Origin of the sequence: uncultured Shewanella sp. (assembly GCF_947497935.1) — a bacterium.
Classification (GTDB): Bacteria; Pseudomonadota; Gammaproteobacteria; order Enterobacterales; family Shewanellaceae; genus Shewanella.
The window spans coordinates 115,343-206,947 of the sequence record NZ_CANMIO010000008.1; the positions used below are offsets into that span (position 1 = coordinate 115,343).

Sequence of the window (91,605 nt, forward strand, 5' to 3'; positions counted from 1 at the left end):
GTATCATCAAAACGTAAGTTACATTGACCTTTGTAGTCCTGTGCAATGCCAAAGTTTAGGCAGATAGACTTAGCGTGGCCGATATGAAGAAAGCCGTTTGGTTCTGGCGGAAAACGAGTTTGTACACTCGAGTGCTTACCCGTGGCAAGATCTTCATCTATGATATTACGTATGAAGTTACTAGGACGTACTTCAGTGTCCACATGACTCATGGAAATCCTCTTTGCGAACGATGATTAAAGACTAAAAACGCATAATCCTACAGTTTCTGTAATGGATCAACGACTGAGGCTTAAAAACCTACTTTACTGGCTATAGCATAAGCATATATAGCGCAAAAAGCAGCGAAGTATCGCTGCTTTTTATTACTTGATAACAGTATACGCTATTCGCGTTATTCCGTAATCACTTTAATGCCTGGAATAATCGTCTGGGTTTTCTTACCCTTTCTCTTAAGCCAAACATAAAATATCACCAGCGCCACAGTAAAGAAACCAATCCAAAGGCTTGATTGCAGTGGATGCTGTGCAAACGTTGCCGCTTGATAGAACACTGTCGCCACGCCGTATGCCAAGCCAAATGTCCATAGGCCTGCAAATGCAGCCCAGCGTCCACCAAACTCATTAACTAATGCCCCCATTGCCGCCACACATGGTGTGTACAATAGAACAAATAAGAGGTAAGCAAATGCGGCTGTTACTCCAGCGAAACCAGCTTGCAATGCACCAAATGTTGAAGTATCAACTTCTAGCTCTTCAGATGCTGTTTCTAACGATGACACATCACCTACAGAGATTGATAGCGGATCTTCCGGTGCTATACCAAATAGGTTTTCAGGGATAGTACCTAGCGCCTCGGTTAGCGTTTCGCTAAATGGTGCGAGTTCTTCATCACCTGCGCCGCCATCTGAATATAGACTGTTCAAAGTACCGACAACCGCTTCTTTCGCAAAAATACCGGTAATAATACCCACAGTTGCAGGCCAGTTATCTTGCTCAACACCCATTGGCGAGAATAGTGGTGTCACTTTTTGGCTTGCAACACTGAGGATCGATTCAGAGCTATCTTCATGGCCAAACGTACCGTCAACGCCAATCGCGTTAACAAAGTTAAGTAAGGTCACAACAATAACAATCGTCTTACCTGCGCCCATGATAAAGCTCTTAGTACGCTTACCTGTACGTGCCATTACCGTTTTGAACTTTGGCTTTTCATAACTTGGTAACTCCATAACCACTGCGCTACTTGAGCCTGGTAATAATGTGTTACGTAGCAATAAACCTGTACCAATCGCGGCAAAGATACCGATGATGTAAAGCAAGAATACTAGATTTTGCCCCGACTCAGGGAAGAAAGCTGCTGCAAATAATGCATATACAGGCAGGCGTGCACCACAAGACATAAACGGTGCCATCATACCGGTCACAATGCGCTCACGCTCACTGCCCAAAGTACGAGTTGCCATAATAGCAGGTACTGAACAACCAAAGCCCACAATCATAGGTACAAAAGCACGGCCAGGAAGGCCAATGCGGCGCATTAAGCCATCAACGACAAACGCTGCCCGCGCCATGTAGCCTGAGCCTTCTAATACCGATAACGCTAAAAATAACGCAGCAATAACCGGAATAAAAGTGGCGACCGTTTGAATACCTTGACCAACACCACCAGCAATAATAGTGACTAACCATGTTGGCGAACCAAGGCTGGTCATAAATGCGCCTAAGTGATCAACAAATAATGCGCCTGCGGTAATATCGAAGAAATCAATAAATGAACTGCCCACGTTAATACTGAACATGAACATTAAATACATAACAAATAAGAAAACCGGAATGCCTGCAACCGGATGAAGCACGATTTTATCGAGCTTATCGGTAAAGGTTTCGCGATTATCGCTATCTACTGAACCAGTAAATACGCGTTCAACAAAGTCAAAACGTGTAGTCGCAACCATAATCTCAATATCTTTGCCTTGGCTAGATAACGCTTGAGAGTATTGCTCTACTTCACTTGCCATTTGGCTATTCTTACACTTACCACAGCCTAAACCATTAGCAAGCATAGCGAGTGCACGGCCACGGCTTAATGAGTCATCTTTAGCTAATAAGCTAGTAACACCTGATTCGATTTCAGTGTCGTACTCTAAAACCAATGGTGCTTCTGAAACCTTACCGTCAAGTAACGCGACAAATTGCTCTTTAACCTTTTCAATATCTTTTTCTTCACGTGAACAGACTGCTATCACAGGACAGCCTAGTTCTTCGCTCATCTTGTTAACGTCAATTTTAATGCCACGCTCAAGCGCTGCATCAATCTTGTTAAGTACTACGACTAACGGAATACCCAACTCGCGTAACTGAATCGTTAGATACAAATGACGCTCGATATTGGTCGCATCAACTAAGTTAATGATGCCATCGATAGGTTGATCTGCTAGGTACTGCTGGGCAATTTGCTCGTCTAAAGAGCAATCACAACTATTGCCCGCAGGCAGAAGATCATAAATACCTGGAAGGTCAGTTAAGAAAACATCTGTGCCCTGTAGGGCAAATTGTCCTGTTTTTTTCTCAACGGTTACACCTGACCAGTTACCTACTTGCTGGTTAGAACCGGTAAGTGCATTAAATAGAGTAGATTTTCCCGCGTTTGGGTTACCTACAGTGACACAGTTAAATTGTTTAGCCATTCGCTTTTTCAACCTCAATAATATCTGCTAAATCGCGACGCATACATAATTTACTGCCACGGATATCCAGTTCAACGCCTGAGCCCATCGGCGCTCTGCGGATCAATGAGAATCGAGTATTAGGGGTGATCCCCATCGAAAGGAGCTTGCGTTTAACTACAGCTGGTAAGTCTATTTGACCTACTTGAGAAATTCTGGCGATATCGCCCGGATTCAATTCACTTAACTTCATTGTGCATTCCACCTATTTACAGGCCCCGACTCTCTTTGAAATTAATGCTGATTTTAAAGGAGGAAAAAAAGTAATAACTTTACCTAGATCAACATTTAGGACTGTAAACGATAATAATTTTCAATTGTGTTCGCTATTATGTGACAAAACTCTCAACTAATAAACGCCTTAATTAAGAATGGTTATTATTTACTAAGGTGAACGATTCTTCTTCATTACCAACAAAATGTGACACTGATCACATAAAGGCTGTAAATCCTTTAGCAATCAGTCTACTCATCAAATAAACCCTCAAAAATGTTATGGAATTGTCACAGACCTGTTCTATTATTCGATGTTAGTAATTTACTAAATTACTAATATACAGTTTAGCGGTTATACATAATTAAAATATCGTTTCTAAAGGCGAGTGGAGTAAATGATGAGCGAGAACATGGGATGGTTCGCGGGCAAGTTTGTGCAACTGATATTGCTTACCTTAATCAGCTGCAGCTTCAATGCTATAGCGGCTCCTTGGGATAATCAGGATCCTACAGAGGTAGAAGCGATATTAGATAAGAAGTTCGCAGAAGGACAATACTCTTCTAAGGGGGCTGACTCCTGTTTAATGTGCCACCGAAAGAGCCCTAAAGTGATGGAACTTTTTGACGGTGTGCATGGTAGTGATGTGCAAGGCTCACCGATGGCCGATCTTCAATGTGAAGCTTGTCATGGCCCTCAAGGAAAACATAACCGCGGTGGTAAAGAACCTATGATCACATTCGGTTCTGACTCTCCCGTCCCCGCAGAAAAACAAAACAGTGTTTGTATGAGCTGCCATAACGATGACAAGCGCATGGCTTGGGAAGGCAATCATCATGACAATGCCGATGTGAGCTGCGCTGACTGTCACCAAGTCCATACGGGTCATGATCCTATCTCGGACAAGAGTACTGAGGTAGAGGTCTGTACTAGCTGCCATACACAGCAAAAAGCCGATATCAATAAACGTTCTTCTCATCCCTTAAAATGGCAACAAATGGTATGTAGTGATTGCCATAATGCCCACGGCAGCTTGGCTGATGCCAACCTAAAACAGATGAGCGTTAACGAGAACTGTTATTCATGCCATGCAGAAAAACGCGGTCCAAAGCTTTGGGAGCATGCCCCCGTCACAGAGAACTGCGCAACTTGCCACAACCCCCATGGTAGCGTAAATGAGGCGATGTTAAACAATAAGCCCCCCATGCTCTGTCAGCAATGTCACTCATCGGTCGGTCACACCTCAAATGCGATATTTGGTGGTAAGCCTAACGCTTTTAATGCCGGACAGAGTTGCATGAACTGTCATTCGCAAGTCCATGGTTCTAATCATCCATCTGGCAAGCTACTACAGCGCTAACAAGGAGTGGCCGTTATGTTTGGAATAAACAAAAATATCAACACAGGTCAGCAACTATCTATACTCGCGCTTGCGATTAGTGCCAGCATCTCGCCTGCTTTTGCCGATGGCTATGGTTTGCAAAGTGCCAACCGAGAAAAAGCGGACACTAGCAAATGGGAGTGTAAACGCTGCACGATTGAATCTGGTTTGAAAGGCAGTATTGGCATAGGTGCAGCCTATAATGAAGCAACAGATATAAACTTCGGTAATGTCACAGGAATAGATACGGATGGTGCAGTTGGACATTTTGAAGCAGATCTCGTCAACAAATCAGAATCTGGCTATCAAACCAGTTTTACGGCGGACAAGCTAGGTTATGATACTGGTAGCGCCAGAGTCGAAACAGGCCGCCCTGGGCAATATCAGATTGCGCTGGGGTATAGAGGATTAGCTAGCTTCGATAGTAACTCCGCACTCACGCCTTATATCAATAGCGGTGACAATCTACAGCTTCCTGCAAACTGGCAGACTGGCACTGTAACATCGCAGATGCCGACGTTACTCGATGATATAAAAGATATTGAACTAAAGACCCAAAGAGATCGCTTCTTAGTCGATGCTGTATATAAAGGTGACTTTTACCAAGCCGATATCAACTTCCAGCACGAAGAGAGAGAAGGCAAGCGCGCATTTTCTGGAAACTTCCTCACCAACAGTGCCATGCTAGCCCAACCCATAGATGACAGCACTGACGAGCTAGGGGCCAAAATTTACTTCAACGGTAAAGGTTGGCTCGTTGGCATAGACTCAAGCTTCAGCCAGTATCAAAACGATCATGATTCAATAGCTTGGCAAAACGCGTTTAGCCCTACATTTGGCGCAGCCTATACGGGGCAAAGCGCTGTATCACCTGACAATAAGGCTTACCGTATCGGCGCTAATGCACAGCTCAGTGGCAATGGTCATCAAGTGCTGATGTATTTAGGTGTCGCGAGCTTCACTCAAGATGATGCCTTCTTACCTGCCACTATCAACGGTCCTAGCCCCGCTCTGCCAGCGACAAACCTTGATGGCAAGGTCGATACCACTGATATGAAGCTCAAATACTCGAGCCGCCTAGCCAAAGGTCTGAGTATTAGAGCCAGTTATGATTATTCTGATAGAGACAACAAAACAACTCAGCAATCCTACCCTCAAGTAATAACTGATAGCTATTTCTCAGGAACAGCGATTAACCCTGAGTATGACAGAACCAAGCAGCTAGCCAAGCTTGCTGCGAAGTATCGCTTCAACCGCGACATCTATCTTGATGCGGGCTATCAATATGATCACAACGACTTTAGCGATTTAGACCGTGACTCCCTAAAGCAGAACGGGCTCTTCGCCAAGTTGAATTATATCATCTCTCCTTCTTGGTCCGCCTGGTTTAAGGCCGACTATAAAGATAGAACCGGCAGTGAATATAAAGCCGTCAGTTCGACATCTAGTCTAAGTAATCCTTATTTAAGAAAGTCGTACCTTGCAGACAGAGAACGCCAAGAGTATCGCCTCAGCGTTAACTACAACCCGGCATCGGCGTTGTCGGCCAGTGCCAATGTTCATGTCAGTAGTGACGACTATGACGATACTTTGGTCGGCCTCACCAAAGTCGATACTCAGGGATACGACATTTCGGCTAACTACCTTTTCAGTGATGATTTCAGTGTCAATGCTTACCTCAATCAAGATTGGCGTGACAGTGAACAGGCTGGTAGCAACAATTTTAGTCTACCAAATTGGTATGCCAATACCGATGAAACCTCAACCTTAGTCGGCATCGGTTTTGATTACTTACAGCTTTTAGATAAGAAGCTGGATCTGGGATTGGATTACAGCTACTCCGATGGCCAGAGCGATACCGAGATCATCCAAGGGTTAACTTCTCCCTATGGCGACTACTTTGCCGAAAAACACAACATCAATGCTTTCGCCAAGTATCAGCTTGGTGAAAAAATGGCATTACGTTTTGATTGGATATTTGAAAACTATAAAGATTCTGATTGGCTAAACCAAGGATTAACGGTCGACTCAATCCCTAACGTCTTAACGTTTGGCGATCTTAGCCACAATTATAGTGCTCATTATGTTGGCCTAACATTTAGCTACGAACTATAGCCCTGAGCTAGCAATGCTAGCCATAAGCAACTAGCAATATAGCCTTGAGCTAGCTACGAGCAAGAGCCAAGTCAATAAAAAGGAATTCAAGGACATCAATATGAAACGAGTCACTCAATCACTAGCAGCAAAAACGATTCCACTTGCGTTAATAGCTATGTTGGCAGGCTGTGGCGGAGACGATGGTCAAGCAGGTAATCCTGGCGAGCCAGGCGGTCCACCAGCAAGTGACATAAACAGTCTTAACATTGCGATAAATGAAGTGTTATTTGAATCAGGTGTTGCAACGGTGAATTACCGTATTACCAATGAAAGCGACGAACCCGTTGTCGGTATTCCATCAGCCACCTTTATTGCGGCGCAGCTTCTCCCACAAGGCTATACCAATGCCGGCAATGCGAGCCAGTGGCAATACTTTACCTCTGAGTCCTGCTCAAGTAGCTGTGATGGCGAGTTTATCGACCATAAAAATGGTAAGTACAGCTACACATTTAGCGGTGCTTTCGATGGTATGAATGACATTAGCTATATGCAAGGAGCCACTCAGCGTGTGGTGATAAAAGTTGGCGGAGATAGTTTAGCCGACGGCACAGCTCTACCTGTCACTAATCAACACTTTGATTGGCAGGATAAAGGCAGTGAGCCAACCTACACTCGCAATCTCATCGAAATGAGCACCTGTAACACCTGTCATAATGACCTTGCTTTTCACGGCAGTAAGTACAATGAAGTCGAAACCTGTGTCACTTGTCACAATGAAGATAAAGTCAGTAACCCCGGCAACGTGTTTGCCCCTATGGTTCACACCAAACACCTAACAGGATTTCCGGTATCACTTGCCGATTGCCAAACTTGTCACGTTGCCGATGAGGCTCTCACTGAAAATATGAACTGGGCCCGAGTCCCCACAATGGAAGCCTGTGGCAGCTGCCATACAAATATCGACTTCCCTGCGGGTCAAGGTCATCCAGCTCAAGTTGACAACAGTAACTGCGTTGCTTGTCATAACCCAGATTGGACCATGAGCGCTCACAGCCAAGTAGACACTGATGCAGTACTTGGCCAGTTTAACGCAGAAGTTGTCAGTGCCGAGCTTAACGGCGATACGGTTAATTTCGCGGTAAGACTGTCAAACCCAACAACTAACGAAGTTTATAGTGACAGTGCCGACAAGCTTAATTTTGTCAACGACCTTCGCGTATACGCCAACTTTGGCATTAGTGTGGATTACACCACCCGAAGCGCCAAATCGATAAAACTGCAGGATACAACGCCAATATCAGGCAGTAATGGAGTCTATCATTATCAAATTGCAGGACTCACCTTAAGTGCAGATCCGGCAAGCGATAAAGGCACTCTCGCCCTCCAAGGTAAGCTTTGCAGCACCGAATCAATGTTAGCCGACTGCGCTGATACGGATTCCACAACCACGATAAAGTCTAGCCATCAATTCTTTAGCGCCACGACTATAACTGAGCTTGGTCGTAGAGTTGTCGTCACCAACGAGACCTGTGGCAGTTGTCATGGCGATCAACAGCTAAATTATCATGGTTCACGTAACGATCTTGAAGGTCAATGCCAGGTTTGTCACAACCGCAATATGGTCGCGGATGCGACCGCTGAAAACCCTGCAGCTTCGACAGCCGACTATAAGCATCTAGCACACACACTACATGCAGGCTCGAGAGAGAGTTATCCCGATATCAATTACCCCGGCAATATAGGGAACTGTGCGCAGTGCCATACGAGTGATGAGGCCGGGATATTAACTGCAGCGCTCCCTCTTAACAGTGCCGTGCAGCCTCTTGCCTTTAATGATGGCAGCTTCACCAGTGCCACTTCCGCTATCTGTAGTGCATGTCATCTAGGAGACTCGGCGATTGCCCATATGACCCAGCAAGGTGGGGTATTTAAAGGCACTGAAGCCGATGCCACAGCAGGAACAGAAAGCTGCGCAACCTGTCATGGACAAGGCGCAGCGGTCGATGTGTTAAAGGTTCACCCAATAAAATAAAAAGTTGTAGGCCTAAAAGTTAAATTTTAGGCCTATACATTTTGTGATGAGAGACGATTTGTGACGCAAATAATTAGTGACAAAGCTAATTACAAAACTATGGAACGCAAAATTATGGATAGAAAAATTAAACACTTAAAAATGAGTTTAATGGCTCTCACCGCCTCGGCCCTACTATTTGGTTGTAGCGATGGTAACGACGGCGCCGACGGAGCTGACGGTGTAGTTGGAGTCGGTATCGATTCAGCCACTAGCGTCCAGGCGCAATTCACAGAAGCGACAGTTACTGATGGAACTGTTACCGTAAACTTCAATCTAGAAAATGCAAATGGCGTTGCTGTATTAGGCCTAGATAAAGACTATGACTTGCGCTTTGGTATCGCCCAACTCGCTAAAGTCAGCGAAACTATCGAGGATGTCGAATACGATAGAGGTTATCAATGGCAAGCCTATATCAACGTACTTAAAGAACCGGGTAGCCTGCCGGACGATCCAAGTGGACTTGACCCATCGCCGCAATATCAAGCTAATGTTGAAGCTGCAAGTGCTTGCGAAGACTGTCTAGTGGATAATGGTGACGGTAGCTATTCTTATACTTTCCAGCAGAACATCGCTAATGTCACTGAGCCGCTGACTATCGTCTATGGTGAAGAGAACACCCATAGAGCAACAATGGAATTAAAACTGCCACAAGCCACTGCAAACGCCTACCATGACTGGCAGCCCTCTACAGGTGCAACAACCGATATTCAAACCCGTAACGTAGTAACCATAGAGACCTGTTATACCTGCCACCAACCAGAAAGCCTTGAGCTTCACGGCGGTCGACGTATCGCGCTTGAAAACTGTGCAAGCTGCCATACCTCAACCTCTGGCGATCCAGAAAGTGGCAACAGTGTCGATTTTACCTATATGATCCACGCGATCCATAAAGGTCAAGATAGAGAAACCAGTACACCGGATGGTATGGTGCCAGCACCATACAAAATTGTAGGTTACGGTGGTAGCTTACATGATTACGGTAAGGTGATGTTCCCGCAAAAGCCTGCTGCTAATTGTGCCTCTTGTCATGTCGAAGGTGAAGGTGCTCCTGCGAATGCAGACCTGTTCAAAGCTGAGCTAAGTAACACAGCTTGTGTTGCTTGCCACACTAATAAACCATCACAAAACCATAGCAGCACAAACTGTATGGCATGCCATAACTCAACCGATACTTACCCTGGAACTGGTAGTGCAGAAAAGCGTCACGGTGATGTGTTAAAGGCATATGTTGACGCAGAAGCCATGGGAGTTATGTTCAGCAATGTCGCACTAGATGCTAATGGCAAGTTGATGTTTGACGTACAAATCCAAGATAGTAGCGGCGATGCAATCGGCTCTGAGTTTATCGAAACGGGAACCCGTGTTGTCGTGGCTTGGGATACCAATAAGGACTTCCCTGCATATAGTGACGCTTCATACAGCCAACGCCGATTTAAGTTATCAGATGGCAGCTATGATGCAGCTAGCAAAACGTTCACCATAACAGGTACTACCTTCGACATGCCTGCTGACGCGACGGGCAAGACCTTCGAATTATGGTCTGCAGTTGAAGTTTGCTTTAATAACGGCGGATACGCGGTATCAGAGATCAAGATGACAGAGTGCTCTGATAGAACACGCTCAGTAGCCGTCAAAGAAGCGCCTTACCAATTTGTTTGGTCAGGCACTGGTGTCGATGACACAATGCAGGCTGCGATGCGTCGCTCTATTATCGACGCCGCTAAGTGCCAAAGTTGTCACAATCAGGAAAACTACCATTACAATAATGGGTATAACTGCCAAACCTGTCATACATCAGATAAGCCAACTAAAGAATCCGTTAGAGGATCTGGTGAATATGATAAGGCAACAAGCTACGCATACAAAGCACACGAAGCTGAAGGACATTACCTCAAGTATGCTGGTGTTCAGTCAGGAACAGTACTAAAAACTGACTGCACCACATGCCATACAGAGGATGGTATTCAGCTTGGTCGCGCAACAGATAGAGTATGGAACTATCCAAACCTTGAAACCAAGGAACAAGCGGGTCTTTGGGTATCTTCTGATGCGGGAGCTTGCCTAAGTTGTCACCAGAAGTACTTAAGCGACTCGGGAGCCAACCATATCGTTGCTAACGGCGGGATCCTTGATGGTATGGATGCTGATGATGTGAGAACTCGAGCAGCAGAAGCCTGCTCAACCTGTCATAACCCAGCGCAGTTAATGGAGATCCACGGCAACTAATTATCCCGTTGCCAGACGATGAATAAAAGGAGGCTAAAGCCTCCTTTTTTATTGTGCCAATTTCAATCAAATCACTGTTAATAGATTTATTTAACATTACAGACAACCTTTACCAACACGTTACAAACACTGCGCAAGAAGCGGGCAACATCTCTCGGCCTCATATGTAACACTAAGGTTAATTACGGCGGCCAAAACCAACCGTTATTTTTGATGCAAATCAAATTAGCATCCAAAACTCGCACGAATTTTAAGCTTACATTAAGTTTAAGCGGCTCAAAATTAATACAAACTTAAACCCTACAATAGATTCGACTTAACTCACTGTTTTTAAGGTGGTTTAACATTCATCAACAATCAAAGCCTCTACTGAGGATTCAGCTCACATTTAACCTTTTCACCTAAAAGATGACTACCTCTTTTGGGTAAGATCGTGTTGAGGCCCCCCTCATGCTTAAAGAGGTAAAAACCTCACAGCAAATAAAAACTATGCAGGGAATAAAATGATGAATCGAATTAAACTAGCAACAGCTGTAAAGTCAGCAATCGGTATCGGTGCTCTCTCGTTCGCCCTTGTTGGTTGTGGCAGCGACGGCAAAGATGGCGAAGACGGTAAACCAGGTGAAATTGCAGTACATATTGATAGTGTCACCGCAGTCAAAACTGAAGTTGATCTCGCAAGTTATGACAATGCAAACGGTACTCTTACCGTTGAATTTAACCTCACTAACCTCAACGGAGTCGCTGTTACCGGCTTAGAGGAACTAACAGACCCACTACGCCTTAGTTTTGGCCGTATGGGTACGCGCGCTGAAGCATTCCAACCCTATGATATTGTCGACTCAGACGGTAATACTGTCACAGTAGACTCTCGTGGAGATGGAGAGCGTGATATTTGGTTATCTTACCGTAATAAATCAAAAGATGAGTTAATCACTGGTACTGACAACTGGCGTCCAAACCGTAACTGTCCAGAAGACGAGCAGTGCCTAGAATACCTTGGCGCTGGTAAATATCGAATTACCGCGTCTGAAGTCATTAATACACAAGGTTTAGATTACGGCTATGACGCCACACAAGTCCAAGGCATCTACTTGATGACTTATGGCGCTGGCGCTAACAAAGTTAAAAATGTTGAAGCTTATTACTGGGAGCCAGCTACTGAGCGTGCAGTTAGCTCGCCAAAGTCGGTGTTAGAAAACCAAACTTGTACAAGCTGTCACGTTGGTCAAGAGCATATCCGCCATGGTAACTACGGCAATACTGCAGACGGCTGTCTTTTCTGTCATACCGACTATACACAGTACGCTGGTGTTGGTACTGATGACGAAGGTAATGAGATCAACTTTACTATTGATGGTTCCATTAAAGGTTTAGCTCACGCAATCCATACAGGCGCTACGGAAACTGACCGCCGCGACATGGCCAAATTTGGCACCGTTATCGGAAATGCCGCAAAGAACCCTGTTTTTGGTTACAAATATGACCGAGCAGCACAAGTTGATGAAGATGGTAATCCTTTAAAACCTCTTAACTACCCTGCTGTTACTGCAAGCTGTGAAAGCTGTCACGTACCATACACTGAAACAGAAGAAACACTGCCTGAAGGTGTCACAGTACATGCACTAGACTGGTTTGCAGATATGGATGCAGATAGCTGCCAATCTTGTCACGGTGATTATCACTACGGTGGACGTACAACAACGGACGAGACGGGAGTTTCATACGTGGGTTGTATCGATTGCCATACCTCAAACGATGGCAACACTCGCGGCGGAGCCTTCCGTCACTTTGCAGGTCATGATAAAGATAGTCGTGAATCTGCGATTGAAGCAGGTAAACTCATTGAAACTCAATACAGCAACATAGTCTGGAATACAGATACGTCAGAACTTAGCTTCACTGTAAACCTAATGATGGGCGAGCAAGCAGTTACAAGTGTTCATACACCAAGAGTTTCTGTATATGCTAACGCTGTAGATGCAGCGCAGCCAGATGCTTTCCTTGCATCGCGTCCTAGTGCAACAGTGACCCCAAATGCAGATGGAAGCTTTAGTGTCATCATCAATGCAACAGGCACAAGCTATACACTAGCAGCCCTAGCAGATGCCATAAATAACGGGGCAGATCTTGCCTTATCAGCAAGCTTCAGTGCATGTTTCAAGAATAAAGAATCTACTTTGGTTGAGCTAGATTCAGAAGGAAACTGCTCTGGTATTTTAAGTGCTAACGCTGCAAAAACTGAGTTTTTAAAGCTTGATGGTTCGCAAGGCGCAGAACGCTCAAGTGCTGTAAGTTACGATAACTGCACAAGCTGTCATAACAACGACATGGTTGTACGTCGCGGCGCACCGCACTATCGTAATGCAGACCTTCATACCTGTGCCCAGTGTCATGAAGCGGGCGATTACAACAGTATGATAGTCCGTGTGCATGGTACTTTTGGTAAAGCCCATGGCCGTGAAGATGTACAATCTCTCGTTGATACTAAGAACTGTAGCGCCTGTCACGATGACAACAACTACAGCTTAGACAATGCTCGCTCAACGCCAATGCGTTGGAACCGAAAAGATGAAACTTTCTCTAGCCCTCAAGCCGGTGCATGTGCGTCATGCCATGTGTCAGAAAGCTATATGAGTAGTGAGCAAAGCAGCTCAGCAAAATCTCATATAGAAAATATGGGCGGTGTCGTAGCCGATACATATGAAAATGCACAACTGGCTAATGAAAGCTGTATCACCTGCCATAGCGCAGAAAATATAGCAGATGGTCATATGCTCAACTAATCTAGCCAAAATGGGTAGAAAACCGCCATAGCTAGTGGCGGGTAATACAAGCAGAACAAAAGACGAAGAATTACATTCCTCGTCTTTTTTTATGCACAAGAAAAGCCAACTAAATTGTCAACAAATCTCCGCCGACTTCGCTGCATACACCTTTTTTCACAATCACTTAAATAAAAACAGCTCCGCACACTCAGAGGTAACATTTAACCAACAAGTAGTTATTTATATGAGAGCGATTCTTAATCGATAATTAAAATAGCCCTAAAAAGCCCCTTTTCTAACTACCCCTAAAGAAATAGTCTGACCTTAATCACATAAAGGGGCTAAAACACCTGCTAAATATCCTTGTCTTAGTTAGCCTTAGTGTTGGAAATAAAATTCCACACACTAATTGCAGCTAGGTGAGAATAATTCTCATAAAAGACCTGCAGTTAGTGATGATTAAAAACTATTGCAGGGACATAAAATGATGAACAAATTTAATCTAAGCGCTGCTTCAAAAGCATTGCTTACAGCCGGATTGCTATCACTAGCAATGACTGGTTGTAGCGGTGATGATGGCAAAAATGGTGAAGATGGTAAGCCAGGTCCAGTTGGCAAGGCTATCGGTCAAGTATCGCAAGTAAAAGCTGACATCACTTCAGCAAGTGTAAGTGAAGATGGCTTTCTAACGGTAAACTTCAATCTAGCTGACGCTAACGGCGCTGCAGTCTTTGGTTTACAAAACAAAGATATTGGAGCGGTTTCTTTCGGCCGTATGGGCAACGAAGACGAAGTCGGCACTACTGATATTGAAGGCTCACCACGCGAAATCTGGTTGAGCTACTTCAACAAAGATAAAGGTGAAGGCCACTACACAGGCTCATCATACTTCCAAGGTAAAAACTGCGAAGACTGCTTGACTGATAATGGTGACGGTACCTACACACTAGTACTAAACAAAGCTGTTGATACCCTTGAAAAATATGCCTTTGACGCAGAAGCGACTAACGGCCTTTATTTAGGCGTTAAGTCTGCAAACGATGCAGGTTCTACACTAGTTGATAATAGTTTCTTCTACTGGCAGCCAAGTTCTGATACAGCTCAAGAACAACCAAAAGCTGTAATCGCCAATGAAACATGTCAATCTTGTCACCGTCTAGGTCAAGATGGTGCACTATCGATGCACGGTGGCAAACACGTTACTCTTGAATCTTGTACTTTCTGTCATGCTGACTACAACACTTACATGAAGCAAGACAAAGATGAAGACGGTAACGCTGTTGGCGAACCATACCAGTTCGATGGTTCAATCAAGGGTATGGCTCACGATATTCACAGCCACTCTTACTATAACGGTATCTACCCACAATCGGCTTCAAACTGCTTAACTTGTCACCAACCTGACGAAAACCTAGCCATGGCAGATGCTTGGAAAGGCGATATCGACACTGCGACTTGTATGAACTGTCACAACAGCCCATACGCAGTACCAAGCTGGCACTGGGACAGCGAAAATAACCAGATTCAAGACAGCAAAAAGAACTGTGTAAGCTGCCACAACGATCCTGACGGTTACCGTGGTGCAGAGCGTGGTCACTATGCTGAAAACGACAATGCACAAGCAGCTGTAACTAAAGTTACCTTTAACAGCATGAGCTATGATGCAGCGTCTAAGACAGTTGTTGCTAACATGACTGTTACTAACGGTGACACCACGGTTACGCTTGCACAAATTGATCCAACTCCATACAAGTATGGCGGATACACCAGCGCAATCGTATTCAACGGTGTTGTCGATGATGACTTCGTTGTTAACTACCAGAAAGTAGGTTACGACAAGTTTGCAGCCGGCGCTGAAGGCTCTATCGATGTGACCTTTACTGACGCAAACTATAAAGTTGCAGAAGTGATGGAAACTGAAGGTGTTAAAGCCGCACTAAGCAGCCAACTACACGTTTGTTTTGACGGTAAAGGCGCTGTTGCAGACTGTACTGTAACTGAAGTTGATGACCAAGGTAATCCTATCGCAGTCTCTAACTCTGGCCCATATGCCGTATCTGATACGTTCTACTTTGCAGTAGATGGCGCTAAAGTTGAAGAGTCACCACGTGTACAGCACGCTGCTATGACAGATTGTCAGCAATGTCACACTACCGACATCAAGCACCGCTTCAGCAACGATATGGATGGCTGTGCATCTTGTCATAACGGGACTCGCGACAAGAAAGGTACTGGCTCATCTAACCTAGCTTATATCGTTCATAGCAAGCACTACTTGTATGACAGCGGCGGAGACATGTTCTTCAAGAAAGCTGAGTGTCAGGCGTGTCACGGTGAAGATGGTTTCTCTCTAAGCCACATTAATGGCGACGCAGCTCCTGTTGCATTTGGTAAAGAGAACCTAGGTACAGACGCTGAAGGCAAGACTATTTGGGGTGAGCAACTTGTTGTTTCTCCACAAACTGCCGCTTGTGTAAGCTGTCACCAAGCGCCATATGCGCTAGATAGCTCTGCAGCTTCACACATTCAGTCAATGGGCGGTATCCTAGTTCAAGAAGGTGCATCTCTATCAACACTAGGCATCCCAGCCTCTGAGTACGAAGCATTAGATGTACAAGAGACTTGTGCGACTTGCCATAAAGATGCAGCAATACTAGACGCTCACTCAAACTGGGGCAGCAGCCACTAAGCTGTTACTCCTTTAGTTAGATTCTAGTACCCAAATGGGAGGCTTAGCCTCCCTTTTTAATAGAAAGAATTCACAACCAGCTCTGAAAACTTTTATTACACTTATCACGCATATAAGTTCAAAATTTTCAACTTTTAGCCAGTTCCCCCGCCCCCCTTCATACCTCTTTAGAAATAGGCAGATCTAGGTCACATCTTAGCACCTGTTATGCAGATTTTAGCCCTACATTACGTTAGCCTTTCATTGGGGAATCTTATTTCCAGCATTGACTTAAGCGGCAATTAAAAAATTACAGTCGGTATCGCTAAATCGAACCACACGTTTAAGACAGTGCCAAACCTATGCAGGGAAAAAATGATGAATACTAACAAATCTAAAATTGCGCTGCTTCTAGCAGCAGGTGCTGTCTCTATGGCCCTTACAGGCTGTGGTGGCGACGATGGTAACGACGGTAATCCTGGCAACCCAGGTGGTCCAGCTGCCGATTACATCAACACGCTTAATCTAAAAGTGACCGACGTCACTTACGCCGATGGCGTTCCGACAATCAATGTATTTGCGACAAACGAAGAAGACCTACCTGTTGTAGGTTTAACTGCGCTTGAAGTGAAGAAAGTTGTGCAACTTATCCCACAAGGCGCTACGGGTGCGGGTAACAGTGCAGAATGGCAGTACATTGGCTCACAAAAAGAATTTGTTGACCAAAAGAATGGTAACTATAGCTTTACCATTCCAGTAGAAGGTTACAACTCTGAGCTAACTCAACGTTATAACGTCATTGCGAGTGCTTCAACACTAGCCGATGGCGAAACAACTGTACCTCGTACTGAGCTGTCACAAGACTTCTCAGGGGAAGGCTACGAAGCGACATACACTAAAGATGTCGTAGCAACTGCAAGCTGTAACTCATGCCATGCTGAAGGTAAGAAAATTTACCACGGCTATACCACTTCAGAAACATGTGCTGCTTGTCATACACAAGAGATGGCCGATGAAAAAGGCAAACCACAAGTTGCGTATAACCACTTAATCCATAACGTACATAACGATGCCAAGATGTACGGTAGAAACATGGACAAGAGTGCTGAAACAGCAAACGGTATAGTTCAAGACAATTGTACAACCTGTCACGTAGCACCAACTGAAGGCAGCGATGAGCTAACTGAATGGGGCAACTGGTCAAGCGTTCCAACCATGGAAACCTGTACTAGCTGTCACACCAATATCGACTTCCAAGCTGGCCAAGGCCACTCTCAGCAAGCAGATAACTCTAACTGTATCGCATGTCATAACGCGAGCTGGACTGAAGAGATCCACACTGAAGGCTTTACACAAACTAAAGCACTTATTGACACTTACGGCATGAACACTGCTTTAGTTGTAAATCAAGATAAGACAGCAACAGTAACAGTTTCACTAATCGACGCTAATGGCGAAGCGGTTAATGCAACCACTCTACTGCCTATGCTACAACGTGTTGAAGCGACAACTAACGTCGGTCCAAATAACGTTAAACTTGGTTACTACGGTAAAGATAGCCTTAACCTAGTACTTAACGGCAAGCTTGACGCTGCTGCAACAATTGATGCAGAAGGCAACATTGTATACACCACTAAAGCATTAACATTTGGCGCGGACGATGCAGACACTGCATTCACATTCTCTGGCCTATCTATGTGTTCTGAAAATGGTGAGTTCGTTGATTGTGACAAAGTGGCTGTTGAAGGCAACTTAGATGAAGATGGTTACCTACTAGACGCATACTACACAGGCATGAAAGCTGATCTTGCTTTCGCAACATTCTCTGGCGAAGCGCCGAGCATGCGCCATGTTGACTCTGTGAACTTTGACACGTGTGTTAGCTGTCACGGTGATACTTTTGAAATCCACAAAGGCACTCACCACCCAGGCTTTGTAATGAGCGAGCAATTAGCTCAAATCGTTGACGGTAAGACAGTTGTTGGAGTTGATGGCTGTGTGGCTTGTCATACTCCAGACGGCACTTACGCCGGCGGCGCAAACATGGGTGCTCTTGAACTGAAGCTTCATAAAGTTCATAGCGCTGGTGATCACGCAGTTATCACAGGCATGACTTGTGACCAGTGTCATAACGACCTAAACCTTGATGCATTCAAGCAAAAAGGTGCTCTAGCTACAGCTGGCGGTGCTTACACAACACCTATCGCAGCAACCTGTATGTCATGTCACGTATATAGCCCTGAGTCAGAAGCTAAATTTGCGGCTCACGTCGAAGGCCAAGGCGCTATTGTTAACGACTTTGACAAGCAAGCAGTAAGCGATGCAGCGCAGCTAGAAACGTGTTTCTACTGCCACAAGCCAACTGCAGACGATCACACTTCTGTGAAGATGTAATTTGCGCAACTCTTATCTAACTCAAGTTATAACAGCTTGAGTTAAAGAGTGTTGAAATAGGGGGGAGGCCTCTCCCCCACTTTCTCTTCAAAAATGTGCAAGTTTAGGAAGCTATTATGAAGATCACAAAAAAATTAAAAACTTTACTACCAGCCTTAATGGCGTCGGCGGTACTGTCTCTTGGTTTTGCCCAAACAGCTACGGCTTCTAAGTGGGACGCTAAGATGACGCCTGATGAAGTCGAAGCCACGCTAGATCAGAAGTTTGCTGAAGGTAAGTACTCACCAAAAGGTGCTGACTCTTGCCTTATGTGTCACCGCAAGTCTGAAAAAGTGATGGACCTATTCAAAGGCGTTCACGGTTCAGTTGACTCAAGCAAGAGCCCAATGGCTGGCCTTCAATGTGAAGCGTGTCACGGCCCTATGGGTAAACATAACCGCGGCGGTAACGAGCCGATGATCGCTTTTGGTCCAGAGTCAACGCTGTCGCCAGAGCTACAAAACAGTGTTTGTATGAGCTGTCATAAAGATGACCAGCGTATGGATTGGAATGGTGGTCACCATGACAATGCAGATGTAGCTTGTGCTTCTTGTCACTCAGTGCATACAGCTAAAGATCCAGTGCTTTCAAAGAACACTGAAATGGAAGTGTGTACTAGCTGTCATACTCAGCAAAAAGCTGATATGAACAAGCGTTCTAGCCACCCAATGAAGTGGGCGCAAATGGTGTGTAGTGATTGTCATAATCCACACGGCACAATGAGCGAAGCCGACTTGGTTAAGCCTAGCGTTAACGAAACTTGCTACTCATGCCATGCGGAGAAGCGCGGCCCAAAACTGTGGGAGCATGCACCCGTTACTGAAGACTGTGTGACATGCCACAACCCACACGGCAGCGTAAATGAAGGCATGCTTAAGACTCGTGCTCCTCAGCTTTGTCAGCAATGTCACTCTTCTGCGCATAGCGGTCAGGCACTGTTTGGCAACACAGAGCAAGGTTCTACAGTTGGCGGTAACGCCATGACTGGTGGCCGTAGCTGTCTGAACTGTCATAACCAGATCCATGGTTCAAACCATCCATCTGGCAAGCTACTGCAGCGCTAAGGGAGACGAGAAGATGAAATTCAAATTAAATTTAGTCACGCTCGCTTTGCTAACTAATGCCGGAATGATGTCTGGCGCAGCTATCGCTGCTGATGGTTATGGCATTCAAAATGCGAACACTGAAAAAGTAAAATTCGACAAGTGGGTTTGTAAAAACTGTAAAGTCGAAAAAGGTGTATCGGGTACTGTCGGTATTGGTGCAGGTTATAGCGACAGCGATGATATTCGTTCAGCAAATGCCTTCGCTACCGAAGATGGCTTTGCCGGTAAAGTTGACGCCGATGTGAAATACACTGGCGAGCATGGCTACCAAGCGACTATCGAAGCTGACAATCTAGGCATGGAAAACAGCCGCGCCGAGATCAATGCAGGTAAAGCGGGTCAATACAACTTGAACCTAAACTACCGTCAAATTGCTACCTACAAAACCGATAAGGCAATGAGCCCTTACCAAGGTATTGGTGGCGATGACCTTACCCTACCGGGTGATTGGGTTCATGGCGGCAGCACACAAGACATGACCAACTTGTATTCAAGCCTTAATCCACTTGAGCTTTCGCTTAAGCGTAAACGTGCAGGCTTAGGTTTTGAGTACCAGGCAGAGACACTGTGGAGCACTTACGTTAATTATCAACGTGAAGATAAAACAGGTCTTAAACAAGCGTCAGGTAGTTTCTACAACCAATCAATGATGCTTGCTGAGCCAGTTGATTACACTACTGACACCGTTGAGGCAGGCGTTCGTTTTGCTGGTGATAATTGGTACACAGCAGTTAACTATAACGGCTCTATCTTTAAGAATGAGTACAGCGAACTGTCTTATGACAATGCGTTCAGCCCAACCTTTGGTGCACAAACCACTGGTTATATGTCACTAGACCCTGATAACGAAGCGCATACCGTTTCTGTTCTAGGTCAGTATGTGGCAGGCCGCACTATCATGAATGGTCGAGTCTATTTCGGCCAGATGACCCAAGATCAAGACTTCAGCACATCAGGTTATGGCTATCAAATGCCAACTGAATCATTAGATGGCCGAGTCGATACTCAAGGCGCTACCTTTAAGATTGTGTCTCGCATTAACCGTCAACTACGTTTAAACGCAAGCTATGACTATAGCGACCGTGATAACAAGACCAATGTTGAAGAGTGGACACAAATTTCAATCGACTCAACAACGGGTCAAGCGGCTTACAACACGCCATACGACATTACCACTCACAAGGCTAAGCTAGGTGCTGACTATCGTCTAGCTCGCGGCCATAAGCTTGAAGGTGGCTATGATTACCGTAAGGATGAGCGTAGCTATTCAGACCGTGAAACCACTGACGAAAGTACCTTATGGGCTAAGTATCAGTTAAGCGCTTTTGCTAACTGGAACATGTGGATCAAGGGTAGCTACGGCCAACGTGATGGCTCTACTTACCAGGCGTCTGAGTGGACATCGAGTGAGCAAAACGATCTGCTACGCAAGTACAACCTTGCCGATAGAAACCGTACCCAAATTGAAGCTCGTGTAACTCACAGCCCAATAGATAGCTTAACGCTAGATTTTGGCGCTCGTTATGCACTTGATGATTATAACGAAACACAAATCGGCCTAACTGAATCGAAAGATATGAGTTATGACGCGAGTGTGAGTTACCTCATCACTGATGACATGACTGTGACAGCTTTCTACAACCGTCAAAACATCGATTCAGAGCAAGCGGGTAGCACAAACCTAGGTGCTCCAAATTGGTACGGTACAGTTGAAGATCAAGTCGACGTACTAGGCGCTGGCTTTAGCTACAACAACCTAATGGAGCAAAAGCTTCGTCTAGGTGTTGATTACACTTACTCAGACTCAAACAGTAATACCCAGGTAACTCAGGGCATTACTGGCGACTACGGTGATTACTACGCTAAAGTGCATAACGTCAATGTTTACGCCTTATACAAAGCCACAGAGAAGATGGATCTGCGCTTAGACTATAAGATGGAAAACTATAAAGACAATGATGCAGCTAATGATATTGCCCCAGATGGTATTTGGAATGTATTAAGTTTTGGCAACAACAGCCACGACTATAATGCACATCTAATCATGCTAAGCATGAGCTACCGTCTATAGTAATGCCAAGTTGACTAGATTATAGGGCAGCAACAGCCAACCCTATGATCTAGCAATGCACATTTGATTATGCTTAGCGTGAGCTACCGTTTGTAGTAAATAGTTTTAGTTAACGCAAAAAAAACCCGCTAAATGCGGGTTTTTTATTGCCTATAATCGCCGTGGTGCATCGTTTTGGCTTTTATTTAAGGGCTTATCGACCACGAAGCGCTACGCTTTCACAAAGAACACGAAGGTAAAGCTTAAAGCCTGAACTGTTACCTTTCTTCGTGTCCTTTGTGGTGAGCCGCTTTTTCTTCATGCTTGACGTTTCTGCCTTTCATAGATAGCCGCTTTTGCCCTGCTACTGCTTAGCTATTGCAGAAACTATAGAGTTACGACTCGACCTAAACATCCCAAGCAATTAAGTGAGCTTGATCACCGCAGAGATAAAAACTCGGATTAAAAACGGACTTAACCTGCATTTATGTTGAACTTATGCCTGCTTTAGGAGATCTTAATATCAATCATCTTCATCTAAAGTACTTACATGACTCGTTCAACTACTGCTTATAAAGCGCTATTAATGTCAGCCTTTGTTGTCCCTTTACCTGCCCTTGCCATGGCATCTGACACCACCAATGTTTTATTGCTCGCCATCATGCTAGGTGGTTTTAGCTTATTCAACTTGCTGCTTAATGGACTGTTTTTCTTCACGGGTAAATACCATAGCCGCAACTTTGCCAAGATGCACTCTCTCATTGCTGTCATTCCGGCCATTATAGCGCTGTTTATTGCATTGATTTACTTCGATACTGCGGGTGCTATTTCGATGAATATCGGTGTTATCATTGTCAGCATTGGCCTGAGTTTACTGCCGCTTCAACTCAATCTATCTGCCACAAAAGCCCCGGGGAAACACACTGCACTGATTATCGCGCTAGCCGCTATTGCGCTATTAATCGCAGCCTATTACATCGCGCCTCTAGCCATATTCGCCATTGCCTGCGCTCATGTTGCGCTAATCAGCCAGGCCGATATCAAAGTGAAATTCCTAAGTATTGCGACCCTTGTAACGGCTTATGGCTATTTAGGCTATTGGGCTTACCAAATCCTACAATACAGCTAACGCCCTGCAGAAATAGCTAACCCGTAGCCCTATGCCTAATGAACATCAGTTAATTCAACTCCAAGCAGAGATTGCTCAATGCCAAATCTGCTCCGAGTATCTACCTCTTGGGGCTAAACCCATTGTTCAGCTTGGGATTGGGGCTAAGATCTTAATTGCTGGCCAAGCGCCTGGAAAAAAAACACATCACAAGGGGCGCCCCTTCGATGACGCAAGCGGTGAAAGGCTGCGCACTTGGCTTGGGGTCACTCGTGAACAGTTCTATAATCCACAGCTATTCGCCATCGTCCCTATGGGATTTTGTTACCCCGGTAGTTATAGCGCTACCGATAAACACAGCGGTGATAAACAAAGCGGCGATAAACCGCCCCGCCCTGAATGTGCAAAAAAATGGCGCCAGCAAGTACTTAACCAATTGCCCAATATCGAACTCATATTGTTAGTCGGTAAATACGCTATTGAGTGGCACTTGAATCAAAAAGTCAGCGTCACTGATTCTGTCGCTAACTGGCAGTCACTGTGGCCAAACACCTTAGTCATGCCCCATCCAAGCCCGAGAAATAATATTTGGCTTAAGCGAAACCCTGAGTTTGAAAATGAGATCATTCCCCTGCTGCAATTACGCGTTGCAAGGCTAATAAAGCAGGAGCAAGGATAAGCACTCATTACGCATCGAGCTCACAATTAGCCAATAAAGTCATGACAGATGTCAGAACTTTGCGGCACTGTATCGTCACTCTAAGTAAAATAACCGAATTTAAACACTGAATTACAGCTCTTAAATACAGCTCTTAATTACAATTATCTATTCATCAGGTTTAATCGTTAGTGAGGCTCAACGTGTACTTTCTAGATGGCTCTTTAGCACGGCAAATTGTCAATCGCACCATGAAAATCATCGGTCATAACATCAATGTGATGAATAATCATGGGGTAATTTTGGGCTCAGGAGAGTCTCACCGCATTGGCGCCATACACGAAGGTGCACTGCTTGCGATCAGTCAAAAGCGTACCGTTGAAATAAGCTCTCACAGCACAGGTACGCTGCAAGGTGTTAAACCGGGTATCAATCTGCCTTTACATTATAAAGGCAAGGTCATCGGCGTTATCGGCATCACAGGAGAACCTGAAAAGCTTCGCAGTTATGGTGAATTACTTAAGATGACCGCCGAAATTATCGTTGAGCAGGCCAATACCCTAGAGCAAGCCCAATGGCAGTATCGCCAAAAAGAAGAATTGATTATCGAGTTAATTAAATCTGAGGGTTCCTTTACTTCCCACCAGCGTAACTGGGCTTCTCAGCTTAATATTGATCTCGACGCGCCGCGTGTTGTTGCCGTTATTCAGGTTCAAGCCGACGAGGAAGAAACCACGGCTAACTCGATGTTGAAGCAAGTTATGCACCTGCTCGAAAATCCCTCGCGAGGCAACTTAGTCGCCATGGCGTCAATGACGCAATTGGTCATCCTAAAACCAGCCTTTCTCGATGGGAAGTCCTGGGATCCTAATCTTGAGAGTGAACGTATCGATCAGCTACTCATACGGCTTCCCAAAGAGCTTAATAGCCGTTTAAAAATCTCATTAGGCCACTTTTTCTCAGATCCACAAGAGATTAACCGTTCCTACCAAACCGCACTAGAAACCTTAGCTATCGGCCAACAGCTCCATCCCCAGCAGAGTAAATACCTATACGAGGACTACTCACTGCTGGTATTGCTGTCGGCGTTAAAAGATAGCTGGCGAGGCAAGGAGTTATTGTGTCCCTATCAAGCTCTTCTTAGTGCCGATAAAAATGGTCAGTTAGTAAAAACACTGACCGCTTATCTGCAACATTTTGGCGATCTACAGCAATGTGCTAATGTGCTCTTTATTCACCGAAATACGCTACGCTATCGACTCGATAGGATCCAACAGATCACCGGCGCGAATATCAATCAACTCGACGGATTATTGCAGCTGTATATCGGTCAACTCATGTTAGACAAGGCTGATATCAGATAACGTCCGCTCAAAGGGAACATTATGACCGCAATCTCCGCCCCTAAACGTGGCTTTACCCTCATTGAGATGGTGGTCGTAATTATTGTGCTTGGGATCCTCGCCGTTATCGCCTTGCCTAAGTTTGTTAATTTTCACGCCGACAGTAAAGTCGCAGTGCTGGACGGCATCGCTGCTGCCATGAAAGGTGGTTTGGACCTAGTCCACAGCAAAGCGGTTATAGAAGGGGAAAATGTCGATTTTGGTAGCATTGAATATGCTGGTGTATCAATCCCCCTTTATAATGGTTATCCCGCTGTTGATGGCAACGACAGCTTCGACGAGCTTAATCGTCAGGTTCGTACCTGGCTCGATATTGACTCTGTGTCACTGACCGCTATCAAGCTTGATAACGATGCGGCGCCTTTCTTTATCGACAAGTCCACGGCTAACAACCATATTTACATCTTTTTCTCAGAAGATCTTAATGATAAAAGCGTCAGTTTTAACTGCCATATTCGTTACGAAAATGCCATTAACGCCACTGAACCTGTCATTACCGTCAAACACAGTGACTGCTAACAATTGAGTGCCGATTTGCGGCGCTTATCTCTTAATTAAGCTCCCGAGCGATCCACTGTGCAAATGCACAATAAAACTTTTCAGCCTTGGTCAAAATTGGTGAATTTCACCAAAGAATTATACCAATGAGCACCGCATAATATTTCGGCCTGAAATACCTTGGTGCGCTGTCAGTCTCAGTGCTCCCTACTCGGCATAAATAAAACAAACCTTACATATAAAAATACCCAAATAGGGATCCCTATGAGCCTAGTACTGATCTTATTGGCCGTGATTGCGTTTATCGTCATCGCCACCGCTAAATTTAAGCTTCATCCGTTTTTAACCCTTATTCTGGCATCGTTTCTTGCCGCCTTTGCCTACGGCCTACCGAGCGCCGATATCGCTAAGACCATCACCTCTGGTTTTGGCGGGATCTTGGGCTACATCGGTCTGGTCATCGTATTAGGTACCATCATAGGTACTATTTTAGAAAAAAGCGGGGCGGCAATTACCATGGCAGATGTGGTGATTAAAGTCTTGGGCAAGCGCTTCCCTACACTAACCATGTCGATTATCGGTTATATCGTATCTATCCCGGTATTTTGTGACTCTGGCTTTGTGATCTTAAACTCGCTCAAGCAGTCGATGGCTAACCGCATGAAGGTCTCTAGCGTGTCTATGAGCGTCGCACTCGCAACGGGTCTGTATGCCACGCATACCTTTGTGCCGCCAACACCGGGCCCAATTGCAGCTGCGGGTAACCTTGGCCTTGAATCAAACTTAGGCCTAGTGATTTTTGTGGGTATCTTCGTTGCCGCCGTTGCCGCATTAGCAGGTACCCTGTGGGCAAACCGTTTTGCCAATACCCAACCTGACGGTGAAGGCGCTGAAGAGCTGCTAACGCACAAAGAGGATTTCGACAAGCTTAAGCAAGCCTATGGTGAGCTTCCTAGCCCTACTCGTGCGTTTGCACCAATTTTTGTGCCGATTTTAATGATCTGTCTAGGCTCAGTTGCTAACTTCCCATCTGCGCCACTTGGCGATGGCGTGCTATTCGATATTTTGGCTTTCTTAGGTCAACCCGTTAATGCATTAATGATCGGTCTATTCTTATCATTATCACTGTTAAAAGGTAGCGATAAGGTCAAGGAGTTTAGCGAGCGTATTAGCCAAGGCTTAGTGGTTGCTGCACCAATTTTACTTATCACAGGTGCGGGCGGTGCATTTGGTGCCGTACTAAAAGCAACCGATATTGGTACTTTCTTGGGTGAGTCACTTTCAGCACTGGGTATTGGCATCTTTATGCCATTCGTGGTTGCTGCCGCGCTTAAGTCGGCGCAAGGCTCTTCAACTGTCGCGTTAGTGGCAACTTCAGCGCTTGTTGCCCCTATGCTTGGTGATATCGGTCTTGCCAGTGATATGGGCCGCGTACTGACGGTTATGGCCATTGGTGCAGGTGCGATGACAGTATCTCATGCAAACGACAGCTTCTTCTGGGTCGTGACTCAGTTTAGCCGTATGAGTGTTAAGCAAGCTTACAAAGCCCAAACCATGGCAACACTAATTCAAGGCGTGACCGCTATGGCTTTAGTGTATCTACTCAGCTTAGTGTTGCTATAAACACTCACTGTTTTGAAGTAGGCGAGCATTAAGATGCTCGCCTATCCTTAACCTCACGAATGATGTTAACAGCCACTTTAGGTTGCTGGCTTAAGTCCCCCCCATACATATCAAGATTTATCTGATTTAATTGATTAGATTGAGTCTTATAGGAAAACTGCATGAAAATTGTGATAGCCCCCGACTCTTTCAAAGAAAGCCTAAGCGCAATGGAAGTGGCTAATGAGATTGAACGTGGATTTCGCACCGTACTGCCCACTGCTGAATATATCAAAGTCCCTGTTGCCGATGGTGGCGAAGGCACAGTGCAGTCAATGGTTGATGCTACAGACGGCAAGATTATCACCCTCGATGTCACGGGCCCATTAGGCGACAAGGTTAGTGCCTTTTATGGCATTTTAGGCGCGGGTTATCAGGGTAATAAAAAAACAGCCGTTATTGAAATGGCTGCGGCATCGGGACTGCACTTAGTTGCCGAGGACAAACGTAACCCGCTCATCACGACCAGCTATGGCACAGGTGAACTCATTGTCGATGCCCTCAATCGCGGCATTAAACATATCATCATAGGCCTTGGTGGCAGCGCGACCAATGATGGCGGCGCTGGTATGGCTCAGGCCATAGGTGCACATTTACTCGATAGCGACAACAGAGCCATTACTGTTGGCGGCGCAGCCTTGTTGCAATTAGCTAAGCTCGACTTGAGCGACTTACATCCATTAATCAAAGAGTGCAGCTTTGAGGTCGCCTGTGATGTGAATAACCCGCTATGTGGAGCTAAAGGTGCATCGGCTATTTTTGGTCCGCAAAAAGGCGCAACGAGTACCATGGTAGCGCAGCTCGATATAGCACTTGGTCATTACGCCGATATCATCGCAAGTGCTGGCATGGTGGATAATAGAGATATCCCCGGTGCAGGAGCCGCTGGCGGCATGGGACTAGGTGTGATGAGCTTTTTAAATGCCGAGCTAAAACCTGGCGTGGATATCGTGATGCAAACGGTTAATTTGGCAGGTTTGAGCAAAGGGGCAGATCTCGTGATCACAGGTGAAGGTCGCCTCGATAGCCAAACCCTACACGGAAAAACGCCAATGGGCGTTGCCGGAGTTGCTAAGGCGCAGGGGATAAAGGTTATTGCCATCGCAGGCTGCGTAAGTGACGATGCCAACATACTACTTGAACATGGTATTGACGCGCTGTTCTCCATTACTCCAAGAGCCCTACCACTAGCAGAGGTGCTTAGCAGCGCCAAACATAACCTTTACAGCACAGCTAAAAATATCGCCGCGCTATACGCGCTATCAGCAGTGAAATAACCTGCCAAAAACCACAAACAAAAGGCGCCTAACTGCGCCTTTTGTTTTTTGTGACGTGATAAATAATCTTTTCTCACAGTAAAGACCTCTATTCTGATCCTGCAGTTTTACAGCAATCAAACCTCGCAAGTTATTTTTCTACTTGATGCGCTATAAAGCATAAAGTAAAGTGACCGTCCGTTTTGAGCGCCTGTTTTGACCTTCTGCTTCTATCGGCAGTTTAGTGTAGAAAGCAGCGTGATTAGTAGAGAAAGTTAGCCCCATGACAGCAAGAAAAGCCACCGCATCAGAAGAGGCGTTACTGCGAATTTTCACGGTTCCAGAAGCCCCAGACTCTACCCTTAGTGTAATTGAGCAAAATATCTCGCAAAACCTAATGGGTTTCTTACAAGAAAGCGTCGTGGCAGTTGAGAAACCGCTTTCTGAAGTTGAATTGGACTTTCAGCAATATCATATACCTGCTGCGCCGCAATTTGTCTCCGATTATGCCGACAACATGATGCAGACCTTGGTGGCACACTCTGTACACACCTCAGCGCCTAGTTTTATCGGTCACATGACCTCTGCCCTGCCTTACTTCGTTTTACCTCTGTCTAAGATGATGGTCGGGCTTAATCAAAACTTGGTAAAAATAGAGACATCTAAGGCCTTTACGCCACTAGAACGCCAAGTACTTGGCATGATGCATCATCTTATTTATGACCAAGATGAGGCCTTCTATCAAAGCTGGATGCACAGTGCCAATGTCTCTTTAGGTGCATTTTGCTCTGGCGGCACAGTGGCTAACATCACAGCTTTATGGACGGCGCGTAATCAACTTCTCAAGGCTGACGGTGACTTTAAAGGGATCGCCAAGCAAGGCCTAGTCAAAGGCCTGCGTCATTACGGTTATGATGACTTAGCTATCTTGGTCTCTGAGCGCGGTCACTATTCACTTGCTAAAACTGCAGACTTACTCGGTATTGGCCGAGAAAACATCATTCAAGTCCCCACATCGGACGATAACAAGGTCGATGTGGTTAAGATGCATGAAATCGCAGCGCAACTTGACCAAGATAACGTTAAGGTGATGGCGATTGTCGGCGTTGCCGGGACTACAGAAACTGGCAATATTGATCCGCTAAATGCGCTTGCCGATCTAGCCGCTGAGCTAAACTGTCACTTCCATGTCGACGCTGCATGGGGCGGCGCCAGTCTATTATCGAATAAATACCGTCACCTGTTAGCCGGGATTGAGCGCGCCGATTCGGTCACCATAGATGCCCATAAGCAGATGTATGTCCCCATGGGCGCAGGTATGGTGATCTTTAAAGACCCAACCTTTGCTAACGCCATTAAACATCATGCCGAGTATATCCTACGTCAAGGCTCGAAAGACTTAGGCAGTCAGACCTTAGAGGGCTCTCGCCCAGGTATGGCAATGCTAGTACATGCTTGCCTTAAGGTGATAGGCCGCGAAGGTTATGAAATTTTGATTAATAACAGCCTAGAGAAGGCGCGTTATTTTGCAGACTTGATCACCGCTGAAGCCGACTTTGAGTTGGTGTCTAAACCTGAGCTTTGTCTGCTCACCTACCGCTATGTGCCACAATCGGTACAAAACGCGATGGCCAAAGCTCGTGAAATAGGTGATACAGCAACGCTCGCACAGTTCAATGGTTTGCTCGATGGTCTAACTAAGTTTGTACAAAAAACTCAGCGCGAGCAAGGCACCTCGTTTGTATCACGAACCCGAATTAATCCTGAAAGCCACCAGCTCATGGATCTTAAAGCCGTGGTATTTAGGGTGGTATTAGCCAACCCACTCACTAGCCATGACATTTTACAGCAAGTGTTAGCCGAACAAGCGCAGATTGCCAAGAGTGAAACCAAGTACTTGCCACAGCTCCTCTCACTAGCGCAAAGCTAATTCAACCATTGTGTTGCAAGGCTCGATTGGCGTTATGCTTTAATCGAGTCTTGCTGTAATAAACAGATCCGTTACCTCACCTATCGAGCTAGCTTGCTGCTTACGTTTAAGATCAATGACGCTAAATCCAGCCGCTTCAAGCGCGCTACGTAAAACCTTCCCTTGATGAAAATAGGTAAACATCTGGTCGCCATCACTGGATATGTCTTTACGGGGCTCGCGCTCAATTCCCTCCATAACGCTTAAATAAATCACACCATTAGCTGTCAGTCTCTTTGCTGCATTTTTAATTAAGCTTAGTGCTTCCTGTTGATTTAAATAGGGTAAACAAAAGCCACACATAATCGCGTCAAAGCATCCGTCTAGCGAATTAAGCTCGCGACTATCAAGTTGCATAACTGCTACTTGTGGATTGTTTTGCTTGGCGACTCTCACCATGTTGGGTGCAAGGTCTGTTGCGAGAATAGAGAGCTGAGGCCTTAGTGATAGCAGATAGCGGGTGATATTTCCCGGGCCACAGGCAAGCTCAAGTACAGTGCTATTTTGCTTAGGCAGCGCATTTATGAAAGGCTCAAACGTATCAATGTACATAGCCAAATCCATATACTTATCTTGATATCGCTGCGCCAGCTTATTAAAGGTATTTACTGAAATCTGGTTTCTATCTAGTTGAATTGTCATGACACTTTCTATTTATAGTGTGAATAATTCAATCCTACCGAGTGATGTTAAATATTCAAGCCTTTACAAAGGTATGTTATAGCATGCAAGTGAAGGCAGCTTCTGAATAGCTAATAAAAAGGGCCGACACTTGGTCAGCCCTTCAAAGCAATTTCTTTAATCTATTTATTTAAGCAAATTATCTAAGCGAGCGAGTCTATTACTCATATTCAGACGAGTATGTCTCTTCATAAGTGTGCGAGTAAAGCTCAAATAGATTGCCAAATGGATCTTCTAGATACACCATCTTAGCTTGCTTACTATCATCTTCTGGGTGATAACGCATAATATCCATACGAACCTTGCCACCAAACTTTTCGGTACGCTCAATCACACCGTGAAAGTCATCGGTTTGAAGGCAAAAGTGGAAAATTCCTATTCGAGAAAAGTCTACTTGATGACGCTCTTGACGCTGTTTCATTTCAAACAGTTCAACACCGATCCCATCAGTCGTAACTAAGTGTGCAATGTTAAACCCTTTAAAACCTTCACCAAAAACGGCGACACACATTCTACCGATTGCAGTTTCACGCTCTTCTTCAACCTGAGTGTTACCCATAACGACTTTAAGACCAAGAGCATTAGTATAAAACTCAACAGCCTTGTCCATATCGCCTACCATGATCCCCACATGATTCATTTTCATAATTAACTCCAGATACTGATGATTAATACACAGCTTGAATAAACAGCTTGTTTCGATGAAATGAGTATATGCGGCAGCAGTAATAATTAGAAATTATCACTTTTTATTAAAATGATAGCTTTAATTTATAAGAGGTTTTCAAGGATATTTTACTCTTGCTTTCCATCGCAGTTATTTCACTGAAAAACCAGAGATACCTCATCGTTAAGGGAACGGCAAATGAAGAGGAATGCTTGAATTGCAATTAGCATGAACTCGAGATAATGACTATCTTGAGAGTCCTAATATATAGGCTATGTATTAATTAAGAGACTAGCCGTTTATTTTGGCCGTAGCGTATGTTCAGCCTCAGTAAAGCGCTCCATGTCGGGCACAAGAATCGATAGTTCAGGCCTTTGGGAAAGTAAATAACATGTGATATTGCCCAGATCGTAAGTAAGCTCTAGCACTTCAACACTTATCCTTGCCAGCGCCTTATCGAAGGATCAACGATATCAATATCCATGACTCAATCCACATACTTATCTTGATGCCACCTATTACTTAGTCACCCTCATACAAAGTGTCAACTTATCTCAAGACAGGACACACCTTAAAACAGAAAAAGCCCCAACGAATGGGGCTTTAAATTCAAGGATCTGTTTTACTGATGCATCTTCTTAATTAAAGCGGCACGTTCGTCATAATCTACTTTATGACAGGCTGAACAGCTATCTTTCGAAGTATTCCATGGCTGAACATACTTGCCATCTTTAGAGAAGTTCTCAGGGCTAGAAGCAGGGTGCTCCAAATTAATCCTAAAGAAGTGTTTGTTGTTAGGCATATGGCAACTTTCACACTTAGCCACAAAGCTATGAACCTCAAGCTCAGGTGTAAACGGTTTATCATAGTGGCAATCAACACACTGCTTCACCATCGCATTTTCATGGCCAGGTTGGTCATCATTGATCTTAGACTGGTGCGGGTTATGACAAGTATGACATGCCATATCATGTTTCTTACCTGTCACGACACCCGTATCGGCATCCATACCCAGTAGTGCATCACCAGCCACTCGACCACCAAGATCATAAGGTATGGTTCGACCGCCTATGCTGTCGCCACCAAAGTCTTGGTTGTGCTCACTGATAAAGGTTGGGAACTTACGATTGGTCTTTTTACTGTGGCACTCAGCACAAGTAATGGCCTTACCAAATGCCATATCTGCTTGCTGTAAATCTGACGTGTAACGGCCCTGAGCAATACGGTCAATGTCATCCGCTGACTGAGACTTAATATGCTTTCCACCCGCACCATGACACGCTTCACACTGAATACCTGTATATTCAAACGTACCATCGATACCGACTAAACCGTCTTGATGGTTAGGGTTTAGAGGTGAATTTGGCGTGTGATCTTTCCAGCCCGTTGTATGGCAATGACCACAGTCGAAAGGATGGGCATCAGGCTCATCACCTGGTGCGTAGGCAGCAATATGATCGATACTAAAATCTTCACCGTTTTGTGGTAATGCTGCACGCACCCCGGTACCCGACAAAATATAACCGTTACTGTCAAGGTACATGGCGGTGCGGTAGTAACCACCGATAACATAACTCACTTCATCCCAACTGTTTGGGGTGCCAGCACTATTATCAGCACCATGAAGTAACTCTACAGAACCTTCTAATGAGGTAAATGGGAACTGTGGCGCCTCGCCGTTCTCAATCTTACTCAGCTTAAAGTTATGCCCAGTTTCTAAGAAGGTTGCTTTATCAGTGTGACAGGTTAAACAGGTTTGCGTTCCCACGAAACTGCCGGTCTCAGTAACTTCAGACACCTTGATTGTCACGGTCGAATTATCGGTCGCCCCTTCTGGGTCGGCAACGGTATAGCTAAACACTACTGTGCCAGGTTGTTCAGGAGTGAACAGTAACTGATTGTCTTTAATTACTCCTTTACCTGTGCCTTCGGTTAACTCCACTACTGTTAGCGTTAGCGCATCGCCATCAGGATCCGTATCGTTGGCAATCGCATCAACCATTACTGGTGTGCCCACAATAGCCGTAGCTGTTGTTGGCTGAGCAATCGGCGGGTTATTGTCACTTGGCGGTGGCATTACGACATCATTATTGTCAGAGCCACAGGCAACCAATACGCTTGCCATACTTGCGAGTAACACTTTTTTATATAAAGCGTTTAAGTTGTTCATCATGATATTCCCAGCAAAACTATCATTGCACTTATATTTAAATTTTTATGTTTTTACTGCTAAAAATTAACCACCCATTCCCGAAAGTAGAAATAGCGATTAAATAAAATTGAGATGAAAAAATCCCTCTACGACTCGGCACATCTGCCTGTAAACTTTTAAATAAATAATAATTATCAACCCTTTACATATTTATCAGGCCGCATAAAACTTCTCCCCCGACTAAAGGGGAAAAGTTTTATGAAAGAGAGAGGGATTCGTTTATCTCTAATTTACAAGGTTGAAAATAGCCAATTAACGACAGGGTCGTAATGGACTTTTTATCCCAAAAATGGTGTTTTTCGTACCTAGCGGCAACAATGTGAGCTTGATGACTTAATTATCAGTCTCACTGTGTGCTCAAATGGTTTAAAAATATGGGTTAAGAGGGGGATGTAGCCGCACTATCTTTGAATTGAGATGGCGTCAAATGAGTATGACGTTTAAAGAACTTCACAAAGTAGGTCACGTCATCGAAACCCAGCTCGTAAGCAATCTCTTGAATTTTAGCGCTACCGATAATTAATCTACGCTTGATCTCGAGAATGGCATGAGCATCAATCAATTGCTTGACTGTTTGTCCGCTAGCTTGCTTGCAAAGTTGGTTAAGCGATTTATATGAAATATGTAGCATTTCAGCATAGTCCGATGCGTCTCGGGTGTGAGCGGCTTTACTCTCGATAAGTAATAAGAACTGCTGAAAACGAAGCGCCTGAACTTCGCTTAAATGCTGCGCATCAGTTTTTCTCTCTGCCGCCAACGCAACCAGTAATGCCGAAAACAACAATTGCACCAGAAACGGCGCTTCTGTCTCGCACTCCTGCGCCTTATTGATTTCAAACAGTAAGTTGTCGCAGGTATCGACCAACGACGTGCTCAGAGTTAAAAGTGGCTGCTGAGTACTCACTAGATGGGTCGGTGTGAAAAAAGGAATGCGGATATTGGTTAAAATACTATTTAAGAACTCTTCGGTAATATTGATCATTTTACCTTTCGGGCGACTCTTCAAGTCAAAAGCGTGCACTTGATGTTTATTAACAAAAATAAAGCTCCCCTTTTTAAAAGGGTGATATTTAAAGTCAACAAAATGTCCCCCTTCACCCTCGACTATATAGATAAAGCAAAAGTAATTAATTCTATGGGGCTGCGATGGACAAAAATCACACTTAGACAACTTAGTATAAAAAGTCTCCAAATCTAATATTTCGACACCCGCTTTTTTAATACTAGGGGCTCTAAATTCGACATTAGGAACACTCTTCATCCACTTATACCTACCGCTCAAAACACACAACAGACACGTTCTGTGCTTGAAATAAAACATCAACAACTACTTTAGCGAACTATCCAATAACGAAACCGAAGAAGCAATAAACATGAGAACAAATCAATACCCAGCTCTCAATATTAAGTATAACCTCGATATTTTAAGGCCTAAATTTCAGGTTCGAGATTAACTAAGCCACTACACTATGCGCTTCGTGAAGCTTGCCCTAGTTGAAAGACTACATAGCTAAAAACGATACAATGGAGAAAGAAGCAAGGATGAAGCTAAATAATGGACTAAATAATAAGCTAAAGGCTGAGCTAGTTGCTCTTGGCTACCAAGTAGAAGAACGAGGCAATAAACTTAAAGTGAAGCTTGGAGGATTAGCCAACCCCATCTACATTGAACACGACATCTGTAGAAATCGATTCATCGTAAACACTCGCGAGATCATAAATGCAGTATTTTTAAGTGCGTTTTTGTTTTTTGCTCTCACCAATGACGCAGGCTGGAAACAAGCGCTATTATTATGCATGGCGGTTTTTTATCTTTTAAGTCTAGTATTTACTGAGCTCAAGTCGCAGCCATTAAAGCAACGAGTCAGCCTATTTAATAGAGACTCCTGCGCACAAAACAAACGCCAATAAGTCTTATTAAAAAATAAACCCTTATCTCCCTCTCCTTTTCCCTTAGAAAAACACGTAGATTTAAATTTAGAGATTTCAGTTTAGGGGTACGATAAGAGAGGGGATATCAGTGCTTAACCTAAGCCTATTTCATCTGAAAAAACTGGGTGGAGCTGGTTAACTTTAGCATGATACATGGCCATATCAGCTTCATTCAATATTTCTCCAACTGATACCGTATCGCTTGCATCATAACGGCTAATACCAATACTCGAAGAGATATAGAATGTCTCCTCCTCATAATGAATAGGGTTCTCTATTAACTGCATAATAGAGTGAGCAATCTTTTGTAGTTTATCTCGGCTGTAATCACCTGTAAGGCTAACAATAAACTCATCGCCGCCTAATCGATACACATGTCCAAATGGATGAATACAACTGGCAATACGTTGCGCGATTGTTTGTAGTACTTCATCACCCGCTAAATGACCATGATTGTCATTGATGGCTTTAAAGCCATTAAGATCTAGCATCATAAAGGCAAACTTGTCATGTTTCTTATTCTCAACTTGCTGAACAAATTGATTAAATTTCACCCGATTTGGGATCCCTGTTAATGCATCTGTGCGCAACTGTAGTTCAACAGACTCCCTTGCAGCAATTAGCTCACTGATATCTAATGCCGAGCATTCGATTTCATTTTGTATTCGCTCTGAATGATTAATTTGGAAATGCTTTACCGAGCCTTTAACACTTATGGTGTATTCAAAGCTATGGCCCTCGTTGCTCAGCAAAAGCTGAGAAACAAAACGCTTTAACCTTGCGGCATGCGCACAATTAATGACTTCGACATCAGTGATGAGTTGAGTAAACGTTTGGTTAGCCCTAATTATTTTGCAGGTTTTGACATCAACAACAAATAAGCAGACCTGAGTCAAATTATAAGTTCGCGAGTAACGCTCTTCACTCTGCTTCAATTGATTTCTAGAATTAAATAAACGCACTCTCATCATCTCTAAGGAAGAGAAGATCGCATCTATTTCGATAAACTTATTATGTGTGGGAGGTGGAGTTTCAAACTCTCCACTTGCCACTAATCGAGTGAACTGGTGAACATCTTTAAACGGCTTCTTAAAAATTGAGAGTATTTTATGGCTAAAAAGAAGCGAGATAAAACTCACCAATATCACAAAAAATAGTGTCTTGGGTAGAACAGCGGAATAAACGTGAGAGCTTAGCGCATCATTGTCTTTATAGATCACTAACTGACCTAGCCGGCCACCTGTCGAGTCAGTAATTGGGTAACTCAGTAATGTCAGTTTCTCCGACTTGGTACTCGAGTTAACCACTTCAGCAAAGGTCATGGCATAAAGCTCAGACTCCAACTTTACGGCTCGAATATAATCTAAGCGCGAAAAATCATTAACAACTAACTCCGCTAAAGGAAGGTCAAATTCAACCAGTGACTTTTCGGCATTGATTAACTGTTGTAATAAGACCTTATCATACAAACTAAGCCATTCATTCTGTTCAGCAAGCAAGCTCTTTGTAACGATAAAACCGCCAATGACCAGCATTGGAACCAGAGTTATCACTATGTATAGCATAATGAGATGAGTAGAAAGCCTTTTCATCTTCCAATCTCACATTGAGTCGATATTTGACGGGAAATAGCGTTATTTTTTCCCTTTAGCTGAATGATAAGCTCGCTAATTTGTTGCTTATCATTGCTGGATAAACTCGCGTTGTCAGGGTTCACTGTGATTTCGATAATGCCTTGCTTAATGCCAAAATGCTTTTCGTTGCTATTCCAGATCCCATTTTTCAATAACATCAACGCGGCAAAAATGGCTTTATCAGAACGTTTTTCAAATGAAGCTAGCAAGGTGTCTGGATATAGATGGTTACTATTAAAGTCTATTCCAAAACTATAGTGCCCAGGACCAGACTCCTTCATGGTGTCCATAACCCCCTTACTCGCATTACCAGCGACAGGGAAAACAATATCTACCTGACGGTTCACCATCTCTTCGGTTAACTTTCTAGCCGACTCGAAGTCATCCCAAGACAATTCCCCCTTATTAATATAACGAGTCGATAAATTTGCCTTTGCATTGGTCTTTTTTAAACCAAGTTCATATCCACAACGAAAAGTTTCTATAACCGGAATGTCTATGGCACCGATGAAACCAACATGATTGGTTTTCGTTTTCAATCCCGCAATAAAGCCAATGACATAAGCCCCTTCTGCATGGTTAAAGGTGAGGCCTAAAATATTGGGAATATCATAAGCCACATCTAACGAGATGAATTTAGTGGCGGGATTCGCTTTGGCGATATTGCCAAAAGTCTCTATTGAATTGGAGTCTTGCACTACGATTGGACTAAAGCCTGCGAGAGCACTTTTTTCGAGCTCTTCAAGATAATGACCGTTATCTCTTCTCAATCGCACTTGTTCCACAGGTATTGATGACACATTTTCAAAGTCTATGATCCCTTGCTCAATTAAATGTAGAAATGATCCCTCTGCTACCTCTCCTTGAAATAGTACTAAAGGTTTTATCTCTTCTTGTGTAGCCATGACATGGGAGGAAAACATTGCGATTAACAGCAAGAACCAGATTTTTATCATCAATAGTGTCAACTCTTCTATTGGCCTTAATCCGAGGCCAATAAACTCAATACTTAATATATGGGGTAATGTTGTTGATTATAAGGATAAAAGAGGATTTGAAGAATGCTTACTGATAGTAATTTGTGAGCTCAAACTAGAAATAGATCACCGCTCAATAAAAACGTGATCTATTTCTGTGAAATTGGACATATTGCAGCAATCTAATGTGGCAACGCCGCCTGGTGCGCTTCGATAAAGCGACCCATTTCAATCTGAGCTCTTTGCTGTGCGCTTTCTAAGCTGTCATCGGCGCTCATAGACTCTACCACTTCGTAGTAACACTTAATCTTAGGCTCTGTTCCCGATGGTCTTACGATAACTCGAGCACCATTTTCAAGACGATAGATCAAAACATCGCTGGCGGGTAGTGCAACCTCTTCTACAGTGCCATCAGAAAAGAAGCGTTTAGCTAGGCTGATATCATCGACCGATACCACGTTATGCCCTGCGATTTCCGTTGGCGGATTCTCACGCAAATAAGCACCAATATTCGGTGTAGTCGGTTTTAGTGCGATACTCACCTGAGCATTGAGATGGAAGCCTTGCTCACGGTAAATGCTCTCAAGCCTGTCCCAAATCGTTTGCCCTTGGCTAGCGAGCTCTGCTGTTAGCTGAGCAAATGCCACTAGCGCTGATAAACCGTCTTTATCCCATACCATAGAGCCTACTGTGTAACCCAGCGCCTCTTCGTAGGCGAACAGAAAGCGATTGTCATCGGTCTCTTCACTCATCCCCACGTTTGTTAACCACTTAAAGCCTGTCAGCGTGGTTCTACATGTCGCCTTTAGACTCTGGGCAACCTTTGACAATAAGCTCGACGACACAATCGTGGTGCAGGTTAACCGCTCATTTTCACTGGCATGAGTCAGCAGGTAATGGCCAAATAACACGCCAACCTGATCGCCTGTCAGCATTTGGTATTCGCCATCATCTTTACGCACCGCAACCGCAAAACGGTCTGCATCTGGATCATTTGCGCAGGCAAGCATAGCATTGTGTTTTTTCGCCTCAGCAATGACCATATCCATCGCCCCCTTCTCTTCAGGGTTAGGGAAATTGACCGTTGGAAAATCACCATCGGGCTCAGCTTGCTCTGCAACACTATAAACTTTTGTAAAACCAGCATCTTTGAGCACATTAAGTGCCATTTCATTACCTACACCGTGCATTGCCGTGTAGGCTAAGCTGACCGAGTTAGGTTGAGTGTGGTTTTGTAATACACCAGCTTGATTGACACCTTGACGATATGTGTCATAAAAATCATCTTCCAGCATCACTAACAAGCCTGTCGCCTTGGCTTTATCCGCATCAAGCAAGGCTACTTTAGCGGTCGAGGCGCTATCGATACGGGCTGCGATACCTGAATCGTGAGGCGGGATAATCTGCGCGCCATTGCCCCAATAGACTTTATAACCGTTATATTGCGGTGGGTTGTGGCTGGCTGTAACCACTATGCCAGCGGCGGTGCCAAGATGTAATACGCCAAAGGCCACCAGCGGCGTTGCTGCGACATTAGCCGTTAGGTAAACCTTTATTCCCATTGCGGTTAAGACACTCGCGGCGTCATGGGCAAACTGCTTCGAGTCATGGCGACCATCGTAGCCAATAATCACCCCTCGAGTGGCCACATCACTAATTTGCGCCTTTAAATACGCGCCAAGGCCAGCAGAGGTTTGCTGGACGACTAAGCGGTTCATACGAGTGGGACCGGCGCCGACTATCCCCCGCAGCCCAGCGGTACCAAATGCTAATCTGCCAGCAAAACGCGCCTCAAGTTCATTGGTATTACCCGAGTCGACTAACTGCTGCAACTCTTGTTGCATACGCGGATCGGGGTCGCTTTCAATCCAATGCTTCACTCTCAATGCCAACTGCGTGTCCATAACTCACTCCATTTGTTATTTACTCGGTAACGCTATAGCCATCAATATTGAGCGGCTGAAACCACAAACTCAACTAACTGCATTACCGCAATCTTAATTAACTAAACACTAAGCCTAGCAGTTAGCAAGAACAAGACAATTTGCATTAAATTTTCATCACACTAAAGCTGCACATTCACAGCAAACAGGTGTTGTAGCGACTAGACGCTTTACCCATTCTTCCAGCATTTAATAGAAAACAGTGAACCATGAGCCAAACGTTCGCTAATAGTGTAAAATTACTGGCTTGCTCAATAACTCCTTGCTGTGAAAAATTTAATCATGATCCCGTTAAAAATAGAAACTCATATCAAAGTGCCATCTAGCGATGTTGATGCGGTGAGCTTGCTCGCACAAGCAACGGGCTTATCCAAGCAAGTGATTAAGCAAGCTATGCAAAAAGGGGCCGTTTGGCATGGTCATGGAAAACAAACCAATCGATTACGCCGTGCTAAAAAAGCCTTAAAAGTCGGGGATGAACTGCACCTTTATTACAATCAAGCCGTCTTAGATGAAACGGTTGCCGATGCAGAGCTGTTGTTTGATCAAGAGCAGTATAGTATCTGGTACAAACCTTTTGGTATGCGTTGCCAAGGGTCGAAATGGAGCGATCACACCACAATCAATCGCTTTATAGAAACTCACTTAAATCCTGCTCGCAACGCTTATATTATTCATCGACTCGACTTGGCGGCGACTGGCCTAATTGTATTGGGACATAATAAAAAAGTGACCGCCGCTATCGCTAAACTGTTTGAGACTCGTGCATTAGATAAATTTTATCAGGTAATAGTGGAAGGTAGGTTTCCCGATGGCCAGATCACTATCGATACCGATGTCGATAATAAAAAAGCCTTATCCCACGCCCATATTCTGGAGTACAACAGCGAGCTTAACCAGTCGAAAGTACAAGTGAAAATTGAGTCTGGTCGTAAGCATCAAATTCGTATTCATATGGCAAGTCTTGGTCATCCAGTGGTCGGTGATCGGCAGCATGGCAATGGCAGTGATCTCACGCCGAACCTGCAGCTCACCTCCTGCCATTTAAGCTTTGTCTGCCCCGTTACAGGTGAAGAAAAGGTCTTTGAATTGCCCCAAACCTATCGCCCAGAGTTTCAATCGCAATAATTATCCTTTAGTGCGACAAGCAAATAGTGCGACAAACAAAAAAGCCCACTTTTACAGTGGGCTTTTGCTATTCATGACTATCGGTTTTATTCGTCTACAGGCTTATCTCTAAGACGTTTCTTGCCTGAAAACATAGCAGAAACAATACCAGGCTGGTGCTTAAGCTCTGCAATAACCACACCAAGAATATGGATAAAAACCAGTAGCATTAACAGATAAGAACTATATAAGTGTACCTTTCCCGCTAGACTCTTATACGGCTTCATCTGGGCAACTTTATCAGGGTTAACCCCAGTATCATCATAGGGTTTTAGCGTGACAGGTTCTACGCCATCGGCAGCAATATAGCTAGTGATTGTCGAGCCAAACGGCGGATAAAAGACATCGGTTCCTGCTCTGAATAATCCCGTTGCAGCTAACACAATTAGCAGCACAAATATCACGCTAACAGCAAGCTTACCAAGCGGGTTGTGGCCTAAATACTGTGGATTCTTGCCCGCCATTAATGCTTTTCGATAATCACTTGCAGCCTTAAAGCTAGGCCAGATATGCGAAAGCTTGGCATAACCATTACCAATAACGCCCCATATCAAACGCACAAACAGGTTAATGACAAAAAGATAGCCAATAACAATATGCACCTCTTTAAGTTTTATCTTAGCTGCTAAGCCGCTTATGCCAAGCTCGGCTTTAAACAACATGACTAAACCGACAAACATCAGGCAAGTGATTAGAATCACGTTAACCCAATGGAATATACGCACCGGTTTATCCCACACTTGGTAAATAGATACGGTCTCAATATTATTATGTTGTTTTTCACTCATCAATTTTCCCCCGAAAATGTTGGCTCAGTCATAGCGACAAAATTACAATCTAGTCTGTATATGATACGCCTCTAAACTGTTTTTTCAGTAAATTAAAGTTTAAAGACTAGAGGGCTAGTAAAGAAAAAATAACAGACAGCAGGCAATATGCTACGCTAATTGAGCAGGCCGCTAACCAACCATTCTATGCCAATGTTCAATACCGATATGCAAATGACAGACTACTGAAAATAAACAAAGAGAAAACGGTCGCAGTTTACAAGTAATCAGCCCCAAAGATGACTGGAGCATTATTGGCTGACCATAGCGGAAATTTTGCCATGATCTTGCTAAACATTGGACTTTGCAGATAGCTATTTAGCCAGCCTCTTACATTCGGGTAAGGAGAAGCTAGGTACCACTGGCGTTCAACCCGAGCAAATTGGCGAATAAAGGGAATGATAGCAAGATCGGCAAGACAGGGGCTTGTGGTAAATAGATATGGATTGGTTGTTAGCCGCTGCTCCAAAATGTATATGTAACGCTCGCAGGCCTGTCGAGTGCTAGGCAAATCTTGATCATGATAACGTTTAGCACTGCGATACAAGTCTAAACACTGCTTAAAATCTGTATCAAAAAGCGCTATCAAGTCGAACATATCATCCCGCAGAGTAGGATCGAATGACATTAGATAATTGGCCGAATCGCCCTGCTCAAATGCCCATAGCATGATATCAAGACTCTGCTCGAGCACCTCGCCATTGGGGAGCACTAGAACAGGTACCGTCCCCTTAGGAGACGACTCCAACAATTGACTTGGCTTATCTGTTAAAACTAACTCCCTAAGCTGTACCGATTGCCCAGAGACATAAATCGCCATTCTAGCCCGCATCGCATAGGGGCAATTTCGCAAAGAGTAAAGTACGGGGTTTGATGATACAGCGCTCATGATAACTTTATCCCTAACTAAGATTTCGATAACAATAAATAGCCACATCACTTATCAAAGATATTCATCTTTGTAGAACAGGAACAATTAAGTTTAATTCAATCTCAACCGAGTAATCTGTCCAGTAGTGGCTAACTTGTTTTTTATCTATGATAACCTTAGAGTTATCTATTATCTGCAATAATGATTAAATCACTCACTGACGACGATTTATCTGCCAGCATTGCAACCATTTATAAGTGTCGAAAGAGGTTTCGTGGATAAGCTAAATATCGCATTGGAGTTTTTGTTAAACCATAAGCTATTGCTAACAATATTAATCATTGTTCTTATTTCATTGGTTAAGCGCTTGGTGATTTCACAAATTCGAGGTGATGTGGCGTTTTTAACGGAAGTGCAGCGGAAATGGATGTCACGCACCAAAAACGGCACCTTCCTGTTAATCATCATTATCCTGTTTATGCTGTGGCAGACAGAGATCAGCAAATTTGCCCTGTCGGTGACGGCTATCGCTATCGCTTTTGTTGTGGCATCGAAAGAGATTATTTTATGCTTTACCGGTTCGATACAAAGAGCAAGCTCACGCTCATTTGTGATTGGCGACTGGATTGAAGTCGGCAAAATTTGCGGTGAAGTCATTGAGCACAACTTAATGGCGACGGTTATTCAAGAGATTGACCTTTATCATGGTCAATACCACTTCACGGGTAAAACCGCGACGCTGCCTAACAGTATGTTCTTCAGCTATGCGGTCAAGAATCTCAATTTCATGAAGCGCTATGTCTACCATGATTTCCACATTACCGTGGTTGAGTTTGTGAATATGTATCCTCTTTTCCCTGAGCTATATGAGAAGATTGAAGCCCACTGTGAAGAGTTTAGTGAAGTGGCTAAACGCTATAATAGCGTGATAGAAAAACATGCTGGTGTGGACTTGCCGGGCGCTGAGCCGCATATCCATATCAATAGCGGTGCTAACGGCGAGCAACACGTTCATATCATGATTTTTTGTCCTACAGAGAAAGCCGTTCATTTAGAGCAATTAATCAGAGAAGACTTTATGATTGCCTACCACGAGGCATTTGGAAAAGATAGATTGCTCTAAGTAGAGCCTAAAGCTTAAGAGACGCAGCATCTTATCTATGCTGCGTTTTATTTTGGTCTTCACTTTTATTGCGTGCTGGGTTTTCGCTTCGGATAAAAGCTCCTAAACAGTCAATCAGTCCAACTTTAACCAGAATTCTTGCTCCTTTAACTCACCATTTTCCGTTCGCTCTGTACGCCACTCTTTGCCCTCTATGACATAAGTAAAGGCGAAGGACTCTCCAGCTTTGACACCAAATGAGTTCAAATGCGGATATTCGATATAATCGGTTGCCGTATATTGATAATAGCCAGTTGCAGCCGCCCAAAACTCAAGTTCAGGCTTAGCTTCTGACCCGATATTTTTCATCGTCGTAAAGCTAAAATGATTGGCGGAGATCACCTTGATTGCACTAAGCTTGAGATCTGCGTATTCAACCCATTGGCCTTTACCATCTAGGTACTTGCCGGAAATTAACTTCCAGCTGCCAATGAATGGATTAATCTTCTCAGCCGCCCTCAAGGGAGTGCATATCACAACAAACGCCAGCAAAATCTGACTTAGCAACACCAAAAACGATTTCATAACTCCTCCATGAACCTCAATGCTTTTTATGGCCACTCATATAGCAAGTTAATCGTAAACGTCATCTATACCATCAAGCCTCACCCAGTCATGACAGCGTGTTTGATAAACCGAAGTGTTAGGTGTTGGAAGCGAAAAATCTGAACCATTTTCGCCGGCAAAATTACCTAATGGGATAGCTACAACATCAGACATGACATTCATAGTGAACCACAGCGTTGAGCCGCAATCAGGGCAAAACTTAAATTTAATTTTGCCACCGTCATCGCCAATGCGTTGATAAGCGCGACTAGAGCCATTAAAAGTCACCGCACTTAATGGGTATCTCGCCTGTACACCAAATGCGCTGCCTGTACGCTTCTGACAAGCATAACAGTGACAAACCGAGACACGCACAGGTTCGCCCACAACCACTACTGAGAGCTGACCGCAGTTACAACTTGCCTTAGCCATAATATATCCTTATATCAGTCAGTTGAGAAACAAACAAATCTAATTTCACTCATAAAAAAGCAGCAAGTATATTGCTGCTATTTTAGTTTACTCAGTTGTGAGTATTAACCTAGTCTGCTTTGTTGTAAAGACGTCTTAAGCTGCACCATTCCCTGATCGATACTAACTAACGCTTGGTAACCTAAGTCGCGCTTAGCCGCGCCAATATCGAAATAGTGGCTAGTCGAAAGCTGTCTTGCGACAAAGCGAGTCATAATCGGCTCATCTTGCTTACCCAATAATCCATATAGCGATTCAAGAACGCATCCGACGACATAGGCAAGATTACTCGGCACTCGCTTGGTCACTGGCGGTAGATTTTTACAGGCGAGTATTTTATTGAGCATGGCCGCCATTGTGATCGGCTCATCGTTACTCAAGTAATAGGCTTTACCCGCGCAAGCGGCCTGGTTCGCTTTGTCATTTTGACTCAGTGTTAATGCCGCCAAAATATGTGCATAAGCCGCATTACCCACATAGATGGTATCAACTAGCTTATCCTCACTTCCTACCAGCTTAAGTTTGCCAGCCTCTGCGCGCTCGAGCACCCGAGGCACTAGATGGGGATCCCGTGGCCCCCAAATCAGGTGTGGTCTTAACGCAGTGGTACCCAAAAGCTTACCATTCGTGAGCTTATCCCCATTAGCGCTAAGCATCATCTGCTCGGCAATCGCCTTTGACTCACCGTAGAAATTAAGATATTTCTCTGCATAAGGCGCAGACTCATCATTGCCCACTTCATCGACCCCAGCAAAGGTGACGCTTGGCGTACTGGTATAGACCAGATACTCAATATTACACTTTTTACAGACATTGATGATATGACGCGCACCATCCACATTGGGTGAGAAGTAACTCTGTTTGCTACCCCAAACCCCGGCTTTCGATGCCACATGAAACACAAGATCACAGCCTTGGATGGCATCGAGCAGTGTGCGCTCATCGGCAATATCCCCTTGCAACATCTTCACGCCCATGGCGCTTAATGCCGGATATTCACCACGAGCAAACCCCGTGACTTCGATACCTGCGGCCAAAAGTCGCTCACAGATAGCTTTACCTAGAAACCCCCCCGCTCCGGTCACAAAGGCACGAGTCACATTTTGTTTAAGTGCTAAAAGTGCGGCTTGCTCTTGGGCTAAAAAGTCCCCGAGCACTGGAGTTTGATGCTTGTTAGCTAATGACAAAATACACTACTCTTTAATTTGCTTTTGTGCCCAAACGGCTAACTTTTCACGGAAAATCTTAGCGTTGTGGCGAATATCGACAGGAAAGTCTGCATGAATGAGAAAACGTTCGATGCCTTGAGTTTGCTCATGCTGCTCCGCAATCGCTCTAAGCTCACTGTAAAGCACTCCAGATAACGAGCAGACAACTGATTGCTTAAGCTCGATACAGATAAGCGGCGTGACTTTTCCAGCCACTTTTACGCCAACGAGAGCGCTACGCTTCACATCGCTATGGGTATTAAAAATGCGTTCGCAAGGAATAGAGTAATAACGTTTAGCCTGATTATTAGTAGCCGGTAAAGCATCGGCGTCGACCCTATGGGCCTTGCGGCCACACATCCACAGTAAGCCGTCACTATCTAGGTAACCTAAGTCGCCCAGGCGGTGGCGAATACTGTCACCATCTTGGATTTTTGCCACTTGGGTTGCGCTATCACGCCGATAATAGCTACGGCTCACCATAGGGCCTTTAACGACGATTTCGCCTATGGCATCCGCAGGTAAACCTAGACTGTCGTCCCATTGTTCGATAGGCTGCTCATCAATCTTAATGATAGCGATATCTACCCCACCAATGGCACTACCGACACAAATTCCGCCGCCGTTATCGGTGACAGCAGTCGTATCGAACAGCGCCTGACTACCGATTTTACTAATCGGCAGAGACTCAGTTGCCCCATAAGAGTTAAGTACCTCAACGCCATGATTAAGCATCTGACTAAAGCGTTTAATCGATGAGATGGTCGCTGGAGCACCCGCTGAGATCACCCGTTTAATACTGCTCAGTTTATGCTGATTAACTTCGCCAGCTTGACCAAGGCGCTCTATCAAAGCTGGGTTCACAAACATATTGCTGCAGTGATATTTGTCGATGGCGGCAAAGATAAAGTCAGGATTGGCGGTAATGGGTTTACTGGCATCCATATCCGGCACGATAGATGCCATGCCTAATGCTGGGCCAAACAGTGAAAATAACGGGAAGGTCGCTAAGTCACGCTCTCCAGGTTTGATAGCATAATCATGTTTAAGCGCGCTAATTTGCGCCTCAAACATCTTATGGGAATAGACCACGCCCTTTGGCGTACCAGTACTGCCACTGGTAAATAAGATTGCCGCCATGGCGTCTTCATCGAGCCACTGCATGTTAAATGTCTCTGTGACTGTAGACGAATTCCCCTTCACTAAAGTATCTAAGTCTATGGCGCCTGATAAGGTTCGAGCCAGAGCATTTCCGCCCACATTGATTAGATGCTTAACTGTGGGCTTGCCCCAGCTAAATAAGCGTCTCGCAATATGGGCTTTGGGGATCCCGATAAAAGCGTCGGGTTTTGCCTCAATAAAACACTGCTTAAGGTTTTTAACCCCCATACCGGGATCAACTAAGATTGGAATAATACCAGCCTTAAACAACGCAAAGGTTAAGCAGAAAAAATCGATGCTAGGCGTGACCATCAACACCGCCTTCATGCCAGGCGCTAAGCCGTGATTTACCAGCGCACTGGCGAGCTCGTCACTTTTGGCATTGAGGGTTTGAAAGTCCATCTCTTGATAACGTAAAGCACTGACTGATTTGCCATTAGCTTGCTGCACGGCAACCGCCAGCGAATTGGGAATTGTCTGGGCGGCACTAACTAAATGACGGCACAAATTTGCGCCGTCATTGTTTTGAATCAACTGACTTACCATGAAGTTTAAGCTACCGATTCTGTGGGAGTTTGCTTTTCAGTTTTTTCCATAAAGGCTTTAATGTGGCCAATCACTTCGTCACTGGCATCTTCCAAAATATAGTGACCACAATCGGCAAACTCATGCACCTCGGCGTGGGGCATTCTCTGCTTCCACTCAGTTAAGAAGTGCTTATCGAATACAAAATCTTGTAGCCCCCAACAGATCACTGTTGGCACATTTTGAAATTGACTTAAGCTCGCAGCGATATCAGATACCAAATCATAGTTGCGATCGCCGGGCTTTAACGGAATATCCTGTACAAAACGTAGAGTAGAAATTCGATTAGCCCAAGAGTTAAACGGCGCGACATAGGCTTCGCGGATATCTTTATGCATCGGCTTACGCTTTACGCCCACATAGGACGCCGCAGATGAGAACGCATTAAAGCCACGCACTAAGAATGTACCTAGCATGGTATTACGGCAGATTGATAACGCCCAAGGGAATGGCTTGCTAACCGGTAGGTGGAAGGCACCGGTATTGAGAATAACCAAACGCTTTATACGCTCAGGATAGCGCGCGGCAAAACCCATGCCTATCATGCCGCCCCAGTCATGTACCACTAGGGTAATGTTCTCTTTAACGTCTAGATGTTCAAGCAGTGCTTCTAAATCATCGATACGATTTTTAAGAGTGTAGTCGTAGCCACTGTCATCGGGCTTATCTGATAAACCACAACCAATATGATCAGGTACGATACATTGGTGCTTATCGCTTAAGGCGCTAATAAGATTTCGGTAATAAAAAGACCAGCTAGGGTTACCGTGAACCATAACCACAGGCTCACCTTGGCCTTCGTTCACGTACTGTAGTTTGTTGCCATTTCTGTCTAAGTAGTTGCGCTTAAATGGGTGCAAGGTGTCTAGCATGACGTTTCCTATCATTCTTATACTTAAGGTGTAACTGAGTTAGCCGAGTAAATAAAAGCCTACGAGTAACACGTAGGCTTAATATCATTACCACTTAAGGCCTAACATCATGCAGTTCAAACCACTGCCTATGCCTAAGAAGCTCACTTGATCGCCACTCTTCAAGAAACCTTGATCGTGAGCCATTGCGGCAGTAACAGGCAAGGATACCGTGCCCATGTTGCCAAGGAACTTATAGGTTGGAAATTCTTTCTCTTCAGGAATGTTTAACGCACTCAAAACGTTACGACGGTTTGAGGCGCCAACCTGATGACAGATCACCTTATCGACTTGTTCAACCAACCAGTTACGCTGCTCAAGGAAGTGGCTCCAAGTATGGCGAGCAAGCTCAACACCTTCTTTAAGCAATGCCACACCGTTAGTGCGCATAAACTCGCGATAGAGCTGCGGCCCCGCCTCTTCTAAGCCCCATTGACACAAGTCGTAGTGCTCAGGTGCAGACAAGTGGCTTGCCCCAAGAAGTTGATGATGACGGTTGCCTTTAAGATCTAAGCTGCCATCGGTAAGCAATACGGCGACAGCGCCAGAGCCACCGGTTAAGGTTGCCAAAGACTGGGCGTAATTTTGCATCGTTGGCTCAGCCAGCATCTTATCAATCGTGATATCGACGATATGACGAGCAGACTCACAAGAAACCACTAAGCCTGCTTTAATTTGGCCAAGCTCAATACGATTCGCGATATCTAAAATGCCGGAAAGCACGCCAAGACAGGCGTTGCTGATATCATAAATAGCGGTGTCTTTAGAGACGCCAAGTTTGGCAGCGATACGACATGCCGTCGCTGGCTCGTGTTGATCACGACAAACTCCGGTATAGACAACGGCGCCAAGATCGCTGATCTGTACGCCAGTTTCATCGATAGCCTTATGGGCTGCGGCTAGAGCACCATCAGATAAACGATGCCCTTTGGGCCACCAGCGTCTTTCATGGATCCCGGTTAAGGTGGCAAGCTGCCCCATTGGAATACGGAATTTTTGGTATAAAGGCGCTAAACGAGACTCTAGCTCCGAAGTCGACACAACTTCAGGCGCTAGCTCGTAGGCCATACTATTAATAAAAACGCGGGAATATTTCATGAAACTGCTTTTAATCGCTCACAAGATTGGCGGATTTACAGCCTATCTAGATAGTTATTTATTATTAACCAGCCATTTGAGCAAGAAAAAGCCGATGATTCAATAAAAAACCTCATTGCTGAGATCTTTTAATCCAATTAAACCTAGGCTTTACTCGTAAAATGGCGTCATTCTGGCGGCGGATTCAATCACAACTAACTTAATTACAACTTAATAAACAATTTGTTACGACAAGATTAAATTAAGTCACTGTGAAAACTCTATTTAAATGCGTAAATTAACGCGTTTCGCGGCGTAATACTGTTTGAACAAAATTCACTCAGCTCAACCTGATATCCTCGCTCTTGAAGAAAGCAAACCCTATCGAGTAATAGCCACTGCTCAAGTAGCGCCCTAAAAAGATGAGCCACCAGATCGATACGCCGAGTTAAACGCTGACGCTGCTCGCCAATTTGCTGATAGGCTTCAAAATCAATATCTGTCGGTAGACTTAGCCCTTTCTCCTGTGCCGCCCACAGACAGAAACCGCCAAACTCACCAGTTAACTGGCTCTGCTTTATGGCTGGAACCGGCAGGTACTCATTACGGCCGCGCACCTTACGTTGCAGCGCGTCAAAACCAAGTCGCCAAGCCATCTCCTGCAATCTATACCCTTTATGCTTATCGTTGGCGATAACGCTTTGCTGCAGAGGGAGTTGCAGGTCGGCACGATTCAATATCAGTGCACTACTTTTAGCAACTTTTGACAGCGGTTGGTACTGCTTTGCTTGAATTAAATGGTAACAACAAGGAGAGATCACCAATTGCTTAGTACCCGCCTCGCTAGCATGTTGCAGTAGCTTTACATGTAAGTCACCACAGGCATGTAACGCAACCGCGAGTTGCTCAGTGTGTAACTGCTCACTTTGCCCAGCAAAAGCATCGGCGCAGATAAAGGTTTGCGGCAGTTGCCATTTCGCCGCAAATTGTTCACCAGCTTCACATAGGGTTTGCTGCCACTCAAGACTAACGACCTCTCGATGATGCGCCTTGGCAATCAAGCGACCCAGATGCCCCTTACCCGCGCACCATTCCAGTACCGGAGTATTATCATGAGGAAGCTTGGCAACGAAGGCATTAATCTGTTGCCACTTACGCCCTTTAATGTGAGCGCTAAAATGTGGCTCATCCTCAGCCGCAAGTACTGCTTCTGGTGTTTTTTCGGTGACGATTCCCAAAGCCTTACTGCCGACGGCTGATTGCTCAAATAACGCTAACGGCCATTGCACGCCTTGACCCTGTAGATCCGCTGCTAAGGCTGGTAGCAATGCAGCATTAAGCCTCTTCTGGCATGCATCGATTGTTTCGAGTGAGTCATCACTTAGCTGCCAAACTGCATCGGCCAACTTAGGAAAGGCTTGGATCCAAGGCAATTGCTCGCATTCAAAGCTTCTGCAACGCCATAATGCCTGACTATTCGTCAACAACGCATCAATCTGTTTGAGCTTTGCAGCGGCATTAAGCCTATTACTCTTGTCAAAATTCGAGGTTTGCACGGAAGTTTGTGTCATCTTTATAGTCAGTTACGATTACAGGCTGTGATATCTACTCAGGATAGAACCCAAGAAAAAATGAGCACCTATTAATAGGTGCTCTTCAGTTTACCATGTGAAGCCTTATATAGGTTTAGGCTTTTTGCTCTTGGCTAACACTGGCAGTTGTACTGGTACTCGTTTGCTTCTTCAACTGCATCCGCTTACCTAACCAGACACCTAGGCCTAGGGGAGCAAAGAACACCACCACTAAGAAGAGTACAAAGTATAAAATCAGGCTCTTTAGCGTCTTAGTGATCTCTTGAAATACTACTTCAACCGTGTGCTGAGATAACTGCTCCAAATCAACAGCGACTGCGGCACGTTCACGAGCGACCATAGCTTCAAGCGCCATACGTTCATTTTTGACCATCAGCTCTAATGCCTGACGTTCTACCGACAGTTGATTAAGCTTATCGTCCGTTGTCGCACTTAACTCTGCTAACAGAGGGGTCAGTTCTGTGCGCATATCGACGGCTAAGCTCTGCATCATCTCAGGGCTTTGCGCCATTAATTGCTGGAACTTAGCCGAGGTATCACTGATGCTCATCAGGGTACGCTGAATTTCATCGGCATTGATGTTTGAATGCAGGGCATACAACTCAGCCTTCCAGCCCAATATTTTGGGCATCTGTTCGGCTATCATCGCCATTCTATCCGAGATATCGCTCATCACTTCCGGCACAGTACCAAAAGTAGTAATGGCATCAAACTCGCTGATTTGATGGAACTCCAACCAATCGGTAAACGCCGACTCACGGGCAAATGCCATATCTTTAATGGGATGACTCGCCACATATTGCTGCACAAATTCTTGGTTCTTTTTAAAGTTGGCGGTGCCAAACTTCTTAATCGTACGCTCGAATTGATCGCGTAATTTAATACTCGCGTCGACAGCAACTTGCTGCTGTTCTGCAAACAAATTTTTACCTGCTCCGCTTTCAAAGAACTGTAACATCTGCTCGGTGAAAACCCAGGTATCGACCATAGCTGCAGTTGGCGAGGCTTGGAAAATCGTATGCTGCAGATTTTGCTCGGCATTAATTTTCCACATCAAGGTATTAGACTGGATAGGAATACTGTCGGTATTGCGCTCAATAACATCCGCAGCACTCTCAACCTGACTATAAAAAACGGTACTGAAATCGCGGCTAAACACCCGCATGTTAAGCTGATCTTTTGGCAGAGGCTCAATACCACTTTCCAACTTAACTTCTAACAGCGAACAGGCGCTTGTTAGTGCGGCCACAACAGCTAGCAAACAAAAGCGAAACATCGCTCTCATAACTCCTCCAAAAAAACATACAAACCATTGAGTATTTTGGTAAAACATACCGAATGAATAATTCTAACACTGCATATAAACAATACCTATCCCTATGTCTACTATCTGTTATTAACGACTTTTATAATAGGCATCGAGTTTGGCCCGCTGTAAACTATTTTCACTTGTAAGCTAATTCTAGCTAACATAAAATCTGCCGCAAATTCGAACAACAAATGTTATACCACGCTTTATGAAGCAATCACCTTGTGTAGCCCAATGTGGCCTAAATGATGAAGATTATTGTATGGGTTGCTATCGCCATATCGATGAAATTGTCGGTTGGGGAAGTGCCAGCGATGAACGAAAAGAACAGATCTGGCAAATTCTTGCTGAGCGAAAAACCTTGATGCAAGGTGGCAACAACAGCGCCATTTTAAGCCGTGATAAATGGCTAGAGGCGGAGCGAAGATTACAATCAGCGGAGTCTGATGAGACTCGCTAGAAAACAAAAAAAGCCGCTAATCGCGGCTTTTTAAAAATTAGCTTTTTATAAAAAGCTTGGGGTATTACTTTTTCAGCATACTCTTTAAATCTGCGAAGGGATTATAAGTCGCTGCTTCCACTTTGGTTTCAGTAGTTGAGCCATATTGAATCAACTCTTCAAACTTTGAGTGCTCGTTGTCATGACAATAAAGACACAACAACTCCCAGTTAGAGCCATCTGATGGGTTATTATCGTGGTTATGATCACGATGATGTACCGTCAACTCTCTTAGGTTGGCATTGTTAAATTCTCGAGTACAACGACCACAAACCCATGGATAGAGTTTAAGCGCCTGTTCACGATAACCGACTTCACGCTTAGCCTTATATTCTCTAGCCTCAGCCAATACTCTATCTAACTTACTTTGCCCTTGATTGGTCGACATGCTCTTTCTCATTTAAAGTGTGTTACCTAGAGCCAATTGTATCACTGACTCTAGGAAAGTTTCACCGCAAATTACTGGCTAACATTTTGCTAAATAATAACAGATTAACGTCTGCCAATAATTTACTGACTAACGTTTTACCAATAATGGCGACTAAGCGTTAGTTTCACTGCTTAGATACTCTGAACTTGAAAGATGTAAGTAATGTAAGTATTTCTCATACTGAGTCACCACATCCGCCAAGATCTGTTCTTGAGTAAAGCCCATCACGTCATAGTGCTGACCACCGTGCTCTAGGAAGACTTCTACACGGTAGTAGAAGTTATCACCGTCATCGTTGCTAACGTCACTATCTAACGGGTTAGAGATGGTATAGGCACGAATACGCAGGCCATACACAAAGTCATTATGCTCTTCACTATGAACCACGAAGCGCACACGATTGTCGAAGTTTAAGATCTCCGCCGAAATCGAGCGACTTAAGAAGCTTTCACATACTTTTGATAATGCTGGCTGCGCCACTTTATCTAAGAAATCTTGAGCCTCTTGCTGACTTGGGTGAGACAGTAATACATCGATATGCGATTCCCAACTGACGTTGGTTTTAGTGAACTGCACGCTAGTATTGTGAGACTGAACGCTGTTGATCTTAAGCCAATCATCTTTAAGTGCAATGTACAGACCAAAACACATCAATAACATCACGATTAAGAAAGGTAATGCACTGGCAATCGCCGCAGTTTGTAGGGCTTGTAAGCCACCCGCAAGCAATAGAACCGATGCAACAACACCTTGCATTAAGGCCCAGAAAATACGCTGCCATACTGGTGCGTTATGATCGCCACCCGATGTGAGGTTATCGATAACCAATGAACCTGAATCAGATGAGGTCACAAAGAAGGTTACAACTAAGCATAAAGCTATTGATGATAACAATGTCGAGAATGGCATGTGTTCAAAGAACACAAATAGCGCTACGGAAACATCTTTCGATACTGCGTCAGACAAGTAGGTTCCGCCATTTGAAATCACATCAATCGCGCTATTACCAAAGCCTGTCATCCACAGGAAGGTCAGCGCTGAAGGTACAAACAGCACACCCACTAAGAATTCACGAATCGTACGGCCGCGAGAAACACGAGCAATAAAGGTACCGACGAATGGAGACCATGAGATCCACCAGCCCCAGTAAAGTAGCGTCCAACCACCAATCCAGTCATTCTTCTGTTCGTAAGCATATAAGTTAAACGTCTTACCCACGATATCACTTAAATACGCGCCAGTGTTCTGCACAAATGCTTGCAGTAATTCGACTGTTGGGCCAAAAACAAGCACAAATAATAGTAATAAAACGGCCAATAGCAGGTTTAATTCGCTTAGGCGCTTAACGCCTTTGTCTAGACCTGAAAATACTGACACTGTAGCAATTAGACACACACCGATAATCAAACCGACTTGTACCGTAGTGCTAACGGGGACACCTAACAAATAGTTAAGACCTGAGTTCAGCTGTAATACACCAAAACCTAATGAGGTAGCGACACCGAACATGGTACCCAATACCGCAAACGTGTCGACAGCATGACCAATCGGGCCATAAATTTTATCACCAATTAATGGGTATAAAGCACTTCTTGGCAATAACGGAAGTTTATGACGATATGAAAAATACGCTAGGCTTAATGCCACAACCGCATAGATAGCCCAAGCATGAACCCCCCAGTGAAAGAAGGTGATCTTCATGGCATCTTTTGCCGCTTGAATCGTCAAAGGATCCGCATCTGGCGGAGACATGTAGTGCATCACAGGCTCAGCCACACCGAAGAACATCAAGCCGATCCCCATGCCTGCAGAAAACAGCATTGCGATCCAGCTCTTATAGGTGTAATCAGGCTCAGCGTGATCAGGGCCTAGTTTAATGTCACCAAAACGGCTAACCATCACGAAGATGATAAAGATAAGAAATACTGCTACGCCCAAAATGTAAAGCCAGCCAGCTTTAAGCTCGAACCATGATTGAGCTGTTTTGAACACATCTTGTGATTGAGTGGGCCAAATGGCGCAGACTGCGACCATTAAGGTTATTAAAATAACGGAAGAGAAAAAAACAGGTGGATTAATACTCGATTTTATCGACATATAGTTACCGCGATTAATGAAGTACACGCACTAATTCTAGCCTTACGTGACAAGGCCGCCAGAGATTAAAGCGTATTAGCTAATATAAGAATACACTGACGGGATTATTTTTTTGTTGTTAGACCCGTAAGTGATACTCACCTTAAAAATGTTTATAAAACCTAGAGGCTTATCTTAAATATAGATGAGACTTTTGATTAATTAACATCTAATACCAATCATGGTAAATAAACAGCCTATGACTAGTAACCAAGGTCAACTGATACATAAGCACTTACTTACCGCGAAAGGCACACAAATCACATTGAATAGCTAAACCCTAGAATGCCCAGTAAAGGGTAGCTCAGCTATTAAATAGAATTTGACGTACGGGTTATAACAACACAATCTTTACGTACACCATACATTATTTCCCGCCTTAATGATTTCGTCTATAGCGCATAAACACAAAAAGCAGCTTATCGCTGCTTTTTTGTATAAGGCAAGTCAACATTTGACGAAAAATGTGAACTCAATCGCATTGCGTTTTTTTAACATCTAGATTGAATTAAAAAACAAATGCTCAAAAACCTTAAAGGTTAAGATCTTTTTCCATCTCTTCATAAGAGATATGGCGCACATCTTTGCCCTTCACATAGTAGATAATGTACTCACAAATGTTCTGACATCGATCACCCACACGCTCTACAGCGCGGGCAGCCCAAAGCACATCTAATACTTCAGGAATAGAACGCGGATCCGCCATCATGTAGGTCATCAACTGACGAATAATACCTTCATATTCTTTGTCTAGCTTACTGTCTTCTTTATGCAGTTCAAATGCTACATCGGCATCCATTCGCGCCAATGCATCGAGTGTCGAGTGCAAAGTACGGGTAGCATGACGTCCCATGTTTTCGATACTGACAAGCAAGGGTTGTTGATTCTTAGAACGCTTATCCATTGCCGCTTTAGCAATCTTCACGCAAGCATCGCCGATACGCTCAAGATCAGTAATAGTTTTAGAAATGGCTAACACTAGACGTAAATCACTTGCCGCAGGCTGACGCTTAGCGATGATACGAGTACACTCTTCATCAATAGCCACTTCCATGCCATTGACCTTGTGGTCACCATCTATCACCTTTTGAGCGAGCTCAGCATCTAGAGCACTTAACGCATCTAATGACTGCTCTAGTTGACGCTCTACTAGGCCTCCCATTGCCAGCACTCGATTGCGAATATCATCCAACTCAGCGTTAAACTGACCCGAGATATGTTTGTTTAAATTCATGTTTTCCATTGCAGTTATTCCCTATCTCTATTAACCGTAACGGCCAGTAATATAATCTTCGGTTTTCTTCTGCTTAGGCGTGGTGAATATGGTGTTGGTGTCAGCATATTCAATAAGTTCGCCCATATACATAAATGCAGTTTGATCCGATACTCGCGCAGCCTGTTGCATGTTATGCGTCACAATCACTACGGTATATTTAGATTTAAGATCGGTGATCAACTCTTCAATGGTCAAAGTTGAAATCGGATCCAGCGCCGATGTCGGTTCATCGAGCAATAACACCTCTGGCTCAATGGCAATGGCGCGTGCAATCACAAGACGCTGCTGCTGACCACCGGACAAACCAAAGGCATTGTCGTGTAACCTGTCTTTAACTTCATCCCAGATTGCAGCACCGCGCAGTGAGCGCTCAGCGGCATCATCAAGCTCACGGCGGTTATTCACGCCTTGCAGACGCAAACCGTACACCACATTCTCGTAGATTGACTTAGGAAATGGATTCGGGCGCTGGAACACCATGCCGACATTACGACGAAGCGCTGCCACATCTACCCTTTTATCGTAAATATTCTGTCCGTGTAACATGATCTCACCGCCAATGTGGCAGTTATCGACCAAGTCATTCATACGGTTAATACAGCGAAGTAGCGTCGATTTACCACAACCACTTGGGCCGATGAATGCCGTCACCTTTTTCTTAGGGATCTTCATCGACACATCAAACAGTGCCTGCTTGTCACCATATTTAAGATCTAAGTTACGGATCTCTAGGGCTGTTTGTTCTTGTGTTAAGTTTTCTAGGTCTAGCATATCAGTCTTCATTACCGATTGATCTATTGAAATCATGTTCTTTCCTACTGCTTAGGATAATCGTCAATTAGTGCTCAAGCGAACGATATTTTTCGCGTAAGTGGTTTCGTACACCGATGGCGGTTAAGTTAAGTGCCACAATTACCGAGACCAAAAGGAATGAAGTAGCGTATACCAATGGACGCGCTGCTTCTACGTTAGGGCTTTGGAATCCCACATCATAGATGTGGAAACCTAAGTGCATGAACTTACGTTCTAGATGCACAAATGGGAAATTCATGTCGATTGGCAGTGTTGGCGCAAGCTTAACCACACCAACCAACATTAAAGGGGCAACCTCACCTGCTGCACGGGCAACAGCCAGAATCAAACCTGTCATAATGGCAGGACTTGCCATAGGGATAATGATGCGCCACAGGGTTTCAGCCTTCGTTGCGCCGAGTGCCAAGCTGCCTTGACGCACTGAACTTGGAATACGACTCAAGCCTTCCTCTGTCGAGACAATCACTACAGGCAAGGTTAAAATAGCCAAGGTCAATGCAGACCAGATCACCCCTGGTGAACCAAATGTCGGAGCGGGCAGCGCTTCTGGGTAGAACAACTGATCTAATGTGCCACCAAACATATATACGAAGAAGCCGAGGCCAAAGACACCGTAAACAATTGATGGTACACCGGCTAAATTAATCACCGCGATGCGAACCATCTTAGTAATGGGGCCTTTTTTAGCATATTCGTGTAAATAGATAGCCGCGATAACCCCAAACGGCGTCACGATAACAGCCATCAACATCACCATAAATACGGTGCCGAAAATCGCGGGGAAGACACCACCTTCGGTGTTTGCTTCCCGTGGGTCATCACTCACAAACTTACCTACACCAATAAACCAGTGGCCGATCCTTCCCATAAGACCCAGTCGGTTGGCGTAAGTCACATCTAAGATAGTATCTAACTTAAGCGTCACTTCTTCGCCGCGCATATCGCGAATAACCACAGAATCTCTGCCCGCTTCAGTCTTAAGTGCAAAGAACTCTTTCTCTACAATAAGGTACTCGGCGTTGAGCTTGGCACGGGCAGCTTCAATTTCTGCTTTACGAGTCTCAGTTAACGCGTTATCCAGCTCATAGCGACGTGACTTTAGACGTAGATTCTCAAGATCATAGTTAATTGAACCAATCACTCCTTTTTGTATATCGAGAGCTTCATCGTTGAGCTCAACGGCGCGATCAATATGGGATTGAAAATCAGCTTCGATATCTTGAGATACTAAACGCTTGCCATCTTCGATAATCGCCACAGGGAAACCATAAAAGTCACCATTTTTACTGCGCTCGATTACGGCAATGTTTTCAGGCTGTGAGCGAGAGATAATATCTGTTGCCAAAATCCAGCGAAAATCTAAACCCACAAACTCACGGTTACCAGTCTTGACCAAATAGCGGGTCACGGTATCACCGACTTCGGCGTCGAACTTATGTCCGGCAGCAAGTAAGCGCTCTGTTGGCACTTCTTCTTTATCGTAGACTTCACCAATTAGCGTGTATCGCTCGCCTTGCTGGTTCTTCATCTCCCACTGATAGATGTCAGCAGGCCAGAAGTAACTCAGACCACGCCAGGCAATTAGCAGCAAAAGCCCAAGCACCGCAATCAAACACACGCTTACTGCGCCACTGGTCATCCAAATCCAAGGAGAGCCTGATTTAAACCACTTACCCATTAGCTAAACCTCTTAAGGCAACTGCCGAAATAGCATTTAGTGAAATTGTATTAAACATCATTTTCTTATCATCCATAACTATGGGTTTAAAGTGAGCTGTAACGTTCACGTAGACGCTGTCTCACCACTTCCGCAATCGTGTTGAAGAAGAAAGTAAAGATAAATAACACGAAGGCCGCCAAGAACAGCACTCGGTAGTGGGAGCTACCAATTGCTGACTCAGGCATTTCTACCGCGATGTTTGCAGCTAGGGTTCTCATTCCCTCAAACACACTCCATTCCATAATCGCCGTGTTACCAGTCGCCATCAGTACAATCATGGTCTCACCGACTGCGCGGCCAAGCCCCATCATCACCGCAGAGAAAATACCTGGGCTTGCCGTAAGCAATACGACCCGCGTTAGGGTCTGCCAAGTCGTTGCCCCTAGTGCCAAACTACCGTTTGATAGGTGACGTGGCACAGAGAACACAGCATCTTCTGCGATAGAGAAAATCGTTGGAATAACCGCAAAGCCCATGGCAATACCCACTACCAAGGCATTACGCTGATCGAAGGTGATCCCAAGTTCGTTAGTGATAAACATACGGGTATCACCGTCGAATAGGGCCAGTTCAAGAGTTGGACTAATTGCAAATGAGAACCAACCGACAAAGATAATGACAGGCAACAGCATCAGCTCTTGATAAGTCTCTGGTAGACGCTGCTTCCATTTGACGGGCAACTTATGCCATCCAAAAGCGGTACTTAAAATCGACACTGGCAGTAACACCAGCAAAGTCAGTATCCCGGGGAGGTTGTCTTCAATCAAAGGCGCTAACCATAGACCCGCTAAGAAACCCAAGATCACCGTAGGCAGCGCTTCCATAATTTCAATGGTAGGCTTAACGATGGCACGCACTTTAGGCGACATGAAGTAAGCCGTATACACAGCGCCAGCAATGGCTAACGGCGTGGCAAATAGCATGGCGTACAAGGCGGCTTTCATCGTACCGAAGGCCAGCGGCATAAGGCTTAACTTAGCTTCGAAATCGTCTGAACCAGAAGTGGACTGCCACACATACTTAGGCTCTGGGTAACCTTCGTACCATACCTTTTCCCACATTGCGCTCCAAGATACCTCTGGGTGGCTATTGGATACACTAAACAAGTTAAGTTTACCGTCAGCCTCAACGATTAACGCATTTGAACGAGGACTAAAGCCAACAGTACCAGGGTTATTAAGACTGAAGTTTTCCGAGAACAGTTTTCTCTCACTGGTGGTATAGAGTAGTGTTAGCTCACCATCTTCAGTAATGGTGACAAAGCTCTTACGATAAAACTCAGAGGCCACACTTTTGATATCGCCCTTACCTTTAAAGTCTCTAATTTCTTGATATTGACGCCCTTGCTCTCCATTCACCTGAAAATACTGTTGCACTAAGCCAGTATCATAACTCACCAGTAGTGAGCTAGCTCCGGCCAATAAGGTCACATTTGTTACCTTGGCGTTCGCGCGCCCTAGTGACAAAACTTGGCTCAATTGCACCGCTTCAGCATCACGGATATCGTAGATGAACAGCTTGTTATCAGAGCTTAAAATCAGTTGACGTTGATCTGGCGTCATCAACTGCTGCTGAACATTGACCGGAGAATCAGGAATGGTGCTTTGATAAGACAGCCACTCCACCTCTTCTGTCATCATGTTTTCTTCACCTTCTTGGCGAGAAAGATGCCAGACTTTATCGTCGGTTTGATACACGAAGCTCATTTTGTCGCTACTATAGTCAAACACTAAGTTGTTTAAAGCACGGCCTTGAGCATCAACTGTTAACGGTTCATTTCCGTTAGAAAAGCGAAGTCTTGGTGTGATTAAGCGCTTATCATCAGGATAAGTCACCCCAAATTCGACACCCGCAATAATCACCTGACCATTATTCAAACCCAGTGCAAAACGTTGCTCACTCGGCACGGCTGCCGAACTACTAACGACATGAGTGCCCGCTGGGGTATTGATTTGCTCACTTCTTAATAGCTGAGCGGTATGGGTATCGTAAAAATCCACCTTACCAAGTTGCGACACTCGATACATGATTTCATTTTGTTCGTCGCTACCGACCATTAATGCTGGCTTGTTGTCGTGATACTCGGCGCTTACAACAGGTGCAACTTCCGCACTATCGAAGATTGGCTTTACCACATAAAGTAGATAAAAGAAGATCAGTAGCAGCGCGACAAACACCATTGTTCCACCTACGGTGACGCCGATTTGTGCTGCTTTATCCTTGATTGCTCTGCGCGAAGTACCATTGTTTATCAATAGGTTTTTCGCAGCAGGTCCAGGCTGAGATACCTGAGTTTCCATTAAGAACCTCGATTATTATAAAGCCAGTCAAATTTTAACTGGGATTGTATTAACGACTATGCTAACACTAGGGTCATATAGTGTTTTAACCACATCTACGCACGCGTATTTTAATGTTGAGCATTATATGACGCAAAAATGACACTAGTGTTACAGCGATGAACTAAAAGCAGATTGATTTAGCATCAAATTTTTGTGGTGAAAAACTGGGGCAAAGTGAGTCTATCTCTTTAAGATCTAGCAAGAATATACGCATTGGCATGATAAATAATGGAGTAATATCAAATGTTAAGATATCTAGTTACCCTGCAAGCAAAGGATAGAGAAGGCTTAGTAGAGCAAATCGCTCATTCCGTCAGTCGCCATGGAGGCCATTGGCTAGACTCTGAACTACGCCATATCGATGGGATTTTTGCCGCGATATTATTGTTAGAGGTCCCAGCTGCTCAGTGGGATGAACTTATCGAAAGTTTAGAACTACTTGAGGGAATATCATTAACTTACGCAAAAACCACTAAACCTCAAGCTAAAAACAAACATGTCAGTTACTCATTAGTAGCCTATGATAGACCCGGTCTAGTACATGAAATATCTAATAAGATCAGTGCGCTCGGTATCAATATCGAACACATGAGCACTCGCTACGAAAGTGCGAGTCACACAGGGATAGCGCTGTTTAGAGCCGATTTTAATGTGAGCATGAAAGATGCCCATGATGGAGAGCGACTGACCCAAGCACTTCATGGAATTGGTGACGATGTCGTGTTAGATAAGTTATCTGCCTAAGACTCGTGCTAGCTAGAGCTTAAATTGATTCTGGCTAGCTTAATCTTAAGAGAGAGCCCCATAATCATTAAACTCTCTAGCTGTTTTTGCTTGACACTCTCAGTGACTCGACTCAGTTAGTTGTCAAAAACCACGGTACAATTCCTGCCTGTTTCTTTTGCAAGATAGAGTGACCGGTCTGCTTTATTGAGCAAAGTTTCAATATTATCAGCCTTTTTAGGCACTAACGATATGACTCCAGCACTGACGGTGTAACCTATTGAGGAATAATCGTGCTTAACCACCGCTTGTCTTAGAGCGATATGTAACCGCTCGGCAAGCGCATAAGCTGCCGCAGCCGATGTGTTTGGCAATAATAATGCGAACTCTTCACCACCGATACGACCGATAAGATCCGATGTTCGACAGTTGGCTTTTATCGTTGCAGCGAAGTGTCTTAGCACTATATCGCCCGCTCCATGTCCATAATCGTCATTTATCGATTTGAAACGATCTAGATCCAACGCTATCACAGACAATGTCCTTCGTTCTTGCTTGGCACGAAGAATATGTGAATCGGCATCCTTAAAAAATGCCCTCCGATTCAAGAGTTCAGTCAATGGATCAAGCATTGCCAACAGCCTCATCTCCTTTTCAAGTCTATCGACCTTCATCAGCAGACCGACCAAGTGCCATGAAGCTAAAGGCGCTACCGTCAACGGCGTAACGGTGGCTAATAAAATAGCAATGTTAGTAACACCACCATTTTGCCTAAGATAAAACGCCATAACGGTGATCGAAACAGAGGCTAATATCGATAATACAGTCACAAATATGACTGTATTTAATCGCCCAAGCTTTTGAATTGTTTTTCTCATTATGTGTATAGATAGCGTCTACTTGAAATCTTCTTTACGATCGAGCCATACAAGATAAAGTCGCTACATTAGAAGGGGTTAACAGCAACAATTCAACTAGATTCTCGGTGGCGCGCGATAATACCCTAGTCCACACTACTATGGTAATTAATAATCTAAATTTGGTGAGTTAACGCAAATTACACAAAGAAAGTAATCTCTATTGAGAGCAGTAATACCTAAGTTTATGATAATCCCCCTGTCTAATCACAACCTCTAATGCCTGCAATATCTGTTTGGCTCTGTTACGTAACCAAATTTGGCTTGGGTATATAAAATTAAATTATCGATACGACCTCGCCCACCGATTTTCCCTGCGTAGCATGAAATTACAGCTTGGTTAAGGGGCTAGCCTTACTTAACTTAGGTTTGAGTCGAGCTTTTGCTAAATCAGAAAAGAACATAAATGAGTGGATAGTTTTAAGAAAAAGAATGATTTTAAAGCTTCCATTGATCAATCAACTTTTAAATTAATAAAGGTTTGCCTAAAATTGATGCCTATCGTTTTACCGATAAGCATCAAAACTAGCTTCCTTTATGGTTGTGGACAGTCTGGACAATCTGGACAAAGCTTACAGCTAGCATTAGCCTCCATCGACTCGACATATTCTCCAAAGAATGTGCCACCACTGGCTTTTACTGTATCGACAAACGCTCTTACCAGACTACCTGATACTCCATCTTCAGGAAGCTCATCCAATCCAGGCAGAGGTACATAACTTCCGGAGAAATCTTCACAGGCTCCAGGAGCAAGAATATCGACGGTATGGATAACTTCAGTCATATTATCGTGGGTTTCTTCAACGATAACGTCCTTGATGAGTACAGCTGACTCATTACAAACATCCCCTCCATAATTAACTTGAAGGCCGTAGTCACCATAACCATTTTGCACCACTACAGTTGAGCAGTTTTTTGTCACTTTCAGCTTGCCTGGGAATGTTTCAACTGGGCAGTCAAAGTCTTTGGTATCATTGGCGATAACAGTACCACCGCTCTCTACTGCAGCCATAGCCTCTGCAGAACCACTAACCCCATTGATGGTCGTGATAAAGGAACTATCAAATACTTTAACTTCATCAACAGCAAGCGTGTCTTTAGTAAATTCTTCGGCAGAAACATCTGTTTTCGCTATAATATCAAACAATTGAAGTGAACCAGTATTCTCGACCTTGAGCGAATACTCGTATTTAATTGCGTCGCCACCCGCTACTAGCTCACCTCCGTCACACATTAGGGTAACTGTCAATTCTGGTTTTCCTGGAATGTAGCAGAATGAAACATGACTTAGTCCATAGAATTTATCACTGCTTTTTTCCGGCGCATGCAAACCTGCATCTGAGGTCAAAAACGAACCGTCATAATTGTAAAGGTTACCTCCGGGTCCACCTTTAACAAATACACCCAGCATGATCACAGAGCTGTCTCCTTGATCCCAGGAAAATGTCTTGGCACCTTGTTGGACATCGAGAGTGACTGACAACTCACCATCATAATCCGAATATGTACCATCATAGACGGGCTCAACTTTTAGCTCTCTTAAATCTTCGTTATTAAAAAATTCGGAACAGGTTGGATTTCCCGCAAACTCTTGCGGTTGGAATCCTCCAGCAGAGGGTGATCCGGGATCTGAACGTACAACTTGAAGACTGATAACAGCACTGATAACCAGCAGTAAAGCCAATTGTTTAAAAAATTTACTCCTTCCTACGTCAATGAGCATAGTTTGGCAACATGACCTAGCAGAGTTGAAAAGTGTTAAGTTCATTAGGTTATCTCCTTGAAGTGATAATTAATGCCCTTATCCCATGCTAACTAAAGGACATCCTAGCCAAGGTATTGCAACTCCCAAGCCAAGATGCAAACAATTGAAAATAATGCACTTTAAATCTGTAGCGCAGCAATAAATGTTCAAGATGAACAGATGTACATTACAGAGTGTTACTCTCCCTAAACAATTCGTTAAGCTAGTGGTTTGCAAATTAAGCGAGTAAGAGCCGTTATCAAGCATCGCCGAAATCTAGCAAAAGTTATTAACCTTTAAGCTTGACAGAACACATCGTTGAGAATGGATAAAATCAAGAAGAGCAATCAAGGATTTCATCATTAGCAATCGATAAAACCATTCCAAATGTGGCTTAACAATCTGTTAGACTAAAGCCAAATATTGATAAGAATAGAAATGTCATGCTTGGAACATTAAGAAAAATGCGCAGCCACTTAGATGAGAATAACGTGGTGCAATATCAACTGCCTGTTGGCGAAGAGTTATTGGCTCTCAATCCATTAATTGGTCAGCAACTTACGCTCACTCATACCGGAAAAATCCTTTGCTGCAACTGTGGCAAGAAAACCAAGAAAAGTTACTCTCAGGGTCACTGCTACGTATGCATGCAAAAGCTCGCGAGCTGTGACATGTGTATCATGAAGCCAGAAACTTGCCATTATGCTGCGGGTACCTGTCGTGAACCCTCTTGGGGAGAGGCAAATTGCTTTGTGCCGCATTATGTCTACCTATCGAATACCTCTGGAATTAAAGTCGGTATTACTCGCCACACTCAGTTACCAACACGTTGGATTGACCAAGGTGCAACTCAGGGCTTACCTATTTTCAAGGTGGAAACCCGTTTGCTATCTGGCTTAGTGGAAACTGCGCTAGCTGAAATGATTGCCGATAAGACCAACTGGCGGACTATGCTAAAAGGCAATGCTGACGATATTGACCTCAAAACTCAGGCTGCAACACTAATTCCACAGATTGCAGAGCGTCTACAAGAAATTACAGCTGAGCACGGTGAGTTCGCCGTTACTCAACTTGATGAGCCTATTCAAGCTATCAACTATCCGGTTGGAACTTTCCCAACCAAAATTAGTTCGCACAACTTTGATAAAAACCCTGAAGTATCGGGCACTTTGCTAGGCATAAAGGGACAATACTTGATTTTTGATACTGGCGTGATAAACATGCGTAAGTTTGGCTCTTACGAAGTCAGCGTCAGCTATTAATAATAAAAAGTCCTCGCGTAATAACTCTATCACGCCGAGGGCTTGTTCTTTATTAGCTAGAAGATTCAATCACTATTCATCATCTTTTCTAGGTTTGCCTAAAATCTCAATTTTTCCTTTTTTTGTCGCTCCCACGACACCTAAGGTCTGGCTCCCCACACTGTCATACGTCAACTCGATAGTCTTTAGCTCGCCATCAGGAACGGTAATATTTCTGCTGGATAAACCTTTAGTGAGTACACCTAAATTATCCACCTCTTTTCTGTCACCATCGGACATTACCAAGGTGATGTTATGCATATTAACAGTGCCTTGAGTACACTTAAGTTTAATATGACTGACCTGCTTTTCAGCTTTCTTAGGTGTGACGGTATCTGTTTCTGTTTTGTAGTTAACCGTTTTTTCACTAATTTGCATCCAATCACTGGCTTGTACACTTGTTGAGCCCAGTAAAATAAAGACAAGTGCCGTTACTTTAATCATTCCAAATCTCATTAAAACTCCTTATCAGGCTTAATCTCCCCCCTAGACATACTCATACATTATGCAGCAGGAACGGGTTTAAGCATAGTCGATAACAATCGTTCAAAGCGTTGCTCTCTTTGCTCTGGACTATTATCGAGATCCGTAAATCCTTGAGCTAATACGCGCCACACAGGTATAGGGCTATGAGGAGAAAATAGTGCGACTAAAACAGAGCCCTTTTCATATTCTTTATCTACGCCAGCAGTCGATAAACCTGCAACTAAGCCAGCTCTTTTCAATATCTCTTTGTCACTCATCTCTGATTCAAGTGCTAAACCAAAGCCGACTAACACACTCGGCGTCTCGTGGACTCCGGCTAAATGATAGCCCTTTGCCTGCATCGCCAGAGTGATTGCCGCTTGCATATGGTCAATCACCACTTGGTTATCGACCTCATCACTGGCGTGAACGGCAAACATGGTCGGATGCCAAGCAAACGCTTTTGAGGATTGACTCAGCATAGAAAGATCGCCTGTAGTCACCATAGTCGTTCTTGTCACCGCCACCTCGGCTTCAGCACTATCTGTTGTACTGCAGCCAACCAACAGTGATAACCCAGCCAATAGTGCTAGGACATATTGTTTAATCATAAGTTGAAAATCCTTCTTTTATCTCGCTCCAGCGTAACACTTTCAACATTAACCTAACCTGACTCACACTGCGCTGTCGACCATTGCAGGTGTTTTTATTGTAGTCATAAAAAAGCCGACTCCCTAGAGTCGGCTTTTTCTATTAACGAACTTAGTTACATTGCTAAAAGCGGATTACTTAATATTGACCACTAAGCTTGCCCCTTCACTCGATGGTGCGCCATCAGCACTGATGTAGTACCAACCTTCAGCTGGAGCTGAAATAGTGAGGTTCTCAGCGTTACCCACATTTTCAGACTTAACTTCAAATGAGTCAGGACCCGCCCAAGTTTGGCTATTACCATATAGGTTCAAATCACCTGTACCATTACCGCTTGCAACGCTCACCTCTTCAGTACCTGCTGGCACATAGAAGTAGTAGCTTGAGTGACCATCTTCAATACAGATAGCCTCACCAAACTCAACGTCACCATAGCCATATGGAGACTGAGTTGCACATGCATCAGCAACTGCTACAGGAGTCGTACCGGTATCGCCCCCCTCTGTTAGGCTAACTTTAAGGCTTACACCTTCATAATCTTGGTATGCAAGTAGACTCACATACACCCAGCCACGATTGGCAATTACACTTAGCGACTCTTCGTTACCATCATTTTCTGAACGCGCATCGAAATCGTGTGGCTTAGCCCAAATGTCTTGGTTAAAGAACAAGTCGACATCACCTTCACCACCTGAAGTAGTGATATAAAGCGGCGTGTTATCTTCCTCAACATAGGTATAGAAGTAGTTGATATCAGTTCCTTCTACACACTCAACTTTATCTTGAGTTAGCTTGCCATCGTTAATGGTTGTTACACCACAATGCGCAACAGGCTTACTCGGTTCATCTGTATCTGCATTATCACCAATTCCATCACCATCTGAGTCAGCCCACTCAGTAGGATCGGCTGGGAACGCATCGGCATTATCACCTACACCATCGCCATCAGTATCGCGGGTTTCAGATGCATCTGTTGGGAACGCGTCTGCGTTATCACCAACACCGTCACCGTCTGTATCATGGGTTTCACTCGGATCATGTGGGAAAGCATCTTGACTATCTACTACACCGTCACCATCTGAATCAATTGGCTCAGGTAGATCAATAGCAATAGACTCATCATTACTGCTCACAGAAGCCAACCAAGTGTTCCACTCGCTGTTATAGTTTTCACCAATCGTGTTATCGATATAGGCCAACCAGCCATCGGCGTCGCCACCGCGGGCTAACACTAATAACGCATCGACATCACTTCTGTGGTTATCAAACAGGAAGCGAACCGCTAAGTAGCCCCAACTATAGACACGGTCTGAACCGCTGCTATAGGTATTGCCAAGGATTTCACTTAGGCTATAAGTCTGAGAGCGCCCCATATCGATAGCAGCGTCATTGCGGTTCTGCTTAGAGATATACTCGGCTAGACCTTCAGTCCACCAAACCGATTTACCGGTATCGATATCAAAATAGCTAAACGAACCATACAAGTTAAAACGACCATCTAGGTAATGTACATATTCATGCTTGAGGTTCCACACTAGAATATCTTCATCCCAAGTTGCTTCATGGGCAATAAAGCGTGCCTGGTTACCTTCTTGTGAAGGTGTACCTTCGAGGTACATACCACCATTGTCAGTGTTAATTCCAAAAATCACACTCGCATACTGGGCATAGTCATCGTAGCTATCGAAAATATTAACTTCGAGGCTTTCATTGAAATCATCGGCTACTGGCTGGTAACCCGTTGCCAGTACATTATGGAACAGTGTTTCCTCTCCGCCCATAAGATCGCAAGAGGCTTGTAGTTCATCATTTGTTAGCTGCTGGGCACGAATATAAATAGAGTCACTACAGCTATAGTTAATAGGCAGAGCCGCCTGTTCAAGCTCTTCTTCCCAACCACATATACCAAACTGTTCACATTCACCCGGATTGTAATAATCTAAATAGCCTGCAGCATCTGCCCACTCGGCAGACATGCGCTCAAACTTACTCATATAGAGCTGCACGCCGTCATTGAGGCGTGTTTTTAAGCTCTGTGGAAGATCCCAGTAAGCTTGATACTCATAGAATCGACCAAATTCATGGAAAGCATCTGTCGATTCATACTGGTAATCAGAATTAATAATATAATCTGAGGTTGCAATATTAAGTAACGCATCAATCAGCTCACCATGCTCCATGGCTTTGCTGTTGTAATCTTCTGCCCAGCTACCGTAGTAAAGCGTTGTTAATGCGCTTGTCATAGCCGCACGATGGCGATTACTCGCTAAGAAATCGGCATTAAACATCTGCAGGTAATCGGTGATCACCGGCACACTTTCTAGGATATGATCGGCACTCGCCCAAGACGTGAAGAACTCCATCAGAGTATCGCCAGCTGAATGAGTGATCTCAAACAGCTTTGGATTCTTCGAATACTCGACTAACGCACCATAAACCGCATCGGCAGCTTGAGTGTCGCTGTAATTTAAATCGTCGTTATAAAACTCAATGTAAAATGCACCACGTAAGAAGTAGAACAAGTTACGTAGTTCATAACCTGTGCTGCTGTCATAGGTCGCAGCCATAGACGCCGTTTGATTAGCAACTGAAACTATATTATCACTCTGAAAAGCCGCAACAGATACTGAATCGTTACGTGAATAAAGCGCAGAGATACAAGAAATATCGGCCTCTCTCACATAATCAAATAACTCTTGACCACTTAATGCTGCAAGCTCACTACTACAGACCTCGGCTTCAGTTTCGGCTGCAGGACCTACAACACCAATTGCACCGGCTGGCGCTTCTACTTTTTTAGCTTTTCTCTTATCAATGTTCTGACGTTGAGTACTTTCAGCACCTTTCAGCTTGCCAGGTACATTAGCGCCCTTTTCAAAGCGACTTTTTAGATCTTTTCCATGGGCGGCTTTCGATGAAGCCTTTTCTGTTGGTGCGACTTCAGAGGTCGCTAACGCTGCACCAGGAAAAAGAATAGTTGAACAAGCAAGGGCTAAAGCATGAACTTTAAACTGACCTTTTTTAGCTTGTGATTTAGATGATTCGAATGACATGTTTGACTCCAATTATTCGCGACGATGTCGTTAAACCACCTAATACAGGGAAGTGATAATCAGACTGATTTAGGCTTTGCTTGCCGCGCTTGCTATTGCGATATTTTTATATTTGTTAATCTTTCGTTAAAAAGATGTTTAATTTATAATTTATACAATATCCACATGCAAGTAGAAAAATCACTCAAACATCGGTAAATATTCACGTATGCAGCGATTAAGTGAATGAACATTCATGTGTCAAAATTTTTACTCCAGTTAAGCAGTTACAATCACAACGATGAGAGGCAGAACATGTTAATGAGTAAGCAGTCAAGGATTCATCTGAAAGCGCTAAACAAGCTAAGGCACCTGTGTTTTTACCGATTTACTCAGCATATTAAATTCAATGAAATTCTCAGCTGAACAAAGCATTACTACAAAAGTCGTAGTGTTAACTGTCTGAGCGGCTGATGAGTGATGGACCGCCTGCCCGTAATGATGGTTAGGACTTTATGACTAGATTATTTCGCCATAGTCAAAAAAGAAACTAATGGCAGCCAAGCAGGAATTAAGACGTTAATAACTTATTCAAAGTGATTAAACATTCAATATTAATTTATTATTAAACATATATAACAAAAAGAAATAACATATCCCGGGATTATTATAAGCAGAACGACAAAAATTAGACTTTTACGCCTGTAGTAGGATCGCGCTACCATAAGCCCTTTCTTATTACTTAATCTTTTTCAAGTCACTGCTTTAGGGCTTGTTACAGGTAGTTATTGGTATTGACGCTAGGTATGGAACTTATTCTAACAATTGCACTTTTCGCATTTTCATCAGGGATCACTCCTGGCCCCAATAACATCATGCTAATGTCTTCCGGTGTTAACTTCGGTGTTAAGCGCAGCCTGCCTCATCTGTTGGGGATCTGCATCGGATTTCCTGCAATGGTGCTAGCTATAGGTTTAGGCTTAAGTGCTGTATTTCAAAGCTTTCCTATTTTGCATACCATCATCAAATATGTCGGGATTGGCTATATGCTGTATTTAGCATGGCTAATCGCTAATAGCAGCGCCAAGATAAATAGCAAAGACACGCCCTCGCCACTCACCTTTCTGCAGGCTGCAGCATTTCAATGGGTTAACCCAAAAGCATGGATCATGGGGATCGGCGCGATCGCGGCTTTTACTAGCATGAGCCAAACATTAGCGCCTCAGGTACTAACTATCTCATTAGTCTTTTTTGTTGTTGCCCTACCTAGTGCCTTTGTCTGGCTAGGGTTTGGTGTGGCACTGAAACGCATATTAAAGAATCAAAAACAGCAAAAAATCTTTAATGTCACGATGGCGCTCTTGCTTGTACTATCGATCCTACCTATGATCCGCCCATAACTTATCAAAGGCAACATCTGATGACTCAGGTAATCATTCCCGAATTACAAGCATACGCGACAGAAACCGAAAACTGGGTAAAACAGGTGATTATGAAATATAACATCTGCCCTTTTGCGAGACGTGAAGTCGAGCGAGCCAGTATCAGATATGCCGTCATCGATGAGTCTCGCATGCAAGATGTGTTACAGGCTCTTATCGATGAGTGTGTTTACCTAGATGAGCATACCGATATTGAAACGACCTTATTTATTCTGCCTAGGGGATTCGAGGGCTTTTACCTCTATCTTGATTTAGTCGATATCGCCAATGATCTACTAATCGAACAAGGCTACGAAGGTGAATACCAACTGGCAAGCTTTCACCCTGACTATTGCTTCGAAGATGAGGCGCAAGACTCGGCAGCAAACTATACCAATCGCTCCCCTTATCCAACGTTACACATTATTCGTGAAGCGAGTATGGAGTTGGCACTCGCCACTTACGATGAGCCAGAGACAATCCCTGAACGCAACATCGCTTTTGCTGAGCGTAAAGGCAGTGAGTTCTTTGTGAATTTGCTTGCACACTGCAAGAAAAGCCAATAACAATCGCTTTATGGCTACTTTAATAATGTGGCCAAACACTCTTCCCAAGATTTAGGACATAAGCTGCATGGCTAAAAAGTATTACGTGGTATGGGCTGGACGTGAAACCGGCATTTTTACGAGCTGGGATTACACCAAAAAGCAGGTCGACAAATTTCCTCAGGCCAAATATAAGTCTTTCCCTACCGAAGCTGAAGCCAAGGCAGCCTTTGCTAAGTCGCCGAGCTACACCTCCGCGACAAGAAAACCTACGTCAGGCCCAGCTAAGGCTAAAACTGCCGCTAAAGCCAGCCTAGATATCGATGTTAGTCGCTGTGATGTGTCTATTTTTACCGATGGCGGCTGTGAGCCTAACCCGGGAAAGGCAGGCTCTGGAGTAGCGGTTTATCATAATGCTGTGCTTTCTGAGCTCTATTACGGCCTGTATAACGCTAATGGCACCAATAACTCAGCCGAGCTAAACGCCTTGCATCAAGCGTTATTGATTGCCGATAACGCACTTAAGCAAGGTCTAACCGTGCAGATCTTAAGTGACTCACAGTACTCAATCAACTGCATCACTAACTGGGCTTACGGCTGGAAAACCAAAGGCTGGAAGCGCAAGGTTGCTGGCGATATCAAAAACTTAGATATCATTCAGCAGTCTCATGCCTTATATGATTCTCTAAAAGATAAACTCAACATTCAACATGTTGCCGCTCACGTTGGCATCGAAGGTAACGAATTGGCCGACCGCATGTCAATTTATGCTATCGACCAAAAAGACCCTACGTTTTGTCGTTATCCAGATCCGATTGTACTGACTGATATTCTTAGCCTACGCGCAGGTTAGTATTTAGACATTAGTCGGTGTTTTGTATTTATTAAGTCTAAAAAATAGGTTTAAAGCATCGACTATGCGACAATCGCCGCCATGAAAATCTACGTCCACCTACATAAAGCCCCTATTCGCGTTATCCGCATCGGAAAACGTCGATTTTGGCTGCGCCTAAAGCGCGACATGTTGGTGTTAAAAGATGCGCTTTCTCAAGAAAAGCAGGAGACTAAAGATATGTTAGTCGCCTACAAGCGCTATACACGTAGACAAGCTTCAAAAGAAGAGCTGACTCAAGCCAATAAGCAATTTGCAGATCTATTAAAAGGTCTCGGCTTAGGCATGTTTGCCGTATTACCCTTTGCCCCAATCACCATACCTATCGTGGTCAAACTCGGAAAAATTGTCGGCGTCGATGTTTTGCCTAGCTCGTTTAATAACATGTCTGAACGTAAAGCCAATATCAGACGACTCTCCAGCGAGGCACGCCTGCAATCGAGCTCAGAACAGATCAAGTAACCCCGCTGTTCATCTATTTAGCGACTTTCGCTCTTTAGTAGCCGTAATCTCATAGCTTGAGCCACGCTTTGACGAAGCAAAATATCCCGTTGCCGCCTTTCTCCTAGCTGCAAGGCCTGATACTCTAAGACCAATCAGTATAAGCCCAAGCTAATCTCATCTTAAATAACAAAAAGAGTCCTTACATGAGCAACCTTATTACCTCTGGTGCTTCTGGCATCCCTTTATCCATTTTCAATAGCGGATCATTCAACATCTGGCGCGAACAACAAGCACCACGCATCCAAAACTGGCTTAACACTACCCAATATAAAGGCAAAGGCGCGAGCTTAATTCCTAGCGCTGAGGGTGAATTAGAGCAGGTCATTTTTGTCAGCGATAGCGAGGATTCATATTGGCTTTGCGGTGACTTAGTCAATCAACTGCCTGCTGGTCAATATGAACTTAAAGGCGATGAACAGTTGATAAGAACTGCAGCATTTAGCTGGGGTCTGGGAGCATATCAGTTCGACCGTTATAAAAAGAGCGAAAAACAACATCCAGTGCTAGTCGTGCCAACTCAGGCTCAGGCCGATGAAGCCAATAAGTTTATTCGCTCAGTATCACTGGTGCGCGATCTGGTAAACACTCCTGCTGCCGATATGATGCCACAGCACTTAGGTGACATCATGCTGGCTATGGCGCAAGAGTTTGGCGCAAACATAACGCAAATCGTGGGTGATGAACTGCTCGAACAAAACTACCCAACGATTCATATGGTCGGCCGTGCCAGTGAAAACCTGCCACGCTTAATCGATCTCACTTGGGGTGATGAATCTGCGCCTAAACTAACCCTTGTAGGTAAAGGGGTATGCTTCGATTCTGGCGGACTCGATCTAAAGCCAGGTTCAGGTATGCGCCTTATGAAGAAAGATATGGGCGGCGCGGCTCATGTTATCGGTCTAGCTCAACTCATCATGGCTCATAACCTGCCAGTAAGACTGCGTGTACTTGTACCTGCAGTAGAAAATGCGGTATCGGCAAATGCCTTTAGACCCGGTGACGTGATCACCACTCGTAAAGGCATTACCGTAGAAATTGATAATACCGATGCCGAAGGTCGTTTAGTCTTGTGTGACGCATTAGCTGAAGCCAACAATGATAAACCTGAACTGGTTATTGATTTCGCCACGCTCACAGGCGCAATGCGCATCGCACTGGGTACTGAGCTTCCAGGCTTTTTCAGTAATGATGAAGAAGTTGCAGCAGGGTTTACCGCATCGGGTCTAAAGGTTGACGACCCAGTATGGCGTATGCCTCTACACAAGCCTTATATGGCGCTGACTGGCAGCGATATTGCCGATATCGCTAACTGTGCAACCACACCATTTGGTGGTGCAATTACGGCAGCACTTTATTTAGAAGAATTTGTCGATAAAGATATCAGCTGGAGCCATTTCGACGTCATGGCCTACAATGTGCGCAAATTACCGGGTCGACCAGTAGGCGGTGAAGCCTTTGGTATTCGAGCAGTATTCAATTACCTGCAAAATCGTTTTAGTACTTCTGCCTAAACCTACTTAAAAAATACACTATCTAGGCCCGTCTATACGGGCCTTTTTTTATTTAGCATTACAAAATTATTCAGGGAATAAAGCCCCCCAGTATTGAAGAATCTCATCGTAGTTGATTGTATTATGGGTCAAGAGGCGCTAAATAATAAAATAATACTTAATTTAGTGTTTTATCCATCGTGTAATCAAAGCAATCAAAGTGCCATCAATAGTCTGAAAAAGTTCCCCCTCAAAAATATTATCTAGTTCACAATATTAATCAATCGAAGCAACGTCACTGCTGTGATTGCGTATTCAGTCACAATATCCCACTAAAAAATCGATATTATTCAAATCCTAAATCCAATGTTGGATTATTAACGAGAATAAAAAGTGAAAAAGTTAAAGTTATCTATTTTAATTGGTGCGCTACTTGGCGCACCTACGGTTGTAATGGCAGATGAATTCAAACCTTCTGTGGATATTGGCGGTGCAGTTAAAGTTAAGTATTTTATTGATGATGCAAATGAATCATCTAAGTCAAATGGCGGCACATTCGCATTTGACGCATTAGAGCTAGATATCGATAGCCAGATCAGCGAAAACTGGTCAGCAAGTGCAAAGTATGTTTTCAAGAACGATTCAAGCAACCATTTCATCAAGTACGCTTATGCGGCTTACGATGGTGTTGAAGATTGGCAGTTCCAAGGTGGTGTGATCAGCAAGCCATTTGGTAACAAGAGCTTTATCTCTCACAACTGGTGGGAAAGCATCAACTACTACATGGGCTTTGAAGATGAATACGATCTAGGTGCTAAGGCTGTCTATAATAAAGGCGCTTGGACATCTGAAATCGCCTTCTTCAAGAACAGCGAATACTCAGCATCTGACACCCGCGGTTATTCTGCCGATACCTTCTCAGGTGTTGTTAACGGCACAGAGTATAACAACGAAGAGACCAACACATTCAACATTCGTCAGTCTTACGTTTTAGATTTTGACAAGTTAACTGTACAACTAGGTGCATCGTTAGAATACGGTCAGTTATATGATACTGTTCACGATGAGAATGGTACCTCTACAGCTTACGCTTTAAGCTTAGATGCGCAGTACAGCGGCTACCAGCTACAGCTACAGATGGTTGACTACGACTACGACCAGTACGATAGCGAAGGCAAGAACGGCCTATACGCGATGAAGATGGGTGGCGGCGCATATGAAGTTGCAGCTAAAGGTCAAATCTATGCAGCTAACATCGCTAAAGCTATGGCCTATGACTGGGGTACAGTGACTCTGTACAACGATTACAGCCACTTGACCCCTGATACTGATGTTAACGCTAACCTAAATGACTCTGTTATCAACACTACGGGTATGAGCATTGCGGTATCTGATTTCTACATCTTCGTAGACCACATCTACGGTAAGAACGCGGTATGGATTGGCGGTCAGCAAGGTCTAGGTATCGAAAACCAAGATGATGATTTCTACTCGCTATTCAACGTTAGTGTAGCTTACTACTTCTAATCTTGATGAACCGGCGACTTAGTTTGTGAGTCGCCCCCCCAAGATAGATATCGATCTCCACCTCCCTTAACTATCTTAAGGGCAAATAAAAAAGGCCTGTTTATATAGGCCTTTTTACTATCAAATTTACTGTCTAATTTGGTGCTGTTCCGCTACCCTTTTATTTACCCACTTCATCAAATACCAATCAGTATAAGGTCACAAATATGCTGAGTTGCAACCAACATGATTACATAGAGCTGGTGTGTACTTTTCATTACCCTATCAAACTCACTATGAAAAATGCTGACTCGATTAGCGGCGTGGCGCTGGATACATGCAGAAATACACAAAAACAGCACTGTATAAAACTAGAGTGCAAAAAACAGAACGGTATAAAAGAGCTCTGCCTAAAAGGGAGCGACAGCGAAAGGAGCTCCAAAAGTCAGCTCATGGGTGATACCGAACACCTGCTAGTCGTACTCGATGATATTGCCAGTATGCTGGTCTGTGTTGATAATCCTCACCTAGATCGCATCGATTTTGATTAACTCCCAATAGGTAAAACTTTGTCTTTCCCTAAAGGCCCCACTACTCTATGCTGTTGGCAAATAAACTAATTAATTTGATTAGTTAACTATTGCTAACTTGTTGCGATTAGCCTCAATCACTTTTCGCCGCTAATCGTTTTTTGGATTAACTAAATCACCTAACAACTGGATGTTAACTATGAAACTCGCTGTCATTCCTTTTCTCGCAATCCTCAGCTTTTCAACCAATACTTTTGCAGAGCAAAGCTCCGCCGAAACCGCCTCAGAAGAGAGTGTGAAGCAACTAATGCACAAGACAGGAGCGGGTGAGCTAGGGATCCAAGCCATGAATCAGATGCTTCCAGCCTTGAAAAATATCATCCCCGATGCCCCTGAAGCCTTTTGGACCGACTATTTGGCGGAGTTTAATCCTGAAGACTTAGTTGAAATGACTGTACCTATTTACCAGAAATACCTAACAGAGGAAGAAGTCCAAGCGCTGAATGACTTCTATGATACTCCTGCGGGTAAAAAGCTTATCAAGGTACAGCCTCTTATCATGCAAGAGTCAATGATGGCTGGTCAACAATGGGGCCAAGCCGTAGCGCAAGATGTGATGACGAAGTACCAGATGCAGAATCAATAGATTAATTGCCTCTGTCCCCAAAAGACTTCCCCCAATAAATAAACAATAAAAAAAGAGCAGCTTAGCTGCTCTTTTTTGTTACGTTACTCGCATAAGGTCACTATCAAATGACTATCGAAGCCCAATTATAGGCTAATGAAAATGCCAGCTAATGCGGCACTCATCAAGTTTGCAAGGGTCGCAGCGAGTACCGCTTTTAAGCCAAGGTTTGCCACTTCACTGCGACGTTCTGGCGCCATCACACCGATACTCCCCAACTGAATAGCAATCGAACCTATGTTAGCAAAGCCACACAGTGCGAAGGTAATAATCACCTGAGAATGCATCGAAAGCTGCTCCTTCACTTCGGTGAAATCCATAAAGGCCACGAACTCGTTAAGAATTAACTTTTGACCGATAAAGCTACCCGCCTGCATCATCTCATTAACTGGCACACCAATTAAAAATGCCACCGGAGCAAAGATATAACCCAGCAAGCTTTGCATGGTCACGCCTTCAAGGTTAAACCAAGTGCCCACTTGCTCAAGACCAGCATTAAACATGGCAATCACACTAATAAAGGCTAGCAGCATGGTACCGATAGCCACCGCCACACGCATACCATTCATCGCACCTGAGGCAAGTGCATCAATCACGTTACCGTGTTCACTCTGACTCATATCGACGCTTTGTTGCGATTCAGGCGAGCCCGTTTCAGGTACCAATAGTTTCGCCATCATCAAGCTACCAGGAGCTGCCATAAAGCTTGCCGCAATCAGGTATTTAAGCTCGACGCCCAAACCGGCATAACCACCTAATACACTGCCAGCCACCGACGCCATACCGCCGGTCATCACGGCAAATAGCTCAGAGCGGGTCATCTTAGGTAAGAATGGTTTAACCAGCAGAGGCGATTCACCTTGGCTTAAAAAGATATTACCAGTGGTTACCAATGATTCGGCGCGGCTGATGCCAAGTACTCTCTGTAAGCCACCGCCGATGATTTTTATCACCCACTGCATGATGCCAAAGTAATACAGCATAGAGATTAAGGCGCTGATAAAGATAACCAGAGGAAGTACACGGATAGCAAACACAAAGCTGTTGGTGGCAAGATCACCAAAAAGGAAATTAATCCCCTCATCGGCAAAACCTAATACCGAGGCAACCCCCTGACTCACTGAACCTAGAATGTTTTGCCCCATAGGCACGTATAAGACTAAGGCGGCTAACGCTGCTTGCAAGGCAAAAGCCCCAAGCACTGTACGCCACTTAATCGCGTGGCGGTTTTCAGAAAAAATCCAACCACAAAGAATCAAAAACGAAATACCGACTAAGCTAATCAACAACGACATCATTTATCCCAAATTGAGCTAAAAAAGACGTAGGCCATAGATGTTCACAATCAGTGTATTGGATGGGGAAGTGCTTTAAATAAAGCGACATTTGACGTCGATTAGCGGGCGAGGAATATTCAAGCCTTTTAACATCGAGCGATTTGAGTGTCCGGCCATTGATACAAGAATGAAACACCTAAAACTTACAAAAGTTTTGCCGGTCCAACTCCGTGGGTTGATCACTTGTCCATGTAGCGGCTTGCATTAAGGTGGCGATGAACGAGACGTTCTAGCCGGAAAGTGATTATACGAACCAAGACTAAGATTAAAAGTCGTTAATCTAATTTAGTTACAGAATGTGCTACCGAAGTGATCCCAAACCCAGATAGTGCGACCAAGATCACGTAAGTTAGCAACAAAAGCGTTTTATAAAAGTAAGCAGTAAAAATGCAGCCCTCTCAAGATACTATTAATAGTGGCTATTTCTAGAGTATGCATAAACACAACCGAATGCTACGGCATCAGGCTGTGCTTAGAATATTCAGTCATGAGGAGCAAGAAGATATTGTGAAAAAACAGTTATAGCACACTCAAAGCTAACTTATCGGTGACTCAAAACCTTCAGGCTTTAACGCCACTAACGAACACTTAATCGACTGTAATATGTTCTCTGCCGTGTTACCAATAACCAAGCCGGGAATACCTGTCCTTGCCAGAGTTCCCATCACTAAAATATCGATTCCACTCTCATTTACAAACTCTGGGATTTGAGCATCTGCAGCTCCTTGTAGATGGTGAATAATAATTTCACCACCAATGCCGGATTGCTCAATAAGGCTGTCTAATGCTTCGCGGTGACGCACCCTTGAGGATTCGAGTTCTGCTGTAAGTTGTTCTTGGTCAATTTTAATCCAGAGAGTGTTTCTTAGATAACTTTCGAGTTGATACTCCCAGCAAGATAAAATATGTAGGCGATAGTCACATCTGTTAGCAATATCACGGGCTAACTGCAGCATTTTAAGTGAGAGTGCATTTTCTTCGAGACTTGTACTAATAGGATCAATCGCGACGGCAACCTGACGTTTGTCCAAGGGTTGATGAACTAAACGGTTAAGCCAAACAGGACATGGACATTTGCGAAGCAATGTCATATCGATGGCCTTGAAGCCTTCGCCAGTTTCAGCTAGAGGTTCGGCATCTTTGATCAACAGATCATGCTTATACTTTAAGATATTTTTTATGATATTAACCGCAGGTTTTTCGCCGCTTAATACTTCTAAGGGTAAGGGAACATCCGCTTCCGCAATATGATTTTGCAGCCGACTTTTGTCTATTTGCTGATTAACTGTTTGTCGCAGGGCATTTTCATAGGTATCTTGATATTCAATGAGTTTGGGTGAAAGTGCTGGGCAAACGATCAAACCTTGCACCTGGGCATCATTGGTCTGGGAGAGCCGTAGAGCTTGTCCAATAGAGTCACTGTCACTAGGCAATCCTTGACTCACAAATAAGATTTTCTTGAAAACTTTCATGTCTACCTCCGTGATGTAGAGCACCTTGAGGGCCGCCGTTAAGTGCTAAATTAAATTTTAAAATGCCTCGTTTGCTTCATCACTTACCGACTAATAACACAGCTAAACGCAACAGATCCTTTCAAGTATTGTTCTACACAGTAAAATTTGCCAATGGATAGCGTTAAATAAGAAGTGAAAGATAAGGCTAAGTGAGCTAAGCAATATTAGCTCATTACTGAATAGGGCTTATATACTGGTCCAGATGCTTAATAATTAATATAAAGTCGCCAAAAATACACTTGGCATGCTAACGACTTTGTCAGCCTCAAAGCTTGCGATTAGAGCCAAAGAGTGGAAATTTGTCCCCTCCACCACTTTGGTAAGTGAATAGGTATTCTTTTACTTATTATTCCAGTTCTTTTTTGCTTTCTCTCAAGCAAGATCCCAGAAAATATTCAAACAACATAAACAAATATAGATTCAAGGGCACCAACACTTGAGCGTTCTACTATAGCTATAGCACCGAATACAAAAACTAGGCCCATAACAAATTGACCTTTTGCAGAGTACCCTGTCCGCAAAGAAGGCTTAATTTTGTTCTTATAATGCAAATATGACATTACAAAGGATGGATTTACACGGCTGCTAATCCTTTTCCTTATTAGCAGCTAGTTGCTCATTACAAAATCAATTACTCGTAATCAGAGGCATTAGTTTCTTCATAAGTATGAGAGTACAGCTCAAACAAGTTACCAAATGGATCCCCTAGATAAACTATTTTTGCTTGTAGCTTCTCGTCTTCAAGGTGATAACGCATAAAATCCATACGTGCTTTGCCAGCAAACTCTTCAGTGCGCTTAATTACGCCTTCAAAAAGCGTCTGTTTGCCCCGAAAAGTGCAAGATTTTGGAGCATATATATTCCTACGATATTCTACAGGCTTTCTAGTTACTCCGAAGTTTTGAGCCTAATTTGAGCTTAGCTCCATACTTACCGATCATTTTAATTGAGCTGCCAGAAAAGACAATTTACAGATGTTTCGTATTTAATTCAGTTTTATACACTCATAAACAAGAGAGCTAAGATTGCTCATAATTTACTGAGGATTGAACAGTCTTCATAATTTGACTATAATTATGAACCATAACACTATATGAGCCATAAAGGGGAACATTATAAAGACTTACCTTTACAGTCGTTATTCCCCCAAGAATAAAGCATATCAAGGACAACTAGCAGCGATGACATCGTTAGCTCCTGAGGCTGATCATTTTCAAGATAAAGTGCGTGGTGACATTGCTCCAATGCAACGAACTGCGTTTAAGCAATTATTTAATTCTCTAAAACCGGGGGATACAGTGATCATCTGGTGGCTAACTGATTTTGGTCAAGATTTCAGTATTACGTTACAGGTCATCAACAGTTTGTTGGAAATAGGGGTGATATTGCAGACTGCCTGTGAGCCACTGAAATTCGAAGCCGGCTCTACTCATAGCCATGCTTTAATGTCTCTCATATCGGGTTACGGAAAAGTACAAACCCAACATCGCCTTTTCGCTGCTGAGCAAGGAAGAAAAGCACTCAAAGAAGACCCTAAGCAGTGGAAGCAAAGATTCAGCGGTAGACCAGCAAATAGAGAGAAACATCAGCAGATCGCCACTCTACTACTTGAGGGGCAGACTCTACAGAGTGTTGCGGAGCAATGCGGTGTAAGTTTGTCTACCGTAAAACGGGTCAAAGCCAAATTGGGAACATTTGACGATGAAGGCAGCTTGAGACGCAGAGGAAAAGTAAACTCAACGCCGAATGATGCATAGCGAGCACACAATGAATTTTAGAGCCATTTTACTAGCATGCTTGATTATCAGTGTCGGGCAACTGAGCATGGGATTAGTATTCCCATCACTCCCCTGGATAGCCAAAGACTTTGCGGTTTCCCACGAACAAGTTCAAATATTGGTCAGTATTTACTTACTCGGATTTGGCCCATCCCAGTTTATCTATGGCCCGATCTCTGATGCGCTTGGGCGCAAAAAAGTATTGCTGATTGGTCTTATTATCGCCATGTTGGGCCTGCTGATGATCATTTTTCTCAGCCATTCATTTACTGGTATGGTGATAGGCCGCTTTCTTCAAGGTTTAGGTACGGGATGTTGTGCGGTGCTGGCACGAGCCTCCCCGCTGACTATCATCAGGAGCTTTTTGCCATGCGCTGAATGTAAAGGAAGCCCTTGTTTTAAAGGATAACTCCATCCATGGGCGCTTCTTAAAACAAAAATGACATAAGCGTTCCTGACACAAGGTTTACCCAGCTTTAATAACAAGTGCCATCCATGGGCGCTCCCTTAAATAAAGGGCTGCATAAGTGCTCCAGACATAACGAAAAATTTTTACCATCCATGGTAATTTTTCATAAATGTTCCAGACATAAAAAAGCCCGATAAATCGGGCTTTTTTTAACGCTATGCTTTATAGAGAAGGTCTATAAAAATTAACCTTCGATACCTTTGCTCGCAAGGAACTCATCATAAGTCCCCTTGAAGTCATTCACGCCATTTGGTGTGATTTCAATAATACGGTTCGCGAGTGATGATACAAACGCACGGTCATGACTGACGAATAATAACGTACCTTCGTACATCTCAAGCGCGTTGTTCAATGACTCGATTGATTCCATATCCATGTGGTTGGTTGGTTCATCAAGCAGTAGGATATTTGGCTTTTGCATAATTAGCTTACCAAACAACATACGACCTTTCTCACCACCAGACAGTACCTTAACTGACTTCTTGATGTCATCAGAACCAAACAGCATACGGCCTAAGTAACCACGTACTGATTGATCGTCATCTTCTGGTTTGCGCCACTGACTCATCCAGTCAAACAGGGTCATATCGTTAGCGAAATCAGACTCGTGATCCTGTGCGTAGTAGCCAATCGCTGAGTTTTCAGACCACTGAATCGTACCCGAATCTTGTGGGATATCGTGTACTAGAGTACGTAGCAATGTGGTTTTACCCACACCGTTGTCACCCAAGATAGCAATACGCTCGCCAACTTCAGCAATGATATTTAGATCTTTAAATAGTGGGTGATCGAAGCCTTTAGTCAAATCTTCAACAACCAAAGCGTTACGGAATAACTTCTTCTCTTGTTCGAAACGGATGAATGGGTTAACACGGCTAGACGCTTTAACTTCATCAAGCTTAATCTTGTCGATTAACTTAGCACGCGATGTTGCTTGCTTAGCTTTAGAAGCGTTAGCAGAGAAACGTGCAACGAAGCCTTGAAGCTCGGCTATCTGTGCCTTCTTCTTAGCGTTGTCAGACATCAAACGCTCACGCGCCTGCTGAGCAGCCATCATGTATTCATCGTAGTTACCAGGGAATACACGGATATCACCGTAATCCAAGTCAGCCATATGCGTACAAACAGAGTTCAAGAAATATCTATCATGCGAGATGATAATCATGGTGCTGTTACGTTGGTTCAGCATCTCTTGCAACCAGCGGATGGTATCGATGTCCAAGTTGTTGGTTGGTTCGTCAAGTAGCAGTACATCTGGATCACTAAATAGTGCCTGAGCCAAAAGTACACGTAACTTAAAGCCTGGTGCGATTTCGCTCATTAGACCGAAATGCTGCTCAACACCAATACCCACGCCCATTAACAGTTCGCCAGCACGAGATTCAGCGGTATAACCGTCCATCTCGGCAAATTCCATCTCAAGCTCAGCAACCTTGATGCCGTCTTCTTCAGACATTTCAGGTAGAGAATAGATACGGTCACGTTCTTGCTTCACTTTCCAAAGTTCTGCATGGCCCATGATTACGGTATCCACAACACTGAACTCTTCGTAACCAAATTGGTTCTGACTTAGCTTACCTAGACGTTCGTTCACATCTAATGAAACGTTACCCGCTGTCGGTTCTAAATCACCAGCAAGGATCTTCATGAAAGTTGATTTACCACAACCGTTAGCGCCGATCAGACCGTATCTGTTTCCGCCGCCAAACTTAATTGAGATGTTTTCAAACAGTGGCTTAGCGCCAAACTGCATGGTGATATTAGCTGTAGTGATCAAAGTGACAATTCCGCTCTTGGTTATATGATTAACGTCATCATAGATAAAACAAAAACCAGTAGTTCAGTATCAAGATTTTACCCGATACCGACCTACTGGCCGAAGACTGACGCCACTTAGCATCAAGCCTGTAAAATTAAGCGCGAAATTATAGCTAAATTAGCCTAATTTATCAACTTACAATAGGCGCTGCTAGAGATGATATTTAGATGGATCTCCCCAAAGCATTAATGCCTTAAAAACAAATTCCACGAAAGCCAAGTTAACCCCAAAGTTAATCATCGCTTGGTTAAACATTACCAAGCTTTTATATGAGCTAACACTTGCACTAACTAAGTTTGATACGACGCAGTCTGTTGGCATTGGTAACAACCGTTAGTGAAGATAGTGCCATCGCAGCCCCTGCTATAACTGGACTGAGTAACATCCCTGTAAAGGGGAATAATACGCCTGCCGCAATGGGGATCCCCAAGCTGTTATAAATAAATGCACCGAACAGGTTTTGCTTAATATTAGTCATGCTTGCGCGGGCGAGTGCTAAGGTATCGTTTATCACCATTAGCCTTGCCGATAGCAGTGTAAAGTCGGCGCTCTCAATGGCAATTTCAGTGCCACTGCCCATGGCAAGTCCCACATCCGCACTCATTAGCGCTGGCGCATCATTGATGCCATCCCCCACCATGGCGACCACTTCACCTGCTTGCTGTAATTCCTGTACCTTTTGCTGTTTTTGTTCCGGTAATACATCGGCAAAGACACTTTCAATGCCCACTTTATCGGCAACCGCTTGTGCGGTTAATTCATTGTCACCCGTTAACAAGACAACTTTTAATCCCTGATTTTTCATTGCCAGCACGGCTTGAGCGGCATCGACTTTTATCGGGTCGGCTATCGCGACAATCGCCACCAGCTTTTGTGCTTTTGCCACAAAAACGGGGGTCTTGCCTTGGCTCGCAAGTTCGCTGATCTGGTGCTGATACGCAGACAAGTCCTCTACCCCAGAGTGCTGCATCAAACCTATGTTGCCCACGCTATAATGCGATCCATCGACAACACCTGTGATCCCCTTACCCTGAATATTTGTGAAGCTATCTGGCTCACTGAGTGCAATGGACTCTAATCCACTAAACGTTACCCCTGCAGACTGTAATTTAGCTTTACTAATAATTGCACCAGCAAGCGGATGCTCCGAGTGCTGCTCTAAACTTGCAACCTCTCGCATTAAATTGGACTCATCTAATCTTGAGTCCAGCAGTATTATGTCGATAACCTCAGGTGTTCCTTGAGTTACAGTCCCCGTTTTATCAAGTACAACTGTAGTCACTTTACTGGCAGTTTGCAGTGCTTCGCCATTGCGAACTAACACGCCCATCTGCGCTGCGCGGCCGACGGATACCATAATAGACATAGGTGTTGCTAAACCTAATGCGCAGGGACAAGCGATAATCAACACGCTAGTCAGCACCACTAATCCATGAGATAGCGCAGGCTCGGGTCCAAATAGGTACCATATTACAGAGCTGAAAATCGCGATGATAACAACCGCAGGCACAAAATAAGCGGAAATTTTATCGGTTAATCTCCCTATTGGCATTTTAGAGATTTGAGCTTGCTGCACCAACTCAATAATTTTGGCCAACTTACTGTCTTTAGCAACCGCAGTAACCTGGTAAATAATGCTGCCATTACTGTTAACCGTGCCAGCGCTAACATCATCACCTTGCTCTTTATGCACAGGAATAGGCTCCCCGGTAAGCATGGACTCATTGATGAGTGTCTGACCACTTAGCACTTCGCCATCTAGAGCCACTCTGTCTCCTGGGCGTAGACGCAAACGGTCACCAACAATTAGTTGGTTAATTTCAACCTCTTCATCACCACTATCTGCTATACGTATCGCCGTTGTTGCTTGTAAACCGAGTAAACGCTGCACCGCTTCACTGGTCTTGCCTCGGGCACGTAACTCTAATGCGTGGCCAAGGTTAATCAAACCTAAGATCATCACACTCGCTTCAAAATAGACATGCCGAGTGTCGGCCGGGAACCACTGCGGCGCAAGAACCACCATCATAGAGTAGAGCCAAGCGGCACTGGTACCTAGTGCAATGAGAGTGTCCATGTTGGCAGATTTGACTTTAATCGCTCGCCACATGCCTTGATAGAAATGCCGTCCGGTAAGCACCATAATCAGCAAGGTCATTCCCCCAACAACGCCCCATGCTAATTGCTGAGTCGCATTGTTGACCATCATCTCGCCGCCAAGTAATCCCCATAACATCAAAGGAACCCCAAGCCCTAAGCCGACTGATGCTTGGATCAATCTTAAGCGGTACTCTTTTGCTTCATCTTGACCTTTTTGCGCCGCTGCAGTTTGCGCATCGATGACCAGCTCACTGTCATAGCCCACACTTCTAACTATCGCTATGGCATCTTCGGCTGAGATAGCTCCCGATACCTGCACCATTTTATCGGCTAAATTCACTCTCGCAGCGATATCGCCTTGGCCGCTCTGGCCATGATTTTCAAAAGCCGTTTCAATCTTGGCTACGCAACTTGCGCAGCTCATCTTTGGCACATATAAATTAATAGTGGCCATGATAGGCTCTCCAATTTGTTTCTCTGTAGAACTAAGCGTAAGCTCTCCCATTAGGGGAGAGTCAAACATCAATTGGAAAAGTTTTAAGTCTAGATTTTAGATTCTAGCAGTTAGGAGAAAGTTGATGAAAATTGGGCAGGTCGCAAAAATAACCGGATTGTCAGTCAAGAGTATTCGTTACTACCACGATATTGGACTCGTGCTTGGCCAGAGAAGCGAGAATGGTTACCGCGAGTACAACCAGAGCTCGATTGAGGCGTTGCAGTTTATTCAACACTGCCGCGAATTAGGTTTTACGCTAGAAGATTGTAAGGCGCTGCTCGAACTACAAAATAATCACAGCCGAAATGCCGATGATGTGAAAGCCGTTGCGACTCTCCACTTACAAGATATCGAAAACCGAATAAGCCAACTCTGCATATTAAGAGATCAATTGGCCAACCTGGTACACGACTGCCAAGGCGGTAAGCAACCCAACTGCGCCATATTAAATGGGCTGCAAAAACAAGCCCAGTGACATACCAGCCAAGAAGTTTAAGCCTACCTGATAATGATGCAGTCGATCATCGCCTGCGCAGATTTTCGATGTTATCAATGGCTAAAGCTGGAATACTGCCCGCTGGCGTAAAACCAAATATTTGCCCATAAAATGACAATTCAGCCTCTAACGCCTGTTTCTTACTTTGAGGTGAAACCCTGTTTGCCGCGTCATCATTGAATTCAAGATAAGCCACTGGGATGCCTTTGTTCTTTACCGCTTGATAAATAATCTGCGATTGTTTCGCAGGAATAAGCGAATCATTGACCCCTTGAATAAGCAGTAAAGGTTCATTCAACCCTTTAAGGTTATACATAGCTGAACGCTGCTTATAGTTCTCCATATTACCCAGTAAGCGTTTCAAGTATCGTGATTCAAACTTATGTGCATGGCGCTTAAACTCTTCCATGTCGCTAATTCCTGAGTAACTTACGCCTGCACCAAAGGTACTGTAATAGGCCACTGACGATAGTGCAGTAAACCCACCAGCGCGGTTGCCACGAATAGCTAATTTACGTCCGTCAACATCGCCACTGTTCACCAAAAAACCAGCGGCTCTAACCGCGTCTTTGACATCGGACTTGCCCCAGTTTCCGTATAAACTATTACGGTAATCTCGACCAAAGCCTGTACTACCTCGGTAGTTAACATCAAAAACAGCAAACCCACGACTTGTCCAATATTGAATATCGCGTCTAAATGCGCGGCTCGCCTTAGCGGTTGGCCCAGAATGAAGCATCATCACCAAAGGCGGTTCTTGATTTTGTGGCCCCTGAAACTTAGGATTTTTAGGGCGGTATAAATAACCGTAAGCGGTTTGAGCGGCCTCAGTTTTAAAGGCGACGCTTTCGGCTCTAGAAATATAGTGAGGATCCATAACCGGTATGTCTGGCGCGTAGACTAACTGGGCCGCTCGCCCTTGTACTTTGTAAATGCCCTTTTCTGGGGTCTCTTTCGCACCAACAAACAGCACTTCATTTTGATACTGAGTCACGTATGAGATCTCAGCAAAATCGACCGCAATAGCCTCGGTCACGCCGCTAATGGTATCAATACGAATAAGTTGAGCTTGTCCTTCATGGTTAAAGCTGGCAATCACGTTATGCTCATTTTCAAACGCGTAATTAGTTTGGCCAACCTTCCAGTCTGCAACCGCAAACTCTGCGGCCTTTTCTAATACAATTTCAGGTTCAAGCTGCGCATCTAAACGATAAATATTCCACCAGTTATTAAAGTCGGCCACGAAATAAAGCTGTCCAGTAGGACTAAACAAAGGTTGAGTGATTGACCCTTGTTGCTTGGTATTAATTTGCCTTGGATTAACAATCGCGCCTTTGGGATCAATATCTGCTAGCCAAAGCTGGGTTTCATCCCATGGCATGTTCGGATGGTTCCATGACACCCAAGCTAACTGACTTTGATCTGGAGACAACACCGGCTTAGCGTAGAAGTCGGCACCGGTCACTAAACTTGTGCCTTCATCGGCATAACTTAAATTGATACCAACCAAACTATTAACGGGCTCACCTTCGGCACGATGATCTTCACGGATACAAATAAGCCGGGAAGCTTTTGGGTTTTCAATACAGCCCGCATGGCGTGTGGCGTGAGGTGTAAGAGCGAAAGGGGCTTGATTTGGCGCGATACGATATAAAATTTGATCGGAAGATTTGGTCGCAAATAGGCTATGGCCTATTGCCACAAACGGTGAGCCACCATACTCATGAACTTTACTACGAATATTAAAGTTTGACGACACCACCTTATTTAAAGAGCCGTCGAGATCGATACGGTAAACGCCCTTTTTACCCTCATTATTCGCATTAGACTGAACGAAGTAAATCCCCTGAGTCGTCGCGCGAACATCACTAATATCATCTGCTAAGTCGTACACATCTTCAGGTGTAACCGGAGACTCCCAGCTGCCATATTCAGCCACCGTATTCCCGTCAGCAAGTGTTGAGGCTGCTATTCTTTGTTCTTGCTCCGGCGCTTCGCTACACCCAAAAAGTGCAACTAAGCTAGCGACCGACAACATGGCTGATTTAAATACTGTCATTGAGCCCTATTAACGCACTGTTATTAGCATTGACCTCATGGCGCGCTACTTTTTCGTCCATTTACGAGTAAACCAGCGGATCACTCCCAGCTGTTTTTTCCGAGTTAAACCAAAAAAGATACACACCCAAGGTGAAAGCAAAATATACCAAGGAATAGCCGCTGTACTCCTGCCCGATAAAAGTAAATAAAAAAAACCAAAATAGATCACTATTAGACCGACACAACCTACAACCAACATCATTAACTTTGTCGCCCTTTCAAGCTTATCCATTTCGTCCCCGTATTCCTTTTATGATGTTGCTATTATGACCTAATGCTAAGTGATTGTTCAAATGCCGTATTCACCCCATAAAAAAAACGGGCCACAGCCCGTTTTTATCTTTTACTTTAAAGTGAGGTTACAAGCGAATGCCGCCGTCGATTTCAAATACACGACCGTTAACCCAGCTGTTTATATCGTCATTTTCAATGATAAAACGTACTGTAGATGCAATCTCTTCCGCTTGACCTAAACGTCCTCACAATTGACACCATTTCTACGCGAATCGTAAATCTATAAGCGAATGCCGCCGTCGATTTCAAATACATGGCCGTTAACCCAGCCGTTTATATCGTCATTTTCAATGATAAAACGTACTGTAGATGCAATCTCTTCCGCTTGACCTAAACGTCCTCACAATT

69 protein-coding genes and 3 pseudogenes (1 of these 72 running past the window's edge) are annotated in these 91,605 nt (G+C 44.2%); 33 read left to right on the forward strand and 39 right to left on the reverse strand.

Annotated features, from left to right (window positions below; all coding sequences use genetic code 11):
• From glnS to Q1A86_RS11495, 3 genes are all read right to left on the reverse strand, one after another.
• On the reverse strand, positions 1 to 212 hold the start of the coding sequence (glnS, locus tag Q1A86_RS11485) for a glutamine--tRNA ligase (protein WP_299806623.1). It extends 1,459 nt beyond the left edge of the window; the window shows 212 of its 1,671 coding nt (coding positions 1–212); its start codon is at positions 210 to 212; its stop codon lies beyond the left edge, outside the window.
• A 182-nt stretch (positions 213 to 394) separates the two neighbouring features.
• A complete protein-coding gene (gene feoB / locus Q1A86_RS11490; protein ID WP_299806625.1) occupies positions 395 to 2,689 on the reverse strand; it encodes a Fe(2+) transporter permease subunit FeoB in 2,295 nt (764 codons plus the stop codon).
• The gene (locus Q1A86_RS11495; protein ID WP_220760411.1) at positions 2,682 to 2,921 is read right to left on the reverse strand and encodes a FeoA family protein; all 240 of its coding nucleotides are present in this window, start codon (positions 2,919 to 2,921) and stop codon (positions 2,682 to 2,684) included. Before Q1A86_RS11495 ends, feoB begins: the two co-directional genes overlap by 8 nt.
• 421 nt (positions 2,922 to 3,342) lie before the next feature.
• On the opposite strand from Q1A86_RS11495, the gene Q1A86_RS11500 reads away from it, so the two are divergent.
• The 16 genes from Q1A86_RS11500 (at position 3,343) to panP (ending at position 30,260) form a co-directional block, all read left to right on the forward strand.
• Positions 3,343 to 4,302, forward strand: coding sequence for a DmsE family decaheme c-type cytochrome (locus Q1A86_RS11500; protein WP_299806760.1), 960 nt, complete (start codon positions 3,343 to 3,345; stop codon positions 4,300 to 4,302).
• Between the two features lie 15 nt (positions 4,303 to 4,317).
• A complete protein-coding gene (locus Q1A86_RS11505; RefSeq protein ID WP_299806630.1) occupies positions 4,318 to 6,438 on the forward strand; it encodes an MtrB/PioB family decaheme-associated outer membrane protein in 2,121 nt (706 codons plus the stop codon).
• A 100-nt stretch (positions 6,439 to 6,538) separates the two neighbouring features.
• Positions 6,539 to 8,452 (forward strand): OmcA/MtrC family decaheme c-type cytochrome, encoded by a 1,914-nt coding sequence (locus Q1A86_RS11510; RefSeq protein ID WP_299806632.1) that lies wholly within the window; start codon positions 6,539 to 6,541, stop codon positions 8,450 to 8,452.
• 114 nt (positions 8,453 to 8,566) lie between these two features.
• The gene (locus tag Q1A86_RS11515; RefSeq protein WP_299806634.1) at positions 8,567 to 10,720 is read left to right on the forward strand and encodes an OmcA/MtrC family decaheme c-type cytochrome; all 2,154 of its coding nucleotides are present in this window, start codon (positions 8,567 to 8,569) and stop codon (positions 10,718 to 10,720) included.
• 503 nt (positions 10,721 to 11,223) lie between these two features.
• Entirely contained in the window at positions 11,224 to 13,506 is a 2,283-nt protein-coding gene (locus tag Q1A86_RS11520; protein WP_299806636.1) for a hypothetical protein, read from the forward strand.
• Between the two features lie 466 nt (positions 13,507 to 13,972).
• Positions 13,973 to 16,177, forward strand: coding sequence for an OmcA/MtrC family decaheme c-type cytochrome (locus Q1A86_RS11525; protein WP_299806638.1), 2,205 nt, complete (start codon positions 13,973 to 13,975; stop codon positions 16,175 to 16,177).
• Positions 16,178 to 16,531: 354 nt separating this feature from the next.
• Entirely contained in the window at positions 16,532 to 18,550 is a 2,019-nt protein-coding gene (locus tag Q1A86_RS11530) for an OmcA/MtrC family decaheme c-type cytochrome (protein WP_299806640.1), read from the forward strand.
• Between the two features lie 116 nt (positions 18,551 to 18,666).
• Positions 18,667 to 19,653, forward strand: coding sequence for a DmsE family decaheme c-type cytochrome (locus tag Q1A86_RS11535; protein WP_299806642.1), 987 nt, complete (start codon positions 18,667 to 18,669; stop codon positions 19,651 to 19,653).
• Positions 19,654 to 19,666: 13 nt separating this feature from the next.
• The gene (locus Q1A86_RS11540) at positions 19,667 to 21,766 is read left to right on the forward strand and encodes an MtrB/PioB family decaheme-associated outer membrane protein (protein WP_299806644.1); all 2,100 of its coding nucleotides are present in this window, start codon (positions 19,667 to 19,669) and stop codon (positions 21,764 to 21,766) included.
• Positions 21,767 to 22,295: 529 nt separating this feature from the next.
• Positions 22,296 to 22,874 carry a hypothetical protein gene (locus tag Q1A86_RS11545; protein ID WP_299806646.1) on the forward strand — a complete coding sequence of 193 codons (579 nt, stop codon included), beginning with the start codon at positions 22,296 to 22,298 and terminating at the stop codon, positions 22,872 to 22,874.
• A 31-nt stretch (positions 22,875 to 22,905) separates the two neighbouring features.
• Positions 22,906 to 23,532, forward strand: coding sequence for a uracil-DNA glycosylase family protein (locus tag Q1A86_RS11550; protein ID WP_299806648.1), 627 nt, complete (start codon positions 22,906 to 22,908; stop codon positions 23,530 to 23,532).
• Positions 23,533 to 23,714: 182 nt separating this feature from the next.
• Complete coding sequence (locus tag Q1A86_RS11555) at positions 23,715 to 24,875, forward strand: sugar diacid recognition domain-containing protein (protein WP_299806650.1); 1,161 nt, start codon at positions 23,715 to 23,717, stop codon at positions 24,873 to 24,875.
• A gap of 21 nt (positions 24,876 to 24,896) precedes the next feature.
• Positions 24,897 to 25,433, forward strand: a complete 537-nt coding sequence (locus Q1A86_RS11560) for a Tfp pilus assembly protein FimT/FimU (RefSeq protein ID WP_299806652.1) — start codon at positions 24,897 to 24,899, stop codon at positions 25,431 to 25,433.
• A 243-nt stretch (positions 25,434 to 25,676) separates the two neighbouring features.
• Complete coding sequence (locus Q1A86_RS11565; protein WP_299806654.1) at positions 25,677 to 27,035, forward strand: GntP family permease; 1,359 nt, start codon at positions 25,677 to 25,679, stop codon at positions 27,033 to 27,035.
• A gap of 161 nt (positions 27,036 to 27,196) precedes the next feature.
• Positions 27,197 to 28,351 (forward strand): glycerate kinase, encoded by a 1,155-nt coding sequence (locus Q1A86_RS11570; protein ID WP_299806656.1) that lies wholly within the window; start codon positions 27,197 to 27,199, stop codon positions 28,349 to 28,351.
• Between the two features lie 262 nt (positions 28,352 to 28,613).
• Positions 28,614 to 30,260 carry a pyridoxal-dependent aspartate 1-decarboxylase PanP gene (panP, locus tag Q1A86_RS11575; protein WP_299806658.1) on the forward strand — a complete coding sequence of 549 codons (1,647 nt, stop codon included), beginning with the start codon at positions 28,614 to 28,616 and terminating at the stop codon, positions 30,258 to 30,260.
• A 39-nt stretch (positions 30,261 to 30,299) separates the two neighbouring features.
• On the opposite strand, the gene Q1A86_RS11580 is transcribed toward panP, so the two are convergent.
• From Q1A86_RS11580 to Q1A86_RS11595, 4 genes are all read right to left on the reverse strand, one after another.
• Positions 30,300 to 30,941, reverse strand: a complete 642-nt coding sequence (locus Q1A86_RS11580; RefSeq protein ID WP_299806660.1) for a trans-aconitate 2-methyltransferase — start codon at positions 30,939 to 30,941, stop codon at positions 30,300 to 30,302.
• Positions 30,942 to 31,140: 199 nt separating this feature from the next.
• Positions 31,141 to 31,626 carry a VOC family protein gene (locus Q1A86_RS11585; protein ID WP_299806662.1) on the reverse strand — a complete coding sequence of 162 codons (486 nt, stop codon included), beginning with the start codon at positions 31,624 to 31,626 and terminating at the stop codon, positions 31,141 to 31,143.
• Positions 31,627 to 32,269: 643 nt separating this feature from the next.
• On the reverse strand, positions 32,270 to 33,820 hold the full coding sequence (locus Q1A86_RS11590) for an Ig-like domain-containing protein (RefSeq protein ID WP_299806664.1): 1,551 nt from the start codon (positions 33,818 to 33,820) through the stop codon (positions 32,270 to 32,272).
• Positions 33,821 to 34,238: 418 nt separating this feature from the next.
• Positions 34,239 to 35,120 (reverse strand): helix-turn-helix transcriptional regulator, encoded by an 882-nt coding sequence (locus tag Q1A86_RS11595; RefSeq protein ID WP_299806666.1) that lies wholly within the window; start codon positions 35,118 to 35,120, stop codon positions 34,239 to 34,241.
• Positions 35,121 to 35,401: 281 nt separating this feature from the next.
• Between Q1A86_RS11595 and Q1A86_RS11600 the strand changes: the two genes are divergently transcribed.
• Entirely contained in the window at positions 35,402 to 35,770 is a 369-nt protein-coding gene (locus Q1A86_RS11600) for a hypothetical protein (RefSeq protein WP_299806668.1), read from the forward strand.
• Between the two features lie 113 nt (positions 35,771 to 35,883).
• Here Q1A86_RS11600 and Q1A86_RS11605 read toward each other — a convergent pair whose 3' ends face one another.
• The 3 genes from Q1A86_RS11605 to Q1A86_RS11615 form a co-directional block, all read right to left on the reverse strand.
• Positions 35,884 to 37,383: a GGDEF domain-containing protein gene (locus Q1A86_RS11605; protein WP_299806670.1), complete on the reverse strand. Its 1,500-nt coding sequence runs from the start codon at positions 37,381 to 37,383 to the stop codon at positions 35,884 to 35,886.
• Positions 37,380 to 38,381, reverse strand: coding sequence for a BMP family ABC transporter substrate-binding protein (locus Q1A86_RS11610; RefSeq protein WP_299806762.1), 1,002 nt, complete (start codon positions 38,379 to 38,381; stop codon positions 37,380 to 37,382). Before Q1A86_RS11610 ends, Q1A86_RS11605 begins: the two co-directional genes overlap by 4 nt.
• Before the next feature lie 203 nt (positions 38,382 to 38,584).
• A complete protein-coding gene (locus tag Q1A86_RS11615; protein ID WP_299806672.1) occupies positions 38,585 to 40,306 on the reverse strand; it encodes a phospho-sugar mutase in 1,722 nt (573 codons plus the stop codon).
• 321 nt (positions 40,307 to 40,627) lie between these two features.
• On the opposite strand from Q1A86_RS11615, the gene Q1A86_RS11620 reads away from it, so the two are divergent.
• Positions 40,628 to 41,473: an RluA family pseudouridine synthase gene (locus Q1A86_RS11620; protein ID WP_299806674.1), complete on the forward strand. Its 846-nt coding sequence runs from the start codon at positions 40,628 to 40,630 to the stop codon at positions 41,471 to 41,473.
• An 86-nt stretch (positions 41,474 to 41,559) separates the two neighbouring features.
• Here Q1A86_RS11620 and Q1A86_RS11625 read toward each other — a convergent pair whose 3' ends face one another.
• Both Q1A86_RS11625 and Q1A86_RS11630 read right to left on the reverse strand, forming a co-directional pair.
• The gene (locus tag Q1A86_RS11625; protein ID WP_299806677.1) at positions 41,560 to 42,300 is read right to left on the reverse strand and encodes a cytochrome b/b6 domain-containing protein; all 741 of its coding nucleotides are present in this window, start codon (positions 42,298 to 42,300) and stop codon (positions 41,560 to 41,562) included.
• 256 nt (positions 42,301 to 42,556) lie between these two features.
• Entirely contained in the window at positions 42,557 to 43,228 is a 672-nt protein-coding gene (locus Q1A86_RS11630) for a glutathione S-transferase (protein ID WP_299806679.1), read from the reverse strand.
• A 256-nt stretch (positions 43,229 to 43,484) separates the two neighbouring features.
• Here Q1A86_RS11630 and Q1A86_RS11635 point away from each other — a divergent pair, with 256 nt between their 5' ends.
• A complete protein-coding gene (locus Q1A86_RS11635) occupies positions 43,485 to 44,333 on the forward strand; it encodes a mechanosensitive ion channel family protein (protein WP_299806681.1) in 849 nt (282 codons plus the stop codon).
• A 114-nt stretch (positions 44,334 to 44,447) separates the two neighbouring features.
• Here Q1A86_RS11635 and Q1A86_RS11640 read toward each other — a convergent pair whose 3' ends face one another.
• From Q1A86_RS11640 to Q1A86_RS11675, 8 genes are all read right to left on the reverse strand, one after another.
• Positions 44,448 to 44,897, reverse strand: a complete 450-nt coding sequence (locus Q1A86_RS11640; protein WP_299806683.1) for a hypothetical protein — start codon at positions 44,895 to 44,897, stop codon at positions 44,448 to 44,450.
• A gap of 48 nt (positions 44,898 to 44,945) precedes the next feature.
• Positions 44,946 to 45,350: a GFA family protein gene (locus tag Q1A86_RS11645; protein ID WP_299806685.1), complete on the reverse strand. Its 405-nt coding sequence runs from the start codon at positions 45,348 to 45,350 to the stop codon at positions 44,946 to 44,948.
• Positions 45,351 to 45,454: 104 nt separating this feature from the next.
• Positions 45,455 to 46,576: a 2-alkyl-3-oxoalkanoate reductase gene (gene oleD, locus Q1A86_RS11650; protein WP_299806687.1), complete on the reverse strand. Its 1,122-nt coding sequence runs from the start codon at positions 46,574 to 46,576 to the stop codon at positions 45,455 to 45,457.
• Between the two features lie 6 nt (positions 46,577 to 46,582).
• Complete coding sequence (oleC, locus tag Q1A86_RS11655) at positions 46,583 to 48,304, reverse strand: olefin beta-lactone synthetase (RefSeq protein ID WP_299806689.1); 1,722 nt, start codon at positions 48,302 to 48,304, stop codon at positions 46,583 to 46,585.
• A 5-nt stretch (positions 48,305 to 48,309) separates the two neighbouring features.
• Complete coding sequence (locus Q1A86_RS11660; protein WP_299806691.1) at positions 48,310 to 49,215, reverse strand: alpha/beta fold hydrolase; 906 nt, start codon at positions 49,213 to 49,215, stop codon at positions 48,310 to 48,312.
• A gap of 87 nt (positions 49,216 to 49,302) precedes the next feature.
• Positions 49,303 to 50,352: a 3-oxoacyl-ACP synthase III gene (locus tag Q1A86_RS11665; protein ID WP_299806693.1), complete on the reverse strand. Its 1,050-nt coding sequence runs from the start codon at positions 50,350 to 50,352 to the stop codon at positions 49,303 to 49,305.
• A gap of 260 nt (positions 50,353 to 50,612) precedes the next feature.
• Positions 50,613 to 51,902 (reverse strand): methyltransferase, encoded by a 1,290-nt coding sequence (locus Q1A86_RS11670; RefSeq protein WP_299806695.1) that lies wholly within the window; start codon positions 51,900 to 51,902, stop codon positions 50,613 to 50,615.
• Between the two features lie 115 nt (positions 51,903 to 52,017).
• Positions 52,018 to 53,208 (reverse strand): chemotaxis protein, encoded by a 1,191-nt coding sequence (locus Q1A86_RS11675; RefSeq protein WP_299806697.1) that lies wholly within the window; start codon positions 53,206 to 53,208, stop codon positions 52,018 to 52,020.
• Between the two features lie 232 nt (positions 53,209 to 53,440).
• On the opposite strand from Q1A86_RS11675, the gene Q1A86_RS11680 reads away from it, so the two are divergent.
• A complete protein-coding gene (locus Q1A86_RS11680; RefSeq protein WP_299806699.1) occupies positions 53,441 to 53,692 on the forward strand; it encodes a DUF1289 domain-containing protein in 252 nt (83 codons plus the stop codon).
• A gap of 64 nt (positions 53,693 to 53,756) precedes the next feature.
• On the opposite strand, the gene Q1A86_RS11685 is transcribed toward Q1A86_RS11680, so the two are convergent.
• The 6 genes from Q1A86_RS11685 to Q1A86_RS11710 all read right to left on the reverse strand — a co-directional run bounded on the left by Q1A86_RS11685 (position 53,757) and on the right by Q1A86_RS11710 (position 62,406).
• A complete protein-coding gene (locus tag Q1A86_RS11685) occupies positions 53,757 to 54,119 on the reverse strand; it encodes a YajD family HNH nuclease (RefSeq protein WP_041410992.1) in 363 nt (120 codons plus the stop codon).
• 153 nt (positions 54,120 to 54,272) lie between these two features.
• Positions 54,273 to 56,258: a BCCT family transporter gene (locus Q1A86_RS11690; RefSeq protein ID WP_299806764.1), complete on the reverse strand. Its 1,986-nt coding sequence runs from the start codon at positions 56,256 to 56,258 to the stop codon at positions 54,273 to 54,275.
• Between the two features lie 571 nt (positions 56,259 to 56,829).
• Positions 56,830 to 57,540: a phosphate signaling complex protein PhoU gene (phoU, locus tag Q1A86_RS11695; protein WP_220760349.1), complete on the reverse strand. Its 711-nt coding sequence runs from the start codon at positions 57,538 to 57,540 to the stop codon at positions 56,830 to 56,832.
• A 21-nt stretch (positions 57,541 to 57,561) separates the two neighbouring features.
• Positions 57,562 to 58,380 carry a phosphate ABC transporter ATP-binding protein PstB gene (gene pstB, locus Q1A86_RS11700; RefSeq protein ID WP_299806704.1) on the reverse strand — a complete coding sequence of 273 codons (819 nt, stop codon included), beginning with the start codon at positions 58,378 to 58,380 and terminating at the stop codon, positions 57,562 to 57,564.
• 31 nt (positions 58,381 to 58,411) lie between these two features.
• A complete protein-coding gene (pstA, locus tag Q1A86_RS11705) occupies positions 58,412 to 60,064 on the reverse strand; it encodes a phosphate ABC transporter permease PstA (RefSeq protein ID WP_299806706.1) in 1,653 nt (550 codons plus the stop codon).
• Positions 60,065 to 60,150: 86 nt separating this feature from the next.
• A complete protein-coding gene (locus Q1A86_RS11710) occupies positions 60,151 to 62,406 on the reverse strand; it encodes an ABC transporter permease subunit (protein ID WP_299806708.1) in 2,256 nt (751 codons plus the stop codon).
• Positions 62,407 to 62,691: 285 nt separating this feature from the next.
• On the opposite strand from Q1A86_RS11710, the gene Q1A86_RS11715 reads away from it, so the two are divergent.
• Entirely contained in the window at positions 62,692 to 63,192 is a 501-nt protein-coding gene (locus Q1A86_RS11715) for an ACT domain-containing protein (protein WP_299806710.1), read from the forward strand.
• 116 nt (positions 63,193 to 63,308) lie between these two features.
• Here Q1A86_RS11715 and Q1A86_RS11720 read toward each other — a convergent pair whose 3' ends face one another.
• Together Q1A86_RS11720 and Q1A86_RS11725 are read right to left on the reverse strand one after the other, a co-directional pair.
• Positions 63,309 to 64,049, reverse strand: a complete 741-nt coding sequence (locus Q1A86_RS11720) for a GGDEF domain-containing protein (protein ID WP_299806712.1) — start codon at positions 64,047 to 64,049, stop codon at positions 63,309 to 63,311.
• Positions 64,050 to 64,623: 574 nt separating this feature from the next.
• Positions 64,624 to 65,856, reverse strand: coding sequence for a hypothetical protein (locus Q1A86_RS11725; RefSeq protein WP_299806714.1), 1,233 nt, complete (start codon positions 65,854 to 65,856; stop codon positions 64,624 to 64,626).
• A gap of 419 nt (positions 65,857 to 66,275) precedes the next feature.
• Between Q1A86_RS11725 and Q1A86_RS11730 the strand changes: the two genes are divergently transcribed.
• Positions 66,276 to 67,094: a DUF2797 domain-containing protein gene (locus tag Q1A86_RS11730; protein ID WP_299806716.1), complete on the forward strand. Its 819-nt coding sequence runs from the start codon at positions 66,276 to 66,278 to the stop codon at positions 67,092 to 67,094.
• Between the two features lie 72 nt (positions 67,095 to 67,166).
• Here Q1A86_RS11730 and Q1A86_RS11735 read toward each other — a convergent pair whose 3' ends face one another.
• From Q1A86_RS11735 to Q1A86_RS11745, 3 genes are all read right to left on the reverse strand, one after another.
• Positions 67,167 to 67,589, reverse strand: coding sequence for a hypothetical protein (locus Q1A86_RS11735; RefSeq protein WP_299806718.1), 423 nt, complete (start codon positions 67,587 to 67,589; stop codon positions 67,167 to 67,169).
• 47 nt (positions 67,590 to 67,636) lie between these two features.
• Entirely contained in the window at positions 67,637 to 68,209 is a 573-nt protein-coding gene (locus Q1A86_RS11740) for a DUF4136 domain-containing protein (protein WP_299806720.1), read from the reverse strand.
• A 174-nt stretch (positions 68,210 to 68,383) separates the two neighbouring features.
• Positions 68,384 to 71,302 carry a M9 family metallopeptidase gene (locus tag Q1A86_RS11745; protein WP_299806722.1) on the reverse strand — a complete coding sequence of 973 codons (2,919 nt, stop codon included), beginning with the start codon at positions 71,300 to 71,302 and terminating at the stop codon, positions 68,384 to 68,386.
• A 785-nt stretch (positions 71,303 to 72,087) separates the two neighbouring features.
• On the opposite strand from Q1A86_RS11745, the gene Q1A86_RS11750 reads away from it, so the two are divergent.
• The 8 genes and pseudogenes from Q1A86_RS11750 (at position 72,088) to Q1A86_RS11785 (ending at position 78,815) form a co-directional block, all read left to right on the forward strand.
• Positions 72,088 to 72,681 carry a LysE family translocator gene (locus tag Q1A86_RS11750; RefSeq protein WP_299806724.1) on the forward strand — a complete coding sequence of 198 codons (594 nt, stop codon included), beginning with the start codon at positions 72,088 to 72,090 and terminating at the stop codon, positions 72,679 to 72,681.
• Positions 72,682 to 72,701: 20 nt separating this feature from the next.
• The gene (locus Q1A86_RS11755; RefSeq protein ID WP_299806726.1) at positions 72,702 to 73,268 is read left to right on the forward strand and encodes a DUF1415 domain-containing protein; all 567 of its coding nucleotides are present in this window, start codon (positions 72,702 to 72,704) and stop codon (positions 73,266 to 73,268) included.
• A 67-nt stretch (positions 73,269 to 73,335) separates the two neighbouring features.
• Positions 73,336 to 74,100 carry a ribonuclease H family protein gene (locus Q1A86_RS11760; protein WP_299806728.1) on the forward strand — a complete coding sequence of 255 codons (765 nt, stop codon included), beginning with the start codon at positions 73,336 to 73,338 and terminating at the stop codon, positions 74,098 to 74,100.
• Positions 74,101 to 74,181: 81 nt separating this feature from the next.
• Entirely contained in the window at positions 74,182 to 74,601 is a 420-nt protein-coding gene (locus Q1A86_RS11765) for a hypothetical protein (RefSeq protein WP_299806730.1), read from the forward strand.
• A gap of 185 nt (positions 74,602 to 74,786) precedes the next feature.
• Positions 74,787 to 76,154 carry a M17 family metallopeptidase gene (locus Q1A86_RS11770; protein ID WP_299806732.1) on the forward strand — a complete coding sequence of 456 codons (1,368 nt, stop codon included), beginning with the start codon at positions 74,787 to 74,789 and terminating at the stop codon, positions 76,152 to 76,154.
• A gap of 372 nt (positions 76,155 to 76,526) precedes the next feature.
• Positions 76,527 to 77,660, forward strand: a complete 1,134-nt coding sequence (locus tag Q1A86_RS11775) for a hypothetical protein (RefSeq protein ID WP_299806734.1) — start codon at positions 76,527 to 76,529, stop codon at positions 77,658 to 77,660.
• A 206-nt stretch (positions 77,661 to 77,866) separates the two neighbouring features.
• Positions 77,867 to 78,016 (forward strand): annotated as a pseudogene (locus Q1A86_RS11780) (Rho-binding antiterminator); the annotation flags it as partial.
• Between the two features lie 352 nt (positions 78,017 to 78,368).
• Positions 78,369 to 78,815, forward strand: coding sequence for a DUF2059 domain-containing protein (locus Q1A86_RS11785; protein WP_299806735.1), 447 nt, complete (start codon positions 78,369 to 78,371; stop codon positions 78,813 to 78,815).
• A 125-nt stretch (positions 78,816 to 78,940) separates the two neighbouring features.
• On the opposite strand, the gene Q1A86_RS11790 is transcribed toward Q1A86_RS11785, so the two are convergent.
• The 3 genes and pseudogenes from Q1A86_RS11790 to Q1A86_RS11800 all read right to left on the reverse strand — a co-directional run.
• Positions 78,941 to 80,149 carry a NupC/NupG family nucleoside CNT transporter gene (locus tag Q1A86_RS11790; RefSeq protein WP_299806737.1) on the reverse strand — a complete coding sequence of 403 codons (1,209 nt, stop codon included), beginning with the start codon at positions 80,147 to 80,149 and terminating at the stop codon, positions 78,941 to 78,943.
• 578 nt (positions 80,150 to 80,727) lie between these two features.
• A complete protein-coding gene (locus Q1A86_RS11795) occupies positions 80,728 to 81,663 on the reverse strand; it encodes a universal stress protein (RefSeq protein WP_299806739.1) in 936 nt (311 codons plus the stop codon).
• Between the two features lie 673 nt (positions 81,664 to 82,336).
• Positions 82,337 to 82,550, reverse strand: a pseudogene (locus Q1A86_RS11800) (glyoxalase); the annotation flags it as partial.
• A 270-nt stretch (positions 82,551 to 82,820) separates the two neighbouring features.
• Between Q1A86_RS11800 and Q1A86_RS11805 the strand changes: the two are divergent.
• Together Q1A86_RS11805 and Q1A86_RS11810 are read left to right on the forward strand one after the other, a co-directional pair.
• Positions 82,821 to 83,462 (forward strand): recombinase family protein, encoded by a 642-nt coding sequence (locus tag Q1A86_RS11805; RefSeq protein WP_299806766.1) that lies wholly within the window; start codon positions 82,821 to 82,823, stop codon positions 83,460 to 83,462.
• A gap of 10 nt (positions 83,463 to 83,472) precedes the next feature.
• Positions 83,473 to 83,892, forward strand: coding sequence for an MFS transporter (locus tag Q1A86_RS11810; RefSeq protein WP_299806741.1), 420 nt, complete (start codon positions 83,473 to 83,475; stop codon positions 83,890 to 83,892).
• A 244-nt stretch (positions 83,893 to 84,136) separates the two neighbouring features.
• On the opposite strand, the gene Q1A86_RS11815 is transcribed toward Q1A86_RS11810, so the two are convergent.
• Together Q1A86_RS11815 and Q1A86_RS11820 are read right to left on the reverse strand one after the other, a co-directional pair.
• Positions 84,137 to 85,729: an ABC-F family ATPase gene (locus Q1A86_RS11815; protein WP_299806744.1), complete on the reverse strand. Its 1,593-nt coding sequence runs from the start codon at positions 85,727 to 85,729 to the stop codon at positions 84,137 to 84,139.
• A 328-nt stretch (positions 85,730 to 86,057) separates the two neighbouring features.
• Positions 86,058 to 88,325 carry a heavy metal translocating P-type ATPase gene (locus tag Q1A86_RS11820; protein ID WP_299806746.1) on the reverse strand — a complete coding sequence of 756 codons (2,268 nt, stop codon included), beginning with the start codon at positions 88,323 to 88,325 and terminating at the stop codon, positions 86,058 to 86,060.
• A 124-nt stretch (positions 88,326 to 88,449) separates the two neighbouring features.
• On the opposite strand from Q1A86_RS11820, the gene cueR reads away from it, so the two are divergent.
• Positions 88,450 to 88,842, forward strand: coding sequence for a Cu(I)-responsive transcriptional regulator (gene cueR / locus Q1A86_RS11825; RefSeq protein ID WP_299806748.1), 393 nt, complete (start codon positions 88,450 to 88,452; stop codon positions 88,840 to 88,842).
• A 46-nt stretch (positions 88,843 to 88,888) separates the two neighbouring features.
• On the opposite strand, the gene Q1A86_RS11830 is transcribed toward cueR, so the two are convergent.
• The 3 genes and pseudogenes from Q1A86_RS11830 to Q1A86_RS11840 all read right to left on the reverse strand — a co-directional run.
• Positions 88,889 to 90,922 (reverse strand): prolyl oligopeptidase family serine peptidase, encoded by a 2,034-nt coding sequence (locus Q1A86_RS11830; protein WP_299806750.1) that lies wholly within the window; start codon positions 90,920 to 90,922, stop codon positions 88,889 to 88,891.
• Between the two features lie 45 nt (positions 90,923 to 90,967).
• A complete protein-coding gene (locus Q1A86_RS11835; RefSeq protein ID WP_299806752.1) occupies positions 90,968 to 91,195 on the reverse strand; it encodes a hypothetical protein in 228 nt (75 codons plus the stop codon).
• A 282-nt stretch (positions 91,196 to 91,477) separates the two neighbouring features.
• A pseudogene (locus tag Q1A86_RS11840) lies at positions 91,478 to 91,597 on the reverse strand (short-chain dehydrogenase); the annotation flags it as partial.
• Between the last annotated feature and the right edge of the window lie 8 nt (positions 91,598 to 91,605).

Coding starts and splice junctions, on each gene's coding strand:
- oleC (WP_299806689.1), bottom strand. CDS start 48,304: ATGGTAAGTCAGTTGATTCAAAACAATGACGGCGCAAATTTGTGCCGT.
- panP (WP_299806658.1), top strand. CDS start 28,614: ATGACAGCAAGAAAAGCCACCGCATCAGAAGAGGCGTTACTGCGAATT.
- Q1A86_RS11505 (WP_299806630.1), top strand. CDS start 4,318: ATGTTTGGAATAAACAAAAATATCAACACAGGTCAGCAACTATCTATA.
- Q1A86_RS11640 (WP_299806683.1), bottom strand. CDS start 44,897: ATGAAATCGTTTTTGGTGTTGCTAAGTCAGATTTTGCTGGCGTTTGTT.
- Q1A86_RS11665 (WP_299806693.1), bottom strand. CDS start 50,352: ATGAAATATTCCCGCGTTTTTATTAATAGTATGGCCTACGAGCTAGCG.
- Q1A86_RS11565 (WP_299806654.1), top strand. CDS start 25,677: ATGAGCCTAGTACTGATCTTATTGGCCGTGATTGCGTTTATCGTCATC.
- Q1A86_RS11685 (WP_041410992.1), bottom strand. CDS start 54,119: ATGTCGACCAATCAAGGGCAAAGTAAGTTAGATAGAGTATTGGCTGAG.
- Q1A86_RS11560 (WP_299806652.1), top strand. CDS start 24,897: ATGACCGCAATCTCCGCCCCTAAACGTGGCTTTACCCTCATTGAGATG.
- feoB (WP_299806625.1), bottom strand. CDS start 2,689: ATGGCTAAACAATTTAACTGTGTCACTGTAGGTAACCCAAACGCGGGA.
- Q1A86_RS11615 (WP_299806672.1), bottom strand. CDS start 40,306: ATGGACACGCAGTTGGCATTGAGAGTGAAGCATTGGATTGAAAGCGAC.
- Q1A86_RS11690 (WP_299806764.1), bottom strand. CDS start 56,258: ATGTCGATAAAATCGAGTATTAATCCACCTGTTTTTTTCTCTTCCGTT.
- Q1A86_RS11810 (WP_299806741.1), top strand. CDS start 83,473: ATGAATTTTAGAGCCATTTTACTAGCATGCTTGATTATCAGTGTCGGG.
- Q1A86_RS11670 (WP_299806695.1), bottom strand. CDS start 51,902: ATGACACAAACTTCCGTGCAAACCTCGAATTTTGACAAGAGTAATAGG.
- Q1A86_RS11515 (WP_299806634.1), top strand. CDS start 8,567: ATGGATAGAAAAATTAAACACTTAAAAATGAGTTTAATGGCTCTCACC.
- Q1A86_RS11770 (WP_299806732.1), top strand. CDS start 74,787: ATGAGCAACCTTATTACCTCTGGTGCTTCTGGCATCCCTTTATCCATT.
- Q1A86_RS11610 (WP_299806762.1), bottom strand. CDS start 38,381: ATGATAAAAATCTGGTTCTTGCTGTTAATCGCAATGTTTTCCTCCCAT.
- Q1A86_RS11495 (WP_220760411.1), bottom strand. CDS start 2,921: ATGAAGTTAAGTGAATTGAATCCGGGCGATATCGCCAGAATTTCTCAA.
- Q1A86_RS11730 (WP_299806716.1), top strand. CDS start 66,276: ATGCTTGGAACATTAAGAAAAATGCGCAGCCACTTAGATGAGAATAAC.
- Q1A86_RS11760 (WP_299806728.1), top strand. CDS start 73,336: ATGGCTAAAAAGTATTACGTGGTATGGGCTGGACGTGAAACCGGCATT.
- pstB (WP_299806704.1), bottom strand. CDS start 58,380: ATGATTTCAATAGATCAATCGGTAATGAAGACTGATATGCTAGACCTA.
- Q1A86_RS11620 (WP_299806674.1), top strand. CDS start 40,628: ATGATCCCGTTAAAAATAGAAACTCATATCAAAGTGCCATCTAGCGAT.
- Q1A86_RS11660 (WP_299806691.1), bottom strand. CDS start 49,215: ATGCTAGACACCTTGCACCCATTTAAGCGCAACTACTTAGACAGAAAT.
- phoU (WP_220760349.1), bottom strand. CDS start 57,540: ATGGAAAACATGAATTTAAACAAACATATCTCGGGTCAGTTTAACGCT.
- Q1A86_RS11765 (WP_299806730.1), top strand. CDS start 74,182: ATGAAAATCTACGTCCACCTACATAAAGCCCCTATTCGCGTTATCCGC.
- Q1A86_RS11580 (WP_299806660.1), bottom strand. CDS start 30,941: ATGACAATTCAACTAGATAGAAACCAGATTTCAGTAAATACCTTTAAT.
- Q1A86_RS11745 (WP_299806722.1), bottom strand. CDS start 71,302: ATGTCATTCGAATCATCTAAATCACAAGCTAAAAAAGGTCAGTTTAAA.
- Q1A86_RS11595 (WP_299806666.1), bottom strand. CDS start 35,120: ATGAAGAGTGTTCCTAATGTCGAATTTAGAGCCCCTAGTATTAAAAAA.
- Q1A86_RS11590 (WP_299806664.1), bottom strand. CDS start 33,820: ATGATGAACAACTTAAACGCTTTATATAAAAAAGTGTTACTCGCAAGT.
- Q1A86_RS11725 (WP_299806714.1), bottom strand. CDS start 65,856: ATGAACTTAACACTTTTCAACTCTGCTAGGTCATGTTGCCAAACTATG.
- Q1A86_RS11680 (WP_299806699.1), top strand. CDS start 53,441: ATGAAGCAATCACCTTGTGTAGCCCAATGTGGCCTAAATGATGAAGAT.
- Q1A86_RS11715 (WP_299806710.1), top strand. CDS start 62,692: ATGTTAAGATATCTAGTTACCCTGCAAGCAAAGGATAGAGAAGGCTTA.
- Q1A86_RS11630 (WP_299806679.1), bottom strand. CDS start 43,228: ATGAGCGCTGTATCATCAAACCCCGTACTTTACTCTTTGCGAAATTGC.
- Q1A86_RS11795 (WP_299806739.1), bottom strand. CDS start 81,663: ATGAAAGTTTTCAAGAAAATCTTATTTGTGAGTCAAGGATTGCCTAGT.
- Q1A86_RS11740 (WP_299806720.1), bottom strand. CDS start 68,209: ATGATTAAACAATATGTCCTAGCACTATTGGCTGGGTTATCACTGTTG.
- Q1A86_RS11835 (WP_299806752.1), bottom strand. CDS start 91,195: ATGGATAAGCTTGAAAGGGCGACAAAGTTAATGATGTTGGTTGTAGGT.
- Q1A86_RS11605 (WP_299806670.1), bottom strand. CDS start 37,383: ATGAAAAGGCTTTCTACTCATCTCATTATGCTATACATAGTGATAACT.
- Q1A86_RS11820 (WP_299806746.1), bottom strand. CDS start 88,325: ATGGCCACTATTAATTTATATGTGCCAAAGATGAGCTGCGCAAGTTGC.
- cueR (WP_299806748.1), top strand. CDS start 88,450: ATGAAAATTGGGCAGGTCGCAAAAATAACCGGATTGTCAGTCAAGAGT.
- Q1A86_RS11545 (WP_299806646.1), top strand. CDS start 22,296: ATGACTCGTTCAACTACTGCTTATAAAGCGCTATTAATGTCAGCCTTT.
- Q1A86_RS11525 (WP_299806638.1), top strand. CDS start 13,973: ATGATGAACAAATTTAATCTAAGCGCTGCTTCAAAAGCATTGCTTACA.
- Q1A86_RS11530 (WP_299806640.1), top strand. CDS start 16,532: ATGATGAATACTAACAAATCTAAAATTGCGCTGCTTCTAGCAGCAGGT.
- pstA (WP_299806706.1), bottom strand. CDS start 60,064: ATGGGTAAGTGGTTTAAATCAGGCTCTCCTTGGATTTGGATGACCAGT.
- Q1A86_RS11675 (WP_299806697.1), bottom strand. CDS start 53,208: ATGAGAGCGATGTTTCGCTTTTGTTTGCTAGCTGTTGTGGCCGCACTA.
- Q1A86_RS11600 (WP_299806668.1), top strand. CDS start 35,402: ATGAAGCTAAATAATGGACTAAATAATAAGCTAAAGGCTGAGCTAGTT.
- Q1A86_RS11785 (WP_299806735.1), top strand. CDS start 78,369: ATGAAACTCGCTGTCATTCCTTTTCTCGCAATCCTCAGCTTTTCAACC.
- Q1A86_RS11645 (WP_299806685.1), bottom strand. CDS start 45,350: ATGGCTAAGGCAAGTTGTAACTGCGGTCAGCTCTCAGTAGTGGTTGTG.
- Q1A86_RS11720 (WP_299806712.1), bottom strand. CDS start 64,049: ATGAGAAAAACAATTCAAAAGCTTGGGCGATTAAATACAGTCATATTT.
- Q1A86_RS11500 (WP_299806760.1), top strand. CDS start 3,343: ATGAGCGAGAACATGGGATGGTTCGCGGGCAAGTTTGTGCAACTGATA.
- Q1A86_RS11585 (WP_299806662.1), bottom strand. CDS start 31,626: ATGAAAATGAATCATGTGGGGATCATGGTAGGCGATATGGACAAGGCT.
- Q1A86_RS11735 (WP_299806718.1), bottom strand. CDS start 67,589: ATGAGATTTGGAATGATTAAAGTAACGGCACTTGTCTTTATTTTACTG.
- Q1A86_RS11790 (WP_299806737.1), bottom strand. CDS start 80,149: ATGTCGTTGTTGATTAGCTTAGTCGGTATTTCGTTTTTGATTCTTTGT.
- Q1A86_RS11750 (WP_299806724.1), top strand. CDS start 72,088: ATGGAACTTATTCTAACAATTGCACTTTTCGCATTTTCATCAGGGATC.
- Q1A86_RS11710 (WP_299806708.1), bottom strand. CDS start 62,406: ATGGAAACTCAGGTATCTCAGCCTGGACCTGCTGCGAAAAACCTATTG.
- Q1A86_RS11540 (WP_299806644.1), top strand. CDS start 19,667: ATGAAATTCAAATTAAATTTAGTCACGCTCGCTTTGCTAACTAATGCC.
- Q1A86_RS11510 (WP_299806632.1), top strand. CDS start 6,539: ATGAAACGAGTCACTCAATCACTAGCAGCAAAAACGATTCCACTTGCG.
- Q1A86_RS11570 (WP_299806656.1), top strand. CDS start 27,197: ATGAAAATTGTGATAGCCCCCGACTCTTTCAAAGAAAGCCTAAGCGCA.
- Q1A86_RS11830 (WP_299806750.1), bottom strand. CDS start 90,922: ATGACAGTATTTAAATCAGCCATGTTGTCGGTCGCTAGCTTAGTTGCA.
- Q1A86_RS11755 (WP_299806726.1), top strand. CDS start 72,702: ATGACTCAGGTAATCATTCCCGAATTACAAGCATACGCGACAGAAACC.
- Q1A86_RS11520 (WP_299806636.1), top strand. CDS start 11,224: ATGATGAATCGAATTAAACTAGCAACAGCTGTAAAGTCAGCAATCGGT.
- Q1A86_RS11625 (WP_299806677.1), bottom strand. CDS start 42,300: ATGAGTGAAAAACAACATAATAATATTGAGACCGTATCTATTTACCAA.
- Q1A86_RS11535 (WP_299806642.1), top strand. CDS start 18,667: ATGAAGATCACAAAAAAATTAAAAACTTTACTACCAGCCTTAATGGCG.
- Q1A86_RS11550 (WP_299806648.1), top strand. CDS start 22,906: ATGCCTAATGAACATCAGTTAATTCAACTCCAAGCAGAGATTGCTCAA.